This is a genomic window from Janthinobacterium amylolyticum (assembly GCF_051380655.1).
Classification (GTDB): Bacteria; Pseudomonadota; Gammaproteobacteria; order Burkholderiales; family Burkholderiaceae_D; genus Janthinobacterium.
In genome coordinates this window covers 1-111,691 of the sequence record NZ_JBNYXL010000005.1, presented here as the reverse complement: position 1 = coordinate 111,691, position 111,691 = coordinate 1, and the positions used below count along the sequence as shown (strand labels likewise).

At 63.6% G+C, this 111,691-nt stretch carries 104 protein-coding genes, 4 tRNA genes and 1 riboswitch (1 of these 109 cut by a window edge); of the genes, 70 read left to right on the top strand and 38 right to left on the bottom strand.

The annotated features are described in order from the left end of the window. Positions 1-140 carry the 3' end of a 2Fe-2S iron-sulfur cluster-binding protein gene (locus ACQ4WR_RS11985; protein WP_436487446.1) on the top strand. It extends 157 nt beyond the left edge of the window, so 140 of the gene's 297 nt are visible here — the last part of the coding sequence; its start codon lies off the left edge, out of view; it ends in the stop codon at positions 138-140. Positions 141-250: 110 nt separating this feature from the next. After that, entirely contained in the window at positions 251-1,927 is a 1,677-nt protein-coding gene (locus ACQ4WR_RS11980; protein WP_436487444.1) for an outer membrane protein assembly factor BamB family protein, read from the top strand. An 18-nt stretch (positions 1,928-1,945) separates the two neighbouring features. Here ACQ4WR_RS11980 and ACQ4WR_RS11975 read toward each other — a convergent pair whose 3' ends face one another. Continuing rightward, entirely contained in the window at positions 1,946-2,257 is a 312-nt protein-coding gene (locus ACQ4WR_RS11975) for a hypothetical protein (RefSeq protein WP_102295412.1), read from the bottom strand. 103 nt (positions 2,258-2,360) lie between these two features. Between ACQ4WR_RS11975 and ACQ4WR_RS11970 the strand changes: the two genes are divergently transcribed. Both ACQ4WR_RS11970 and ACQ4WR_RS11965 read left to right on the top strand, forming a co-directional pair. After that, positions 2,361-2,630 (top strand): MoaD/ThiS family protein, encoded by a 270-nt coding sequence (locus ACQ4WR_RS11970; RefSeq protein WP_436487442.1) that lies wholly within the window; start codon positions 2,361-2,363, stop codon positions 2,628-2,630. A 1-nt stretch (position 2,631) separates the two neighbouring features. Beyond that, entirely contained in the window at positions 2,632-3,726 is a 1,095-nt protein-coding gene (locus tag ACQ4WR_RS11965) for a WD40/YVTN/BNR-like repeat-containing protein (RefSeq protein ID WP_436487440.1), read from the top strand. Here the strand turns inward: ACQ4WR_RS11965 and ACQ4WR_RS11960 are convergent. After that, the gene (locus ACQ4WR_RS11960; protein ID WP_436487438.1) at positions 3,699-4,322 is read right to left on the bottom strand and encodes a TetR/AcrR family transcriptional regulator; all 624 of its coding nucleotides are present in this window, start codon (positions 4,320-4,322) and stop codon (positions 3,699-3,701) included. The two genes, ACQ4WR_RS11965 and ACQ4WR_RS11960, sit on opposite strands and share 28 nt — an antisense overlap. A gap of 166 nt (positions 4,323-4,488) precedes the next feature. Between ACQ4WR_RS11960 and ACQ4WR_RS11955 the strand changes: the two genes are divergently transcribed. After that, the gene (locus ACQ4WR_RS11955; protein WP_102295430.1) at positions 4,489-5,532 is read left to right on the top strand and encodes an MBL fold metallo-hydrolase; all 1,044 of its coding nucleotides are present in this window, start codon (positions 4,489-4,491) and stop codon (positions 5,530-5,532) included. A 6-nt stretch (positions 5,533-5,538) separates the two neighbouring features. On the opposite strand, the gene ACQ4WR_RS11950 is transcribed toward ACQ4WR_RS11955, so the two are convergent. Beyond that, positions 5,539-5,871, bottom strand: coding sequence for a hypothetical protein (locus tag ACQ4WR_RS11950; RefSeq protein WP_436487436.1), 333 nt, complete (start codon positions 5,869-5,871; stop codon positions 5,539-5,541). Positions 5,872-6,329: 458 nt separating this feature from the next. Here ACQ4WR_RS11950 and ACQ4WR_RS11945 point away from each other — a divergent pair, with 458 nt between their 5' ends. Further along, positions 6,330-7,340 carry a substrate-binding domain-containing protein gene (locus ACQ4WR_RS11945; RefSeq protein ID WP_436487434.1) on the top strand — a complete coding sequence of 337 codons (1,011 nt, stop codon included), beginning with the start codon at positions 6,330-6,332 and terminating at the stop codon, positions 7,338-7,340. 56 nt (positions 7,341-7,396) lie between these two features. On the opposite strand, the gene ACQ4WR_RS11940 is transcribed toward ACQ4WR_RS11945, so the two are convergent. Together ACQ4WR_RS11940 and ACQ4WR_RS11935 are read right to left on the bottom strand one after the other, a co-directional pair. Continuing rightward, positions 7,397-10,993, bottom strand: coding sequence for an indolepyruvate ferredoxin oxidoreductase family protein (locus ACQ4WR_RS11940; RefSeq protein ID WP_436487432.1), 3,597 nt, complete (start codon positions 10,991-10,993; stop codon positions 7,397-7,399). 194 nt (positions 10,994-11,187) lie between these two features. Then, entirely contained in the window at positions 11,188-12,129 is a 942-nt protein-coding gene (locus ACQ4WR_RS11935) for a LysR substrate-binding domain-containing protein (protein ID WP_436487430.1), read from the bottom strand. A 173-nt stretch (positions 12,130-12,302) separates the two neighbouring features. Here ACQ4WR_RS11935 and ACQ4WR_RS11930 point away from each other — a divergent pair, with 173 nt between their 5' ends. Next, entirely contained in the window at positions 12,303-13,529 is a 1,227-nt protein-coding gene (locus ACQ4WR_RS11930) for an HD-GYP domain-containing protein (protein ID WP_102295429.1), read from the top strand. Between the two features lie 91 nt (positions 13,530-13,620). On the opposite strand, the gene ACQ4WR_RS11925 is transcribed toward ACQ4WR_RS11930, so the two are convergent. Continuing rightward, positions 13,621-14,667 carry a GGDEF domain-containing protein gene (locus ACQ4WR_RS11925; RefSeq protein ID WP_102295397.1) on the bottom strand — a complete coding sequence of 349 codons (1,047 nt, stop codon included), beginning with the start codon at positions 14,665-14,667 and terminating at the stop codon, positions 13,621-13,623. Between the two features lie 481 nt (positions 14,668-15,148). On the opposite strand from ACQ4WR_RS11925, the gene ACQ4WR_RS11920 reads away from it, so the two are divergent. The 14 genes from ACQ4WR_RS11920 to ACQ4WR_RS11855 all read left to right on the top strand — a co-directional run bounded on the left by ACQ4WR_RS11920 (position 15,149) and on the right by ACQ4WR_RS11855 (position 28,411). After that, the gene (locus ACQ4WR_RS11920; protein ID WP_092798663.1) at positions 15,149-15,331 is read left to right on the top strand and encodes a Flp family type IVb pilin; all 183 of its coding nucleotides are present in this window, start codon (positions 15,149-15,151) and stop codon (positions 15,329-15,331) included. A gap of 54 nt (positions 15,332-15,385) precedes the next feature. Beyond that, a complete protein-coding gene (locus ACQ4WR_RS11915) occupies positions 15,386-15,919 on the top strand; it encodes an A24 family peptidase (protein ID WP_436487427.1) in 534 nt (177 codons plus the stop codon). Positions 15,920-16,012: 93 nt separating this feature from the next. Continuing rightward, on the top strand, positions 16,013-17,389 hold the full coding sequence (locus tag ACQ4WR_RS11910) for a DUF8689 domain-containing protein (protein WP_102295394.1): 1,377 nt from the start codon (positions 16,013-16,015) through the stop codon (positions 17,387-17,389). Then, positions 17,386-18,234 (top strand): Flp pilus assembly protein CpaB, encoded by an 849-nt coding sequence (cpaB, locus tag ACQ4WR_RS11905; RefSeq protein ID WP_436487425.1) that lies wholly within the window; start codon positions 17,386-17,388, stop codon positions 18,232-18,234. The genes ACQ4WR_RS11910 and cpaB overlap by 4 nt, the downstream gene beginning before the upstream one ends. A gap of 34 nt (positions 18,235-18,268) precedes the next feature. Next, positions 18,269-19,708, top strand: a complete 1,440-nt coding sequence (locus tag ACQ4WR_RS11900) for a type II and III secretion system protein family protein (protein WP_436487423.1) — start codon at positions 18,269-18,271, stop codon at positions 19,706-19,708. A gap of 14 nt (positions 19,709-19,722) precedes the next feature. Further along, positions 19,723-20,025 carry a hypothetical protein gene (locus ACQ4WR_RS11895; protein ID WP_436487421.1) on the top strand — a complete coding sequence of 101 codons (303 nt, stop codon included), beginning with the start codon at positions 19,723-19,725 and terminating at the stop codon, positions 20,023-20,025. Then, positions 20,015-21,445, top strand: a complete 1,431-nt coding sequence (locus tag ACQ4WR_RS11890; RefSeq protein ID WP_436487419.1) for a pilus assembly protein TadG-related protein — start codon at positions 20,015-20,017, stop codon at positions 21,443-21,445. The genes ACQ4WR_RS11895 and ACQ4WR_RS11890 overlap by 11 nt, the downstream gene beginning before the upstream one ends. After that, a complete protein-coding gene (locus tag ACQ4WR_RS11885; protein WP_436487417.1) occupies positions 21,442-21,924 on the top strand; it encodes a TadE/TadG family type IV pilus assembly protein in 483 nt (160 codons plus the stop codon). Before ACQ4WR_RS11890 ends, ACQ4WR_RS11885 begins: the two co-directional genes overlap by 4 nt. Positions 21,925-21,931: 7 nt before the next feature. Then, positions 21,932-22,522 carry a TadE/TadG family type IV pilus assembly protein gene (locus ACQ4WR_RS11880; RefSeq protein ID WP_102297184.1) on the top strand — a complete coding sequence of 197 codons (591 nt, stop codon included), beginning with the start codon at positions 21,932-21,934 and terminating at the stop codon, positions 22,520-22,522. A gap of 57 nt (positions 22,523-22,579) precedes the next feature. After that, positions 22,580-23,749, top strand: coding sequence for a CpaE/TadZ family protein (locus tag ACQ4WR_RS11875; RefSeq protein WP_102297187.1), 1,170 nt, complete (start codon positions 22,580-22,582; stop codon positions 23,747-23,749). A 57-nt stretch (positions 23,750-23,806) separates the two neighbouring features. Next, complete coding sequence (locus ACQ4WR_RS11870; RefSeq protein WP_102297190.1) at positions 23,807-25,153, top strand: TadA family conjugal transfer-associated ATPase; 1,347 nt, start codon at positions 23,807-23,809, stop codon at positions 25,151-25,153. Between the two features lie 85 nt (positions 25,154-25,238). Continuing rightward, complete coding sequence (locus ACQ4WR_RS11865; protein WP_436487414.1) at positions 25,239-26,216, top strand: type II secretion system F family protein; 978 nt, start codon at positions 25,239-25,241, stop codon at positions 26,214-26,216. A gap of 117 nt (positions 26,217-26,333) precedes the next feature. Then, positions 26,334-27,272 (top strand): type II secretion system F family protein, encoded by a 939-nt coding sequence (locus tag ACQ4WR_RS11860; protein ID WP_436487412.1) that lies wholly within the window; start codon positions 26,334-26,336, stop codon positions 27,270-27,272. Between the two features lie 11 nt (positions 27,273-27,283). After that, entirely contained in the window at positions 27,284-28,411 is a 1,128-nt protein-coding gene (locus tag ACQ4WR_RS11855) for a LytR C-terminal domain-containing protein (RefSeq protein ID WP_436487410.1), read from the top strand. Between the two features lie 62 nt (positions 28,412-28,473). On the opposite strand, the gene ACQ4WR_RS11850 is transcribed toward ACQ4WR_RS11855, so the two are convergent. Then, positions 28,474-29,472 (bottom strand): EDSAP-1 family PEP-CTERM protein, encoded by a 999-nt coding sequence (locus ACQ4WR_RS11850; protein ID WP_102297200.1) that lies wholly within the window; start codon positions 29,470-29,472, stop codon positions 28,474-28,476. Between the two features lie 209 nt (positions 29,473-29,681). Further along, the gene (locus tag ACQ4WR_RS11845) at positions 29,682-30,056 is read right to left on the bottom strand and encodes a hypothetical protein (RefSeq protein WP_436487408.1); all 375 of its coding nucleotides are present in this window, start codon (positions 30,054-30,056) and stop codon (positions 29,682-29,684) included. A gap of 160 nt (positions 30,057-30,216) precedes the next feature. On the opposite strand from ACQ4WR_RS11845, the gene ACQ4WR_RS11840 reads away from it, so the two are divergent. Then, positions 30,217-30,525, top strand: coding sequence for a hypothetical protein (locus ACQ4WR_RS11840; protein ID WP_102297206.1), 309 nt, complete (start codon positions 30,217-30,219; stop codon positions 30,523-30,525). 118 nt (positions 30,526-30,643) lie between these two features. Here the strand turns inward: ACQ4WR_RS11840 and ACQ4WR_RS11835 are convergent, their stop codons facing one another. The 7 genes from ACQ4WR_RS11835 to petA all read right to left on the bottom strand — a co-directional run bounded on the left by ACQ4WR_RS11835 (position 30,644) and on the right by petA (position 35,869). Then, positions 30,644-31,279: a hypothetical protein gene (locus tag ACQ4WR_RS11835; protein ID WP_436487406.1), complete on the bottom strand. Its 636-nt coding sequence runs from the start codon at positions 31,277-31,279 to the stop codon at positions 30,644-30,646. Positions 31,280-31,471: 192 nt separating this feature from the next. Then, a tRNA-Thr gene (locus tag ACQ4WR_RS11830) sits at positions 31,472-31,547 on the bottom strand. A gap of 26 nt (positions 31,548-31,573) precedes the next feature. Then, a complete protein-coding gene (locus tag ACQ4WR_RS11825; RefSeq protein WP_102297212.1) occupies positions 31,574-32,086 on the bottom strand; it encodes a ClpXP protease specificity-enhancing factor in 513 nt (170 codons plus the stop codon). A gap of 226 nt (positions 32,087-32,312) precedes the next feature. Beyond that, positions 32,313-32,924, bottom strand: coding sequence for a glutathione S-transferase N-terminal domain-containing protein (locus tag ACQ4WR_RS11820; protein ID WP_010394154.1), 612 nt, complete (start codon positions 32,922-32,924; stop codon positions 32,313-32,315). Positions 32,925-33,044: 120 nt separating this feature from the next. Beyond that, positions 33,045-33,809 carry a cytochrome c1 gene (locus tag ACQ4WR_RS11815; RefSeq protein WP_102297213.1) on the bottom strand — a complete coding sequence of 255 codons (765 nt, stop codon included), beginning with the start codon at positions 33,807-33,809 and terminating at the stop codon, positions 33,045-33,047. 36 nt (positions 33,810-33,845) lie between these two features. Then, positions 33,846-35,258, bottom strand: a complete 1,413-nt coding sequence (locus ACQ4WR_RS11810) for a cytochrome b (protein WP_102297216.1) — start codon at positions 35,256-35,258, stop codon at positions 33,846-33,848. 2 nt (positions 35,259-35,260) lie between these two features. Continuing rightward, positions 35,261-35,869 carry a ubiquinol-cytochrome c reductase iron-sulfur subunit gene (gene petA / locus ACQ4WR_RS11805; protein ID WP_102297219.1) on the bottom strand — a complete coding sequence of 203 codons (609 nt, stop codon included), beginning with the start codon at positions 35,867-35,869 and terminating at the stop codon, positions 35,261-35,263. 414 nt (positions 35,870-36,283) lie between these two features. Between petA and mscL the strand changes: the two genes are divergently transcribed. From mscL to ACQ4WR_RS11785, 4 genes are read left to right on the top strand one after another with little or no spacing between them, the layout of a single operon-like run. Then, the gene (mscL, locus tag ACQ4WR_RS11800) at positions 36,284-36,733 is read left to right on the top strand and encodes a large conductance mechanosensitive channel protein MscL (protein ID WP_436487403.1); all 450 of its coding nucleotides are present in this window, start codon (positions 36,284-36,286) and stop codon (positions 36,731-36,733) included. Positions 36,734-36,775: 42 nt separating this feature from the next. Beyond that, on the top strand, positions 36,776-37,933 hold the full coding sequence (locus ACQ4WR_RS11795; RefSeq protein ID WP_436487401.1) for a Do family serine endopeptidase: 1,158 nt from the start codon (positions 36,776-36,778) through the stop codon (positions 37,931-37,933). A gap of 21 nt (positions 37,934-37,954) precedes the next feature. Continuing rightward, positions 37,955-38,653, top strand: a complete 699-nt coding sequence (locus ACQ4WR_RS11790) for a DUF2461 domain-containing protein (RefSeq protein WP_102297226.1) — start codon at positions 37,955-37,957, stop codon at positions 38,651-38,653. Positions 38,654-38,671: 18 nt separating this feature from the next. Continuing rightward, the gene (locus tag ACQ4WR_RS11785) at positions 38,672-39,013 is read left to right on the top strand and encodes a cupin domain-containing protein (RefSeq protein ID WP_102297228.1); all 342 of its coding nucleotides are present in this window, start codon (positions 38,672-38,674) and stop codon (positions 39,011-39,013) included. Positions 39,014-39,027: 14 nt separating this feature from the next. On the opposite strand, the gene ACQ4WR_RS11780 is transcribed toward ACQ4WR_RS11785, so the two are convergent. The 5 genes from ACQ4WR_RS11780 to ACQ4WR_RS11760 all read right to left on the bottom strand — a co-directional run bounded on the left by ACQ4WR_RS11780 (position 39,028) and on the right by ACQ4WR_RS11760 (position 42,149). Further along, positions 39,028-40,092: an NAD(P)H-dependent glycerol-3-phosphate dehydrogenase gene (locus ACQ4WR_RS11780; protein ID WP_436487399.1), complete on the bottom strand. Its 1,065-nt coding sequence runs from the start codon at positions 40,090-40,092 to the stop codon at positions 39,028-39,030. Positions 40,093-40,160: 68 nt separating this feature from the next. Continuing rightward, the gene (locus ACQ4WR_RS11775; protein ID WP_102297233.1) at positions 40,161-40,622 is read right to left on the bottom strand and encodes an SH3 domain-containing protein; all 462 of its coding nucleotides are present in this window, start codon (positions 40,620-40,622) and stop codon (positions 40,161-40,163) included. Positions 40,623-40,804: 182 nt separating this feature from the next. Next, a complete protein-coding gene (secB, locus tag ACQ4WR_RS11770; protein WP_034783580.1) occupies positions 40,805-41,278 on the bottom strand; it encodes a protein-export chaperone SecB in 474 nt (157 codons plus the stop codon). A 160-nt stretch (positions 41,279-41,438) separates the two neighbouring features. Next, complete coding sequence (grxC, locus tag ACQ4WR_RS11765) at positions 41,439-41,705, bottom strand: glutaredoxin 3 (RefSeq protein WP_034753025.1); 267 nt, start codon at positions 41,703-41,705, stop codon at positions 41,439-41,441. A gap of 27 nt (positions 41,706-41,732) precedes the next feature. Beyond that, positions 41,733-42,149: a rhodanese-like domain-containing protein gene (locus ACQ4WR_RS11760; RefSeq protein WP_102297236.1), complete on the bottom strand. Its 417-nt coding sequence runs from the start codon at positions 42,147-42,149 to the stop codon at positions 41,733-41,735. 106 nt (positions 42,150-42,255) lie between these two features. On the opposite strand from ACQ4WR_RS11760, the gene gpmA reads away from it, so the two are divergent. The 17 genes from gpmA (at position 42,256) to ACQ4WR_RS11675 (ending at position 60,348) form a co-directional block, all read left to right on the top strand. Further along, the gene (gene gpmA / locus ACQ4WR_RS11755; protein ID WP_034753030.1) at positions 42,256-43,002 is read left to right on the top strand and encodes a 2,3-diphosphoglycerate-dependent phosphoglycerate mutase; all 747 of its coding nucleotides are present in this window, start codon (positions 42,256-42,258) and stop codon (positions 43,000-43,002) included. A 77-nt stretch (positions 43,003-43,079) separates the two neighbouring features. After that, the gene (locus ACQ4WR_RS11750) at positions 43,080-44,543 is read left to right on the top strand and encodes a murein hydrolase activator EnvC family protein (protein WP_436487835.1); all 1,464 of its coding nucleotides are present in this window, start codon (positions 43,080-43,082) and stop codon (positions 44,541-44,543) included. Positions 44,544-44,591: 48 nt separating this feature from the next. Continuing rightward, positions 44,592-46,085 (top strand): S41 family peptidase, encoded by a 1,494-nt coding sequence (locus ACQ4WR_RS11745; protein WP_102297238.1) that lies wholly within the window; start codon positions 44,592-44,594, stop codon positions 46,083-46,085. Positions 46,086-46,149: 64 nt separating this feature from the next. Continuing rightward, positions 46,150-46,911, top strand: a complete 762-nt coding sequence (locus tag ACQ4WR_RS11740) for a HesA/MoeB/ThiF family protein (RefSeq protein ID WP_436487396.1) — start codon at positions 46,150-46,152, stop codon at positions 46,909-46,911. Positions 46,912-47,004: 93 nt separating this feature from the next. Then, a complete protein-coding gene (gene gspG / locus ACQ4WR_RS11735; RefSeq protein ID WP_102297242.1) occupies positions 47,005-47,457 on the top strand; it encodes a type II secretion system major pseudopilin GspG in 453 nt (150 codons plus the stop codon). Positions 47,458-47,484: 27 nt separating this feature from the next. Next, entirely contained in the window at positions 47,485-47,970 is a 486-nt protein-coding gene (gene gspH, locus ACQ4WR_RS11730; RefSeq protein WP_258003116.1) for a type II secretion system minor pseudopilin GspH, read from the top strand. Continuing rightward, entirely contained in the window at positions 47,970-48,362 is a 393-nt protein-coding gene (gene gspI / locus ACQ4WR_RS11725) for a type II secretion system minor pseudopilin GspI (RefSeq protein ID WP_436487393.1), read from the top strand. The genes gspH and gspI overlap by 1 nt, the downstream gene beginning before the upstream one ends. After that, positions 48,362-48,985, top strand: coding sequence for a PulJ/GspJ family protein (locus ACQ4WR_RS11720; RefSeq protein WP_102297245.1), 624 nt, complete (start codon positions 48,362-48,364; stop codon positions 48,983-48,985). Before gspI ends, ACQ4WR_RS11720 begins: the two co-directional genes overlap by 1 nt. Then, positions 48,982-49,965 carry a type II secretion system minor pseudopilin GspK gene (gspK, locus tag ACQ4WR_RS11715; protein ID WP_102297247.1) on the top strand — a complete coding sequence of 328 codons (984 nt, stop codon included), beginning with the start codon at positions 48,982-48,984 and terminating at the stop codon, positions 49,963-49,965. Before ACQ4WR_RS11720 ends, gspK begins: the two co-directional genes overlap by 4 nt. 18 nt (positions 49,966-49,983) lie before the next feature. Beyond that, complete coding sequence (gene gspL / locus ACQ4WR_RS11710; protein ID WP_436487390.1) at positions 49,984-51,213, top strand: type II secretion system protein GspL; 1,230 nt, start codon at positions 49,984-49,986, stop codon at positions 51,211-51,213. Beyond that, positions 51,210-51,743, top strand: coding sequence for a type II secretion system protein M (locus ACQ4WR_RS11705; RefSeq protein ID WP_436487388.1), 534 nt, complete (start codon positions 51,210-51,212; stop codon positions 51,741-51,743). The genes gspL and ACQ4WR_RS11705 overlap by 4 nt, the downstream gene beginning before the upstream one ends. After that, positions 51,740-52,516 carry a type II secretion system protein N gene (locus tag ACQ4WR_RS11700; protein WP_102297255.1) on the top strand — a complete coding sequence of 259 codons (777 nt, stop codon included), beginning with the start codon at positions 51,740-51,742 and terminating at the stop codon, positions 52,514-52,516. The genes ACQ4WR_RS11705 and ACQ4WR_RS11700 overlap by 4 nt, the downstream gene beginning before the upstream one ends. Next, positions 52,513-54,759 carry a type II secretion system secretin GspD gene (gene gspD, locus ACQ4WR_RS11695; protein WP_436487386.1) on the top strand — a complete coding sequence of 749 codons (2,247 nt, stop codon included), beginning with the start codon at positions 52,513-52,515 and terminating at the stop codon, positions 54,757-54,759. Before ACQ4WR_RS11700 ends, gspD begins: the two co-directional genes overlap by 4 nt. A 10-nt stretch (positions 54,760-54,769) precedes the next feature. After that, positions 54,770-56,191 carry a type II secretion system ATPase GspE gene (gene gspE / locus ACQ4WR_RS11690; protein WP_436487385.1) on the top strand — a complete coding sequence of 474 codons (1,422 nt, stop codon included), beginning with the start codon at positions 54,770-54,772 and terminating at the stop codon, positions 56,189-56,191. A gap of 10 nt (positions 56,192-56,201) precedes the next feature. Next, positions 56,202-57,422, top strand: a complete 1,221-nt coding sequence (gene gspF / locus ACQ4WR_RS11685; RefSeq protein ID WP_436487383.1) for a type II secretion system inner membrane protein GspF — start codon at positions 56,202-56,204, stop codon at positions 57,420-57,422. 15 nt (positions 57,423-57,437) lie between these two features. Next, the gene (locus ACQ4WR_RS11680) at positions 57,438-58,004 is read left to right on the top strand and encodes a type II secretion system protein N (protein WP_436487382.1); all 567 of its coding nucleotides are present in this window, start codon (positions 57,438-57,440) and stop codon (positions 58,002-58,004) included. 73 nt (positions 58,005-58,077) lie between these two features. Beyond that, the gene (locus tag ACQ4WR_RS11675; protein ID WP_436487381.1) at positions 58,078-60,348 is read left to right on the top strand and encodes a patatin-like phospholipase family protein; all 2,271 of its coding nucleotides are present in this window, start codon (positions 58,078-58,080) and stop codon (positions 60,346-60,348) included. Here ACQ4WR_RS11675 and ACQ4WR_RS11670 read toward each other — a convergent pair. Further along, on the bottom strand, positions 60,321-61,100 hold the full coding sequence (locus tag ACQ4WR_RS11670; RefSeq protein WP_436487379.1) for a helix-turn-helix domain-containing protein: 780 nt from the start codon (positions 61,098-61,100) through the stop codon (positions 60,321-60,323). The two genes, ACQ4WR_RS11675 and ACQ4WR_RS11670, sit on opposite strands and share 28 nt — an antisense overlap. 181 nt (positions 61,101-61,281) lie before the next feature. Here ACQ4WR_RS11670 and ACQ4WR_RS11665 point away from each other — a divergent pair, with 181 nt between their 5' ends. After that, positions 61,282-61,896, top strand: a complete 615-nt coding sequence (locus ACQ4WR_RS11665) for an outer membrane protein (protein ID WP_436487377.1) — start codon at positions 61,282-61,284, stop codon at positions 61,894-61,896. Positions 61,897-61,983: 87 nt separating this feature from the next. On the opposite strand, the gene ACQ4WR_RS11660 is transcribed toward ACQ4WR_RS11665, so the two are convergent. The 8 genes from ACQ4WR_RS11660 to ACQ4WR_RS11625 all read right to left on the bottom strand — a co-directional run bounded on the left by ACQ4WR_RS11660 (position 61,984) and on the right by ACQ4WR_RS11625 (position 69,368). Further along, complete coding sequence (locus ACQ4WR_RS11660) at positions 61,984-62,178, bottom strand: hypothetical protein (RefSeq protein ID WP_102296413.1); 195 nt, start codon at positions 62,176-62,178, stop codon at positions 61,984-61,986. Between the two features lie 18 nt (positions 62,179-62,196). Next, positions 62,197-63,549, bottom strand: a complete 1,353-nt coding sequence (hslU, locus tag ACQ4WR_RS11655) for an ATP-dependent protease ATPase subunit HslU (protein WP_102296417.1) — start codon at positions 63,547-63,549, stop codon at positions 62,197-62,199. A 42-nt stretch (positions 63,550-63,591) separates the two neighbouring features. Then, positions 63,592-64,128, bottom strand: coding sequence for an ATP-dependent protease subunit HslV (gene hslV, locus ACQ4WR_RS11650; RefSeq protein WP_099665794.1), 537 nt, complete (start codon positions 64,126-64,128; stop codon positions 63,592-63,594). 222 nt (positions 64,129-64,350) lie between these two features. Then, complete coding sequence (gene dksA, locus ACQ4WR_RS11645) at positions 64,351-64,803, bottom strand: RNA polymerase-binding protein DksA (RefSeq protein ID WP_102296410.1); 453 nt, start codon at positions 64,801-64,803, stop codon at positions 64,351-64,353. A 482-nt stretch (positions 64,804-65,285) separates the two neighbouring features. After that, on the bottom strand, positions 65,286-66,386 hold the full coding sequence (locus ACQ4WR_RS11640) for a CobW family GTP-binding protein (protein WP_436487375.1): 1,101 nt from the start codon (positions 66,384-66,386) through the stop codon (positions 65,286-65,288). Between the two features lie 150 nt (positions 66,387-66,536). Continuing rightward, a complete protein-coding gene (locus tag ACQ4WR_RS11635; RefSeq protein ID WP_436487373.1) occupies positions 66,537-67,484 on the bottom strand; it encodes a tyrosine recombinase XerC in 948 nt (315 codons plus the stop codon). A 7-nt stretch (positions 67,485-67,491) separates the two neighbouring features. Continuing rightward, positions 67,492-68,169: a DUF484 family protein gene (locus ACQ4WR_RS11630; RefSeq protein ID WP_436487372.1), complete on the bottom strand. Its 678-nt coding sequence runs from the start codon at positions 68,167-68,169 to the stop codon at positions 67,492-67,494. 179 nt (positions 68,170-68,348) lie between these two features. Beyond that, a complete protein-coding gene (locus ACQ4WR_RS11625; protein WP_102296403.1) occupies positions 68,349-69,368 on the bottom strand; it encodes a porin in 1,020 nt (339 codons plus the stop codon). A 410-nt stretch (positions 69,369-69,778) separates the two neighbouring features. On the opposite strand from ACQ4WR_RS11625, the gene ACQ4WR_RS11620 reads away from it, so the two are divergent. Next, on the top strand, positions 69,779-71,290 hold the full coding sequence (locus tag ACQ4WR_RS11620; protein ID WP_436487370.1) for a tetratricopeptide repeat protein: 1,512 nt from the start codon (positions 69,779-69,781) through the stop codon (positions 71,288-71,290). Between the two features lie 35 nt (positions 71,291-71,325). Here ACQ4WR_RS11620 and dapF read toward each other — a convergent pair whose 3' ends face one another. Genes dapF through ACQ4WR_RS11605 form a run of 3 tightly spaced genes read right to left on the bottom strand, consistent with a single transcriptional unit; the run spans position 71,326 to position 73,942 of the window. Then, positions 71,326-72,189, bottom strand: a complete 864-nt coding sequence (gene dapF, locus ACQ4WR_RS11615) for a diaminopimelate epimerase (RefSeq protein WP_436487368.1) — start codon at positions 72,187-72,189, stop codon at positions 71,326-71,328. A gap of 11 nt (positions 72,190-72,200) precedes the next feature. After that, positions 72,201-73,076 carry an LpxL/LpxP family acyltransferase gene (locus tag ACQ4WR_RS11610; protein WP_436487366.1) on the bottom strand — a complete coding sequence of 292 codons (876 nt, stop codon included), beginning with the start codon at positions 73,074-73,076 and terminating at the stop codon, positions 72,201-72,203. Then, entirely contained in the window at positions 73,073-73,942 is an 870-nt protein-coding gene (locus ACQ4WR_RS11605; RefSeq protein WP_102297493.1) for a lysophospholipid acyltransferase family protein, read from the bottom strand. The genes ACQ4WR_RS11610 and ACQ4WR_RS11605 overlap by 4 nt, the downstream gene beginning before the upstream one ends. A 188-nt stretch (positions 73,943-74,130) precedes the next feature. Between ACQ4WR_RS11605 and metK the strand changes: the two genes are divergently transcribed. From metK to metF, 4 genes are all read left to right on the top strand, one after another. Then, the gene (gene metK, locus ACQ4WR_RS11600; protein ID WP_102297496.1) at positions 74,131-75,297 is read left to right on the top strand and encodes a methionine adenosyltransferase; all 1,167 of its coding nucleotides are present in this window, start codon (positions 74,131-74,133) and stop codon (positions 75,295-75,297) included. A gap of 122 nt (positions 75,298-75,419) precedes the next feature. Continuing rightward, positions 75,420-75,488, top strand: a riboswitch (S-adenosyl-L-homocysteine riboswitch). 24 nt (positions 75,489-75,512) lie between these two features. After that, positions 75,513-76,937 carry an adenosylhomocysteinase gene (gene ahcY, locus ACQ4WR_RS11595; protein ID WP_436487363.1) on the top strand — a complete coding sequence of 475 codons (1,425 nt, stop codon included), beginning with the start codon at positions 75,513-75,515 and terminating at the stop codon, positions 76,935-76,937. Positions 76,938-77,125: 188 nt separating this feature from the next. Continuing rightward, on the top strand, positions 77,126-77,482 hold the full coding sequence (locus tag ACQ4WR_RS11590) for a phage holin family protein (protein ID WP_102297501.1): 357 nt from the start codon (positions 77,126-77,128) through the stop codon (positions 77,480-77,482). Further along, a complete protein-coding gene (gene metF / locus ACQ4WR_RS11585; protein WP_436487361.1) occupies positions 77,469-78,299 on the top strand; it encodes a methylenetetrahydrofolate reductase [NAD(P)H] in 831 nt (276 codons plus the stop codon). The genes ACQ4WR_RS11590 and metF overlap by 14 nt, the downstream gene beginning before the upstream one ends. A gap of 15 nt (positions 78,300-78,314) precedes the next feature. On the opposite strand, the gene ACQ4WR_RS11580 is transcribed toward metF, so the two are convergent. After that, positions 78,315-78,914: a 5-formyltetrahydrofolate cyclo-ligase gene (locus tag ACQ4WR_RS11580; protein ID WP_495542684.1), complete on the bottom strand. Its 600-nt coding sequence runs from the start codon at positions 78,912-78,914 to the stop codon at positions 78,315-78,317. A gap of 32 nt (positions 78,915-78,946) precedes the next feature. Between ACQ4WR_RS11580 and ACQ4WR_RS11575 the strand changes: the two genes are divergently transcribed. From ACQ4WR_RS11575 to ACQ4WR_RS11560, 4 genes are read left to right on the top strand one after another with little or no spacing between them, the layout of a single operon-like run. Beyond that, complete coding sequence (locus tag ACQ4WR_RS11575; protein ID WP_436487358.1) at positions 78,947-80,935, top strand: lytic transglycosylase domain-containing protein; 1,989 nt, start codon at positions 78,947-78,949, stop codon at positions 80,933-80,935. A 12-nt stretch (positions 80,936-80,947) separates the two neighbouring features. After that, positions 80,948-81,664 (top strand): glutathione S-transferase family protein, encoded by a 717-nt coding sequence (locus tag ACQ4WR_RS11570; RefSeq protein WP_102297512.1) that lies wholly within the window; start codon positions 80,948-80,950, stop codon positions 81,662-81,664. A 12-nt stretch (positions 81,665-81,676) separates the two neighbouring features. After that, a complete protein-coding gene (locus tag ACQ4WR_RS11565; protein WP_436487356.1) occupies positions 81,677-82,789 on the top strand; it encodes a tRNA nucleotidyltransferase/poly(A) polymerase-related protein in 1,113 nt (370 codons plus the stop codon). After that, entirely contained in the window at positions 82,786-83,508 is a 723-nt protein-coding gene (locus ACQ4WR_RS11560) for a GNAT family N-acetyltransferase (protein WP_436487354.1), read from the top strand. Before ACQ4WR_RS11565 ends, ACQ4WR_RS11560 begins: the two co-directional genes overlap by 4 nt. Here the strand turns inward: ACQ4WR_RS11560 and ACQ4WR_RS11555 are convergent, their stop codons facing one another. Then, entirely contained in the window at positions 83,509-84,033 is a 525-nt protein-coding gene (locus ACQ4WR_RS11555; RefSeq protein ID WP_092798605.1) for an Lrp/AsnC family transcriptional regulator, read from the bottom strand. It lies immediately after the preceding gene. 125 nt (positions 84,034-84,158) lie between these two features. On the opposite strand from ACQ4WR_RS11555, the gene hppD reads away from it, so the two are divergent. From hppD to kefC, 9 genes are all read left to right on the top strand, one after another. Beyond that, positions 84,159-85,286, top strand: coding sequence for a 4-hydroxyphenylpyruvate dioxygenase (hppD, locus tag ACQ4WR_RS11550; RefSeq protein ID WP_436487353.1), 1,128 nt, complete (start codon positions 84,159-84,161; stop codon positions 85,284-85,286). A 299-nt stretch (positions 85,287-85,585) separates the two neighbouring features. Further along, positions 85,586-89,194 (top strand): indolepyruvate ferredoxin oxidoreductase family protein, encoded by a 3,609-nt coding sequence (locus tag ACQ4WR_RS11545; protein ID WP_436487352.1) that lies wholly within the window; start codon positions 85,586-85,588, stop codon positions 89,192-89,194. Between the two features lie 320 nt (positions 89,195-89,514). Then, entirely contained in the window at positions 89,515-91,014 is a 1,500-nt protein-coding gene (locus tag ACQ4WR_RS11540) for a S41 family peptidase (protein ID WP_436487351.1), read from the top strand. A gap of 163 nt (positions 91,015-91,177) precedes the next feature. Further along, on the top strand, positions 91,178-93,901 hold the full coding sequence (locus ACQ4WR_RS11535; RefSeq protein WP_436487349.1) for a TonB-dependent receptor plug domain-containing protein: 2,724 nt from the start codon (positions 91,178-91,180) through the stop codon (positions 93,899-93,901). A gap of 161 nt (positions 93,902-94,062) precedes the next feature. Then, positions 94,063-95,853 carry a M14 family metallopeptidase gene (locus ACQ4WR_RS11530; protein ID WP_436487348.1) on the top strand — a complete coding sequence of 597 codons (1,791 nt, stop codon included), beginning with the start codon at positions 94,063-94,065 and terminating at the stop codon, positions 95,851-95,853. A 98-nt stretch (positions 95,854-95,951) separates the two neighbouring features. Then, entirely contained in the window at positions 95,952-97,115 is a 1,164-nt protein-coding gene (locus ACQ4WR_RS11525) for an MGDG synthase family glycosyltransferase (protein WP_436487346.1), read from the top strand. After that, entirely contained in the window at positions 97,112-97,594 is a 483-nt protein-coding gene (locus tag ACQ4WR_RS11520) for a hypothetical protein (RefSeq protein WP_102297532.1), read from the top strand. The genes ACQ4WR_RS11525 and ACQ4WR_RS11520 overlap by 4 nt, the downstream gene beginning before the upstream one ends. Next, the gene (locus ACQ4WR_RS11515) at positions 97,591-98,166 is read left to right on the top strand and encodes a dual specificity protein phosphatase family protein (RefSeq protein WP_436487344.1); all 576 of its coding nucleotides are present in this window, start codon (positions 97,591-97,593) and stop codon (positions 98,164-98,166) included. Before ACQ4WR_RS11520 ends, ACQ4WR_RS11515 begins: the two co-directional genes overlap by 4 nt. A 96-nt stretch (positions 98,167-98,262) precedes the next feature. After that, positions 98,263-100,077, top strand: coding sequence for a glutathione-regulated potassium-efflux system protein KefC (gene kefC / locus ACQ4WR_RS11510; protein ID WP_436487343.1), 1,815 nt, complete (start codon positions 98,263-98,265; stop codon positions 100,075-100,077). A gap of 340 nt (positions 100,078-100,417) precedes the next feature. Here kefC and pepF read toward each other — a convergent pair whose 3' ends face one another. The 4 genes from pepF to ACQ4WR_RS11490 all read right to left on the bottom strand — a co-directional run bounded on the left by pepF (position 100,418) and on the right by ACQ4WR_RS11490 (position 104,690). Next, entirely contained in the window at positions 100,418-102,307 is a 1,890-nt protein-coding gene (pepF, locus tag ACQ4WR_RS11505; RefSeq protein ID WP_436487341.1) for an oligoendopeptidase F, read from the bottom strand. A 179-nt stretch (positions 102,308-102,486) separates the two neighbouring features. Beyond that, complete coding sequence (gene ttcA, locus ACQ4WR_RS11500) at positions 102,487-103,440, bottom strand: tRNA 2-thiocytidine(32) synthetase TtcA (protein WP_436487834.1); 954 nt, start codon at positions 103,438-103,440, stop codon at positions 102,487-102,489. Between the two features lie 5 nt (positions 103,441-103,445). Next, positions 103,446-103,844 (bottom strand): dihydroneopterin aldolase, encoded by a 399-nt coding sequence (locus tag ACQ4WR_RS11495; protein ID WP_102297542.1) that lies wholly within the window; start codon positions 103,842-103,844, stop codon positions 103,446-103,448. A gap of 60 nt (positions 103,845-103,904) precedes the next feature. Then, positions 103,905-104,690, bottom strand: a complete 786-nt coding sequence (locus ACQ4WR_RS11490) for an SDR family oxidoreductase (protein ID WP_436487339.1) — start codon at positions 104,688-104,690, stop codon at positions 103,905-103,907. A gap of 85 nt (positions 104,691-104,775) precedes the next feature. On the opposite strand from ACQ4WR_RS11490, the gene ACQ4WR_RS11485 reads away from it, so the two are divergent. The 8 genes from ACQ4WR_RS11485 to ACQ4WR_RS11450 form a co-directional block, all read left to right on the top strand. Continuing rightward, on the top strand, positions 104,776-105,927 hold the full coding sequence (locus ACQ4WR_RS11485) for a class I SAM-dependent methyltransferase (RefSeq protein WP_436487337.1): 1,152 nt from the start codon (positions 104,776-104,778) through the stop codon (positions 105,925-105,927). Between the two features lie 151 nt (positions 105,928-106,078). After that, the gene (locus ACQ4WR_RS11480; protein WP_436487335.1) at positions 106,079-107,161 is read left to right on the top strand and encodes a J domain-containing protein; all 1,083 of its coding nucleotides are present in this window, start codon (positions 106,079-106,081) and stop codon (positions 107,159-107,161) included. Positions 107,162-107,224: 63 nt separating this feature from the next. Continuing rightward, positions 107,225-108,820, top strand: a complete 1,596-nt coding sequence (locus tag ACQ4WR_RS11475; protein WP_436487333.1) for a DUF3369 domain-containing protein — start codon at positions 107,225-107,227, stop codon at positions 108,818-108,820. 132 nt (positions 108,821-108,952) lie between these two features. Beyond that, positions 108,953-110,599 (top strand): response regulator, encoded by a 1,647-nt coding sequence (locus ACQ4WR_RS11470; protein ID WP_436487331.1) that lies wholly within the window; start codon positions 108,953-108,955, stop codon positions 110,597-110,599. A gap of 232 nt (positions 110,600-110,831) precedes the next feature. Next, positions 110,832-110,916 (top strand) — tRNA-Tyr (locus ACQ4WR_RS11465). A gap of 63 nt (positions 110,917-110,979) precedes the next feature. Beyond that, positions 110,980-111,053, top strand: a tRNA-Gly gene (locus ACQ4WR_RS11460). 43 nt (positions 111,054-111,096) lie between these two features. Next, positions 111,097-111,171: transfer RNA gene (locus ACQ4WR_RS11455), tRNA-Thr, on the top strand. A gap of 88 nt (positions 111,172-111,259) precedes the next feature. After that, the coding region (locus ACQ4WR_RS11450) for a GTP-binding protein (RefSeq protein ID WP_436487329.1) at positions 111,260-111,691 on the top strand (432 nt) is incomplete at its 3' end.

Below are 111,691 nucleotides of genomic sequence, written 5' to 3'. Positions count from 1 at the left end.
CAGAGGGCAAGGTGCGCTACACGGTGGACTGGCCCGGCATCAGTCCCGATGAACGCCTCGATGGCTACATCCTGCCCTGCGTGGCCGTGGCGGAAAGCGATGTGTCATTGCAGGCGCGCGCCGTGCGCAAGCAGGCCTAGCGCCCGGTGAGATTGTGTGAGATTTTGGGCTGGTTTCCATGTTATAAAGATGGCCAGAGTTTCAAGTTCACCTCTATCGTGGAGGAAATGAAACGCAACCTGGACATGGCATGACTACTTTCTTGACAGCGCGGCTGCGGATCGCTGCATACCCGTTAACCGTGCTTGGTTTCCTGTCCCTGGCCGCGTGCGGCGGCGGGGGCGAATCGCCGGAACAGGCGATGAATTTGTCGCAGGTCAATCTCAATTGCGTGCAGCAGCCGGGTGAAACCTGCAACAAGGTCCAGGCGACCGTGATGCTTTACGCCAAGGTGACGGACCAGCGGCCACTGTGGGAGGAAAAGCCGTCCGCAGGCAGCAAAGTGTTCGATTCGGTCAACCGTGTCAAGCAGCCTGATGGTTCCTGGCTGATGGACTTCAGCGTCAAGCCGGGCCTGGCAGAAGGCACGTACACAGGGACGGTGGATTTTTCCGTTCTCGTCAGCCCCTTTCCCGGCACGCCCAATTACCAGCCGCGCACAGCCAGCTACAGCATCACGGTGGTGGGCATGAAGGGCACCCTGTCGCCCCTGCGCCAGCTGTCCGGCGCCACCGACTGGGAGGGCTACAACGGTAATGCAGCGCACACGGGCTTCGTGCCCGCCACGCTGGACGCGAGCAAATTTACGCGCCGCTGGTCATGGAAGAGCACGGCAAGCATCAACGGCGTCAGCACCAGAATCAGTCCGCTGGTCACGGCGAATGGTTACGTGTATTTCAATGAAGAAGTGGCCATAGACGATAGCGCCGAGCGATTCAAATACATCTACACCTACCGCTTGTCGGCCCTGTCGGAAACCGATGCTACCGCGGCGTGGCAAACGGAGCTGAAGCTGGGCGACGTGCTGGGCGCGCCTGGCGTGGCAGGCAACCGGCTGGTCATGGCAGGGATTAACGATGCCTATACCTTCAATGCGCAGTCCGGCGCCAGGCTGGCCGTGGTCCGGCAGCCCAATACCAACGGGCTCCTGGTCGCCACCTCGCAGCTGACGGCGCCGACCTTGTTCGACGGGAATGCCTATCTCGGCGGCAATAATGACGTGATGCGGCTGGATGCGACGACGGGACAGAACCGCTGGTCGACGAGCCTGGACTTGCCCAAGCTGGGCAATGTGGACGAATGGACGCCTGCCGTCAATGCCGGCACCGTCTATAGCAATGCGGCAGGTACCTTGACGGCCTTCAATATTGCCGACGGCAGCAAGCGTTTCAGCGTGGCCGTGCCGGGCCAGGTAATCGGTGGCACTGGCAAGAGCTCCTTGCGCCAGGCGCCCGTGCTGGTCGATGACAATAGCGTGCTGCTGCTGAACCAGCGGCCGTATCCAGGCAAGTCGGTCGACAACAGCTTGAGCCTGGTCGACGCGGGCAGCCGCAGCGTGCGCTGGACGGTCAGCGGCCGCTTCACCACCCAGCCCGTGGTGGCGCGCGGCGTGATTTATGTGGGCAACGACAGTGGCAAGGTGATCGAGGCGCGCAACGTCAGCGACGGCGCCGTGTTGTGGACCTGGCCGCTGGCCAGCGTGGGCGAAGAGGCACTCAATGGCGACTTGATCGTGACCAACAACCTGCTGTTTATAGCTGGCGGCAAGCACACCCATGCGCTCGATCTGGCCAGCCGCCAGGCGGCATGGACCTATCGCCTGAGCGGCACCCTGTCGTTGTCGCGCAATGGGGTGCTGTATATCCGCTCGGCGCAAGGTGTGTCTGGCAGCAATATCGGCTATTTGACGGCCATCAACCTGCAGTAACGGCGGGGCGGTGGCCCGCTAGGGCTGGCTACCGCCCTTGAGCCGCTGCAACAGCGCCTCCACGCTGTCGCCCACGGGCAAGCCGTGGCGGCGCAGCAGCTGCACGTGCAGCACCAGGTTTTCCAGCACCAGCTTGGCCGCCACGGCCAGCAAGGCCAGGTTGCGGTCTTCCGGGCTGAAACTTTCCATGGCGTCGGCCATCTCGCACAGGTGGTTGGCGATCAGCCCGCGCAGTTCCTGCTCGTTGAAGGGCAGGTCGGCAAAGTCGATGGGATCGGCCACTTCCACTTCCTGCATCAGCACCGCTAGTTCTTCCGGGGTAATCGTCATGCCTGGCCTCCTTGTGTGCTTGCCTGCATTGTAGGGCATGCGCCATTGCATCATCCGCAAAGCGGACTAGAATGAGTCCAGGCCGACGACGTCGAAGGGCAGCATGGCGCAACTGCATTTTACCCGGCAACTGGCACGCTTTATGGACGTCCCCACGGTGGACGTGGCGGCGCCACGCCTGCGCGCCGCGCTTGATACCGCCTTTGCGCAGCAGCCGCGCCTGCGCGGCTATGTGCTCGACGAGCAGGGCGCCCTGCGTCCCAACGTGGTGATCTTCATCGATGGCGTGCGCTGCCGCGAACGGCGCGTGCTGGATGACGCCTTGCGGCCGGACAGCCAGGTGTATATCTTGCAAGCACTTTCCGGAGGTTGATATGAGTCAGCGCGCGTATCTCGGCACCCGCAAGGGCCTGTTCCAGTTCGACGTGGGCGATGACGGCGCCTGGCAGCTGGCGCTGGCGCATTTCGCCGGCGATCCCGTGTCCATGCTGCTGCACGACAGCCGCGACGGCGCCCTGTATGCGGCCTTGAACCTTGGCCACTTCGGCGCCAAGCTGCACCGGCGCGATGCCGGGGGCGCGTGGCAAGAGATCGCCGTGCCCGCCTACCCGGCCAAGCCCGAGGACAGCAGCGACACCATCGACTGGACCTTGCGGCAGATCTGGTCGCTGGCGGCCGGTGGCCCTGACCAGCCTGGCGTGCTGTGGGCGGGTACCTTGCCTGGCGGCCTGTTCCGTTCAAACGACCGCGGCGACAGCTGGCAGCTGGTGGAATCGCTGTGGAACGTGCCGCAGCGGGCGCAGTGGTTCGGTGGCGGCTACGACGTGCCCGGCATCCACAGCATCTGCGTCGACCCGCGCGACAGCAACAAAGTGCTGGTCGGCGTGTCGTGCGGCGGCGTGTGGCAAACGCTCGATGGCGGCGCCACCTGGGCCTTGAGCGCGACGGGCATGCGTGCCGACTACATGCCGCCCGAGCTCGATGAAAACGAGGCCGTGCAAGACCCGCACCGCATCGTGCGCAGCGCGGGCATGCCCGACGTGCTGTGGTGCCAGCACCATAACGGCATCTGGCGCTCGCAGGACGGGGGCTGGCACTGGCAGGAAGTGACGACGGCGCCGCTGTCGCATTTCGGCTTTGCCGTGGCCGTGCATCCGCGCGATGGCGACACGGCCTGGTTCGTGCCGGCGCAGGCGGACGTACTGAGGATTCCGCACGATGGCGCGCTGGCCGTGACGCGCACGCGCGATGGCGGGAAGACTTTCGAGGTCTTGCGCGAGGGCTTGCCGCAGCAGCATTGCTACGACCTGGTGTACCGCCACGGGCTGGCGCTGGCCGACGATGGGTGCAGTTTATTGATGGCGTCGACCACCGGCGGCGCCTGGTTTTCCGGCGATGGCGGCGCGCACTGGCAGACCATTTCCGCCCACTTGCCGCCCGTTTATACCGTCTGTTTTGCCACGCTGTAGTAGCACAGGAAGATATCGACGGCCAGTTCCGCCACTTCGCGCTGGCGTGCCTGGTTCAGCAGAGGCTCGCCCATGGTGATCTGCGGCCAGAAGGCAAAGGTTTTTAACGGTGCCATCAGCAGGTGGCCCACTTCCAGCGTCTCGCCCGCCTTGATGCGCCCGTCCTGCTGCGCCGCGCGGATCCAGATATTCAGGCCCGTTTCCTTTTCATTCAGGCGCGCCACCATGGCTTGCGCGCGCTCCGGCGAGTGGATGGTTTCGCCGAAGATCACGCGCGCCAGGTCGATGAAGGCCGCATCGCACAGCAGGGCCATTTTTTGCTCGACCAGGGCCAGCACTTGCGGCCGCAACGGCTGGTCGGCAACGTAGGGTACGGCAGGCTGGGCCATGCTGCTTTCCCACATGCGCTGCAGGATTTCCGCAAACAGTTCGTCCTTGCTGGGGAAATGGTTGTACACGGTGCGCTTGGAAACGGCGGCCGTGGCGGCGATCTTGTCCATGCTGGTCGCATCGAAACCATGCTCGCGGAACTCGGCGATGGCGGCATCGACGATGGCTACGCGCTTGCGGTCAGTGAGGCGTTGCGGTGAGGCCATGGCTGAAAATCTCCTTTGAAAACAATATTTTACACCTCCTGGTTTACTTTGCTTGAAATAGGAACTACACTGTGTAGTGTACTTTAATCCTTGCCTTTTACCTACCGGGCCGCATATGCACCTGCACCGCATCTTCTGCATTGTCTTTTTGGGAGTCCTGATCATCATGAGTTCTTGCACCTTGCGCGCCGAGCCTGCGGCGCCAGCTGAATCACCACAACGCCACGACGGCAAGTTCCGCAATCCCGTACCCATGTACAAGCTGGGTACGGCCGCGACGCTCAAGCTGATGTGGACCTTCTTTTTCAACAAGCCGGACAGTACCGTGCCTGTGGCGGCCGTGCCCGTGCAAGCGCTGACCCGGGCGCAGCTGCTGGCCGCGCCCGACAACACCCTATTTCGCCTGGGACACTCGACTCTGCTGCTGAAATTGAACAATGCCTTCTTCCTGACCGACCCCGTGTTTTCCGAACGCGCCTCGCCGGTGCAGTGGGCCGGTCCCAAGCGTTTTCACCAGCCGCCCATCAGCATCGAAGACTTGCCGCCGATTAAGGCCGTGATCCTCTCGCACGACCATTACGACCACCTCGACCATGCCGCCGTGCTGCAGCTGGCCGCCAAGACGGAGCAGTTCGTCACGCCGCTGGGCGTGGGCGATACCCTCGTCGAATGGGGCGTGCCCAAGGACAAGGTGCAGCAGTTCGACTGGTGGCAGGGCACGACGATCGCTGGCGTAAAACTCGTCGCCACGCCATCACAGCATTTTTCCGGCCGTGGCTTGTTTGATGGTAACAAGACGCTGTGGGCTTCATGGGTCATCGACGCGCCCGAGGTGCGCGTGTTTTTCAGCGGCGACTCCGGCTATTTCGACGGTTTCAAGCAGATCGGCGACAAGTACGGGCCATTCGACGTCACCATGATCGAGACGGGCGCCTACGACAAGCTGTGGCCGGACGTGCACATGCAGCCGGAACAAACCTTGCAGGCGCACCTGGATTTGCGCGGCAAGTGGCTGATGCCCGTGCATAACGGCACCTTCGACCTGGGCCTGCACGCCTGGCATGAGCCGTTCGACCGCATCACCGGGCTGGCGGCGAAACAGGGCGTGCGCCTGGCGACGCCGCAGATGGGCGAAGCGCTCGACCTGGCGCAGCCGAAGGCGGGTGAAAAATGGTGGCTGCCGATGCTGGCAGAGGAAATGGCGCAGTAAAGCTGTTCAGGCCGTCACGTCGATCAGGCGGCCCAGGGTCTGGCCGTAGCTGTTGAGCTGAGGTGAGCTTCTTGGCGCGGCCGGCGCGGCTTGCTGCGGCACGGCCACCTTGATCGTCTGGTCCAGCTGCGGCGCCTTGACGGCGGGCGCCGCGTCGGCTTGTGCTTGCTGGCTGCCGCGCTGCGTCTGGCTCAAGGTTTCCTGCTCCCGCGCCAGCGCCTGGCGGCTTTGCGCCAGTTGTTCGCTGTCGCGCTGCACCTGGTTCTGGCCCTGCTCGACCCTGCGTTGCGCCGTGGCCAGCGATGCCTGCAACTGATTGACGGACGTTAGCGATACCACATTGTTCACCTTTGAAGTAGGTCCAGGCGTGGGCGGAAGGGAGAAACAGGGGGCCGTTGCGCAGTCGCCAAATGCCGGGGGGCATGCGTGTTGGTCCGCGGGTAATCTTTACCTGAATCAAGAGTAGGACAAATTCTCGCACAGTTCCAGTAAATTATGCTTTCTTGATAATCTTATCGTGCGCGTCTGGCCAAGCGTGGCGCAGAAGGCGGTGGTCATGCCCCGGTCAAGAAGTGAGCACCCGCTTGCGTTGATAGTAATTGCCGACCTGCCATGTGTGGTGGATGCTGCAGGACAGACAGCTTGTGGTGTGAATCAAAATATTATTTTTTATGCATTAAATAAATTGTTGTTTTTCTACCATGCCGGCGCACGGTATTGCAGGGCCTGTTTGGCGCTCTGGGCTATAATTGACGGTCAGAGTTGGTTTCTTTTGCCATACAGACAGGTAGTTAATAATGAATCTCAAGAGCCTCGCAATTGCCCTTGGCATGTCGAAAACGACTGTCAGCAGGGCGTTGAACGGCTATCCGGAAGTCAATTCCCGCACCCGTGAAATCGTCCTGGCCGCCGCCAAGAAGGTGGGCTACCGGCCCAACCCGCTGGCGCGCAGCCTGGCCGTCGGCCGCACCAATGTGCTCGGCATGATCTACCCCTTGCTGCCCAGCGACCTGGGCGACAGCGTCTTCCTTTCCGTGGTCAATGGCATGTCCGACGCCGTCGAAGCGTCGAAGATGAGCCTGATCATCGCGCCTGTCTCGCCGCAAAACGAACAGCCCTCGTATGAAAACATGGTGCGCGGGCGCCAGGTCGATGGCCTGGTGGTAGGCCGCACCAAGGTGGTCGACGAGCGCATCGCCTACCTGACGAAAGTGGATTTTCCCTTTGTCGCGAATGGCCGCACGCGCATCGACGCGCCGTATGCATATTTTGACTACGACAACGATACGGGCATCGACCTGGCCGTGTCCTTCCTGGCGGTGCATGGCCACCAGCGCATCGCCCTGCTGAGCGCGCCGCTGGATCTGCATTTCGCGCTGGAGCGCAAGGAAAGTTTTATCCGCTGCATGGCGCAGGCCGGCCTGCAGCATGATCCCCGCTATCTGCTCGACAACTCGCTCGACCGCCGCAGCGGCTACCAGGCCATGCAGCAATTGCTGGCCTGCTCGCCGCGTCCCACGGCCGTCATCGTCGACAACCACTTGTCCGGCGTGGGCGTGGTGCGCGCCCTGATGGATGCGGGTGTCGAGATCGGCAAGGACATTTCCGTCATCGTCTGGGGCAACGTGGAAGACACCTTGATCGGCATCAACGTCACCACCATCGACCAGCCCGACCTGCGCCGCGCGGGCGCCAAGATGGTCGAGATGCTGCAGTCCTTGCTGGCCGGCACGCCGCCTGAAAAACTGCAGGAAATCTGGCAACCGGTGCTGTTGCCGGGGGCGACCGTGGGGCGCTGCCCGGATTAATAAAAAAAACGCAGAGCCGAGGCTCTGCGTTTTCATTTCAAGACCAGTCGACTGGCTTACGCCGCATGCTTGCTCCCATCGGCCAGCTTGGCCAGCAAGCGCGCCTTGTCCTGGCGATACGTGGCAACAGCGGCTTCCTTGACGTGGCCGAAGCCGCGGATTTTCTCCGGCAGGGACGCCAGTTCCACGCAGGTGGCCAGGTTGTCCGCCGTCAGGTTGACCAGCAGTCCGGCCAGCAGTTCGCGGTATTCGACGATGAGGGCGCGTTCCATCTTGCGTTCCTCCGTGTAGCCGAAGATGTCGAAGGTGCCGCCGCGCAAGCCTTTGGCTTTCGCCAGCAGCTTGAAGGCGCGCCACATCCAGGAGCCGAACTCCGCTTTCACGAGGTGGCCCTTGGCATCTTTCTTGGCGAACAGCGGTGGCGCCAGGTTGAATTTCACGGAGAAGTTACCTTCGAACTGCTGCTGCAATTGCTCGACGAAACGGCCATCCGTGTACAGCCGCGCCACTTCGTATTCATCCTTGTATGCGAGCAATTTGAAGTAGCTTTTCGCCACGGCCATCGACAGTTTCTGGCCCAGCCCGAGGGTGTTTTCGCGGTCGCGCACCTGTTTTACCAGCGTCGCATAACCGTCCGCATACGCGGCGTTCTGGTAGGCGGTGAGGAATTCCACGCGCTTCTTGATGACGCTGTCGAGGCTTTGCGGCATCTGCACGATGATGGCTTGCGCCGGCGTGGCGATCTGCGTCACCTTGCGCACGTCGACGGCGGCACGGCGGCCCCACAGGAAACTTTTCTTGTTCGCCTCGATGCCCACGCCATTCAACTCGATGGCGCGCAGCAGGGCCGCTTCCGTCAGCGGGATACGGCCCTTTTGCCAGGCGTAGCCGAGCATGAACAGGTTGGCGGCGATGGAGTCGCCCATCAGCGCGGTGGCCAGTTTGGTCGCGTCGATGAAGTCGGCCGCGTCGGCGCCGCCCACGGATTCCTCGATCAGCTGGCGTACTTCGGCCGTCGGATATTGCCAGTCGGCATTCTGCGCAAACGTGCCCGGCGGCTGCTCGTGCAGGTTGACGACGGCCAGGCTGCGGCCCGGACGCATTTTCGACACGGCATCCTGCGCGCCGGCCGTCAGCATGTCACAGCCCAGGATCAGGTCCGCTTCGCCGGTGGCGATGCGCTGGGCGCGGATATGCGCGGGGGAACGGGCGATTTTCACGTGCGAGGTGACGGAGCCGTTCTTTTGCGACATGCCCGTCATGTCCAGCACGGATGCGCCCTTGCCTTCCAGGTGCGCCGCCATGCCCATCAGGGCGCCGACGGTGATGACGCCCGTGCCGCCGATGCCGTTGATGAGGATATTGTACGGCGCGTCGCAAGCGGGCAGCACCGGTTCCGGCAACGGGCCGAAGTTGTCCGTCTCGCCCGGCTTGCCGGCGCCCGTCTTGGTTTTTTTCAGGTTGCCGCCCTCGACGGTAACGAAGCTGGGGCAGAAACCCTTGGCGCACGAATAATCCTTGTTGCACGAGGATTGGTCGATGGTGCGCTTGCGGCCAAATTCCGTCTCCTTCGGCAAGATCGAGACGCAGTTCGATTGCACGCCGCAATCGCCGCAGCCTTCGCAGACGGCGTCGTTGATAACCATGCGTTTAGGCAAATCCGGATACTCGCCTTTTTTCCTGCGTCGGCGTTTTTCCGCCGCACAGGTCTGGTCGTAGATCAGCACGGACACGCCGGCTACTTCGCGCAGTTCGCGCTGCACGGCATCCATGTCCTTGCGGTCGTGCAAGGTCAGGTGGGCTGGCAGGTTGCTGCGGTCGCTGTAGCGCGTTAAATCTTCCGTCACCAGCGCGATGCGGGCGATGCCTTCGGCCGCCACTTGCTGCGCCATCATCGGCACGGTGATCAGGCCGTCCACGGGCTGGCCGCCCGTCATGGCGACGGCGTCGTTGTAGAGAATCTTGTAGGTGATGTTCACCTTGGCCGCCTGCGCGGCGCGAATGGCCAGATAGCCGGAATGGAAATACGTGCCGTCGCCCAGGTTCTGGAACACGTGCGGCAATTCCGAGAACGCGGCCTGGCCGATCCACGGCGCGCCTTCGCCGCCCATGTGGGTGGTCAGCTTGTTCATTTCCGGGTAGATCGAGGTGGCCATCACGTGGCAGCCGATGCCGGCCAGCGCAAGGCTGCCGTCGGGCACCTTGGTCGAGGTATTGTGCGGGCAGCCGGAGCAGTAGAAGGCGGGGCGGAACGGCGTGTTCACGGCTTTCTTCAAGACCGCATCCTTGGCGTCGAGGAAACTTAATCTCGCCTTGATCAGGTCGCACGTGACGGGGTCGGAAATCAGGCGCGCGATGCGGCTGGCGATGACTCTTGCCACTTGCGAGACGGAAAAGTCCGCCTTCGATGTCAGCAGCCATTCGCCACGCGGCGCCACCCATTCACCCTTTTCGTCGAACTTGCCGATGACGCGCGGGCGCACGTCGTCGCGCCAGTTGTACAGCTGCTCTTTTAACTGGTATTCGACGATCTGGCGCTTTTCTTCGACGACGAGAATTTCATCGAGGCCTTGCGCGAATTCGCGCACGCTGTCCGGTTCCAGCGGCCACGGCATGGCCACCTTGAACAGCCTCATGCCGACGTCGGCCGCCATCTGCTCGTCGATGCCCAGCTCTTCCAGCGCTTCGAGCACGTCCAGATACGATTTGCCGGAGGCAATGATGCCCAGCTTGGCGTTCGGGCTGTCGATGGTTGTGTGGTTGAGCTTGTTTTCGCGCGCGTAGGCCAGGGCCGCATAGATCTTGTAATCCTGCATCAGCGCTTCCTGGTTGCGCGCCTGCTGGCCCAGCGGGATGCTCGACAGGCGCGCGTTCAGGCCGCCTTCGGGCATGATGAAATCCTGCGGAATTTTCACTTCCACGCGGAACGGGTCGGCGTCGATGGAAGCCGACGATTCGACCGTGTCGGCCAGCGCCTTGAAGGCCACGGTGCAGCCGGAAAAGCGCGACATGGCCCAGCCGTGGATGCCCAGGTCCAGGTATTCCTGCACATTGCACGGATACAGGACGGGGATCATCGAGGCGGAAAACAGGTGGTCGGACTGGTGCGGCAGGGTTGACGAATAGGCGCCATGGTCGTCGCCGGCCACCAGCAGCACGCCGCCGAGTTTTGACGTTCCCGCATGGTTCATGTGCTTGAAGACATCGCCGCAGCGGTCCACGCCAGGGCCCTTGCCGTACCACATGGCGAACACGCCATCGTACTTGGCCGGACCGATCAGGTCGACCTGCTGCGAACCCCAGACGGCCGTCGCGGCCAGGTCTTCATTGACGCCGGGCACGAACTGCACGTGGTGCGCTTCCAGCTGCTTTTTCGCTTTCCACAGGTTTTCATCGAGGCCGCCCAGGGGCGAGCCGCGGTAGCCGGAAATGAAGCCGGCCGTGTTCAGTCCGGCGGCCTGGTCGCGCAGGCGCTGCATCATGGGCAGGCGCACGAGGGCCTGGATGCCGGACAGGAAGATGGCGCCGGAAGTGGCCGTATATTTGTCGTCGAGGCTGACGGTGGTCAAACGGGAAGTGTCTGGGGGCGTAGATGGCGCGGCACCGGCGTTTCTAGCGAACGCTGCGGAGCCGTTTTCCGTGGTTACGGACATGGCTGTCTCCAAAATGGTGTTTCAGATAGCGGCTGTACAAGGGATGCGCCCGGTAAGGCGCGCACTGTGCAGACGGGCTGGCCGCGTGTGGGCGGCACATAACTATTTTAAATTTAAAATAGTTAACGTGGTCAGTGTAGAACGGGGATGGGGAAGGGGCAAATACGCTTTGCCGATGGGGGTATAAGAAATACTTATGTTGCAGGCGAGAGCACATGCGCCCCCACCCAGCGCCCGCTCCCGCACAGCTCGGCAGCCACTTGCAGCACGAGGTTTTTCACGGCGTTGCCCGCATTGGTGAGGGGGATGTTTTTCGAGGCGCACAGGGCCACCGTGCGCGACAGGACGGGGCTGTGGATGGCGTAGCTGCGCATGGCGCCGCTGTCGAGTTCTGCCAGCAGCGGTGCGGCCGGCAGGATGGTGGCGCCCATGCCGGCCAGGATGGCCGACTTCAGGATGGCGATCGAATTGATTTCAATGATGTTGGCGGCCGCCAGGCCCAGTTCGCGGGCGCGGCTGTCGATGCGCGGGCGCACGCCATGTTGCAGGCCCGGCAGGATCAGGGTGGCGTCCAGGGCTTGCTGGAAAGACAGCGCCTTGCCGGCGGGCGCGAAGGGGGAATCGCTGCGGCAGATGAAACACATGGCTTCTTCCACCAGGGGGCTGCAGGTAAACGGCGTCAGCTGGCCATCGTCGAACAGCACAGCCAGGTTGATGCGGCCCGATTTCAGTTGTTCATTGAGGTTGCCCGTGATCTCTTCCGTCAGCTGCAGGGTGATTTCCGGGTAGCGCTCGCGCGCGGCCAGCAGCAGGGGCAGGGCCAGCGCGCCGGAAATGCTGTGCGGCAGCCCCAGGGTGACGTTGCCGGACGGCCGCGTGGCGCTTTGCGTGACGGCCGAACGGGCGTCGGCCACCTGCTTCAGGATGGCTTGCGCGTGTTCGTAAAACACCTTGCCCGCATCGGTGCTGAGCACGCCTTGCGCCGAGCGGTGCAGCAGCTGCACGCCCAGTTCCTCTTCCAGCTGGCGCAGCTGCTGCGTCAGGGCCGGCTGCGCCACGTGCAGGACCAGGGCCGCGCGCGACAGCGAGCCGTGGTCGACGATGGCAACAAAGTAGCGTAATTGGCGCAGTTCCATGGATCCCAGACGCGGTGCGTGCGCGATTGCCCGGCAAGTGCCGGCAACAGTGCGGTGATGGTAAAAATCGGGCTGTTGCGCCACGTTGCCACAGGCGGCCAGCGCAATAACATTTTTGTTATACTCATTCTAGCGCCTCCGGTGCTCCAGCCGTGTATTTGTGGGATGACAGCATGCTCAAGAAAGTTGATTCCGCGCAATTAAAAGTCGGCATGTACATCCATGACCTCAGCTGCGACTGGATGACGCATCCGTTCGTACGCAACCGTTTCCTGCTGCGCAGCGAGGAGGAAATCCGCAAGATCGTGCAGGCGGGCATCCACGACGTGGTGATCGACAGCGGCAAGGGCCTCGACGTGCAGGACGCGCCCACCGTGGCGCAGGCCAACGCGGAAACGGAACGCGAGCTGGTGCAGATCGCCTCGGCGCCGCAAGTGGTCACGCGCGTGTCGCTGGGCATGGAACTGGCGCGCGCCACGCAGGTGCGCCGGCAAGCGTCGAGCCTGGTGCGCACGGTGATGGCCGACGTGCGCCTGGGCAAGGCGGTCGAGATCGACCGCGTGCAGCACACGGTGCAAGATATCACCGAATCGATCCTGCGCAATCCCGGCGCCCTGGTCGGCTTGCTGCGCATCAAGAGCAAGGACGATTACACCTTTTTGCATTCGGTCAGCGTGTGCGCGCTGCTGGTGGCGTTTTGCCGCTCGCGCGGTCTCGATACGGCCACCACGCACCAGGCGGGCCTGGGCGGCTTGCTGCACGACACGGGCAAGGCGCTGGTGCCCGACAGCGTATTGAACAAGCCCGGCCCCCTGACGCCGGAAGAATTCATCCAGATCAAGCGCCATCCGCGCGACGGCTACGACATCTTGCTGCAGTCGCCGGAAGTGGGGCCGATACCGCTCGACATCACCTTGCACCACCATGAACGGCGCGATGGCAGCGGCTATCCGGACCAGCTGGCCGGCGACGCCATCAGCGAACTGGCGCAGATGGCCGCCATCGTCGACGTATATGACGCGCTGACTTCGGATCGCAGCTATCACAAGGGCATCCCCGCCGCCGAAGCCTTGCGCAAGATCTATGAATGGAGCAAATTCCACTTCAATCCCGTGTTTGCGCAGGACTTCATGCGCTGCGTGGGTATCTATCCGGTAGGCACCATGGTGATGCTGGAATCGGGCCGCCTGGCCGTCGTCATCGAGGCGCACGAGAGCAATTTGCTGGCGCCAAAAGTGAATGTATTTTTCAGTACGAAAAGCAAGACCTACATCAAGCCGGAAACAGTCGACCTGTCGCGCGGCTTCGGCTTCGGCGGCGCCGACAAGATCGTCGGCCATGAGTCGGCCGCCAAGTGGCAGGTCGATCCCATGCGCTTTCTTTCCCTCGCGGATGCCTGATCAGGTTTGTGGGTGTTGAGCGGGCGCGAAGACAGTCGCGCCTGCAACGCCGCCATGGGCGCTCAGCTGAACTTTCTCAGGTGCTGAACACTCAAAAGAATTCCGCCGTGTCGTTCGAGGCGATGGTGGTCAGCATGCCCTTGGCGACGAGTTCGTCATAGTGGCAAGCCAGGTTGCGGCCGTGGCTCTTGGCGTAGTACAAGGCCTGGTCGGCGCGGCCGAGGATGATGACGGGCGCCTCGTAGGCATTGATGCTGACGAAGCCGACGCTGACGGTGACTCGTCCCACTTGCGGAAAATCATGCGCTTCCACGTTGGTGCGGAAGCGGTCGATGATTTTCTGCGCGTTTTCCAGGGTGATCGAGCGCAGCAGCACGACGAATTCCTCGCCGCCGAAGCGGAAGATGCGGTCTTGCGAGCGGAACGACGATTGCAGCTGGTTGGCGATCAGGATCAGCACTTCATCGCCGTACAGGTGGCCGAACTTGTCGTTGACCAGCTTGAAGTGGTCGACGTCGATCACGGCCAGCCATTGGCGCTCCGTGTCCGTATGCTGGCGCCGTTCCTCGTCCGCGGGACGCGGCTTGTCCGCTTCCGGCTCGCCGCGGCTTTGCAGGATTTTTGCCAGCTGGTCGTCGAAGGTCTTGCGGTTCAACAAGCCGGTGAGCGAGTCGCGCTCGCTGTAGTCGAGCAGGTTCTGGAAATTGCGGTAGACGCTGACGATGCCGCCGATCACCTGGATGGTGGCGCCCGTGTATGGCGTGGGATTGGTGATTTCCAGGCAGGTGGTGACCTGGTCGCCGATCCAGATGGGCAGCCACAGCAGGTGGCGGCCATCGGCGCACAGGGTATCGGCGCTCGCTTCATGGCGCGCGATGCAGGCAGCCAGCGCCGGGTAGTCCGACACCGGCTCACCGGGCAGCGACGGATCGGGATTGTCTTCCATGCGGGCCACGCTGCCCGCCACGATGATGGCCCGCGACCGCACGAACACCTGGCCACGCACGGTGGTCAGGGCCAGCACACGGGTCTGCGACGCGGAAGCGAGTTCCTGGACCGCCGAGATCACGGAAATGTCGAGCATCGTGTGGTCGCGGTGCCCGGTCATGTCCACCATGTGTTTCAGTAGGGAATCCATTGTCGTTCTCTGGAAAGTAGTCACACAAGTGTCGTCATACCAGCATTGCATCAAGCAAGAGCATGTTCGCGTCCGTCTACAAGAAGCCAAGATTTATTTGGTGGCATGACGCTCTGTACCGCCGGGCGAGAGGCCTTTCCAAAGAAGAGCTAAGCAGGATAATGTCTTTTTGCCTAATAGGCAATTAACGTATGCAATATTTCATGTAAATACATGAGATTCCTGTCCGGCGTTGTAAAAAACTTGCCCTGACGCAGACATTCAATCTTTACCGCAACATTTGTCGGCGTCCACCGTCATTTCAACAGCGTTTGATAATTTCCATGTGGAAACTTGTGACGCATCAATTTGCCAAAACATGGCCGCTCTATAGTCAATGCAATGGCGCAGAAATTTACGGCAGGAAACATATTAGCAGGAATGGGCAATGTTTCACACCCGATTGCGCCAGGGACTTGTGATTCACTTTTGGGAGCTTGTCATGCATACCTTCCTGTCGGCAGTACAGCAATTCGTCAAGGATGAGGATGGGATTACGGCGATCGAATACGGCTTGATTGCGGCATTGATGGCCACCGCCATCACTGCCGGTTTCCTGCTGATCAAGACCAACTTGCTGACCGTCCTCACCGACATTTCTGCGAACCTGGTGTTGACGCCCTAAGCGGGTGCCCGCTGCCGGCCGGCCGGTGGCGGGTTTTTTTTCAGGAGGTGCCGCATGCCTGCCTATGCCGTATTCGACCTGCTGCTGCTGTGCTTTGTGACCGCCGCCGCCGTCAGCGATTTGATCCGCCGCAAGATTCCGAATCTCCTGGTGCTGTCCGGCATCCTTGCCGCGCTGGCCCTGCATGCATGGCTGTGGCCGCAGCAACTGGCTGTGCTGTGGCTGGGCGGCATGGCCACGGGATTTTTCCTGTTTTTACCCCTGTACGCGCTGCGCGGCATGGCCGCTGGCGACGTCAAGCTGATCGCCATGGTGGGGGCCTTTGCCGGTCCCTGGCCGGTGCTGCAGATTTGTTTTGCCACCTTTGTGCTGGGAGGCCTGATGGCCGTGCTGATGATCAGCTACCAGGGCAAGTGGCGCGCCTGCCTGCGCAATGTGCGTCAACTGCTGTGGCCGATGATCGCCCGCATGGCCGGCATTCCGCTGGCCCCGGCGGCCCTGGGCGGCGGCGCCAGCGTGGGCAATATGCCCTACGGGCTGGCCATCGCCCTGGGCAGCCTGGCGGTGCAGGGGCAGCATTATTTCTGAGTGGCATTCATTGCTCTTGATCAATGGCCGCCAGCACCCGCTCGCTAGAATGATTTCTGTGCAATGCAGTCTTAACCGGCTTGGAGAAGCAGCATGACCGAGGTCGACTATTCCCTGAACACCGACAGCGTAGCGCGTCCGGCCGACGCGAACCTGATGCCGCCTTTGCCGCCGCAGCCGAAGAGCTTGCGCGAAACGGGACTGGAGCGGCAACTGGTGGTCGAGCTGATCGCCAAGCTGCTGTTCGTCGATGGGCGCACGCATCTGTCGGCGCTGACGACGCGGCTGCGGCTGTCGCTCAACGTCTTGCGCGAAGTGCTCGATTTCATGGTCGGCGAACAGGTGGTGGAAGTGGCCTGGCGCGGCGAATCCGATATCGAGGTGCAGTATCAGTTGACGGGAAGCGGCAAGCAGCGCGCCACGGCTTTTCTCGAGCGCTGCGCGTATATCGGCGCCGCGCCCGTCACCCTGGAAGCCTACCGCGCCATGGTGGCGCGCCAGTCGTGGCGGGCACAGGAACAGCGCATCGGCAGCGACGACCTGGCCGCTGTGCTGGGCGGCGCGCATGCGGGGCCGGGCATGCTCGACGTGGTGGGCGCGGCCCTGCATTCGGGGCGCTCGCTGCTGCTGTACGGTCCGCCGGGCAGCGGCAAGTCGACCCTGGCGCTGCAGCTGGGGCAATTGCTGCACGGGCTGGTGGCCGTGCCCTACGCCATCGTCGCCGGCCAGGACATCATTCAACTGTACGACCCGGCGCAGCATCTGCCGCCGGCGCCGCAGCACGTCAGCCATGCGCGCCAGGCGCTGGAGCGGCGCAGCACGGACATCCGCTGGGTGCTGTGCCAGCGTCCCGTGATCCACGTGGGCGCCGAGCTCGACGCGGGCATGCTGGAACTGCGCCACGACGCTGGCGGCGGCTGCTACCAGGCGCCGCCGCACGTGCGCGCCAACAATGGCATGCTGGTCGTCGATGACCTGGGCCGCCAGCGCCTGAGTGCGCCGGAACTGCTGACGCGGCTGATGCAGCCGCTGGCGCGTGGCGTCGACCAGCTGGGCTTGCCGGGCGGCGTGAAGCTCAGCATGCCGTTCGACAATGCCCTCGTCCTGGCGACGAATGTGCCGCCGGGCGAGCTGCTCGACCCGGCCTTGCTGCGGCGCATCGGCTACAAGGTGCATGTGGGGCCGCTGGCCGACAGCGCCTACCGCGCCCTGTTCCGCCAGCAATGCCACCTGGCCGGCATCGGCGTCGATGAAACGGTGCTGCAGCACTTGCTGCAGCAGCTGCATGGCGCGGGCGGGCGGCCCTTGCTGGCCAGCTATCCGCAGGAATTGTTGTCGCGCATCAGCGACTTCGCCGGCTTTGCCGGCAGCGCGCCGCGCCTGACGGTGGCCGCCCTGGAACAGGCGTGGGCCAGCCTGTTTGCCAGCTGCGATTTGCCGCCGGCCGCCTTCTGCGAGAGCATCGCATGAAAAACCGGCGCGCCCTGTTGATGATGGGCCTGGCGATCGTGCTGGGCTTGCTGGCGGTGCTGCTGGCCTCGCACTGGCTGCTGCGCCAGGCGCCGGCCGGCAAGGGCAAGATCGTCGTCGCCGCCAGCGATGTCAACCTGGGCCAGCGCCTGTCGCCCGAGATGCTGCGCCTGGCCGAGTGGCCGGCGGAAAGCCTGCCGCAAGGGGCGCTGCAAGATACGGCGAAACTGGCCGGCCGCGTGCTGAAAACCAGCGTGCTGCGCGGCGAGCCGTTGAGCGAAGCCAAGCTGGCGCCGGCCGGCACCCTGGGCGGCCTGTCGGCGCTGATCACGGAAGGGCGGCGCGCCATCACCGTGCGGGTCAACGACGTGGTCGGCGTGGCCGGTTTCGCCTTGCCGGGCAACTATGTCGACATCATCGTGAGCACCCATCAGGACGGTGGGCGGGAAGGCGGGCAGGGCCGCAGCATTTCCAAGATCGTGCTTGAACGCATCCTGGTGCTGGCCGTGGCGCAGGAGGTGGGCCGCGACGAGACCAAGCCCCGCGTGGTCAATGCGGTGACCCTGGAAGTGACGCCGGCACAGGCGGAAAACCTGGACCTGGCGCGCAGCGTGGGCAGCCTGTCGCTGGTATTGCGCAACCAGGTCGACCCGCAGCCGGGCGTGACGGCGGGGGCGACCAAGCTGACCTTGCTGGGCGGGCCGTCCGACGCCGCCGCCGAGCCCGTGCCAGCCGCCGCACCCGTTGCCGCCGCCGCGCCGCGCCCGGCGCGCGTGGCCCAGGCGCCGGCGCGCCAGTGCAGCGGCGTCATCGATGGCACGCGCCAGTCGCGCGAGTGTTTCTAGTTTCCCGGCATTCAATCACCATGGACTTGCTCACATGAACCGCGCCCTGCTGCTCCTTTGCTGCTTCCTGCCGTGCTTGCCCGCGGCGGCCGATCCCGGCCCGCGCTGCGGTGGCGAGGCGGCGTCGCCGGGCAACTTGCAGCTGCACGTGGGCAAGTCGAGCATGCTGCGCCTGCCGGAGGCGGTGCAACAGCGCAGCGTCGGCAATCCGGCCGTGGTGCAAGCCATGCTGGTGGCGCCGGACACCTTGTACGTGGTGGGTGTCGACGTGGGCAGCACCAACATGATCATCCAGGGCAAGAGCGGCCTGTGCAGCGTAGTAAATGTCAGCGTCAGCATGGACCCGGCCGGCCTGCAGGCGACCCTGGCGGCCCTGATGCCCGACGAGCAAGTCATCCGCGTCACGGCCGTGGCCGATTCGCTGGTGCTGAGCGGCACGGTGCAGGATGCGGGCGCCGTGGTGCGCGCCGTGGAACTGGCGCAAGCGTATGTGCGTCGCGCTACCGTACCGCTGGCGCTGCCCAAGCCTGCCGATGGCGCCGCCGTGCCGCTGGCCACGGCAGGCGCGGGCGGTACGCCGGCAAGCCGCATCATCAACATGCTCGACGTCAGCGCGCCGCAGCAGGTGATGCTGGCCGTGCAGATCGCGGAAGTGTCGAAGTCGCTGCTGGAGCGCCTGGAAGTGGGCGCCACCCTGCGTTTCGCCTCGGGCAGCTGGGCCACGACGTTGCTGTCGAATTTCCTCAGCGGCGCGGCCAATGGCGTGCTCGACGTGCGCAAGTCGAACGGCCAGAAGCTGACCATCGAGGCGCAGAAACAGGATGGCCTGATCCGCATCCTGGCCGAGCCGACGGTGATGGCGATCAGCGGCCAGGAGGGCAGTTTTTTGGCAGGCGGCAAGATTTTCATTCCCGTCGGCCAGGACAACAACAAGATCACCCTGGAAGAGCGCGAGTACGGTGTCGGCCTGCGCTTCACGCCCACCGTGCTGGCGGGCGGGCGCATCCATTTGAAGGTGGCGCCGGAAGTGTCGGAACTGTCGCGCGAAGGCGTGGGCATCTCCGCCGCCGGCGTCAGCGCGCGCTCGATCCTGCCCGTCATCACCACGCGGCGCGCCTCGACGACGGTGCAGCTGTATGACGGCCAGAGCTATGCGATCGGCGGCTTGATCAAGAATAACCAGGTCAGCAATATCACGGGCGTGCCGTGGCTGAGCGAAGTGCCTATCCTCGGCGCGCTGTTTCGCAGCACGGATTTCCAGCATGACCGCACGGAATTGCTGTTTGTCATTACCGCCCACCTGGTCAAGCCCTTGCCGGGCGTGCCCGTGCTGCCGACGACGCAGCTGACGCCGCCATCGCGCAGGAGCCTGATGGGCGACGGCACGATGGAGGGGCCGCCGCCGGCTTCATCGCCACCGTCACCACCACTGCCATCGGCGCCGCGCGCGGCCGCTGGTTTCGAGTTGCCATGATGCCGGGAGCTGCCATGTGGAAATCCATCTTGCCGTTGTCGCGGCGCCTGGCCGCGCTGGCGCTGGCGCTGCAGCTGGCCGCCTGTGCGCACAGCAGCACGCCGCGCCTCGACGCGCGCTTCGGCGACGCCGTGCGCCTGGCCATGGTGCAGCAGGTGCGCGCACCGGCGCAGGCGGCCAACCGCGCGCCGGCCGATGGCCTGGACGGCCCCAGCGCGCGCGCCGTCCTGGAACGCTACCGCGCCTCGTTCGCCGAACCGAACGGCCAGCCCGTGGCGCCGGTGCAGTTCATGCTGGGAGGCGGCAGTGGAAAATAGCCGCCGGCGCCAGGGCGGCTCGATGCTGATCGCCTTCTCCATCCTGCTTATCGTGGTGCTGGGCTTTATCGGCCTGGCGCTCGATGTGGGCCAGGTTCTCAGCCGCAAGACGGAGCTGCAAAACCTGGCCGACAATGCGGCGCTGGCGGCGGCGGCCGAACTGGTGGGCACGGCCGAGGGCCTGGACAGCGCCGTGGCCAAGGCCAGGGAGAGCGCCAGCGACAAGAGCGCCTACCGGCACCGCTTGCTGGGCGCGCCCCTGTCCGAGGCCAGCATCCGCTTTGCCGGCACGCCCGATGCGGCGGCCAGCGAATGGCAGGCGGCCGCTGCGGTAAGCAACCCGGCGGCGGCGTTGTACGTGCGCGTCGATACGGGGGCCAGCGAACCGTCGTTGGGACGGGTGACGACGGCCTTTTTGGGCGCCTGGTCGCCGGCGCTGCGCACGCTCGAGACGGGCGCGCGTGCCGTGGCAGGGCGCAGCGGCCTGCGCCTGACTCCGCTGGCCGTGTGCGCCTTGTCGCCCAGCGCCGCCAGCGCGCGCGTCAATCCGGCGCTGGGAGCGACGCAGGAGCTGCTGGAATTCGGTTTCCGGCGCGGCGTCGCCTACAACCTCTTCAAGCTCAATCCGCACGGCCCGGCAGCCGAGCACTTCGTGCTCAATCCACTGGCCCAGCCCGGCACGCTGGGGGCGCCGGCGCAGGTCGGCAACGCCGCCGTGCTGCCGTTTGTGTGCGGCGGCAGCGTGCTGTATCCGCGCATCGGCGATGCCGCCATGCATGTCCACCGGCCCTTTCCCGTGACGCTGTGGCCGGCCTTCAATGCGCGCTTCAACCAGATGGCGGGCAGCGGCTGCCACCCGCTGATGGCGCCGCCCGACACGAATATCCGCCCCTTTCCGAATGCCATCTCGAACTGGTGGATGACGAACACGCCCGACGCGCCCAGTGCCCTGAGCACGGGCAATCCCCTGTTGTCGGTGGCCGATCCGGAAACCAGCGTGCCCCCCCCAGCGGTGGCCAGCTATGGCCCGTTGTGGTCGTTTGCGCGCGCGGCGAAATACAGCGATCCGAAGCCGGCCGGCGGCTACCTGCCCTTTGCCACCAGCGACTGGGCCAAGCTTTACCCGGCGACGCCAGCGGCGCCGCAGGCCAAGGCCGGCTATCCGGCCAGCGGCACGCCGTTCCTGCTGCCGGCCTTCCTGACGGCGCCCGTGGGCAACACGGCCGTGGCGCAGCGGCGCCTGCTGCATATCGCCTTGCTGGCGTGTCCCGTGCCGCCCGGCAGCGACGTGCTGGTTCAGGTGCGGGGAATCGGGCGCTTTTTCATGACGGCGCCGGCCAGCAATGGCACGCTGAGCGCGGAATTTGCCGGCATGGTGCCCGAAGGCACGCTGGGCGGCCCGGCGGAGTTGGTGCGATGAGGCCGCCTTGCCGCGCGGCGCGGCGCGAAAAGGGTGTGGCGGCCATCGAACTGGCGCTGATCATGACGTTCTTCATCGGCCTGCTGCCCTTCGTGCTGCTGTTCGGCCGCGCCTTCCTGGCCTATACGGCCTTGCAGAAAAGCGTGCACGACGCGGCGCGCTACATGGCGACCCTGCCGCTGGCGCAGATGGCGAACGGCGACGCGGCCACGCAGCACGGGACGTTTGCACGCCAGATGGTGCTCGAGGCGATGGCCGAAACGGCGCCGCACATGCAGGCGGTCAGCGTCAGTCTCGACTGCATTTATCTGGCCGACGACTATAACTGCGGCACCTTGCCAAGCGCGCCGACGCAGGTGCGCGTCAAGGTGCTGATGGAATTGCCCATCGACTTCATGCCCGACTATGCCAGCAAATGGCTGCCGCAGCTGAGCGCCATCCCGCTGCGGGCAAATGCGATTGTGCGCTATGTCAATTAAGCCATGCATGCGGCCATGCGGCCGGCGCCAGCGCGGCGTGTTCGCCGTCGAATTCGCCATGCTGGCGCTGCTGTTCTTTTTCTTTCTCTTTTCCATGATCGAAGTGGCGCGCGCCGTGTATTTATGGAACATGGTGCACGAAGTGACGCGCCGCGCCGCGCGCGCCGCCGCCGTCACCGATTTCAGCAGCGCCAGTGCGCTGCAGGCCGTGCGCGAACACGCCGTGCTGCGCAGCGCACCGGGCAGCCTGCCGCTGGGCGGCGGCATCAGCGATGCCTACGTGCGCATCGATTACCTGTCGCTGGCGGACGGCACGCCCGTGGCCATGCCCGTGACCACCTTGCCAGGCTGCCCGCAGCGCAACCGCATCAATTGCCTCGACGATCCGCATGGCGCCAGCTGCATCCGTTTCGTGCGCGCCCGCCTGTGCGTGCCCGGCGATGGCGGGCGCTGCGAGCAGGTGCCATACCGCCCCATCCTGCCCTTGCTGGGCGCGTTGTTCCCCTCTGGCGCGCAAGCCGTGCGCCTGCCCAGCGGCCTGACCATGGCCGTGGCCGAGTCGCTGGGCTACCCGGGCAATACCGCCTTTTGTCCATGAGCGCCGCCAGGGTGCTGCCGATTGCCGTATGCCGTCTTGAATGAAGCGAGGAGTGCGATGAAAGCCCTGATGATTACCGCCGACGCCAGCCTGCACGATGAAATCGCCGCCCAGGGCGCCGCGCGCATGCCCGTGCTGCGGCTGCTGGAGCGGCGCAGCGGCCTGCGCGACGCCGTCGAACGCATGCTGCCTGAAGCGCCCGAACTGGTCATCGTCGACGCCAGCGGCATCGACGCCGACGAGGCGGACTTGCTGGAACGCCTGGCGCGCCAGTATCCGCTGGCCGTGCTGATGCTGCTCGCGCGCGGCCAGCAGCAGGATGTGCTGATCCGTGCCATGCGCGCCGGCATGCGCGAAGTGCTGCAGCTGCCGCTGGTGCACAAGGCCTTTCATGAAGCGATGGACCGCGTAGATATCCAGGCCGGCGTGACGCAGATGCGCGATGGCAAAGTGCTGGCCTTCATCTCCTGCAAGGGCGGCAGCGGCGCGACGTTTTTGTCGACGAATTTTTCGTATGCGCTGGCGGCGCTGGCCGGCTGCAAGGTCCTGCTGATCGACCTGCACGGCCAGTTCGGCGACGCCACCCTGTATGTCTCGGACCAGAAACCGGCCATGACCCTGTCCGACATCTGCGCGCAGATCGCGCGCATGGACGGCGCCTTCCTCGCCTCGTGCCTGGTGCATGTGACGCCGAACTTCGGCGTGCTGGCGGCGGCCGACGATCCGGCGCACAAGGTCGACATGCAGCCCGACCACATGGACCGCATCCTGGCCGTGGCGCGCCAGCACTACGACTACATCGTGCTCGACGTGGGGCGCCAGATCGATGCGCTGTCGCTGCGCGCGCTCGACAACGCCGACGCCATCTACCCGGTGCTGCAGCTGGCCCTGCCCGACATCCGCGACGGGCGCCGCCTGCTCGATATCTTCCGCTCGCTCGGCTATCCGGGCGAGCGCCTGCGCCTGATCGTCAACCGCTATGAAAAGGGCGGCCGCCTGCGCCTGGCGGACCTGGAGCAGGCGCTGGGGGCCGAGGTGGTGCACACGGTGCCCAACGATTACCTGGCCGCCACCGATTCCGTCAACCAGGGTATTCCGCTGCTGCAGCTGTCGCGCACCAGCGCCGTAGCGCGCAGCCTGGCCGAGCTGGTGGAACTGGTGACGGCGCGCCGCGTGACGGAAAGCCGCGGCCTGTTCGACCGCCTGTTCAGCCGCAGCGAGGCTTGATGCGGTAGCCGATGAACGATGTCAAGGCTCCCGCCGGGAGCCATCAGGGGAGCCGAAATGACTTTACGCGAACGCCTGGCGGCGAATGAAACGGTCCGTCCAGCCAGCCATGGACAAGGCGCGCTGGCGCTGCACGCCTACCAGGAACTGAAAAAAACCATGCACCAGACGATACTCGACCGTATCGACCTGGAGCGCCTGAAACGCCTGACGGCGGAGCAGTTCAAGCACGAGCTGGCGCTGCTGGTGCAGCGCGTCATCGAGGAAGAGCGCATCGTGCTGAACCAGCATGAGCGGCATAGCCTGGTACTCGACATCCAGCACGAGATGCTGGGCTTCGGCCCGCTCGAACCGCTGCTGGCCGACGCCAGCGTGTCCGACATCCTCGTCAACACCTGCGACAAGGTGTATGTGGAGCGGGGCGGGCGGCTGCAGCTGACGGACGTGACCTTCCACGACAATGCGCACCTGATGAAGATCATCGAGAAAATCGTCTCGCGCGTGGGGCGGCGCGTGGATGAATCGAGCCCGATGGTCGATGCGCGCCTGCCGGACGGTTCGCGCGTCAACGCCATCATTCCGCCGCTGGCCGTCGATGGTCCCATCCTGTCGATCCGCCGCTTCGCCGTGCATCCGCTGACGATTGCCAACCTGCTCGACTACAAGAGCCTGACGCCGCCCATGGTGCAGGTGCTGCAGGCGCTGGGGCAGGCGAAGGTCAACATCCTGATTTCGGGTGGCACGGGCAGCGGCAAGACCACCTTGCTTAACGTGCTGTCCGGCTTCATTCCCGGCAGCGAGCGCATCGTCACCATCGAGGACGCGGCTGAACTGGCGCTGCGCCAGCCGCACGTGGTGCGCCTGGAAACGCGTCCGCCGAACATCGAGGGCAAGGGCGAAGTGAGCCAGCGCGCGCTGGTGCGCAACGCGCTGCGCATGCGGCCCGACCGCATCATCCTGGGCGAGGTGCGCGGCGCCGAGGCGCTCGACATGCTGCAGGCGATGAACACGGGCCATGAAGGCTCGCTGGCGACCATCCACTCGAACACGGCGCGCGATGCCCTGGCGCGTCTGGAAAACATGGTCGGCATGGCCAGCGTGAACCTGACGCCGCGCGCCACGCGCCAGCAGATTTGTTCTGCCGTGACGGTGGTGATGCAGGTGTCGCGCCTGACGGACGGGGCGCGCAAGCTGGTCAGCCTGCAGGAAGTGACGGGCATGGAAGGCGACATCATCGCCATGCATGAAATCTTCCGCTTCGAGCAGACGGGCGTCGACGCCGCGGGCAAGGTGCTGGGCCACTTCTGCGCCACGGGCGTGCGGCCGCGCTTCACGGAGCGCCTGCGCATGTTCGGCGCGCCGGTGCCGGACAGCGTGTTTGATCCCGACCGCATCTACGAGTAAGCCAGGCTGCTGCGCGCCGCGCTGCGCGGCTTGCGATGCTCACCGCCGCGCGCGGCGGTTTTGTTCGACGTGACAAGGAGGGATCATGGACCTGGTCTTCTATGGCTTTGCCGTGCTGCTGTTCGCCGCCTGCATCCTGATGGTGGAAGGCGCCTGGCTGTGGTGGTCGGGCACGCATGGCAGCGCGGCGCGGCGCATCAACCGGCGCCTGCGCCTGATGGCGGCGCGTGGCGAGACGGGCGGCGAGCGGGTGTCTATCCTGAAGCAGCGCCGCTATGCGCGCACGCCGGGCCTGGAACGCCTGCTGCGGCGCGTGCCGCAGGCCGCAAAGCTCGACCACCTGCTGCTGCAGTCCGGCTTGTCCTGGTCGGTGGCGCAGTTCCTGGGCGGCGCGGCAGGCCTGCTGCTGGCGGCCATGCTGCTGCTGGCCATCTGGCCCATGCCCTTGCCCGGCGCGCTGCTGGTGCTGGCCGTTGCCGCCAGCGGGCCGCCGATGCTGGTGCTGCGCGCGCGCGCGGCGCGGCTGCAAAAGATCGAGGCGCAATTGCCGGAGGCGGCCGATTTTCTCGCCCGCGCCCTGCGCGCCGGCCACTCGTTTTCGAATGTGCTGCAAATGGTCGGCGACGAGCTGAGTGAACCGATCAGCGGCGAATTCAAGATGGCGCATGAAGAGATCAATTACGGCGTGCCGATGAACGAGGCGCTGCAGAACCTGGCCGCGCGCATCCCGCTGACGGACTTGCGCTACCTGGTCATCGCCGTGCTGGTGCAGCGCGAATCGGGTGGCAAACTGGCCGAGGTCCTGGTCAGCATCGCGCGCATCATCCGCGCCCGCTTGAAGCTGCTGGGACAGGTGCGCGTGCTGTCGGCCGAGGGCCGCATGTCGGCCTGGGTGCTGGGGCTGATGCCGGTGGTGATGATCGGTGTCATGGCGCTGGTCAACCCGCAATATATCAGCTTGCTGTGGACGGACCCCAGCGGCATCAAGCTGCTGTGGTATGCGGCGGGGATGGTGGCGCTGGGCGTGGTCTGGATGCGCAAGGTGATTCGCATCCGCATTTAAGGGATCGCCTGAAAAAGTCCGTGGCGTCGTGGCCTCGCCTCGGCGTACCTGCGCAGCGTCGCCGGCGCCGCGCCTGGCCCTGAAGGTTTTTGCAGCCGCTGAGAGAGGAAATCATTCATGACCGGTGCACAACTGCTGTTTCTCGCCATCGTCTTCGCCGTGGTGGTGGCGCTGGCCCTGCTGGCGTGGCTGATCTTCTTTCCCGGCACCTTGCGCCAGCGGCTGTTCGGCTTCATGGCGCCGGCGGCCAGCGGCAGCGTGGCCGAAGGCGGCTGGGTCGAGCGCGTGGCCCGCGTGGCGCAGCCGTTCAGCAAGCTGTCGCTGCCCGAGGAAGGCTGGGAGCGTTCGCCGCTGCGCACGCGTTTCATGAATGCCGGCTGGCGCCAGGCCAGCGCACCGGCCCTGTACTTCGCGGCGAAGACCGTGCTGGCCCTGCTGTTTCCCACCGTGCTGGGGCTGTATGCGGCCAGCGCCATGGGGGCGCAGCTGCGCAGCGTGCTGCTGTTGCTGCTGTGCGTTAGCGCCACCGTTGGCTATTACCTGCCGAACCTGGTGCTGTCGAGCACGGCCAAGCGGCGCCAGCGCGACATCTTTGAAAATATCCCCGATGCGCTTGACCTGCTGACCGTCTGCGTGGAAGCGGGCCTGAGCCTGGAGCGCGCACTGGTCAAGGTGTCGGGCGAAATCCACATCAAGAGCGTGGTGCTGGCGCAGGAACTGCAACTCGTGCTGATGGAAATGCGCGCCGGCTTTTCCAAGGAAAAGGCGCTGCGCAACCTGGCCCTGCGCAGCGGCGTGGAAGATGTCGATACCCTGGTCGCCATGCTGATTCAATCGGAGCGTTTCGGTACCAGTATGGGCGATTCGCTGCGCGTGCATTCGGAAAATCTGCGCAGCAAACGCAGCCTGCTGGCCGAAGAGGCGGCTGCCAAGATCGCCTTGAAACTGCTGTTCCCGCTGATTTTTTGCGTCTTTCCCACCCTCATGCTGGTACTCATGGGGCCGGCCGTGATCGAAGTCTATCGCGTGCTCGTGCCAGCCATGGCCAGCCGCTGAAAGGAACTGCCATGCACTGGACGCTTTCCCGTTTCGCCGCCGCTTGCACCTGCCTGGGCCTGGCTGCCTGCGCCAGCCATACCGCACCATCGCCTGCGCTGCCCGTTGCCATTGCCGATGCGGATGCGGATGCCGATGCCGCCTATGCGGAGGGCCGGCGGCATTTCGATGCGGGCGACCTGCCGGCCGCGCAGGCGGCCTATGAGCTAGCCTTGCGCGGCGCGCCGTGGCACGTGCATGCGCGCAATGGCCTGGCCGTGCTGCACGCGCAGCGGGGCGAGCATGCCGCCGCGATCGCCCATTGGCAGGCATTGACGGACAGCCAGCAGATACCGCGCCCGCAGCAGGCGTATCTGTTCAGCAATCTGGGCCATGCCTATTATTTGAGCGGCCGCGACGCGCAAGCCTTGCCCATGCTGGAAAAAGCTTGCCTGCTCGACCCGCTCAATGCGCTGGCCTGGCAGCATCTGGCACAGGTGCTGGAGCGGCTGGGGCAGCATGAGCGCGCCGCCGTCATGCGGCGCCAGGCGGATAATCTGCAGCAACACGATTGGCAGCGCGACATGGCCCTGCTGCGCAGCGCGGAAAAGCCTGCCGCGGCAGAGGCGCAGGCAGCGCCGGCGGTAGCGCCAGCGGCAGTCGCACCAGCCGCGCCCGCCATGGCGCGCATCGAGATCACGCAAAGTGATGGCATGGCACGTTTGCAGCGCGTGCCGGCAGTGGCTGGCGCAGCCATTACCAGCGTCGCCAGCGTGGCCGCCGCTGCCCCGGCCCGTCCGGCGTCTGTGGCGGGGTTCTCTCCCCCGCGCCTGGAGATCCTGAACGGCAATGGCGTGCCGGGCATGGCCGCCGCCATGGCGCGCAGCCTGTCCGGCAGCGCCGTGCAGGTGGTTCGCCTGGCCAACGAGGCGTCATTCCAGGTGGCGCGCACGCGCGTCGAATACCGGCCAGCGCAGGAACAGGCAGCGCGCCAGCTGGCGCGCCGCCTGGGGGCACAGGTGCAGACGCAGGCCGCCGACTGCCCCGCCAGCGAACTGCGGCTGATACTCGGGCACGACCTGGGCGACCCTGCCGTGCTGCACCGTTACTATGTGCAGCAGTTGCAACTGGCGCGCCAGGCGCTGGCACGGCTGGGCTGAAGCGTTTCCGCTGGACATAAACAACACGCGGCGCCCGTCAAGGCGCCGCGTGTTGTTGTACGTCATGCCGCTGCCGGTTTCGGCTGGCGGCGCCGCGTAAAGGCCAGGGCCGCCAAGCCGGTGCCCAGCAGGAACAAGGTGCCCGGTTCCGGTACGGCGAGGGGCGCGATGACAACGATGTCGGTGCGCGTGGACTTGGAAAAATTCAAGGTGTAGCTGCCAGCGGGCAAGGCGAAATTCGAGGTCAGGGAAAACATGGCGAAGCCGTTCGCAAAGGCCCGCGCGGTGGCGGGATCGTTGGTGCCCGCCGTCATGTTCAGACTGAATGGATCCAGGCTGCCGAGCGTGTGGTTGCCGTTGATGTCGCTGCCATTGCTGGCATCGCCGTCGGGCGCGAACTGGAAGATTACGCCGTCGGCAGTCGCATTCGACAGGCAGCCGGCGGGGCTGGACGTGTTGCAGGAGATATTGAAGATATCCATGATCGACACGTTCGACTTGTCGCCCAAAGTCGTCACGTTGGCCAGCAGGTCGCGCCGCCCCATGAAGCTGAAGGTAATGAAGCCGGCGCTCGACAGGGTCAGGTTGACGGAGCCCGTCAGCGTATCGCCCGCCGTCGAGGATGCGGCGCCGATCGTGTTGCGCTGGGCTTCCGACACGGCGCGCACGGTGGAGCCGGTGGCGTTGAGCATGTTGCCGAAGGCATGCGCATCGCCACGCGCGAATTCGAGGGACGTGGTGGGCGCGTAGTGGTTCTGTGGCGACGCGCCGCAGCCGCCGCCCGAACACACTTGCAGCACGTCGGCGTTGGCGGCCGGCCCCGTGTTGACGGCACGCGGGTTGACGGCCACGCCGCCTTCGAAAAAGGCGCTATCGCTGGCATTGCGGTTGGCGCCCGCCAGCGACAGCGCTCCGGCACTGGTGGTGATGCGGAAGTTGTTCAATTCGTTGACGGCCAGGCCATACGCGCCTGCCTGCGCCTGCCCGGTGGCCAGCAGGCCGGCGGTGGCAAGCAGTCCCAGCCAGCCCAGGGTCTTGCTTCGTGTGTGATTGACGTTCATCGCAGCCTCTTATCGTGGTCGGTTCGGGAAAAATTCCGGGGGAACGATCCAGAACGACTTGCCTGGACTCATCTCGTAGACGGAGATAAGCAGCTAGCGTGCCACGTAAAAAAAATCTGCTGAATCAAACACTTGTGTAGAGCTAACTGAGCTGTTTGAGGCAAAGTGTAAGAAAGGCCGACGCCGCTTGCCGGACGGTGGCGGCGGCCTCAGGTGCCGCGGTGGTAGCCCAGGTGGCCGCCGGAATTGCGCGCGCAACCGCAGCCGATGCGCGCGACCGCGTCCCCTTCGGTCAGTTTCCAGTTGGTAATCGTCGTGTGTGCCCAGTCGATGTCGCTTTTCTTGACAGGTTTTACTGTCAGGGTGCGCTGCGCCGCATCCGTGTATTCCATCAGCTCTTCATCGTCGGCGATATCGAAATGGCGGTGGATCAGCGCGATGCCGAAACGGTCGAGCGCGCCGTAGCGCTGCAGCACGTCGCGCAATTCGCGAAAGCAGGCCACGTCCTCCGGCTGCAGCGGATTGACGGCGGCAATATCGGCGACGGGCTGCCATTGCATGGCGTGGATGTTCAGGCTGTGCATGATGCTCTCCTGTGCCCCGTGATGAAAGGCCCAGGCTGCCGGAGGGGCGCTGGCACGCCTGGCGAAATCCCTATCCTGGCCGCCGTGCGCGATCGGCGTTTGCGTTATCTCAAAGGTGCGCGTCTCGTTGCCGATTCCCTGCGGACCGTTAGAATAGGCGATGGCAAACAAAACCCCCACCTTCCCCGGCGCACGCACGGGCCGCGGCCAGGTCCTGGCCGTGCTGCTGTCGAACCGCGACCAGTCCGGCGCCGAACCGCTGCAAGGCCGCGTCTCCCTGGCCGCCATCGTCAAGGCGCTGAAACGCAAATACCACTGGCCGATCGAGACTCACAGCTTTCCTGCGAATACGCAGGATGGCCGCGCCAGCTGGGCGACCGTCTACAGCCTGCCGGAAAAGGTGATCGAGGCCGCGCTTGACAGGGGCGGGCGGGAGTGGCTGGAGAGCCGGGGAATGGAAAAGCGGTAATGCAATAGAAAGGGGCCATATGCCGTAACATATAGCCCCTGGCATTGGCTGCAGGAATAGGGCATGCGCCAGCAGGAGAATGCCGTTGAATGGAGACGATTCCGGTAAATGCGCCCGTTTATGTCTTCAGGCGAATTTTCATCAGCGGACGTTGGTCGATATTGCCAATTTTCCAGGAATAGCTTCCTAATAAGCCAAAGAATGATGGTGTCGACGTCGCGTTATGTGACAGGACCTCGGCATTCTTTGGCAGCGTGACTTCCAGGGTGCCGTCGAGTTTGATACCCATTTCGCTCAATTGTTTTTTGCCATTCTTGTCCAGCTCGCCGGAGGCGATGGTAATGATTCCATCCTTGCCCGTGCCTACCTTGAGTACACCCAGCACATTCAGGGCTTCGCCTTTCTTGCGCTTGCTTTCCAGCACCAGTTCATACCGGCCATTGCCCAGATAATTGGCCTTCTTGACGTCCGGATCACGTTGGAATGTCGCGGTCTCGCGTGCAAGGCTTTCATTTTCTTTTGCGGTTAATGTCCCCGCTCTCACCAATTGCATGGCAGCCATCGGTTGTGCGACTGTCCCAATATAAGAAAAGGAATAAGTGCCATCCGGCTGGAATATGGCCTTGGCATTAAAACGTTCCGGGATAAGGCATCCGGTCAACAGCAGAGCGCCAGCAACAACGGCCGTGAATAATCGACGAGTCATTAATAAACCATATAAAGAAGTGAATGGCGTGAAGTGTAGCGCAAGCACCCAATATATTGCCTAAATAAAATTATTTATCTTTGACGGCCTGTGTTTATTTTCAGCGCTGGCGGGTGGCAGAAACGCCGCCTGATTGGCCAGCTGTCTGCGCGGAGTATGTTGTGGTGGATGGGCGCGGCGGGAAAAGAAAAAAGGGCTACCGGCCGAAGCGGGTAACCCTTTGATTTCCTACTAAAATTCTGGTGCCGACTGCCGGTTTCGAACTGGCCACCTGATGATTACAAATCAACTGCTCTACCAAATGAGCTAAGTCGGCAAAAACTGCGCGTTGCGAATTATACGCTATTTAATGCGTGTCAGGGTCGGGCGGCCGCCTTTTTTTGGTGGCTCGTCGTCGCCTGGGGTCGCCGCGTCGCGTTGTTCCGGGGAACCGGTGGGCACGGACGACAGGGTCGGGGCGCTGGCGGCCGGGGCGATTGCTGGCGGCGGCACGTCTGCAGAGGCCGGGCTGTCCGTTGGTTGCGCGTCGGGATCATCGTTGCCCAGCACAGGCTCGAAGGCCATGCCCTGGCCGTTTTCGTTGGCGTAGATGGCCATCACGTTGTCGACCGGCACGTAGATTTCACGCGAGACGCCGCCAAAGCGGGCGTGGAAGCGGATGGCGTCGTTGTCCATCTTCAGGCCACTGGTGGCGCCGAAGCTGATGTTGAGCACGATCTCGCCCTTTTTCACGTATTCCATCGGTACCGTGGTGCGCGAATCGACTTTGACCGCGAGATAAGGCGTGTAGCCGCTGTCGGTGCACCACTCGTAGATGGCGCGCAGCATATAAGGTTTGGTTGAGATTTCAGACATGGTAGGCACTGTGAGGCGGGAGCGCCCCCGCAAGGCGGGCGCACCGGTAATTCAATGAGGCGATAGGGCAACTAGCTCAATACAAAACAAAGAATCATAGTTGGCCCAAGATGCCCCAGAAAGCGTCGCGGGCAAGCCCGATATCGGCTTCAGTAACGCAGCCGTACTTTGGTACGGCGAGTAACGCCAAGTCGAGAGCGGGCTGCGCGAGCTTTATGGGGATATCTTAGCGGCGCATGACCTTTTCGGAAGGGGTCAGTGCTTCGATATAGGCAGGACGCGAGAAGATGCGTTCGGCGTATTTCATCAGCGGTGCAGCTGTCTTCGACAGTTCGATGCCGTAGTGGTCCAGGCGCCACAGCAGCGGCGCGACAGCCACGTCGAGCATCGAGAATTCGTCGCCCAGCATGTACTTGTTTTTCAGGAACAACGGTGCCAGCGTCGTCAGGCGGTCGCGGATTTCCGCGCGCGCCTTGTCGTGCGCCTTGTCGTTGCTCTTGGCGCGTTCGCTTTCCAGCACGTGCACGTGCACGAACAGTTCTTTTTCGAAATTGAACAGCATCAGGCGCGCGCGGGCACGCATCAGCGGATCGGCCGGCATCAGTTGCGGATGCGGGAAGCGCTCATCGATGTACTCGTTGATGATGTTCGATTCATACAGGATCAGTTCGCGCTCGACCAGGATAGGCACCTGGCCGTACGGGTTCATGGTCGAAATGTCTTCCGGCTTGTTGAACAGGTCGACGTCGCGCACTTCGAAGTCCATGCCTTTTTCAAACAGGACCAGGCGGCAGCGTTGCGAAAATGGGCAGGTTGTACCCGAATAGAGAACCATCATTTTTTATAGTTCCTTAGAAACAAAGGGGGTGAAGCCGCGAACGGCTCACCCCAGGTCGCTTGTCCACTCATGCGGACAACGCAGAAACAGGCATAAACCGGCCTATGGCCGGCGCCTCACTTATTTGACTTCCTTCCAGAACGACGCATTCAAGCGCCATGCCAGCAGAGCAAAGACCGACAGGAACAGCAATACCCACACGCCCAGGCGTTTGCGTGTCTGCTGTGCCGGTTCGGCCATCCACTCCATGTAGCCGACCAGGTCGGCTACCGCAGTGTCATACTCGATCTTGTTCAACGTGCCTGGCTTGACTTGCTCGAAGCCGACAAATTTGTGGATTTTCTTGCCCGCGTCGTGCGGATCAGTCTCTTCCACGAACTTGGCAGTCTGGATACCTTGCAACTCCCATAACACATGCGGCATGGCAACATTCGGCACGACCATATTGTTCCAGCCGGTCGGGCGCGTGTCGTCTTTATAGAACGTACGCAGGTAAGTATACAGGTAGTCGCCGCCTGTGCCAGCGGAAGATGATTTCGCGCGCGAAATTACCGACAAATCCGGCGGTACGACGCCAAAGAACGCCTTGGCATCCTGCGGCGCCAGCGAAGTTGTCATCAGGTCGCCTACTTTATCACTTGTGAACAACAAATTCTGCTTGATCTGGTCTTCCGTCAAACCCAGGTCGCGCAGGCGGTTGTAGCGCATCGACACGGCAGAGTGGCAATTCAGGCAATAGTTGACGAACAATTTGGCGCCGTGTTGCAGCGCTGCCATGTTGGTCTGGCGGTCAGGCGCCTTCTCCAGCGGGAAGCCGCCTTCGCTGGCGAGAGCCATGGCGGGCACGAGTGCCAGGATGGCGAGCAGTTTTTTTGCAATCTTCATATGATGTATGTCCTTTGAGCGTGGCGTGGGATCGGCTTAGTGCGGGTGAAACGTCACACGCGACGGCACGGTCTTGAACTTGCCCATTGCACTCCACCATGGCATCAGCAGGAAGAAGCTGAAGTAAATCAGGGTGCACACTTGCGACACGATGGTTTTCGCATCCGTAGGCGCCTGGGTGCCGAGGTAGCCCAGCACCAGGAACGACAGGCCGAAGATGGCATAGATGTATTTATGCCAGGTCGGACGGTAGCGGATCGATTTCACGGGCGAATGATCCAGCCATGGCAGGAAGGCCAGGATCACCACGGAACCGCCAAAGAACACCACGCCCCAGAATTTCGCGTCCAGCACTTGCGGCAGCATGCCGATGATGGCGACGATGGCGATGGCGGCGATGATGGACTTGACCGTCGTCGACAGGCGCGACTTGAGCCAGATGAACACCACGTAGGCGGCCACGACAGCCATCAGCACGTACATGAAGTCGGCCGTGGTGGCGCGCAGCACCGAGTAGAACGGCGTGAAGTACCAGGTCGGCGCGATGTGCAGCGGGGTCTTCAGCGAGTCGCCTGGCAGGAAGTTGTTGTATTCCAGGAAGTAACCGCCCATTTCCGGCGCGAAGAAGACGACGGCGCTGAAAATGACGAGGAAGATCGATACGCCGAACAGGTCGTGCACCGTGTAGTACGGGTGCGACGGGATCGAATCGAGCGGGTGGCCGTCGGCGCCCAGGTTTTCTTTCACTTCGATGCCGTCCGGATTGCTCGAACCGACTTCATGCAGGGCGATCAAGTGCGCTGCAACCAGGCCCAGCAGAACCAGCGGGATGGCGATCACGTGGAAGGCGAAGAAGCGGTTCAGGGTTGCGTCGGAAACGACGTAGTCGCCGCGGATCCACAGCGACAGGTCAGGGCCGATGAAGGGGATGGCGCCAAACAGGTTGACGATCACTTGCGCGCCCCAGTACGACATCTGGCCCCATGGCAGCAGGTAGCCGAAGAACGCTTCGGCCATCAGGCACAGGAAGATGGCGAAACCGAACAGCCAGATCAGTTCACGTGGCTTGCGGTAGGAGCCGTACAGCAGGCCGCGCGTCATGTGCAGGTAGACGATGATGAAGAAGGCCGAGGCGCCCGTCGAGTGCATGTAGCGCACCAGCCAGCCCCACGGTACTTCGCGCATGATGTACTCGACGGAGTTGAAGGCCAGGGCCGCATCCGGTTTGTAGTGCATGGTCAGGAAGATGCCGGTAACGATCTGCAAGACCAGCACCAGCATGGCCAGCGAGCCGAAGATGTACCAGAAATTGAAGTTTTTCGGTGCGTAGTACTTGCCCCACTGGTCATTCCACAGCTTGGTCAGGGGAAAGCGGTCATCCACCCAGCCCAGGGCTTTTTCGGCGACAGGTGCATCGGCAGGAAATTTCGTTTCTTTGAAAGCAGCCATGATCAAGCCTCGCCTTTCTCGTCTTTACCTATCAGCAGTTTGGTGTCGCTCAGATACATATGGCGCGGCACTTGCAGGTTGTCCGGCGCCGGCTTGTTCTTGAACACGCGGCCAGCCATGTCGAAGGTGGAGCCGTGGCAAGGGCACAGGAAGCCGCCTTCCCAGTCATCGGGCAGGGACGGTTGCGGGCCAGGGGTAAATTTCGAGGAAGGGGAGCAGCCCAGGTGGGTGCAGATGCCGACGGCGACGAGGATTTCGGGCTTGATGGAGCGCGCCTCGTTCATGCAGTATTCGGGGGTGAATTCGGCGGGGTTGCGCTGGGAGTCGGCGTCGGCGACCTTGTCGTCGGTTTTTTTCAGCGACGCGATCATTTCCGGCGTGCGCTTGAGGATCCAGACCGGCTTGCCGCGCCATTCGACGGTGCGCATTTCGCCCGGTTGCAAGGTGGTGATGTCTACTTCGACCGGCGCGCCAGCCGCTTTCGCGCGCTCCGACGGCTGGAAGGTGCTTACCAAGGCTCCCGCGGTTGCCAATCCAACTACACTGCCCGCCGCGCACGTGGCGACGAGCAAGCCGCGACGGCCTGAATCGACCTGCTTTTCGTTACTCATGCAAACCCCAATCAGTCAAAATGCGAATCTTTATTATGAGTGGCAGCCGCGAAAAACCCGTCGCCGAAGCTCTATCCCACTGATTGCCGCAACCCGCATCTTTGTACGGTAAAGTGGCAACATCCCTGCGGAACTTCGGCCAATGGCGCAGCCCGTGCCAGTTTCTTGTTGATTATCCGGAAGCAAAAAAGCCGCTTCTGGCAACCGCAAATTATAAGTGAAGCAAACAACGAATAAAACAAAAACGTTGCTTGTACCATAATTTATATACTTTTGCAGGAGGTGGCTAGTTCTTTCGAACTAGATGCGCGCAGCTGTACCAGAATGGCCCGCGTCCGCAACCGCAAGTTGGTGACGATGGGAATCAATAGTATGATCGGCATGTTTTTATATACATCCGAAGGAGAATAATTCATGGCAATGATGCAAGAATTTAAAGAATTTGCAATGAAGGGCAACGTCGTCGATCTGGCGGTCGGTGTCATTATCGGTGGCGCCTTCGGCAAGATTGTCGATTCCCTGGTGCAAGACGTGATCATGCCGCCCATCGGCCGCATTTTCGGCGGCCTCGATTTCGCCAATTACTACCTGCCCCTGAATGGCCAGGCCACGACCATGACCCTGGTGGAAGCGAAGAAGGCGGGCGCCGTGCTGGCCTACGGTAACTTCCTCACCATTTTGCTCAACTTCATCATTCTCGCCTTCATCATCTTCCAGATGGTGCGCCTGATGAACAAGGCCCGCCGCGCCCAGCCGGAAGCACCGGCCGTCGCTCCGGCCACGCCGGAAGACATCGTGCTGCTGCGTGAAATTCGCGACTCTCTGCAGAAGAACGGACAGAAAAGCAACGATCTGGCAAAATAAGCCGGACCGGCACCGGGCCGGCTGACCTGGACAGAGAGCCTTATGCGACGATTTTGGTTGTTGTTTGCGCAAACCGTGACCATCGCGTTGGCGCTGTACTTTGTGTATGGCGCGCTGCGCCCGGCCAGCCGGGTACAGCAGCTGGGTTCGCCAGCGAAGCCGGTGCCCGTGGTGGAAACGGCGTCCAGCAGCCTGGCGCCCGGCTCCTACCGCGACGCGGCGGCGCGCGCCATGCCCGCCGTCGTCAATATCCTTACCATGCAGGTACCCAAGCGCGGCGCCCATCCGCTGGCGCGCGACCCCTTCTTCAAGCGCTTCTTCGGCGACCGCGATCCCGGTCTCGACGACGACGACCTGCGCAACAGCCTCGGCTCGGGCGTCATCGTCAGCCATGAAGGCTACATTCTGACGAATAACCATGTGGTCGAAGGCGCCGACGAAATCGAAGTGGTGCTGACGGATGGCCGCAAGGCGCCAGCCAAGATCGTCGGCCTGGACCCGGAAACGGACCTGGCCGTCATCAAGATCGACCTCGACAAGCTGCCCGTCATCGTGCTGGGCCAGTCGGAACTGGCGCGCGTGGGCGACGTCGTGCTGGCCATCGGCAACCCGTTCGGCGTGGGCCAGACAGTGACCATGGGCATCATCTCCGCGCTGGGCCGCAACAATCTGCACATCAACAGTTTTGAAAACTTCATCCAGACGGATGCGGCCATCAACTTCGGCAATTCGGGCGGCGCCCTGGTCGATACGCGCGGCAACCTGATCGGCATTAATACGGCCATCTATTCGCAAAGCGGCGGCTCCGTCGGCATCGGCTTCGCCATTCCCGTCTCGACGGCCAAGACGGTGATGGAAGCCATCATCAAGGATGGTCACGTGGTGCGCGGCTGGATCGGCGTGGAAACGCAGGACATCACGCCCGAGCTGGCGCAAAGCTTCGGCCTGCAGCGTACCAGCGGCGCCATCATCGCCGGCGTGGTGCGCAACGGCCCGGCCGACAAGGCCGGCATCGTGCCCGGCGACATCCTGCTGACCGTCGATGGCAAGCCCGTCGGCGACACGACGGAAATGCTCAATCTGATCGCCCAACTGCCACCCGGCGGAAAAGCTAAAATGACGGTGCTGCGCAAGAATCGCGAAGCGGCGCTCGACGTGGTGGTGGGCAAGCGCCCTATCCCGAAAGAGCTTTCCAAATAGTTGCTGATCGGAAGCTGACACATGCATGTGCGTGACTTGACCCAATTTTTACGTGAACTGAGCGACAACAATAACCGTCCCTGGTTTGTGATGAACAAGCCCCGCTACGACATCCTGCGCGAGGAATTCCTCGCGCTGGTGACGGCCTTGATTGGCGAACTGGGCAAGTTTGACCCGGCCGTCAAATACTGCAATCCGAAGAAGGCCCTGTTCCGCATCAACCGCGACGTGCGCTTTGCGCACGATAAAAGCCCGTATAAAACGCGCTTTTCCGCCGCCATCGCGCCGAACGACATGCGCCGTCCCAGCAAGGCGGGTGGCCCCACGTATTATCTGCAGATCGATGGCCAAGGCAACTTGCTGTTCGGCGCCGGCGAATACATGCCGCCGCCGGGACGATTAAAAGCGCTGCGCGAGCATATGCTCAACGATGCGCCAGGGTTTTCCAAAGTGCTGAAAAATAAGCGTTTAAAGGCGCGCTACGGCACCATCCAGAACGAGGGCAAGCTGCAGCGCCCGCCCAAGGGCTTTGACGCGGACGCGGAACACATCGAGTTCATCAAGCTGAAAAGCTTTTTTGTCTGGACCGAAGTGCCGTTGCCCGTGAATGCGCCGGAACAGTTGCTGCCGGCGCTGGCCGAAGGCTTGAAGGATGCGTGGCCGCTGGTCGAGTGGATGCGCGGTGCGCAGGAAGCGGAAGCGGCGCAAGACGCCGCCTGATCTTAAAGGGAGAGCGCAATGGCATTAGCACATGCGGCATCGGGCCAAGTGATCGACGTGCAGGGGGCGGCGGGGGAAGATCTGTCGCAGTTTTCCGCCATCGCCCTGGCCAAGACGGATGAACTGGAATTGATCCGCATGTGCATGCCCAAGGGCAAGACCATGCCCGAGCATCACGTGCTCGGCGAGATCACCTTGCTGTGCCTGCAAGGCCAGGTGGCGGTGGACGCGCATGGCGGTGTGCAAGTGCTGGGGCCGGGGCAGATGCTGTACCTGCACGGCGGCCAGGCGCATGCGCTGGAAGCGCAAGAGGACAGTCTGTTGCTGCTGACGATATTGATGGCCAAGGCGGGGCGCTAGCTTTCCCCGGCGGATCAGGCCGCCTCGGCGCGCGGATCGCGCGACAGCAGCTGCTGCACCATCACCTGCGGCAAATCCCCATCGAACAGTACGCCGGCCACGGCATTCGTGATGGGCATCTCGACGCCCATGCAGCGCGCCAGTTCACGCACGGCCTTGGCGCACGGCACGCCTTCGGCCACATGGCCCAGTTCGGCCACGATGGTGTCGAGCGCCTTGCCTTGCGCCAGGCCCAGGCCGACGCGCCGGTTGCGCGACAGGTCGCCCGTGCAGGTCAGGATCAAATCGCCCATGCCCGTCAGGCCCATGAAGGTTTCCGTCTGGCCACCCAAGGCCGTGCCCAGGCGCGTAATTTCCGCCAGGCCGCGCGTGATCAGTGCGGCGCGCGCATTCAAGCCCAGGCCCAGGCCGTCGGCCACGCCGGTGGCGATCGCCAGCACATTCTTGACGGCGCCGCCCACTTCCACGCCCACCAGGTCTTCGCTCGCATACACGCGGATGGTGCCGCCATGCAAGGCCGAGACGACCTTGGCGCGCAAGGCGCTGTCCAGCGAGGCAATGGTCAGTGCGCACGGCAAGCCGCGCGCCACTTCCTGCGCGAACGAGGGACCGGACAGGGCGCCGCCGGCGACCGTGTCGCCCAGCACTTCCTGCACGATCTGGTGCGGCAGCATGCCCGTGCCGCCTTCAAAACCCTTGCACAGCCACACGAGGCTGGTAATGGCCTTGTCTTTCAGCTGATCTTTCAGCTGATGCAGCATCGGCCGCAAGCCTGCCACGGGGCAGGCGGCGATCAGCAGGCCGTGTTCGCCGCCGGCATGCGCCACGGCGGCGTTGAAATCGGCGCTGATGCGCAATTGCGGCGGTAATGTGAAACCTGGCAAATAGCTGTTTTCGCCGCTGGCGGCCATGGCGGCCATGGCGTCGCCGTTGCGGCCCCACAGCAGCACATCGTGGCGGCCAGCCAGGGCCATGGCCACGGCCGTGCCCCAGGCGCCAGCGCCCAGCACGGTGATCGGGCGCGGGGCGGCCTGGGCGCCAGGAATGGACTCGGGGGTGACTTCAGGGGAAACTTGCATGCGACCTCAAAGGGGCAGGTGAAACGGGCGCGGCGGCAGGGCCGGCGCCCGGATGAATCTGGTGGCTCTTACAGGCCCCACACTTCGCTGGTCTTGACGTAGCCGCTCTGGCCATCCTTGTGGCGCACCTTGACCCAGCCGGAGCTGGCTTGCTCGCTCATTTCCAGCAGCACGCCCTTGTCGACGAGGAGGATGGCGGAGGCCGTGTCGTCGGGGCTGGCGCGGACCTTGAGGTTCGCGGCGCGTGCCACGACGTTGCGCTTGGCGGACAGGCCCTTGGCTTCCGTCCAGGCCATTTCGCCGCTGGCGTCGCGTACCTTGACCCAGTCGCCATAGCTGAGCACGACTTCCAGCGGCATGCCGCGTGGTGCCACGTACAGCTTGCCACCCTTGGAAGACGGCGCGTCATACAGGATCACGGGGGCGGCGCCCACGGTTTTGAAATCGACAGCGTGGCTGGCGGCGGTCGCCAGCAGCAGCACGGCGCCGGCCATCCAGCGGAACTTGCTCAAGAGCGCACTTTTCAACATGATATTTTTTGAACCTTAACGAAACACGGCGGCCAGGCCGCCGTTTCTTACCTGCAGTATAGAACACTCACAAAACCGTCGCGAGCGGCAGTGCATTGTGGCCGAGAAGCGCAGCTGTGCTAGAGCACAGCGGGCATCACAGGCCGCAAGGCGCGCCGCGCAGCAGGTTTGGTGAGATGTTCTTAGTGCGTTTCGCTGGCTGCGGGCGCTGCTGCAGCGGCGTCAGCAATAGCTTGCAGACGTTGTTGGTAGAACACTTCGAAGTTGATCTCGGCCAGGTGCACTGGCGGGAAGCCGGCACGGGTGATCACGTCGGCGATGTTGGCGCGCAGGTAAGGGTAGATGATGTTCGGGCAGCCGATTCCCAGCAGTGGATCGAGTTGATCCGCAGGAATGTTGCGCGCTTCGAAAATACCAGCTTGCTTGCCTTCAACCAGGAAAGCGACTTTTTCACCGACTTTGGCGGTCACAGTGATGGTCACGGTGGCTTCAAAGATGCCGTCGGCCAAAGGCGCGGCGCCCACGTCCAGAGCAACTTCGATCGCTGGCGCTTCTTGTTCCAGGAAAATAGCTGGGGAATTTGGTTGTTCCAGCGACATGTCTTTCAGGTAGACGCGTTGGATTTGGAAGACTGGTTGCAGATTTTCGTCAGACATGGAACGCTTTCGTTGTAAAGGACAAGAACGGCACACCGTTCAAATATGGTGCTTGCGGTATGTTAACCGTGCCGGATAGGCACGGCCAGATCAGGTGCGAGGGCAATTGTATCAAAACAATACGACAAAAAACCAAGCAATTTCTCGAACCCGCTTTATATCAGGCTGCTGTGCCGTTTAACAAGGGGTCCAGCTTGCCGGCTTGATCCAGCGCATACAAATCGTCGAAACCACCGACGTGGGTATCGCCCACATAGATCTGCGGCACCGTGCGGCGGCCCGTGCGTTCCATCATCTTGATGCGCTCTTCCGGATCGAGGTCGACGCGGATCTTTTGCACGGCCACGCCCTTCGATTCCAGCAGGCGCTCGGCGCGCACGCAATACGGGCACACGGCGGTGCTATACACAATTACGGGGACAGTCATGATGATTCCTTCCAGTTAAGTGCCGGCTTACTTCGCCAGCGACAAGGTCTTCAATGGCAAACCCTGCTTTTTCCATTCGTCGAGGCCGCCTTCCAGGCTCGTTGCCTCAGCGAAACCAGCTTTGCCCAGCAGGCCGACGGCCGTAGCCGAGCGCGAACCTTTCTGGCAAACCACTACAATGGGGCGCGTTTTGAATTTTTCCAGCTCGCCCAGGCGTTTTGCCAGTTCCGGCAGCGGAATGTTTTTCGCCTCAGGCAAGTGGCCCGTGGCGAATTCTTCCGCACTGCGCACGTCGACGATGACGGTCTTGCCACGGTTGATCAGTTGCGTGACTTCCAGCACGGTCGCGCGCTTGCCGCGCATCGACAGCAGTGGCCAGAGGAGGGCGCCGCCGGAAATAATGACGATGGCAAACAGAAAAATGTGGTCGATAATGAATTTCACGTAGGGTCCAATGGTTTAAGTCAATCCGCGCATTATAAAATAGAAGCTGGACGAGGTCTTTTTACGTTTTGCTTTTTTGATTTGAACCCCTTGAGAAGATAGAACTATGTACAAAATCGTTTTCATGCGTCACGGCGAGTCCACCTGGAACCTCGATAACCGCTTCACCGGCTGGACCGACGTCGATCTGACGGAAAAGGGCGTCAACGAAGCCAAGGCCGCCGGCCAGATCCTCAAGCAGGAAGGTTTTACGTTTGACGTGGCCTACACTTCCGTCCTGAAGCGCGCCATCCGCACCCTGTGGCTGGCGCTCGACGAAATGGACATGATGTATCTGCCGATCAAGAACGACTGGCGTTTGAACGAGCGCCACTACGGCGCCCTGCAAGGACTGGACAAGGGCGAGACGGCCGCCAAGTATGGCGACGAGCAAGTATTGGTATGGCGCCGCAGCTACGACACGCCGCCGCCGCCGCTGGCGGAAGATGACGACCGCGCCTCGTTCAACGACCCGCGCTACGCGGGCCTGCCGAAGGCGTCGATTCCGCTGACCGAATGCCTGAAAGACACCGTGGCGCGCGTGATGCCGGCCTGGGACGAAGAAATCGCCCCGGCCATCCGCGCTGGCAAGAAGATCATCATTTCGGCCCACGGCAACAGCCTGCGCGCCTTGATCAAGATGCTGGACGGCATCAGCGACAGCGACATCGTCGGCCTGAACATCCCGAACGGCCAGCCGCTCGTGTACGAACTGGACGCCGACCTGAAACCGATCCGCCATTACTACCTGGGCGACCCGGCAGCGATTGCGGCAGCCCAGGCTGCCGTGGCGAACCAAGGGAAGGCCAAGTAACTTTGTCGTCTCTCATCCGCGGCACAGCCATCGCCCCCTCTGCTGAACGACCCCTGCCGGCGTGGCGCGCCGCTGCCCTGCTGTGCGCGGCGCTGCTGTTGTCGAGCAGCTACGCGCAGGGCGCCAAACCCACCGAACGCAGCAAGCAGAAGGCGGCCGCGGAAGCACAACGCGCCGGATTGCAACAAAAGCTGACGGCGCTCAAGCGCGACATCAGCCGCACGGAAAGTGCCAAGGACGACGCGGCCGACACCCTGGCCGAGTCGGAAGAGGCCATTTCCAACGCCAACCGCGCCTTGCGCGACCTGGCGCAGGAGCAAAGCGAGACGGGCGTGAAACTGACGGCGCTGGGGCAGGAGCACCAGCAGCTGACGGCCACGGTCGACAAGCAGAAGGCGCAGCTGTCCAAGCTGCTGCGTGAACAATACGTGGCCGGCAACGAAGACCGCATCAAGCTGCTCTTGTCCGGCGACAACCCGAACCGCATCAACCGCGACCTGCAATTCATGGCCTACGTGTCGCAGGCGCAGGCGCGCCTGCTGGAAGCCTTGCGCGCCAACTTGCTGGCCGTGGAGAAAAACCAGGCGGACGTGCAGAACGCCAAGGATGAGCTGGAAGAGATCGCGCAGGAAGAGCGCGAACAGAAGGCCCTGCTGGTGCAGGAAAAGGCGCGCCGCGCCGCCTTGCTGACGAGTTTGTCGCAGCGCCTGGTGGCGCAGCGCAAGGAAGCGGGCAATGTCGAGCGCGATGAACAGCGCATGGGCCACCTGGTCGACAAGCTGGCCAAGCTGATCGAAGAGCAGGCCGCCGCCGCCGCGGCGGAAAAGAAACGCCAGCAATTGCTGGCCGAGCAGCGCGCCGCCGCGAAAGCGGCCGCCGACGCCAAGATTGCCGCGGAAAAACGCGAACGCCTGCTGGCCGCGCGTGCCAAGGCCGCCCAGGCGCAGGCCGAGCGCGAGCGCATTGCCAAAGAGCAACAGAACAAATCCGGCAAGATCAAGCCGCAGACACCACCGCCGCCGCCCGTGAAGCTCGAACCCATCGATGACGACGAGCCGCCGCAGGTGGCCAAGGTGACGCCGAAACCGGAACCGAAGCCGGAACCGGAGCCGGAACGCCCGAGCCTGGGCCCGGCCGCGCCGGCCGGCGCCTTTGCCAGTCTGAAAGGGCAATTGCGCGCGCCCGTGGCGGGCAAGATCGCCGCCCGCTTCGGCAGCAAGCGCGGTGACGGCCCCAGCTGGAAGGGCGTGTTCATCCGCACGGGCGAAGGCAGCGAAATCCACGCCATCGCTGGCGGCCGTGTCGTGTTTTCCGACTGGCTGCGCGGTTTCGGCAATTTGATCATCGTCGACCATGGCGGCCAGTACATGAGTATTTATGGCAATAACCAATCCTTGCTGAAACGCGTCGGCGACGCCGTCAAGGGAGGCGACGCCATTGCCAGCGCGGGCAACAGCGGCGGCAACGAGGAATCAGGGCTATACTTTGAACTGCGTCATCAGGGCCGCGCCTTCGATCCAGCCACCTGGGTGAAGTTTTAAGTTCCCCACCATTGCTGCGGCAGCGTATTTGTAGATTGCGAAGAAGATATGGGCATCAAAGTCAAAAGTATCGGCCTGATTGGTCTGGGCGTACTGGCCGGTATCGGCATGTCGCTGCAATTTCCGGCCGTGGCGCAGAAAATCACGAATGCCCCCTTGCCGCTCGACGAGCTGCGCCAGCTGTCCGACGTGTTTGGCCTGATCAAGAGCGATTATGTCGAAAAGGTGGAAGACAAGAAGCTGCTGACGGAAGCCATTTCCGGCATGGTGTCCTCGCTGGACCCGCATTCCGTCTACCTGGATAAAAATGCTTTCAAGGAAATGCGCGAAAGCGTGCAAGGCAAGTTTGTCGGCATCGGCATCGAAGTGAGCATGGAAGACGGCTACGTGAAAGTCGTCTCGCCCATCGAGGACAGTCCTGCCGCCAAGGCTGGCATCCAGGCGGGCGACCTGATTACCCGTCTCGACAATATTCCGCTCAAAGGCATGCAGTTGGAAGAAGTCATCAAGAAGATGCGCGGCCAGCCCGGCAGCAAGCTGGTGCTGACCATGTCGCGCAAGGGCGAAAGCAAGCCGCTGGTGTTCCCCATTGTGCGCGAGGAAATCCGCGTGCAAAGCGTGAAGGCCAAGATGGTCGCGCCCGGTTATGCCTGGCTGCGCATCGCCCAGTTCCAGGAACCGACCGTCGATGACATGGTCAAAAAGATCAACGCGCTGTATGCGCAAGACCCCAAGCTCAAGGGCCTGGTGCTGGACTTGCGCAACGATCCGGGCGGCGTCGTGCCGGGCGCCATTGGCGTGGCCACGGCTTTCCTGCCGGGCAATTCGGTGATCGTCTCGACCAAGGGCCAGTTGCCGGAATCGAAACAGGTGTTTTACGGTCGCCGCGAATTCTATGCGCCGCCGGGTGCCAAGGCTGACCCGCTGGCCAAGCTGCCGGCCGCGCTGAAGACCGTGCCGCTGGTGGTGCTGGTCAATGCCGGTTCCGCCTCCGCCTCGGAAATCGTCGCCGGCGCCCTGCAGGATTACCAGCGCGCCACCGTGATCGGCACGCAGACCTTCGGCAAGGGTTCCGTGCAAACCTTGCGCCAGATCACGGCCGACACGGCCGTCAAGCTGACCACGGCGCGCTACTACACGCCGAAGGGCCGCGCCATCCAGGCGCGCGGCATCGTGCCCGACCTGCTGGTCGATGAAACGGCCGAGGGCGATGGCTGGAACAGCCTGCGCATCCGCGAGGCGGATCTGGAAAAACACCTGAGCAGCAACGATGGCAAGCCGGAAGCGGTCAAGCCGACCATGGAAGGCATGCAGGATCAACTGGAAGAAGAGCAGCGCCTGATCGCCACGGCGAAAAAGCGCAAGCCGCTCGAATACGGCGCCAAGGATGATTTCCAGTTGCAGCAAGCCCTGAACCATTTCCAGGGTCTGCCGGTGCAGCTGGCCAAGGTGGATGCCAAGGACGAGAAGATCAGCGCCAAGCCGGAAATCGCTTCCGACATCAAGGCGGACGATAAAAAGATTCCGGTGCAGAAGCCTTGATGCGTAATTTCAGTCGCTCCCCAAACCTGGCGCAAGGGCTGGGGTTTGCAGTGGAAATGACATCATGAACGACAATCAACTGCTGCGCTACTCGCGCCACATCCTGTTAGACGAGATCGGCATCGAAGGCCAGCAAGCCCTGCTGGACGCGCATGTGCTGGTGATCGGCGCGGGCGGGCTCGGTTCGCCGGCCGCCATGTATTTGGCTTCGGCCGGTGTCGGCAAGCTGACCCTGGTCGATGACGACACGGTCGACCTGACCAATCTGCAACGCCAGATCGCCCACACGACGGCCCGCGTGGGCCAGCCGAAAGTGCTGTCGGCGCGCGAAACCTTGCTTGGCATCAATCCAGACATTGCAATCATGGCCTTGCAGGAGCGCCTCGACGGCGCGCGCCTGGCCGAACTGGTCTTATCCAGCACGGTGGTGCTCGACTGCACCGACAACTTTGCCACGCGCCACGCCGTCAACCGCGCCTGCGTGGCGCACAAGGTGCCGCTGGTGTCGGGCGCCGTCATCCGTTTCGACGGGCAAGTGAGCGTATTCGATCCGCGCGCGGGCACGCAGCCCTGCTATTGCTGCCTGTTCCCGCAGGAGCAGCAGTTCACGGATGAGGCGTGCTCGACCATGGGCGTGTTCGCGCCGCTGGTCGGCGTGGTCGGCGCCATGCAGGCGGCCGAGGCCTTGAAACTGGTGATGGGCGTGGGAGAGTCCTTGGCCGGGCGCCTGTTGTTGCTCGACGGTTTGCACATGGAATGGAGCAGCATGCAGGTCGCCCGCGACCCCGGCTGCGCCGTCTGCGGCGAAGTGGTCTTGCCGGCCTGAGAGTCGCGGCAGAAATTTTTCCCTATATGACAGGCTTTGTCATATTTCCGCTTTATACTCTGCACTCATTACTCACCTTCTTCTCTCTTTCTTATGCAAAACGCAGCAAACCATCCGACACGCCAGCGCCGCGCGCGTGGCTTCACTCTGATCGAAATCATGGTCGTGGTGGTGATCATGGGCATCCTGGCCTCGCTGGTGGTGCCCAAGCTGATCGCCCGCACTGGCGAGTCGAAAGTGGCGGCGGCGAAAGTCGACATCGCTACCGTGATGCAAGCCTTGAAACTGTATCGCCTGGACAACCAGCGCTACCCGACCACCGAGCAGGGCTTGCATGCGCTGATCGAAAAACCGACCACGGGACCGGCCGCGAATGGCTGGAAGGCGGGCGGCTACCTGGAAAAGATGCCGAAAGATCCATGGGGCAATCCTTACCAGTACCTGTCGCCGGGCGTGAAGGGCGAAGTCGACATCATTTCGCTGGGCGCCGATGGCCAGCCAGGCGGTAGCGGCGACGATGCCGATATCGGCTCGTGGGACCTGTAAGTTTCCCCGCTTTCACATTTCATGCTCATGCGCGCCATGCCACACGGGCGTTACTCCCGCAGCCGTGGCTTCACGCTGATCGAACTGCTGGTGGTGATGGTCATCATCGGCGTCACCCTGGGCCTGGTGTCGCTGAACGCCATGCCGAACGGCCAGCAGGCGCTGCAAAAGGAAGCCGAGCGCATCGCCCTGCTGCTGCAGCTGGCGCGCGATGAAGCCATCGTGCGCAGCCGGCAAGTGGCCTTCGAGGCCGATGAAAATCAATACCGTTTCCTGGTGCTCAATGAAAAGCTGTGGCAACCCGTGACGCAGGACGATTTGCTGCGCGAGCGGACCTTCGCCAACACCCCCATGCTGCTCAGCGTGCAGCCGTCGAACAGCGTGGCCCAGCCGCTGCGCATCATCTTCGGCCGCGAACCGGTCGACAAGCCATTCGTGCTGACCCTGGCCAGCGGCGAGCGCAGCGTGGCCATCCGCGCCGACGGCATCGGCCACTTCACGGTCGAGCAATGATGCGGCGCTCACCCCACCGCCAGCAGCGCGGCGCGCAGTCCGGCTTCACCCTGCTTGAAGTGTTGGTGGCGCTCGTCATCGTCGGCACGGCGCTGGGCGCCTCCCTGCGCGCCGTCGGCAGCCTGACGCAGAACAGCGACGGCTTGCGCAGCGCCATGATGGCCACCTGGTCGGCGGAAAACCATCTGGTGCGCCTGCGCCTGGCGAAAACCTTCCCGCAGACGGGCAAGCGCACGGTCGACTGCCCGCAAGGCGACTTGAAACTCATTTGCGAGGAAGAGGTGGTGGCCACGCCGAATCCCCGCATCCGCCAGGTACGCGTCAATGTGTATGACGCGCAATATCCTGCCCGGCGCATCGTGCGCCTGGTGCTGCTTTCCTTTAACGACTGATGGCGCGCCGTCCCGTCTCCGCCGCCGGCTTCACCCTGATCGAGCTGCTCGTGGCGATCGGCATCCTGGCCATGGTCGCCGTGCTGGGCTGGCGCGGCCTGGACAGCATCGTGCGTTCGCGCGAAGTGCTGACCAGCCAGCTGGAGCAGGCGCGCGGCATGCAGCTGGCGTTTGCCCAGATGCAGAGCGATTGCGACCACCTGGCCGGCGCCGGCCTGAACAATAATCTGCTGAATGGCCGCACCAACCTGACGGCGGAAAATGACCGCCTGACCCTGGTGCGCCTGGCCGCCTCGGAGCAGGAACCGCAACAGATGCAAGTGGTCACTTACCGCCTGAATGGCGGCGTGCTGACGCGGCGCGAGTCGAACGGCACGCGCGACCTGGCCGTGCTCGACACCCTGTGGCAGGCGGCACGCGACGATACGGATACCGCCAGCGCCGACGTGATCCTGATGCGCGGCGTCGACAGCATGGTCATGCGCGGCTGGAGCAATGGCGCCTGGAACGTGCTGACGGCGGGCGCCACCATCTCGACGCAGGTGCCGGGCCTGGAAGTGACCTTGCAGATGCCGGGCCAGGAAGCGGGCCTGTCCAAAGTCTTTTTGCTGGGGCCGGGATGAAGCCGTTGACACGTCCTTCGCGCCAGCGCGGCGTGGCCGTCATCACGGCCCTGCTGCTGACGGCGCTGGCCATCACGGTGGTCGCCAGCCTGTTCTGGCAGCAGCAGGTGCAGGTGCGCTCGATGGAAAACCAGCGGCTGCGCCTGCAGACGCAGTGGGCCATGCGCGGCATGGTCGACTTCGCCCGCTTCTGGCTGCGCCAGGACAATCCCTCGCTGACGGCGCTCGATGGCGTGTGGGCCACGCCCATCGAGGAAGCGCGGCTCGACGATTATGTCGACCGCGAAAAGGTCGACACGGAAAAATTCGACGCCACCGTGTCGGGCCGCGCTCTCGACGCCCAGGCGCGTTTCAATATCACCAATCTGGTGGCCGCCACGGGCGACGTCAATCCGAAGCAGGTGCAGGCCTACCAGCGCCTGCTGTCGAACTTGCAGCTCGACAGCGGGCTGGCGCAGGCAACGGCCGATGCCGTACTGCGCGCCAAGCCGAAACCGCGCGCAGCCAGCAGCGGCACCAGCGGCGATGGCAAGACGCCGGCCGCCACGCCCGCGTCCGGCGGCAGCAGCGAGCCGGTGGCGTTTACGCAAGTGGAAGATTTGCTGGCCGTGCCCGGTTACACGCCGCAGATGATCGAGCAGCTGCGCGACTTCGTCATCATCTTGCCGGAATTGACGGCGGTGAACGTGAATACGGCGCCGGCCGAAGTGCTGGCCGCCATCACGACCATGTCCTTGTCCGAGGCCAGCGCGCTGACCTTGAGCAATCCGCGTAAAAAGTTTGTCGATCTGCCTAACTTCAAGAATAATATTAATGACAAGCAAGTGATTGATGGCGTCGATGCCGATGTGAAGAGCCGCTACTTCCTGACCGTCATCCGCGTGCGGCTGGACCGCGCCGCCCTTGATGCCGTGGCGCTCGTCAATCGAAAAACGGATCCGCAGCGCACCACCAGCCTGGTCTGGTTGCGGGAAAATTAACCCTGAAAGCGAGTCACTTTGACAACTTTGTATATCCGCCATCCGGCCAAGGCGTCCACCGACAGCGCACCTGCCTGCTCCTTCGTGCTGGCCGGCGACGGCGGCGCCTTGCTGCAGCAGGGCAGTGCGGCACTGGGCAGCCTGGGCCAGCTGATCGCCGGCGCGAAGCAGGTGGTCTTGCTGCTGGCGGCGGCCGACGTGACCCTGCTGCGCCTGAAAACCCCGCCGCTGGCTGGCGCCCGTTTGCGCGCGGCCCTGCCAGGACTGGTGGAAGAACACATTCTGGGCGAGGCGCAGGATTGCCTGCTGGCCGCCGGCGCGCCCGATGCCAGCGGCATGCGCACGGTGGCCGTGGCGCAGCGCGCCTGGGCCGAGGTACTGGTCAAAGCCTTGCTGGCGCAGGGCGCACGCAAGGTGGCGCTGCTGCCGTCGCAGCTGTGCCTGCCCTTGCAGCCGGGCAGCGTGACGGCTTCCCTGCACGCCGTCGGCGATGGCCTGGAACTGGCCTTGCGCCAGGCGCCGCAAGAGGGTCTGGGCCTGGTCTTGCCGGCGCAGCCGCAGCAGGCGCTGCTGACGACGCGCGCGTTTGCCGGCGACGTGCCCCTGACGGTGTATGTGGCGCAGGCCGAGCTGGCGCAGTACCAGCAGCTGGCCGCCGGCATGGATGGCGTGACGGTGGAACCCGATCATTGGGCGCACTGGATCGCCGGGGCGAAAAATGCGGGACTGGACCTGGCCGGCGCGCTGGGCACGGCGACGGGGGCGGCGGCCGACTGGCGTCGCTGGCGCTGGCCCATCCGCCTGGCGCTGCTGACGGTGGTGGTCAACCTGGCGGGCATGAATATCGAATGGATGCGTTTGAAGCGCGAGGTGGCCACCGTGCGCACCTCGATGCAGCAAACCTTCAAGGCGGCCTATCCGAACGAGACGCCCGTGTATGGGCTGGAGGCGGAACAGATGCGGCGCAATATCGCTGCCGCCAAGCTGCAAAGCGGCCAGGCCAGCATGGATGACTTTACCAGCATGAGCGCCGCCCTGGGCGAGGCGCTGGGCGGCCTGGCCGGGCGCGGCGTGGTGGCCTCGCTGGAATACCGCGAGCGCAGCCTGATCGTCAGGCTGAAGCCGGACATGGTCGACGCCAGCGCCCAGGCGCAGGTGCGCGAAGGATTGGCCGCGCGCAAGCTGGCCTTGAATGAAACGGAGCCGGGCGTGTGGAAGATCACGCCAGCCACGGGAGCAAAAGCATGAGTGCAGCAGTGAACCGGGGGCGCGCCGTGCTGGCCGCCCGCCAGCAGGCCGTGCAAACGTTCTGGAGCGAGCGCACGCCGCAGGAGCGCAAGCTGCTGTCGATTGGCGCCGTGGTGGCGGGGCTGGCCCTCGTCTATGCGGTGTTTTTTGAGCCGGCCTGGACGGGCCGCAGCGAATTGCAAAAGAGCTTGCCCGAGCTGCGCCAGAATGCGGCCCAGCTGCAGGCGCTGGCGCGTGAAGCCGGCGACTTGTCGCGCCAGGCGCCGGTGCAAGTGGCGCCGATGACGCGCGCCAGCCTGGAAGCGTCGCTGAAGGCGCGCGGCCTGGCGCCGCAATCGCTGTCGATGACGGGCGAATATGCGCGCGTGCAGCTGACGGGCGTGCCGTTTGCCAGCGTCATGCTGTGGCTCGACGGCTTGCGCCGCGAAGGCCGCATCGCCGTGCAGGAAGCGAAAATCACGGCGCAGACCAAGGCCGGGCTGGTCGACGCCAGCCTGAGCCTGCACCAGAGCCCGGGCGCGGTGCGATGATGCGCCTGCTCGGATGGCTGCTGGCCATCGTTGCCAGCGTCTGCATCACCTTGCTGGTATTTTTCCCGGCCGGCTGGGTGGCGGGCATCGTGGAAAAGCAGACGGGCGGACGTTTGACCTTGGGCGACGCGCAAGGTACCCTGTGGCGCGGCTCGGCCTTTATTGGCGGGGCTGCCAGCGCGAATGGCGCCGTGACGCCGCTGCTGCCGGGGCGCTTCAGCTGGCGCATTTCACCCTCGGTGCTGTGGGGCTCGGTGGACGTGGAACTGCAGAACGCGCAGGCGCTGTCGCAGGCCGTGAACTTGCGCGGTTCCTGGTCGCACTGGCAAGTCAGCCCGGCGGCCCTGCTGCTGCCGGCCGATGGCCTGGGCGGCCTGGGCGCGCCCTTGAATACCGTGGCGCCGACGGGCAGCATGCGCCTGTCATGGAGCACCTTGCAGCTGGCACTGGAAAAGCAGCAGTTTTCCGCCGTTGGCCGCACCACCTTGCAGATGACGGACATGGCTTCGCGCCTGTCGTCCTTGCGTCCGCTGGGCAGTTATGAACTCGATTTTGATTGGCAGGGGCAGCAGGCGACGTTGACACTGCGCTCCATCAAGGGACCGCTGCTGCTCGATGGCAGCGGTAGCCTGAATCAGGGCCGCATGCAGTTTTCCGGCCAGGCCCAGGCCGCAGCAGGATATGAAGAGACCTTGGCGAGTTTGTTGAATTTGCTGGGACAGCGCCGTAGCAATAGCGAAAAAAACATCATCGCCTTAGAGTTTAGACAATGAAAAAACCATCCGTGAGCCCAAATACCTCCTCCTTCTCGCTGCGCCGCCTGTCGGCCGCCGCCTTGCTGTGCTGTTCCGTGGCCGGCCTGCCGGCGCCTGTCTGGGCTGCGCCCGGCGATGAAGCGGCGCTCAATTTCGTCGGCGCCGACATCGAATCGGTGATCAAGGCGGTGGGCCACTACACCAACATCAACTTCGTCATCGACCCGCGCGTGAAGGGCACGATCACCCTGGTGTCGGAAAAATCCATCAGCAAGACCCAGGCCTTCGGACTGCTTGCTTCCGCCTTGCGCCTGCAGGGCTATGCGGTGGTCTCCGGCGACGGCTATGCGAAGGTGGTGCCGGAAGCGGACGCCAAGCTGCAGTCCGTGCCGACCCAGGTCGGCAACAGCGGCAGCCAGGTAAAGGGCGACCAGATCGCCACCCAGGTGTTTTACCTGAACTACGAATCGTCGGCCAACCTGCTGGCCGTGCTGCGCCCCCTGATTTCGCCGAATAACACGATCAACGCCAACCCCGGCAACAACTCGCTGGTGATCACCGACTACGCGGATAACCTCAAGCGCCTGGCGAAGATCATCGCCGCGCTTGACGTGCCCGCCTCGACGGACCTGGACGTGATTCCCGTGCGCTATGCGATCGCCTCCGACCTGGCCTCGATGGTAAACAAGCTGATGGAAGGCGGCAGCGCCGGCGCCGGTGCGGCGGCCGACGCGGGCAAGGTGTCCGTGCTGGCCGACCCGCGCACCAATTCGCTGGTGCTGCGCGCGCCATCGGCGGCGCGCGCCAACCTGGCCAAGTCGCTGATCTCGAAGCTGGACCAGCCCACCACGCAGCTGGGCAATGTGCACGTGGTGTACCTGAAAAATGCGGACGCCACCAAGCTGGCGCAGACCCTGCGCTCGGTGGTGACGTCGGACGGCACGGCCGCCTCGGCGCAGCAGGGCGGCACGAACAGCATCAACGCGAACAACCAGAATAGCCAGAGCGGCAACAGCGGCATGAACAGCACTGGCCTGGGCGGCAATACGCAAAATGGCACCACGGGCGGCGCTTCGCTGAGCAACGGACCGCAGCAGCTGTCCTCGGGCGGCGCGGCCGGCTTCATCCAGGCCGATGCTTCCACCAACACCCTGATCTTGACCTGCAACGAAGCCGTCTACCGCAACCTGCGCGCCGTGATCGACCAGCTCGACGTGCGCCGCGCCCAGGTCTACATCGAGGCGCTGATCGTCGAAGTGACGTCGGCCAAGGCCTCCGAATTCGGCGTGCAGTGGCTGGGGCTCTCGGGCGACAGCACCAGCAGCTACCGCGTCGGCGCGCTGCAGTCGTTCGCCTCGGGCACCACCAACAACATCGCCGCCCTCGCCACGGGCGGCGGCAAGGTCTTGCCGACGGGCGGCCTGACCCTGGGCATCTTCAAGCAGATCAATGGCGCGCTGGGCCTGGGCGCGCTGGCGCATGCGCTGGAATCGGACGGCAACGCCAACATCCTGTCGACACCGAACCTGATCACCCTGGACAACGAACTGGCGACCATCAAGGTGGGCCAGAACGTGCCTATCCTGACGGGCCAGTACACCAGCACGGCCGGCACCAACACCAACCCGTTCCAGACCATCGACCGCAAGGAAGTGGGCCTGACCCTGAAGGTGCGCCCGCAGATTTCCGAAGGCGGCACCATCAAGCTGGGCATCTATCACGAGACATCGAGCGTGGACAAATCCACGGCCTCGGCCGTCAGCGGCATCACCATCAACAACCGCGTCATCGAAAACAATGTGCTGGCCGACGATGGCCAGATCATCGTGCTGGGTGGCCTGATCGAGGACAGCACGGGCGACAACGCGGAGAAGGTGCGCGGCCTGGGCGACATTCCCGTGCTGGGCAATCTGTTCAAGTACCAGACGCGCGAGCGCAAGAAAACCAACCTGATGGTGTTCCTGCGCCCCGTCATCGTGCGCAACAAGGAGCAGAGTGGCAGCCTGGCCGCCGACCGCTATGACTACATGCGTTCGGCCGAGACGGCCGCCGTGCCGGCCACGGGCAACCTGATGCTGAAAGACCTGGGCACGCCCGTGCTGCCAGCCTTGCAGGATGGCCAGCCGGTGGGCGGCAATATGGTGACGCGCCCCGTGCCGCCGGCACCGACGCCGCCGCCAGGGGCGCCGGCCAACGCGGCCACGCCGCCGCAGTCGATGCTGCAGCAATATCAGCAGCAACAGCCGCAGCCGCAGAAGTGATCGGGTCGCCATGAGTAATTTGCTACCCTACGCCTACGCGCGCGATTTCGGCCTGCTGGCCCGGCCTGGCGCCGTCGATGGCGCCCCCGTCGAGGTGCTGGTGGCGGCAGCGACGGCACCGGCGGCGATCGCCGAGGTGTCGCGCCGCTTCGGCCAGATCCAGTTGACGGTGCTGCCGCGCGCCGAACTCGATGCGGCCATTGCCGGCGCTTACGCGGGCGGCGGTGGCGACGCTTCGCAGATGGCCGATGAATTCGATGCCGACCTCGATCTGACCAAGCTGCTGCAGGACGTGCCGGCCATCGAGGACTTGCTTGAATCGTCCGACGACGCACCCGTCATCCGCATGATCAACGCCTTGCTCACGCAGGCGCTGCGCGAAGGCGCCTCCGATATCCACATCGAGCCGTTCGAGCAGACTTCCGTCGTGCGCTTCCGCATCGACGGCAGCCTGCGCGACGTCGTGCGTCCGCGCAAGGCCATCCACGGCTCGCTGATCTCGCGCATCAAGATCATGGCGCAGCTCGACATCGCCGAAAAGCGCCTGCCGCAAGACGGCCGCATCACCCTGCGCGTGGGCGGCAAGCCCGTCGACGTGCGCGTCTCGACCTTGCCGACCGGGCATGGCGAACGGGCCGTGCTGCGTTTGCTGGACAAGGAAGCGGGCCGCCTGGACCTGCAGCACCTGGGCATGAGCGCGCCCATGCTGGCGCAGTTCGATGGCCTGATCACGCAGCCGCACGGCATCGTGCTGGTCACGGGGCCGACCGGCTCGGGCAAGACCACCACCCTGTATGCGGCGCTGTCGATGCTCAACGCGACGACGACGAATATCCTGACGGTGGAAGACCCGATCGAGTACGACCTGGCTGGCGTCGGCCAGACGCAGGTCAACCCACGCATCGACATGACGTTTGCCAAGGCCTTGCGGGCGATCCTGCGGCAGGACCCGGACGTGATCATGATTGGCGAGATCCGCGACCTGGAAACGGCGCAGATCGCCGTGCAGGCATCCCTGACGGGCCACCTGGTGCTGGCGACCCTGCACACGAATGACGCCTCGGCGGCCGTGACGCGCCTGCTGGACATGGGCATCGAACCGTTCCTGCTGTCGTCGTCGCTGCTGGGTGTGCTGGCACAGCGCCTGGTGCGAAAATTGTGCGGCTCCTGCAAGACCTTCGATGGCGAATACTGGCAGGCGGTCGGCTGCGAGCATTGCGGCCAGACGGGCTACCAGGGCCGTGTCGGCGTGTACGAGCTGCTGCGCACGACGGAGCAGATCCGCGCGCAGATCCACAACCGCGCCTCCGAAGCGGAAGTGCGCGCGGTGGCCCTGCAGGACGGCATGCTGAGCATGCGCGACGACGGCGAACGCTGGCTGCGCGACGGCACCACCACGCAGGCTGAATTGCTGCGCGTGACCAAAGACTAGGCCCGCCACCATGCCCGCATTCCGTTATGAAGCCGTCGATGCGCAAGGCGCCACCCGCAAGGGCGTGCTCAATGCCGACAGTCCCCGTTCCGCGCGCGCCGAGCTGCGCGTGCAAGGCCTGGTGCCGTTGGCCGTCGAACAGATCGCCGCGCAGGTCGATGCCGCCGGCGTCACCAAACGGCGCGGCTTCGGCGAGCGCCTGTCGAGTACCGAGCTGGCGCTGTTTACGCGCCAGCTGGCCAGTTTGCTGGAAGCGGGCCTGCCGCTGGAGCAGGCCTTTTCCGCGCTGCTGGAACAGGCCGAGCGGCCCTACCTGCGCGACCTGATCGCCTCGATCCGCTCGGAAGTGATCGGCGGCGCCGCGTTTTCCGACGTGCTGGCGCGCCATCCGCGCGACTTCGCGGAAATTTACCGCGCGCTGGTGGCGTCGGGCGAGCAGATCGGCCATCTGTCGCGCGTGCTGTCGCGCCTGGCCGACTACATCGAGCGGCGCAACGCGCTGGTGCAGAAGGTCAAGCTGGCGTTTACCTATCCGGCCATCGTCACGGTGGTGGCGTTTTCCATCGTCATTTTCCTGCTCACCTATGTGGTGCCGCAGATCGTTTCCGTATTCGCCAACACCAAGCAGAAATTGCCCATGCTGACGGTGATCATGCTGGCGCTGTCGGACTTCGTGCGCAACTACGGCCTCATCGTGGCCGTGCTGGTGGCCGGCGCCTGGTTCGCCTGGCGGCGCGCGCTGCAGCAGCCGGCGCTGAAGCGGCGCTGGCATACCTGGCTGCTGACGGCGCCCCTGTACGGCAAGTTCGAGCGCAGCCTGAACACGGCGCGTTTCGCCAGCACCCTGGCCATCACCACGGGTTCCGGCGTGCCGATCCTGCGTGCGCTCGACACCAGCCGCGATACCTTGACCAACGTGGCGATGCAGGAGCTGGTGCAGGAGGCCAGCGGTGCCGTGCGCGAAGGCGTCAGCCTGGCGCGCGCGCTGTCGGCGCAGAAGCATTTTCCGCCCATGCTGATCCACATGATACGCGCCGGTGAAATCACGGGCGAGCTGCCGGCCATGCTGGAACGCGCCGCCAGCGCCCAGGAGCAGGATCTGGAACGCCGCACGCTGACCATCGCCGGCCTGCTGGAGCCGGCCCTGATCCTGGCCATGGGCGTGGTGGTGCTGCTGATCGTGCTGGCCGTGCTGATGCCGATTATCGAAATCAATCAGCTCGTAAGATAAGAACTCAAGGAAGCCATGAAGCGTTTGCCCCAATTCGTAAGTCTGCTCGCCGTCGTGGCGCTGTCCGTGTCGCTGGCCTATTGGGCCATGCAGCTGTTCAAGGCACCGCAACGGCCCATCAATCCGCCCGCCGTGCCGGTGGTGCAGGATGCCAGCGTGGAAGCGGGCGCCTCGCTGTTCGGCGGCCAGGTCAGCGTGGCCACGGCCAGCAACTACCAGCTCAAGGGCGTGGTGGCCGCCAGCAATGGTCGCCGCAGCGTGGCCATCATCTCGACCGATGGCAAGCCGTCGGTGGCTGTGCCTGAGGGTACCGAAGTGGTGCCCGGCGTGACGGTGCAGGAGGTGCATGCGCGCCACGTGCTGCTGCAGGATGGCGGCGTGAGCAAACGCATCGACCTGGTGGCCGACGACAAGGCGCTGGCCCTGCCAGCCATGCTGCCGGGTGCCGCGACCACGCCGGCGCCGGCGCCGGCAACGAACCTGGTGCCGCCGCCGCTGCCGATGGAAACGCAGCCGCGCTCGGGAGCGATGATGCCGGCCGCGCCGCCGGTGACGACCGTCACGCCGCCGCCATCAAATTAAGTGACGTAGCCGTCCCTACGTCGTATCGTGTTTTTGCCGCTGGCGCCATGCCGCCAGCGCTACAGGAGTTTTCATGTTTTCGATCCGTGCCGTCCTGGCAGCAGGCTGCGTGGCGGCGCTATGCGCCTTGCCCCAAGCTGGCGTTGCCGCCGATGTTCCCGCCGCCGCATCCCCCCCTGAAACCGTCCGCGCCGCCAGCGCAGTACCTGCGCCCGTGGCGGCGCGCCCGCGCATCGCCCTGGTGCTGTCGGGCGGCGGCGCGCGCGGCCTCGCGCATATCGGCGTGCTCAAGGTGCTGCAGGAGCTGCATGTGCCGATCGACATGGTGGTCGGCACCAGCATGGGCGGCGTGGTGGGCGGCGCATATGCGGCCGGCGCTTCCGTCGCCGAGCTGGAAAAGATGGCGCGCGAGACCAACTGGGCGCGCGTGGTGGCGGACCGTCCGCCGCGCGACGAACTGGCGTTCCGCCGCCGCGAGGAAGATCTCTTGCTGCCTTCGCGCATCGAGTTTGGCGTCAGCCGCAACGGCATTTCCACGCCGCCCGCGGCCGCCAGCAATGCGGCGCTGGAGATGGCGCTGAACCGGCTGCTGCCGGCCGGCATGCGCGACCGCCCGGCCAGCCAGCTGCCGTTGCCATTCCGCTCGGTGGCCTCGGATCTGGTCAGCGGCGAACTGGTGGAACTGGTCGACACGCCGCTGTTCCTGTCGATGCGCGCCTCGCTGGCCGTGCCGGGCGTGTTTTCGCCCGTGCGCGTGAACAACCGGCTGGTGGTCGACGGGGGGCTGGTGCGCAACCTGCCCGTCGACATGGCGCGCGCCATGGGCGCCGACATCGTCATCGCCGTCAACGTGGGCACGCCGCTGGCGCCGGAAAAAGACCTGGGCAGCGCCATCGGCGTGGCGCAGCAGATGCTGCAGATCCTCACGGAGCAGAACGTGCAGCGCTCACTGAAGGAAATGCGTGCGCAGGACATCCTGGTGGCGCCCGACCTGACGGGCGTGAGTTTCCTCGATTTTGAAAATTATGCGCGCGCCATGCGCGCCGGCGAGCAGGCGGCGCAGGCCCTGGCCGCGCGCCTGGCGCCGCTGGCGCTGCCGCCGGAGCAGTACGCGGCGCGCGAGCAGCTGCGCCTGGCCGCACCGGCCCTGCTGGACGTGGCCTTGCCGCTGACGCGCCTGGCCGTGGAGAGCGAGGGCGAGATCAATCCGCGCATCCTGCAGGCCCAGTCCGGGCTGGTGGAAGGGCAGCTGGTAAGCCAGGAAGAGGTGCTCAAGGCGGCCGCCAAGCTGTATGGCCGCGGCGACGTGGCGCGCGTGGAGACGGAAGTGGTCGACGCGGGCGAGCAGCGCACGGTGAGCATCAAGGCCGTCGAGGCGCCGTGGGCCAGCAACCGCCTGCGCGTGGGCCTGGAACTGGCCAGCGACTTCAGGGACAGCAATAATTTTGCATTGAAGCTGCTGCATGTGCGCTCGAACCTGAACAGCTGGGGCGGCGAGTTGCGCAGCACGGCGCAGATCGGCAATGAGCGCGGCTACGGGGTGCAGTTCTGGCAGCCGCTGGGCGCCGGCAACCCGTGGTATATCGCGCCGCAGCTGCAGTACACCTCGTCGGCGATGGATTTGTTCGACAAGGGCCGGCGCAGCTCCCGCGTGGCCTATAACGGCCAGGCAGCGGCGCTGGTGCTGGGACGCCAGTTCGGTACCTGGGGCGATCTGCAGTTTGGCATCTCGCGCACGGAGGTCAAGGCCAAGCTGGCGATTCCGGCCGACCCCACGCAGCCGGAATCGCGCGCGCTGGGCACCACGCAGTTCGTGCAGTTCCGCGTCGATACACTCGATTCGCCGGGCTTCCCCACGCGCGGCACCTTGCTGGACGCAACCTGGACGCGGGCCCTGACCACGGGAACGGACGATGCGGCCCTGGGCCGCTCGTCCATCACGGCGCTGAAGGCGTTCAGCAGCGGCAACTGGGCCGGCCATGTGTACGGCGAATGGGCGCGTGCGCAGCGGGGCGAGGCGCCGCTCAACCTGGGCGGCTTCCTGCGCCTGTCCGGCACGGAATTTGAATCGGTGAGCGGGCGCAGTATCGCCCTGGCGCGCCTGGTGATGGCACGCCGCATCGGCTCCCTGCCCAGCACTCTGGGCGGCGTGGTGCGGGCCGGCTTTTCGCTGGAAATGGGCGGCGGCTTCGACCAGAGCGACCGCTGGAAAGCCAGCAAGTTCACGCAGGCGGGCAGCGCCTTCATCTCCGTCGATACGCGCTTCGGCCCCGTCTACATGGCGTCGGGCGCCACCAAGGGCGGCGAGAGCACCTTCTATCTGTTCCTGGGGCCTGTCTGGTAGGGCGCCGCGGGGGCGGCCGTGCTGCGGCGCAGGGCCGTGAAGGCGGCAAACTCCCATGAACGGAAACCCAGCAGCAGGGTAAAGCCGTCGCGCTCCTGCGGCGCCAGGCGGCGGTCGCCCTGGTGCAGGCGCGCCAGCTCCTCGGCCAGCTGGCGGATCTTTTGCACCAGTTCCTGCGCGCTCGACAGCGACAGCCGCGCCGGGATGCACATCAGGGTTTCGCCGGCGCCGTCAAAATGCCCGCTGAAATAGTCGGCCACCACATGTTCGCGGAAATACTGCTGCACCGGGCCGTCGGCCAGCCAGTGAAAGGCGTTCGAGACGCGCAGGCTGTAGCGGTTCAGCGGCTTGAGTTCGATCAAGCCCAGCCGGTCCAGTTCGGCCAGGTAGCCGATGCATTCGGCCTGCGTCAGCGCATACGTTTCCACCACTTGCTCCATGCTCCAGTGGCCAAGGCAGCAGATCGCCACCAGCAGCAGACGGGGATGGGCGATCAGCGATTTTTCCTGCACCAGCGTCAGCGTGTCGGCATGCGGCGTGATGTCGGCCGCGCCGCGCAGCACGTCTTCCATGGCGATGCCCGAGGCCTTGCAAATCAGGGCCAGGCGCGACAGCGACATGTCGTGCTGCCCGAACATGCGCTTGACGCTCGATTCGCTCATGGCGATGCGTTCGGCCAGTACCTTGTAGGTAATGCCGGCGGCGCGCAATTGCGTGCGCAGCACGCGTAAAACCAATTCGGGCGAGCTCACGATAATTCCCTTCTTGCAAGTTTGGTGGCGGATGACGGTACCGAATGTAGCCCGGAATGGCACTTTGCACAAGCAGATGGTACTTCTCGGCAAAAGCGATGACACTCCTGCAGGTGGCGCCAGAGCGTGGTTCACGCAGCGCGCTACAACCAGGCAATCCATCCACTTGTAGAGGTTATCCATGTCCTTCAAATTTCAATTTCCAGTGGCGCTGCTGGCGCTGGCCGCCATCGCTCCCCTGCATGCCACGGCCGCCGAGCCTGCGCCGGGTCCCTTCTATGCGGGCGCCAGCTATGGCTTTCGCGCCAGCAGCGACCTCGATTGCGTGCCCGCACAAGGCGATTGCGACAAAAGCAGCAAGCGCAACGGCAAGGCATACGTGGGTTACAGTTTCAACGCGCTGCCGTTTCAGGGCGGCGTGGCCCTGCCTTCGGTTGAACTGGTGGGGTACACGGGCGGCGAGGTCAAGTCCGGCTTCGACACGGGCGCCGGCAAGCGCGCTGGCCGCGGCAAATTCACGGGCCTGGGCGTGCAAGGGGTGCTCGGCTACCAGTTCGACGCCTTTACCCTGAGCGGGCGCGTTGGCGCCGCCTACACGCAGGGCAAGGTCGATTATCTGGCTGGCGGTTCGGACAAGAAGAGCAAGATCGGCCTGACCTATGGCATCGGCACGGCGTATGCGCTGAACCAGAACTGGTCGCTGCACCTGGACTGGGACCGCGTGCCGGTCAAGTACAACGGCAGCCAGACGGCCAAGGTCGACATGTTTTCGCTGGGCGCGTCCTACCGTTTTTAAGGGGATGATGCCGCGGCACACAGTGGCCTGATGGCGGACGCCCTTGAACGGGGTGTCCGCGGGCGGCCTGGCATGGATATGTCCGGATCAGTCTTTGACGTCGACCTTCATCAGCAGCTTTGCCAGCAGGCGCTTTTCCTGCTGGCGCTGGCCTGAGACGGTTTTCACGTGCGCCCCGGCGCTGCGCTGCAGGGCGGCAGCGGCGACCGGGTTGCGCGGTTTTTGCGAGGGTTCGACGCGGAACTGCATCTTCTGCCGCGTCGCCAATGCCTTGTTTGCCATCGGTTTCCCCCTTCCTGATTACAGCACGTAGCGCGACAGGTCCTCGTTGACCGACAACGCTTCCAGGCGCTCATTGACGTAAGCCGCATCGATCACCAGCAGGTTTTCCGTGCTGCTGCTGTTTTCGCTGGCCGTGAACGACACTTCTTCCAGCAGCTTCTCCATCACCGTATGCAGGCGGCGCGCGCCGATGTTTTCCGTGCGCTCGTTGACGGCATAGGCGATTTCCGCCAGGCGCGTGATGCCTTCCGGGGCGAAGCGCAATGTCAGGTTTTCCGTCGCCAGCAAGGCTTCGTACTGCATCGTCAGGCAGGCGTCGGTGCTGGTGAGGATGCGCTCGAAGTCCGCGATCGACAGCGATTCGAGTTCCACGCGGATGGGGAAGCGTCCCTGCAGTTCCGGGATCAGGTCCGACGGCTTCGACAGGTGGAAGGCGCCCGAGGCGATGAACAGGATGTGGTCCGTGCGTATCATGCCGTACTTGGTGTTGACGGTGGTGCCTTCGACCAGCGGCAGCAGGTCGCGCTGCACGCCTGCGCGCGAGACGTCGGCGCCGCCCGCTTCCGAACGCGAGGCGATCTTGTCGATTTCATCGAGGAAGACGATGCCGTTCTGCTCCACGTTCTGGATGGCTTTCTGCTTGAGCTCTTCGTCGTTCACCAGCTTGGCCGCTTCTTCCTCGACCAGCAGTTTCAACGCTTCGCGGATCTTGACCTTGCGCGCCTTCTTGCGCTGCGCGCCGACGCCGGAAAACATGGACTTGATCTGCTCCGTCATTTCTTCCATGCCCGGCGGCGCCATGATTTCCATCTGCGCGCCCGCGTCGGCCAGCTCGATCTCGATTTCCTTGTCATCGAGTTCGCCCTGGCGCAAGCGCTTGCGGAAAGTCTGGCGCGTGCTGTCGCCACTGCCGCTGTCCACGGCCGCCGCCGTATTCGCGGTGAAACCGAAATCGCGCGCCGGCGGCACGAGAATGTCGATGATGCGGTCTTCGGCCGCGTCTTCGGCGCGGGCGCGCACTTTTTTCATTTCCAGCGCGCGCGTCTGCTTGATGCCGATGTCGATCAGGTCGCGGATGATGGTGTCGACGTCGCGTCCCACATAGCCCACTTCCGTGAACTTGGTCGCTTCGATCTTGATGAACGGCGCTTCGGCCAGCTTGGCCAGGCGGCGCGCGATTTCCGTCTTGCCGACGCCCGTGGGGCCGATCATCAGGATATTCTTGGGCGTGATTTCATGGCGCAGGGGCTCGGCCACCTGCTGGCGGCGCCAGCGGTTGCGCAGGGCGATGGCGACGGCGCGCTTGGCCTTGGCCTGGCCCACCACGTGCTTGTCGAGTTCAGTGACGATTTCCGACGGGGTCATGTTCATGATCATAATGGCTTTCTATTCTTTGCTCAGGCGTGCCTGGACTCAGTCCAAGGTCTCGATGATGTGGGACATATTCGTGTAAATGCACAGTTCGGCGGCGATGGTCAGCGATTTCTTGACCACTTCAGCCGGCGACAGTTCCGTGTTTTCCTGCAGCGCCTTGGCGGCGGACTGGGCGTAGGTGCCGCCCGAGCCGATGGCGCCAATGCCGTCTTCCGGTTCCAGCACGTCGCCATTGCCGGTGATGACCAGGGTCGACTCGCTGTCGGCCACCAGCAGCATCGCTTCCAGGCGGCGCAGCACGCGGTCGGTGCGCCAGTCCTTGGCCAGTTCGACGGAGGCGCGCAGCAGGTTGCCCTGGTGTTTTTCCAGCTTGCCTTCAAAGCGGTCGAGCAGGGTGAAGGCATCGGCGGTGCCGCCGGCAAAGCCGACCAGGACTTTGCCCTGGTACAGCTTGCGCACTTTGCGGGCCGTGCCCTTCATGACGATGTTGCCGAGCGTTACCTGGCCGTCGCCGCCCAAGGCGACTTGCTTGCCGCGCCGGACGCAGAGGATGGTGGTGCCGTGAAATTGTTCCATAGTGACCTCAAAAGATTCGTGCCGATGCGTGCAAAGCCATGCGCTTGCGCGCCCATGTCTCAAAAGTGGGGATGGAAAAGGCAATTGCAAGCGCCACTTGCCGCCGCCGGGCCCGCTTTCAGTGTAGTCGGCGCGGGACGAAAAAAAAGCACGCAACCGAAGGATGCATGCTTTTTTTGTCACGCGCGCGGCCGCCGGGGCGGCTGCGCGCGGGCACGGCGATCAGTCGCCGTAGAGTTTTTGCTTCAGTTCGCGGCGTTGCTGGGCTTCCAGCGACAGGGTGGCGGTAGGACGGGCGATCAGGCGGGGGATGCCGATCGGCTCGCCCGTTTCTTCGCACCAGCCATAGTCGCCGGCGTCGATGCTGGCGATCGATTGCTGGACTTTTTTCAGCAATTTACGTTCGCGGTCGCGCGTGCGCAATTCCAGCGCATGCTCTTCCTCGATGGTGGCGCGGTCGGCCGGGTCCGGTACCAGCACGGTTTCGCGCAGGTGTTCCGTGGTTTCGCCGGCGTTTTTCAACAGATCTTTTTCAAGCTGTTGCAAACGTGCCTTGAAGAATGCCAGTTGTGCCGGATTCATGTAGTCATCGTCGCTCATGGCGCGAATTTGTTCTTCGCTGATGAGAGGGATGTCTTGGTTGGTGGCCGGGGTCGATTTATTAGTTTTGGTCATAACTTCGCTTACCTTCGATACGACAGAGTTTTCAAATTGATCAGTTGCTGCGGCGACGCCGAGCAACTGTACAGGTTCCGCTAGGCATTGCTGTCCCGCTGTACTGCGTGCGACCTTGGCTTGCCGGCGGCGGCCAGGACTACCGGCCGGCTACATTTGCCATGTTGATAACTTTTTACCGCTATATGCCAGCCGCGCTATGACCGCGTCGACCTGCGTGTTGGGTGGATCGGTTGCATGCCTGGCATGCGGCCAGCGGCAGTTTGCCAGCATTTCATGACAGGCGAACGACATGGGCCGTTTTCGTCGCTGATTTTGGCACGCTTTGCCTTATATTGCCATCCCGATTTGTTGACGAGCCGATCAGAGACGGCCACTTGTTGGTTTATGCCAGCAAGATGTGTGTCAGACAGCGGGAAAGCGTGCTTAACTTTCCCTTTTGTTTCTGCTTTGCAACGGGTACTTCGCAAAACCCGGCTAGTTTATACCAAACATTGTTCGAGTCCGCGAATAAAAATGTCTTTTGGTAGATTCTTGCCAATAAATACCATTTTGCTGCCACGCACCTCGTTCTCGCCCCATTTGGCGCCCAGGTCGCTGCCCATCAGCTGGTGCACGCCCTGGAACACCACCTTGCGCTCGGCGCCCTGCATCAGCAGCACGCCCTTGTAGCGCAGCATGCGCGGGCCATACACTTGCACCAGGCCGCCCAGGAACTCGTCGAGCTTGGCGCTGTCGAATGGTTGCGTGCTCTTGAAAACAAAGGCGGCGATGTCGTCGCTATGCTGCGCATGGTGGTGGTTGGCATGGCCGCAATCGGTGGCGCAGGCGTCGGTGTGCTCATGCTCATGCTCATGCTCATGCGCGTGGCCGTGCTCATGGCCGTGCTCGTGCGCATGGTCGTGATCGTGCACATGCGCCGTTTCGGTGGCGAGGAAATCCGGGTCCAGTTCCAGCTTTTCGTTCAAATTAAAACCGCGGATGTCGAGCACCTCGGCCAGCGGCGCGCGGCCGAAATCGACCTTGCCGATGGGCGCACGCGGGTTGATGCGTTTCAGGCGGCGCGTCAGGGCGGCCACCTCGTCTTCACTGACCAGATCGGTTTTCGACAGCAGCAGCTTGTCGGCAAAGCCCACCTGCCGCTGGGCTTCCTCGTATTCGTCCAGTTGCTTCATGGCATGGCGGGCATCGACCACCGTCAGGATAGCGTCGAGCATGTAATGGCTGCCTACTTCCTCGTCGACAAAGAAAGTTTGCGCCACGGGGCCGGGATTGGCAAGGCCCGTCGTTTCGATGACGACGCGGTCGAACGCCAGCAAGCCGGCGTCGCGCTTGCGCGCCAGTTCCGTCAAGCCCACGATCAGGTCGCCGCGCACGGTGCAGCAGATGCAGCCGTTGTTCATCTCGATGATGTGCTCGTTGCTGTCCTGCACCAGGATCTCGTTGTCGATGTTTTCCTGGCCAAACTCATTTTCAATCACGGCGATGCGCATGCCATGCTCTTCCTGCAGTATGCGGTTGAGCAAGGTGGTTTTGCCGGCGCCGAGGAAACCGGTGAGGATGGTGGTGGGGATCAGTGCCATGGGAATGCCTATGCTGTAGTCGGTGGTGCTGCCGCGCTAGCGGGCGAATGCGGACGATTATGCCGGAATTTTGCAAAAGCTTGCAAATGGGCGCCGAAGCGCTTGATTTGGATCAGGCCGGCAAACGGGGATGCCCGGGCCGGCTGGTGATTACTTGGCCTTGGCGCGCGGATGTGCCTGGTCATACACGTGCGCCAGGTGCTGAAAATCGAGGGCCGTGTAGACCTGGGTCGAGGTGATGCTGGAGTGACCCAGCATTTCCTGCACGGCGCGCAGGTCGCCTGACGATTGCAGCACATGCGAGGCAAACGAGTGGCGCAGCACGTGCGGGTGCACGTTGGCGGGAATCTCCGTGGCCAGCGCGTGCGCCTTCAGGCGCAGCTGCAGCACGCGCGGCGAGATGCGCGTGCCGCGCGTGCTGAGGAACAGGGCGGCGCTGCCATCGGCGGCCGGCGGACGCACGGCCAGCCAGGTACTCAGGGCCACGAGCGCGGCCTTGCCGACCGGCACCTTGCGCATCTTGCTGCCCTTGCCCGTGACGACGACTTCGAAGCTGGCCATATCGAGCCAGCCCAGCGAGGCGTCTTGGCCGTTTTCCGCCTTGCAGTAATGGGTATCGAGGCTGGTCAGTTCGGAAACGCGCAAGCCGCTCGAGTACAGCAGTTCGAACATGGCGCGGTTGCACAGCTGTTCCGGTTCGGCGCCGCCCTGCTGGTGTTGCGCCGGCGCCACGAGGCGCACGGCATCGTCTACCGACAGGGCTTTCGGCAAGGTCTTGGCCCGCTTGGGCGCGCGGATGCCGTCGACGGGATTGGCGTCGAGCGGCGTTTCACCGCTGAGCCAATTGAAGAAACCGCGCCACGACGACAGCTTGCGGGCGATCGAGCGCGGGTTCAGGCCGCCGCCGTGCAGCTTGGCCGTGTAGCGCCGCACTTCATTGTGCGCCAGCGTTGTCCAGGGCGTAGTGCCGCTGAGTGCCAGCAATTCGCGCAGGTCGCGGCCATAGGCATCGATGGTGTGCGGCGACAGCTTGCGCTGCGTGGCCAGCTGCGCCAGGTAGGCGTCCAGCCAGTCAGCCTTGCCGCGTGCGTCGCTCATGGCGTTTTCAGGCAGGCGAGCCGGCGCGCAGGGCGGCCAGCGCGGCGCTGGCCGTGGCGCCGATATGCACGAGGAAGTCGGTGCCCATGCTGGCGGTAAAACGTTCGCTGTCGGGCGAGCCCAGCACCAGCAGGCCGAAGGTGCCGGTGGTGTTCGGCGCGCGCAGGGCGATCATGACGGTCGATTCGATCTTGTCCGCCTGCAACCAGTGCACGGCTTCGAAATCGCGGTTGCTGCCGCAATACGGCGCTTGCAGGCTGTTGGCGAACATGCGCACATCGGCCGTGACATCTTCCGTGAACCAGCCGTTGGCATGTTCCGGCAGCACTTGCCACAGGCGCAGGCTGACGCAGGGCACGTCGAAATTGCTTTGCAGGGCATCGACCAGCACGCGCGGCATGTCGGCATCGTTGCGCACTTGCAGCATGGCCTGGTTCCAGCCGTGGAACTTGCTGGCGATGTCGCCATTTTCCTCGGCCAGGCGGCTCAGCTTGGACATGCGCAGTTCCAGCGCCTTGTACTTGTCGCGCATCACTTCCATCTGCCGCTCCTGCAGCGAGATGGTGCGTCCCGTCAGCGGGCTGCTCAGCTTGACCTCGCCGAGCAGCGTGGTGTGCTCCGCAAAGAAATTCGGATGCTCGCTCAGATACTGGGCGACGGTGCTGGAATCGAGTGTGGCGGTCATTGATGGCTTCTGAAGGTAAAAGATGAACGCTTAATTCTAACCGAGAGTGCCGCGCCATAGGCGCAAAGGGCGCGTTGCCCGTGCATTTTCCGCGCGCCCATGAAAAAAGCGGCATGGTTGCCCATGCCGCCTGTTCTTCCCTGGTCAGCCTGCCCCCGTGATGGGGACAGGCGCGGCCATTAGAAGTTGTGGTGTACGCCCAGACCGATGTAGGTCTTCGACACAGCGTCCTTGCGGTTCGAGATGTCCGCGTACAGGTAGGTGCGCTTCGACAGGTTGTAGTCGTAGCCCAGCGATGCCTGCTTGGTCTTGGTCACGCCGTCCGGCGTTTTCTGACCGTAGCCAGCGCGAACCTTGCCTGGGCCGACGTCGTAGTTGGCGCCGATCAGCCATGCCTTGGTGTCGGTATTGACCAGCTTGAAGTTGCTGTCATCCTGATGCTGGTACGAGGCCATCAGTTTCAGTTCCGTGATCGGATTGAACGATGCCGCAACCGACCACAGCTTGGCTTCCAGGGCATTGCGCTCGTAGGCGGCCATGGCGGCGAATTGCGTGTTGGTGTAGGTGGCCGAAACCGAATATGGATTCGAGTCCGGTGTGGCATTGGCCGGGACGGCGCGGTTGCCTGCCGTGGCTGCGACGGCGGCGTTGCCATTGGCTTCCTTGGCGGCGACGGTGGCATTGATCTGGAAGCCGCTGAACACTGGCGAGTTGTAGAACACGGCGTTCGAGAAGCGGTTACGCGAGTTGCCTGGCGCGCTCAGCGGGTCGCTGCTGTAGGCAGCCACGGTCAGATCGGTCTGGAAGCCGGCCGGCGTTGGCATGCCCGACCATGGTTCGAAGCCGGTGCTCGATTCCTGGAAGGCGGTCAGGCCACGGCCCAGGCGCACGGTACCGAAGTCGCCTTGCAGGCCGACGCGGCTTTGGCCCTGGAACAGCGGACGGGCATTGCTTTCCAGCGTGCCGGTATCGGATTCATAGCGGATTTCCAGTTGGAAGATGGCTTTCAGGCCATTGCCCAGATCTTCCGTACCCTTGAAGCCCAGTTTGTTGTTGTCGCGCTTGGTGACCTTGGTGGTTTCACCAGTCGTCTTGCCCAGGCCAGCATCAATCGTGCCGTAGATTTGAACGGATGACTGCGCTTGTGCGGTTGCGGCGAAGGCGCCGAAGAGAGCGAGGGCAACGAGTGATTTTTTCATGTCTTATTCCCTATTAAAAGTGAGTTCCGTCCGAGATCCGAGCAGATTGAAAGGCGCCAGATACCGCGTTTCGATGAATGAACCTTAATTCCTCGGCGTGCCGGGCGTGTGGGATTGGTCAAATATGCGTGAAAAGATTGGTGGAAAGCGTGATAAATCCATGGCCCTGTTGTATTTTCGTAACGCGCGATTGTGGTGCGCCGGGCGCCGCCAGCGCCTTTTTCCCCCTGACTTTTCATTCGAGACGCACTATGTTGGCGCGGCTGGGGCCGGCGATTGTTGCGTTGAATCAAGATCTTGCGTGGGCAGTGGCAGATTTGTGACACAAGGACGGTACACTATGGACATGGCCGGGCAATCGGCCTGGAGACTAAACACTATTAGAATCATTGACTCAATATCGAGAATCGATGGCAAATCGCGAAACACTAGGATTGATCAAGGGGGCGCGTGCGGGTGACGTTGCCTGTCAGCTGGCGCTGGGAAGAGTGTATCTGTTTGGCCAGGGCGTGCCGCAAAGCTTGCCCACGGCCTTGCATTGGCTGGCCCGGGCGGCGCAGGAAGACAGCGAGGAAGCGTGCATGCTGATCGGCACGCACGTACCGTTCGAGGTGGCGCAACCGGCCGCCACGGCGTTGCTGCCCTATTATGAACAGGCATTTGACGCGGGCCTGGTGCAAGCCGGCCTGGTGCTGGCGCAACTGGTGCTGGGCAATGCCGTCAACAGCTGCGTCGCCCTGCGCGCCAAGGCGCACACGGCACTGGAAGCGGCGGCACGCGCCGGCTTGCCCGATGCGCAGTGGCTGCTGGCGCGGCAAGCGGGCCTGGCCGGCACGACCGTCGCGGCGCATGGCACCGCTGCCGGGCATGGCGACGCGCCGCCGCAGCATGCGGCACTCGAACAGGCGTGGAGCGCGGGCGACCTGGCCGGCTATCTGGCGCACGGCTTGCCGCTGGCGCGCGAATTGCTGCAGCGCCAGGCCGCCGCGGGCACGCGCAGCATCGCGCTCGATGCGCAGCAAGTGCTGCTGCTGTCGCGTTGCGCGCAGGCGCTGGCGCCAGGCGGCAGCGCCGAAGGCTGGCAATGCTGCGAACTGGCCGCGCATGGCGGCGACCGCGCGGCGCAGCTGGAACTGGGTCTTGGCTATGCGCGCATGGATGCGCATGGCCAGCGCCTGGCCACGCGCAATGGCGCGGCCAATTTCAAGCGCGCCGTGCGCTGGCTGACGCAGGCGGGCGAACAGGGCCTGGCCGAAGCCTGGTTCGTGCTGTCGCGCATTTATACCAAACCGGAATTTTCCCAGCGTAATGTGGTCGAAGCGCATTCCTGCCTGGAACGGGCGGCCGACCTGGGACATGGCCCGGCCCAGCTCGAATGCGGCATGCATGCCTGGCGTAACCGCCGCGACGGCGTCAACAGCGATGTGCGCGCCGCCTACTGGCTGTTGCAGGCGCAGGCGCAAGGCAGCACGGAAGCGCAGGCGGTGCTGGAGAAGATCGCGCCGCGCGGCAGCCCTGGCGACTGGGGGCAGGGCAGCGTGCCGCACGCGGGCGCGCACCTGCGCCAGTTGGGACAGAATCATCCGCTGCTGGCGGCACGCCTGGAACTGGCGCGCTGGTTTGACCTGTCGCGCGCCGAAGCCTTGCTGCTCGACGTGGTGGCGGCCGACCAGGGACATTGTTTGTTGATCGACATCAGCGCCACGCATGGCCGCGGCAAGCGGCGCCTGGTGCTGATCCGCACGGCGCAGGAGCGCCAGGTGCTCGACCGGGTGGTGCGCCTGTTCGAGCGCGTCGATTGCGGCGTGGATGGTCCGGAAGGCAATTACCGCCAGCGCCTGTACCGCCTGAAGTGCTACCTGGCGGAACAGGATGTGCCGCAGGAACCATTGTCATCAGAACAGCAATTCCAGGCGGCATGATGCCAGCCGCGATGCGCGGCTGAGGGGCGTTGGCGTTACAGCTCGATCGTGCCTTCGAACACGGTCACGGCCGGGCCCGTCATCCGCACGGGCTGGCCCGCGCCTTGCCAGGCGATCGACAGTTCGCCGCCGCGCGCGCTGATGCGCACGGGCGAGTCGAGCAAGCCGCGCCGGATGCCGGCCACGGCGGCGGCGCAAGCGCCCGTGCCGCAGGCCAGGGTTTCGCCCGCACCCCGTTCAAATACGCGTAGTTTCACGTGATGGCGGTCGACGATCTGCATGTAGCCGGCATTGACCCGGCGTGGAAAACGCGGATGGTGCTCGATCAGCGGACCCGATGTGTCCAGGTCTTGCGCCTCGACATCGTCGACTACTTGCACGGCGTGCGGATTGCCCATCGAGACGACGGACACCAGCACCGTGGCGGCGTCGCCCGGCAAGGCCAGGTCCAGCGGCCACAGCAGATCAGTACCCGCGGCCACGCCCGTCAAGCCAGCCGCATTGAAAGGCACCAGTGCTGGCTCCAGCACGGGCGCGCCCATGTCGACCGTGATGCTGCCGTCGAGTTCCAGGCGCGGCGCGATGACGCCGGCCATGGTTTCCACGCTGATGCTGGTTTTGTCCGACAAGCCTTTTTCGCTGACGAACTTGACGAAGGCGCGCGCGCCGTTGCCGCATTGCTCGACTTCGCCGCCATCGTTGTTGTAGATGCGGTAGCGGAAGTCGCAGCCGGGCAGGCGCGGCTTTTCCACCACGAGGATCTGGTCGGCGCCGATGCCGAAACGGCGGTCAGCCAGGCGCTGCCACTGGGCCGGGGTGAAGTCGATTTCTTGATTGATGGCATCGATGACGATGAAGTCATTGCCGGCGCCATGCATCTTGGTAAATTGCAGTTTCATGTTCTGGCGTTTCACTTGTGCTGGTTATAGAACGACGCTTCGCCTGCCGGACGCGTCTTGAAGCGTTTATGCGTCCAGAAATACTCGGCCGGCGCTTCGCGCACCCGTTCTTCGATGAACTCGTTCATGCGGCGCGTGGCGGCCGTGATGTCGTCGCCCGGATAGTCATCCCAGGCCGGGTAGTACGTCACCTTCCAGCCCTGGTAGTTGGGCAGGAAGGTGGCGATGACGGGGATCACCTGCGCGCGGGCGGCCAGCGCCAGGCGCGCCGTGGCCGTCAGGGTGGCGGCCGGGACGCCGAAGAAGGGCACGAATTCCGCATCCTTTTCGCCGAAATCCATGTCCGGCAGCATGAAATACGGCAAGCCGTCGCGCAGCGCGCGCAGAATCGTCTTGATGCCGTCCTGGCGCGTAAACAGCTTGGGCGGCTTGAAGCGCGAGCGGCCGTTGCGCAAGGCCTGGTCGAAGGCGGCGTTCTTTTGCTGCACATACATCGAAGAGGCGGAAATTTCCATGGCCGTGGCGGCGCCTGCCACGTCGAGGCAGACAAAGTGCGGGCACAGCAAAATGGTGGGTTTTGCAGCGATCTGCTGGCCCGGGAAGGCGGGCACCTTTTTGATCAGGCGGTTCAGGCGCGCTTCCGACGACCACCACAGGATGCTGCGTTCCCACACGCTGCGCGAATACGCCTGGAAATGCTGGCGCGCCAGGGCCACGCGCTGGGCTTCCGTCAGTTCCGGCATGCACAGGCGCAAGTTCGTCAGGGCGATGGCGCGCCGCGTGGGCATGGCGATGAACAGCAGGCTGCCGACGGCCACGCCGAAGCGCCCGAGAATGGGCAGGGGCAGCCAGTGCAGCAGCCACATGAAGGCGATCAGCAGTCTCATGCCGGCTCCTTGGCAGCTTCGGCGCTGGCGGATGTCGGTGGCGGCGCGCCGCGCGGCACCTTGTAGCGGTTGTAGCTCCACAGGTATTGCGCGGGGCTGCGGGCGATCAGTTGCTCCATGGCCGCGTTGATGGTGCGCGCCTGCTCGGCCGAGGTGCTGTCGAGCGACTCGGTGAACGGCACGAAATGCACGACGTAGCCGCGCCCGCCCGGCAGGCGTTCCGCGTAGGTGATGATGACTTCGGCGCCGCCCATCTGCGCCAGCTTGGCCGGCAGGGTCATGGTATAGGCAGGGCGGCCAAAGAAATCGGCCCACACGCCTTCGCCTTCCTGCGGCACCTGGTCGGGCAGCAGGCCGATCGGCTGGCCCTTCTTCAGGCACTTGGCGAAGATGCGCACGCCCGACATATTGGCCGGCGCCAGCATCAGGTTTTCGCGCGCGCGCGCCCCTTCGATCAGCGGTTTCAATGCGGCGCGCTTGGGCGGGCGGTACATCACGGTGAGCGGCGTGCGCAGGGCGATTTGCTGGGCGACGATTTCAAAGCAGCCCAGGTGTGGTGTCAGGAAGACAATGCCGCGGCCATGCTGCAGCGCTTTTTCCACCAGTTCCCAGTTTTCCACGGTGGCATGGCGCGCCACGCGCTCGGCCGGCGCGCACCAGATGAACGGCAATTCCAGCACGCTCTTGCCCGCTTCGGCCACGGCCGTGTGCAAGTGTTGCGAAAACCCCGCACCTTGCATGTTCTCGCGCATGCGGCGCCGGTAGGACGGGGAAATGGCGTAAATCACCCAGCCAAGCACGGCGCCGAGGCCATGCAGGACGGGCAAGGGAAAACGGGATAAAAAGCGGAAAATAGGGACTAACATGAATGAGCTGGTTCCAGGAATGGCGTGTTGCCGTGCCAAAATTTTTTAAGAAGCGTAAAATACCACGTATGCAGTAACCGCTGAGTTAATAGACAACTTGCGAAGCGGAATATAAATATCGCTAAAGCGTCGCAGGCAAAATCCTCTTTACTGCGACAGAACATTCACATAGTAATCAGGAGCTTGCAATGTCAAACGACTATCTCTTCACTTCCGAATCCGTTTCGGAAGGCCATCCCGACAAGGTTGCCGATCAAATTTCCGACGCCATCCTTGACGCCATCCTGACCCAGGATCCAGCGGCCCGCGTGGCTGCCGAAACCCTGTGCAACACCGGTCTGGTGGTGCTGGCTGGCGAGATCACCACGCACGCCAATGTGGATTATATTCAAGTTGCGCGCGAAACCATCAAACGCATCGGCTACGACAACACGGAATACGGCATCGACTACAAGGGTTGCGCCGTGCTGGTGGCCTACGACAAGCAGTCGCCGGACATCGCGCAAGGCGTCGATGAAGGTGCGGGCATTGACCTGGATCAAGGCGCTGGCGACCAGGGCCTGATGTTTGGCTACGCCTGCGATGAAACGGCCGAGCTGATGCCCGCCGCCATCCACTACGCGCACCGCCTGGTCGAGCGCCAGTCGCAGCTGCGCAAGGATGGCCGTCTGCCATGGCTGCGTCCGGATGCGAAATCGCAAGTGACCCTGCGCTACGTCGACGGCCGTCCGGTTGGCGTGCACACCGTCGTGCTGTCGACCCAGCATGCGCCGGAAATCTCGCATTCGCAGATCGAAGAAGCCGTCATCGAAGAAATCATCAAGCCGATCCTGCCGCGCGAATGGCTGACCGACACCAAATTCCTCGTCAACCCGACGGGCCGTTTCGTCATCGGCGGTCCGCAAGGCGATTGCGGCCTGACCGGCCGCAAGATCATCGTCGACACCTACGGTGGCGCGGCGCCGCATGGCGGTGGCGCGTTCTCGGGCAAGGACCCGTCGAAAGTCGACCGTTCGGCAGCCTACGCGGCCCGTTACGTGGCGAAAAACATCGTTGCCGCCGGCCTGGCGCGCCAGTGCCAGGTGCAGGTCAGCTACGCCATCGGCGTGGCCAAGCCGATCAACATCACCGTCTACACGGAAGGCACGGGCGTGATTCCGGATACGGAAATCGCCAAGCTGGTGCTGGCGCACTTTGATCTGCGTCCAAAAGGCATCGTGCAAATGCTCGACCTGCTGCGCCCGATCTACCAGAAGAGCGCCGCCTACGGCCACTTCGGCCGCGAAGAGCCGGAATTCACGTGGGAGCGCACGGACAAGGTCGCGCTGCTGCGCGACGCCGCCGGCCTGAAGTAATCTAGTTCGACTTGCAAGAAAAGCGCCCCGGCCTCTGGCCGCGGGCGCTTTTTTTATGTGTTGTTACGCGGCAATGCATGGCGAACAGGCTGGCGCGCCGGCCTTGCCGATGTTAAACTCCCGTGTCCGAGGAGCGTTGCGACGAAGAAATTCGCCAGGCTCGGAATATCCTGCAACCGCGCTCACGTACCTTTTTCAACTGAAAGGAGGGCGTGATGAACGCCGTACTCAAATCGCAACACGACTACACCATCGCCGATATCACCTTGGCCGCATGGGGCGACAAAGAAATCAAGATTGCTGAAACGGAAATGCCCGGCCTGATGGCCATCCGCGAAGAATTCGCGGCAGCGCAGCCTTTGAAAGGCGCGCGCATCACCGGTTCCATCCACATGACGATCCAGACCGCCGTGCTGATCCAGACCCTGGAAGCACTGGGCGCGCAAGTGCGTTGGGCATCGTGCAACATTTACTCGACGCAAGACCACGCCGCCGCCGCCATCGCTGCCGCCGGCACGCCCGTCTTCGCCGTCAAGGGCGAGTCGCTGGACGACTACTGGGAATACACGCACCGCATCTTCGAATGGCCGAACGTGGACGGCAAGGCGGTCTACTCGAACATGATCCTCGACGATGGCGGCGATGCCACCCTGCTGCTGCACCTGGGCGTGCGCGCGGAAACCGACCTGTCGGTGCTGGCGAACCCCGGTTCGGAAGAGGAAATCTGTCTGTTCAACTCGATCAAGCAGCGTCTGCTGGTTGACCCGACCTGGTACTCGAAGCGCCTGCCGGAAATCCTCGGCGTGACGGAAGAAACGACGACCGGCGTGCACCGTTTGTACCAGATGCACAAGGAAGGCAAGCTGGCTTTCCCTGCGATCAACGTGAACGATTCCGTCACCAAATCGAAGTTCGACAACCTGTATGGCTGCCGCGAGTCGCTGGTCGACGGCATCAAGCGCGCCACCGACGTGATGATCGCCGGTAAAGTGGCCGTCATCGCCGGCTACGGTGACGTTGGCAAGGGTTCGGCCCAAGCCATGCGCGCGCTGTCGGCGCAAGTGTGGGTGACGGAAGTCGATCCGATCTGCGCGCTGCAGGCGGCGATGGAAGGCTACCGCGTCGTGACCATGGATTACGCGTGCGAACACGGCGACATTTTTGTCACCTGCACCGGCAACTATCACATCTTGACGCACGATCACCTGACGCGCATGAAAGACCAGGCCATCGTCTGCAATATTGGTCACTTCGACAATGAAATCGATGTCGCTTCGTTGAAACAATACGAGTGGGAAAACATCAAGCCGCAAGTCGATCACATCATCTTCCCGTCGGGCCGCCGCATCATCCTGCTGGCCGAAGGCCGTTTGGTCAACCTCGGCTGCGGCACGGGCCACCCGTCGTACGTGATGAGCTCGTCGTTCGCCAACCAGACGATCGCGCAGATCGAACTGTACGCGAACACGGCCAACTACCCGGTCGGCGTGTACACCCTGCCGAAACACCTGGATGAAAAAGTCGCCCGTTTGCAACTCAAAAAGTTGAATGCGCAGCTGACGGAACTGACGCAAGAGCAAGCCGACTACATCGGCGTGCGTCAAGAAGGCCCTTATAAGCCAGAGCACTACCGCTACTAAGATGGTTGCCTCATGAACCTACTGCGCGGCGCGGGGCGCGGCCGGCGATGCTCGCTGTACCTTCGGACAGCTGCGCTTCTCGGCCACGCCGCGCATCCGCTCGCTACGGTTCCTGAGGCAACAAGACTGATCGGTATATCTTTTGTGCCGGCTGTTGCCGGCCTGACTTTCTTTGACAGGCTAGAGAAATGCGCTTGCTACTGATTTGGTTTATCAATGCGGCAGCCCTGTTTGCCGTTCCTTATTTGATGCACTCGGTGACGATGAGCAGCGGCTGGACCGCGCTGCTGGCCGCTGCCGTGCTGGGCCTGGTCAATGCGCTGATCCGTCCCCTGCTGATCCTGCTGACCCTGCCCGTGACGTTCCTGTCGCTGGGCCTGTTCATCCTGGTCATCAACGGCTTCATGTTCTGGCTGGTGGCGCAGATGATCGATGGTTTCCATGTCGCCAGTTTCTGGTCGGCCGTCGGTGGTGCCATTCTGTACAGCATCATTTCCTGGGCCCTGTCGACCTTACTTTTGAGTAATGACGATGGAAAAGCATAATTTCAGTATTGAGTTTTTCCCGCCGAAAACCCCGGAAGGGGCGGAAAAGCTGCGCGCCACGCGTGCCAAATTGTCTGAATTGCATCCGAAGTATTTCTCGGTGACCTTTGGCGCCGGCGGCACCACGCAGCAGGGCACGCTCGACACCGTGCGCGAGATTCTGGCGGCCGGCGAACAGGCTGCACCGCATCTGTCTTGCGTGGGCGGTTCGCGCGCTTCGATCCGCGCCGTGCTGGCCGACTTCAAGGCGGCCGGCGTGAACCGTATCGTGGCCTTGCGCGGTGACTTGCCCAGCGGCTACGGCGCCTCGGGCGAGTTCCGCTACGCCAACGAGCTGGTGGAATTCATCCGCGCCGAGACGGGCGACCATTTTCATATCGAAGTGGCCGCCTATCCGGAAGTGCATCCGCAAGCCCGTTCGCCGCAGGACGACCTGAACGCGTTCGCGCGCAAGGTGCAGGCCGGTGCGAATGCCGCCATCACCCAGTACTTCTACAATGCCGACGCGTATTTCCAGTTTGTCGAGCAGACGCAGAAGATGGGCATCAACGTGCCGATCGTGGCCGGCATCATGCCGATCACGAACTACACGCAGCTGATGCGCTTTTCGGACATGTGCGGCGCGGAAATTCCACGCTGGGTGCGGCTGAAGCTGGCCAGCTTTGGCGACGACAGCGCGTCCATCAAGGCCTTTGGCCTGGACGTGGTGACGGGCTTGTGCGAACGCCTGCTGGAAGGCGGCGCGCCCGGCTTGCATTTCTATAGCATGAACCAGGCGGCCGCCACGACGGCCTTGTGGCAGCGCCTGGTCAAGTAATCGCCGTCTGATGCGTCAGAAAATGTCGCCCTCGGTCACGATGTGATCGAGGGCGATGTCGTATTCGCCGTTGGGAAAGCTTGCCGCCAGGCAGGCATAGGCAATGCCCAGGGTGCGCGGACGCGGCGTGGCCGCCAGGGTACGGTCGTAATAGCCGCCGCCATAGCCGAGCCGGAAACGTTGCACATTAAACCCCAGGCAGGGCACCAGCACGGTGGCGGGCGCCGCACGCAGGCGCAAACGGGCCGGCACGGCCACGCCCATGCCATCTTTCACCATGGCTTCGCCCGGCGTCCAGTCGCTAAATGCCAGCGGCGCGTGCTTTTCCAGCACCACGGGCAGGCACAAGGCCACGCCGCGCGCTGCCAGCTGCGCATACGCGCCGTGCAAGTCCGGCTCGCCGTGCAGGGGCCAGTACACGCCCAGTTCCCCGATATTTTCGTCTGCGCACCAGTCCAGCAGGCGCTGCGCGATGGCCGCGTCCCACTGCGCGCGCGTGGCGTCAGGCAGGGCGCGCCGGGCCGTCAGCAAGGCTTTGCGCAAGCCGGCTTTTTCCTGCGGCGCAATGGGTGGCCGTGTAGCCGGATCGCATGTTATTCTAGGGTCGCTATTCATATCACCATCAAGTTAAGATTGAGAGTCGTACATTGATTTCCCCACTGAAATGGATCGCCGGCACGATGCTGTGTGTTGCATCGGCCATCTCTCCCCTGGCCGCCCTGGCCCAGGTATCGACCACCGTATCCCCAGCCGCCCCCGACACGCGCAGCGAGGACGATGCCTTCCTGCTGTTGCGCGACGCCGCGCGCAAGGATGATATCGACAAGGCCGACTTTTATGCGGCACGCCTGACGAATTACCAGATTCCTTCGTATGTTGACTATTATCGGCTGAAACCGCGCATCAAACAGTTGAGCGAAGCGCAATTTCGCGATTACCTGAACCGCTACAAGGGCAGCGCCATCGCCGACCGCTTCCGCAACGACTGGCTGCTGGAGCTGGGCCGCAAGCGCGACTGGGTTATTTTCGATGAGCAGTATCCGCAATTCGCCCTCGACGACGATACCCAGCTCAAGTGCTACGCGCTGATGTCGCGCGCCGCCAAGGGGCAGAACGTGGCGCCCGAGGCGCGCAACCTGCTGGTGTCGCCGCCTGGCTACGGCGAAGCGTGCGGCAGCCTGATCGCCGCGCTGGCGCAAAATGGCCAGTTCGACACGAACGACCTGTGGGCGCAGATCCGTCTGGCGGGCCAGACCAATGCCACGGGCCCGGCGCGCCGCGTCGCGCTGCTGCTGGGCGCCTCGGACGCGAAGATGGCGCAAGCCATCGATTTGCCGGCGCTGGTGCTGGCCAAGGGCGCTGGCGCCAGCCGCGCCGACCATGAAATGTACCTGGTGGCGGTGGGCCGCATGGCGAAAAGCACCCTGAAACTGGGCGTGGCGGCCTTGCAGAAGGCCAGCGGGCAATTGACGGCGCAGGAGCAGGCCATCGGCTGGGCCAGCCTGGCCCTGCAAGCGTCGTATTCGCTGGCACCGGAAGCGTTTGAGTATTGGCAAAAAACCAATGGCGCGCCATTGACCCAGGAGCAGATGCAGTGGAAGGCGCGCATCGCCTTGCGCGAAGGTAACTGGCCCGTGGTCAAATCGTCCATCCAGGCCATGCCGGCATCCCTGCGCGCGGACCCCACCTGGATCTACTGGCTGGCGCGCGCGCAACAGGCGGAAACGCCGGACCGCCCGAACGCGCAGGCGGACGCCCTGTACCGCACGATCAGCGGGCAATCGAATTTCTATGGCTTGCTGGCAAATGAAGAGCTGGGCAACCACCTGGTCTTGCCGCCGCCGGGCCAGCCCGTCAGCCCGGCGGAAATTGCCGTCATGGCCGCCAATCCGGGCTTGCAGCGGGCCTTGAAGTTCTTCAACATGCGCTTGCGCTTCGAAGGCACGCGCGAGTGGAACTGGGAATTGCGTTCGATGACGGACCGCCAGCACCTGGCGGCCGCCGAATTCGCGCGCCAGAACAATGTGCTTGACCGCATGGTCAACACCTCGGACCGCACGCGCCTGGAAGTGGACTACACGCAACGCTACCCGACGCCGCACGACGACGTCATGCATCCGGCCACGCAAACCCTGGGCCTGGATAAAGCCTGGGTATATGGCCTGATCCGCCAGGAATCGCGTTTCATCATGGATGCCCAATCGCACGTGGGCGCTTCCGGCCTGATGCAGGTGATGCCGTCGACGGCCCGCTATGTGGCCAAGAAGATCGGCCTCACCGATTTCGTCACGGAAACCTTGAGCGATGTGCGCACCAACGTCTTGCTGGGCACCAATTACCTGAACATGGTGCTTGGCGGCCTGGACGGCTCGCAAGTGCTGGCCAGCGCCGCCTATAACGCGGGGCCGGGGCGCCTGCGCATCTGGCGCGCCACCATGACGCGCCCGCTCGAAGGCGCCGTCTTTGCCGAGATCATTCCCTACACGGAAACGCGCGGCTACGTGAAAAACGTGATGGCCAATGCCACCTATTACGCGGCCTTGTTCGAGAAAAGCCCGCAGTCGCTGAAGGCGCGCCTGGGCACCGTGGGTCCGAAAAACAGCGCCGTCGCGGCCGATTTGCCATCATCCAACTAAAGAGTGCCGAGCATGCAAACCACCATCCTTGATCCCAGTTTGACGCAAGCCCTGGCCGCCGCGCGCGAGCCAGGTCTGACCCTCATCATCGGCAACAAGAATTACTCGTCGTGGTCGATGCGGCCGTGGGTGGCCATGACGGCGTTCGGCATCCCGTTCCAGGAAGTGCGCGTCTTGCTCGACCAGCAGGACACGGCGACGAAAATCGCCGAATACTCGGCCTGCGGCAGGGTGCCCGTGCTGCTGGCCGGCGAAATGACGATCTGGGACAGCCTGGCCATCTGCGAATACCTGGCCGAACAGTTTCCGGACAAGCATTTGTGGCCGCAGGACGTGGCAGCGCGCGCCATGGCGCGTAGTGTCTGCGCGGAAATGCATTCCGGATTCGCCGGCTTGCGCACGGCCATGTCGATGAATATCAAGGCAAAACTGCCAGGCCGGGGCCGCACGCCCGCCGCGCAGGCCGACATCGGCCGCGTCAGCGAGATCTGGGAAGAGTGCCTGTCGCGCTTTGGCCACCACCAGTTCCTGTTTGGCGATTTTTCCATCGCCGATGCGTATTTCGCCCCCGTCGTCATGCGTTTCCGTACGTATGGCGTGAGTTTGGCGCCGGCCCTGAACGCGTATTGCGAGCGCGTGCAGGCGCACCCTGCCGTGGCCCGCTGGATCACGGAAGCGCTGGCCGAGACGGAAGTGGCCGCCAAGCACGACGCGGAACTGCCTGACTAAGAAAAGAATGTTATGAAGATATACACGGTCGGTGGCGCGGTGCGCGACCAACTGCTGGGCTTGCCCGTGAAAGACCACGACCATGTCGTCGTCGGCGCCACGCCCGACGACATGCTGCGCCAGGGTTTTCGCCCCGTCGGCAAGGATTTTCCCGTTTTCCTGCATCCGAAGACGCAGGAAGAATACGCGCTGGCCCGCACGGAGCGCAAGACGGCCCCCGGCTACCGGGGCTTTGTCTTCCACACGGCGCCCGACGTCACCCTGGAAGAAGACCTGGTGCGGCGCGACCTGACCATCAACGCCATCGCGCAAGCCGAGGACGGCACCTTGACGGACCCGTTCGGCGGTATCGCGGATATTCAGAATAAAGTGTTTCGGCATGTCTCGGACGCGTTTGGCGAAGACCCCGTGCGCATCCTGCGCCTGGCGCGCTTTGCCGCCCGTTTCGACACCTTTACCGTTGCGCCGGCCACCATGGCGCTGATGCGCCAGATGGTGGCCAACGGCGAAGTCGACGCCCTGGTGGCCGAGCGCGTGTGGCAGGAAGTGGCGAAAGGCTTGATGGAGGCGCGACCGTCGCGCATGCTGGCGGTGTTGCAGGAATGCGGCGCCCTGGCGCGCATCGTGCCGGAACTGCAGGTCGACGCGCAGCTGCTGCAAGTGATCGACCGTGCGGCCGGCGCGGGCCACGAGCTGTGCGTGCGCTTTGCCGTGCTGATGCTGGCCGTGCCGGTGGCGCAGATCAATGCGCTCAGCGAGCGCCTGCGCGTGCCCAACGATTGCCGCGAGCTGGCCGTGATGGCGGCGCGCGAGCAGGCGGTGGTCGCCGGTGCGCTGGCCCTGGGCGCCGAAGAACTGGTGAGTTTGTGCGAACGCTGCGACGGCTTGCGCAAGCCGCAGCGTTTCGTGCAGATGCTGGACGCCATCGCCTGCGATGTGCAGGCAGACGATTCCGCGTTTCCACAGTCCGCCTGGCTGCAAACGATGCTGGCGGCCGTGCGCGGCGTCGATGCGGGAGCGCTGGCACAAGCGTGCGCACACGAGCCGAAACGCATTCCTGCCGTGATCCATGCGGCGCGGGTCGAGGCTGTCATGAACGTGATCAGCAGCACGGAACGGCCATGACCCTGCCCAAACTGTTCCAGAACCCGTTTCGCCGCTGGCTCAGCCGTAGCGGTGGCGGGCGTCCGAGCGTGCTCGTCAAGCAGTTGCACGAGCGCGACCGGCGCCGCATGATGAAGCATTTTCTGAGCCTGGAAAAAAGCGACCGCCTGCTGCGCTTCGGCAGCGCCTTGCCCGATGAACTCGTGGCGCAGTATGTGCAGAAGATGGATTTTTCGCGCGACATGGTCTACGGCGTCTACAACAGCCTGTTCAAGCTGGTGGGCGTGGGGCACCTGGCCTTCGCGCCGAAAGCCACGTCGCCGGCGAAAAGCGTCGTGACGGACAAGGAGCAGGTGGCCGAGTTTGGCGTGTCGGTATCGAAATCCATGCGCGGCATGGGCGTCGGTTCCAAACTGTTCGAGCGGGCGGCGATTCACTGCCGCAACAACGATGTCGATACCCTGTATATGCATTGCCTATCGTCCAACAAGACGATGATGCATATCGCCAAGAAGGCGGGCATGGAAATCCAGCGCGACTATGGCGAAGCCGATGCGTATTTGAAACTGTTGCCGCCGAACCCCAGCAGCATGCTGCAGGAAGCCGTGCAGGAGCAGTTCGCCATGTTCGATTACACCTTCAAGGCGAATGCGCGCGCCGCGTCCAAGCTGTGGGACCGCTTGCCGGGCCGCAAGAAGAGCAAGCCGGCAGCGCCGCCGCCACCTCCGCCCGCGGACTGATTACACCAGCGGCAGGGCCGTCGTATCCTTGATGCGCTGCAGCGCAAAGCTCGATTTCACGTCCAGCACGGCCGGGTGGCGCAGCAGGGTCGCCATCATGAAGCGCGAAAAGTGCTCCATGTCTTCCACGTGCACGCGCAGCAGATAATCCATTTCACCCGTCATCGCATAGCAGGCCACCACTTCCGGCCATTGCGCCACGGCCACGGCGAAGTCGGCGCGCGGCGAGGTATTCGTCACCAGATTCGGCGCCAGCACCCGCGCCGTGCTGTGCGCGGTGGCGTCGCTGTGCTTTTCCAGGCGCACATTGACGTAGGCCAGCAAGCCCAGGCCGATCTTTTCCGGGTCAAGCAGGGCCACGTACTGTCGGATCACGCCCGCTTCCTCCAGCCGTTTGACGCGGCGCAAGCATGGCGACGGCGACAGGCTGACCTGCTCGGCCACGTCCTGGTTTGACAGGCGGCCATCGGCCTGCAGGACGGCGAGGATCTTGCGGTCCGTTTTATCCAGCGTAATTTTGCTCATGCTTCCTCCGGAGGATCTTGTTTCACGCAATATTATTGCGCAAATCATGATTGTTCGGGAGATCTTTGGCATTTAATGCCCACAGACCGCGCCTATACTGTGCGCTACTTCTTGGAGGAGACATCATGCAATTTCAGCCTTGGGATAACCCGATGGGTACCGATGGTTTCGAGTTCGTCGAGTATGCAGCACCAGACCCAAAAGCATTGGGCAAGCTGTTCGAGAACATGGGATTCACGGCCATCGCGCGCCACCGCCACAAGGATGTGACCCTGTACCGCCAGGGCGACATCAATTTCATCATCAATGCCGAACAAGATTCGTTCGCGCAACGTTTTGCCCGTCATCACGGTCCGTCCGTGTGCGCCATCGCCATCCGTGTCGATGACGCGGCCTTCGTCTACCGCCGCGCGCTGGAACTGGGCGCCTGGGGTTTCGACAATAAAACCGGCCCGATGGAGCTGAACATTCCCGCCATCAAGGGCGTGGGCGATTCCCTGCTGTACTTCGTCGACCGCTGGCGCGGCAAGGGTGCCGACAAGCCGGACGCGGCCGCACCAGGCGGCATCGGCGACATCAGCATCTATGACGTCGACTTCGTCGCCATTCCCGGCGCCGTCGCCAACCCCGTCGGCCATGGCCTGACGTATATCGACCACCTGACGCACAATGTGCACCGTGGCCGCATGAAGGAATGGGCCGGTTTCTATGAAAGCCTGTTCAACTTCCGCGAAGTGCGCTACTTCGACATCGAAGGCAAGCATACGGGTCTGAAGTCGAAAGCCATGACTTCGCCATGCGGCAAGATCCGCATCCCGATCAACGAATCGTCGGATGACAAGTCGCAGATCGCCGAATACCTGGATCAGTACCACGGCGAAGGCATCCAGCATATCGCGCTGGGCACGGACAATATCTACGCGTCCGTGCAAGGCATGCGCGATACGGGTATCGATTTCCAGGACACGATTGAAACTTACTATGAGCTGGTCAACCGCCGCCTGCCGAACCATGGCGAGCAGCTGGAAGAACTGCGCCGGCTGCGCATCCTGATCGATGGCCACAGCACGGAAAACGAACGCGAACTGCTGCTGCAAATCTTCACGCAGACGGTGATCGGCCCGATCTTCTTCGAGATCATCCAGCGCAAGGGCGACCAGGGCTTCGGCGAAGGCAACTTCCGCGCCCTGTTCGAGTCGATCGAGCTGGATCAGATCAAGCGCGGCGTGCTGAAAGATACGAGCGCGGCGTAAGCTGGTGGTGTTTGTCGGCTTACGCCGTTCCGGCTAAGCCGATCTACGGCTGGGGCCAGTAATGTCGGTCGGGTTAGCCAGGTTGGCGTAACCCGACATGCCCGCAAAAAGAAGCGTTAAAAAGCAGCAAAAGGTACGAACGCAGGAGTGCAGTGCAGCAAAAGAACTGCGCGCCTTCCTGTGGTAGTCTACGACAAACAAGTCATTTTTCCGCACCGGCATTGCTCATAAAGCGCGGCCGGTACGTGTGAGTTCAACCGACTTTGCACGCGTAGCACAGAGAATAATGGAGACAAGTAATGAATGCACCAATCAAGGGCTCGAGTCTTGAGCCGGGCGCGCACGCGTCCGAAATTTCCCTGAACGACAAATACACGCTGGAACGTGGCCGCGCCTTCATGACCGGCACGCAGGCGCTGATCCGCCTGCCCATGCTGCAGCGCGAACGCGACCTGAAAGCGGGACTGAATACGGCCGGCTACATTACCGGCTACCGCGGTTCGCCTGTGACGTCCGTCGACATGACGGCGATCAAGGCCAAGAAATACCTCGACGAACACCACGTCAAATTCCACCCGGGCCTGAACGAAGACCTGGCCGCCACGGCCGTCTGGGGCACGCAGCAGACCAATCTGTTTGAAGACGCCAAATATGACGGCGTGTTCGGCATGTGGTACGGCAAGGGTCCCGGCGTCGACCGCTGCGGCGACGTGTTCAAGCACGCGAATAACGCCGGCTCCGCCAAGCACGGCGGCGTGCTGGTGCTGGCCGGCGACGACCATGCGGCGAAATCGTCGTCCACGGCGCACCAGTCCGACCATATCCTGAACGCCTGCGGCATTCCCGTGCTGTACCCGTCTTCTGTGCAGGAATACATCGACTACGGCTTGCACGCCTGGGCCATGAGCCGCTATACGGGCCTGTGGGTGTCGATGAAATGCGTGACCGACATCATCGAGTCGGGCGCCGCCGTCGACTTCGATCCTGACCGCGTGCAGATCACCCTGCCGACCGACTTCGAGATGCCGGCCGGTGGCCTGAACATCCGCTGGCCCGATACGGTGCTGGAGCAGGAAGTGCGCATGAACAGCTACAAATGGTATGCGGCGCTGGCGTATGCGCGTGCCAACAAGCTCAATAAAATCATCTGGGACAGCCCGAAAGCGCGCATCGGCATCATCACGGCCGGCAAGTCGTATCTGGACACGCGCCAGGCGCTGGCCGACCTGGGCATCGACGAGCAGACGGCATCCGACATCGGCATCCGCCTGTACAAGATCGGCATGACCTGGCCGCTGGAAGCGGACGGCGTGCACGAATTCGCCAAGGGCCTCGACGAGATCCTGGTGGTGGAAGAAAAGCGGCAGATTCTCGAATACGCGCTGAAGGAAGAGCTGTACAACCTGAAGGATGGTGAGCGTCCGCGCGTGGTCGGCAAGTTCGACGACACGGGCGAATGGAGCAACCAGAAGGGCACGGGCCACGGCGACTGGCTGCTGCCGGCCACCTATGAACTCAATCCCGCCATGATCGCGCGGGCGATCGCCAGCCGCATTTCGCGCTACTACGCGGGCCATCCGGTCGAGCAGCGCGTGAAGGAACGCATCGCCTACCTGGAAGCCAAAGAGAATGTGCTGAAAGCGATCAGCGTGAAACCCGATCCGCAAAAAGACCGCACGCCGTTCTTCTGTTCCGGCTGCCCGCACAACAGTTCCACCAAAGTGCCGGAAGGCTCGCGCGCGCTGGCCGGCATCGGCTGCCACTACATGGTGCTGTGGATGGACCGCGAAACGTCGACGTTTACCCACATGGGCGCCGAAGGCGTGACCTGGGTGGGACAGGCGCCGTTCACGAACGAGAAGCACGTGTTTACCAACCTTGGTGACGGCACGTATTTCCACTCGGGCATCCTGGCCATCCGCGCCGCCGTTTCGGCCAAGGTGAACATCACCTACAAGATTCTGTTCAACGACGCGGTAGCCATGACGGGCGGCCAGGAATTCGACGGTCCGCTATCGCCGGCCATCATTTCGCGCCAGATCGCCGCCGAAGGCGTCGGCCCGATTATTGTCGTCACCGATGAACCGGAAAAATACCCGTCCGACTACGCCTGGGCGGAAGGCGTCACCGTGCGCCATCGTTCGGAATTGATGGACGTGCAGCGCGAACTGCGCGACATGCCGGGCGTGTCGGCCATGATCTACGACCAGACCTGTGCCTCGGAAAAACGCCGCCGCCGGAAACGCAATGAATACCCGGACCCGGCCAAGCGCGCCGTCATCAACGAAGCCGTCTGCGAAGGCTGCGGCGACTGCTCCGTGCAATCGAACTGCCTGTCGGTGGAACCGCTGGAAACGGAACTGGGGCGCAAGCGCCAGATCAACCAGTCGTCCTGCAACAAGGACTTTTCGTGCACCACGGGTTTCTGCCCAAGTTTCGTGACGGTGGAAGGCGGCGGCCTGAAAAAGCCGAAGAAGGCGGCCAGTGCCGACAAGGGCGGCCCGGAAGTGCCGGCCTTGCCGACGCCGACGATCCCGTCGACGGCGGAACCGTTCGGCATCCTGGTCACCGGCATCGGCGGCACGGGCGTCGTCACGGTCGGCCAGATCCTGGCCATGGCGGCCCACGTGGAAGGCAAGGGCTGTTCCGTGCTGGACATGAGCGGCCTGGCACAGAAGGGCGGCCCCGTGATGTCGCACGTGCGCCTGGCGGACCGCCAGGAAGATATCCATTCGACGCGCGTCGGCACCGGCGCGGCCGATCTCGTGATCGGCTGCGACCTGATCGTCACGGCCAGCCGCGACGCCCTGTCGCGCATGGGAGAAGGCCGCAGCTGGGCCATGATCAATTCGACCAGTTCGTCGACGGCGGCCTTCGTGAAAAACCCGGACTGGCAATTCCCCGGCGTCGGCGCACGCCTGGAAATTGAAAAGGCCTGCGGCGCGGATCACGTGGACTTCATCGACGCGGGCCAGATCGCCACGGCGCTGATGGGCGACTCGATCGCCACCAACATGTTCATGCTGGGCTACGCCTGGCAAAAGGGCAAAGTGCCGCTGAGCGAAGCGGCCATCATGAAGGCCATCGACTTGAACAACGTCTCCGTGGCGTTCAACAAGGCCGCCTTCAACTGGGGCCGCGCCGGCGCGCATGATGCGGCCAGCCTGGTGCGCATGACCACACCGGCGAAAGTGGTGGAATTCAAGCGCATCGAAACGCTCGACGACCTGATCGAAAAGCGCGTGGCCCTGCTGACGGCCTACCAGGACCACGCGTATGCGCAGCAGTACCTGGACTTCGTCGGCCAGGTGCGCGCCGCCGAAAGCGCCCTGAATGGCCCGCACCTGCGCCTGACGGAAGCCGTGGCCCGCTATTTCTACAAGCTGATGGCGTACAAGGACGAGTACGAAGTGGCACGCCTGTACACGGACGGCGCCTTCCAGGCGAAGATCGCCGCCATGTTCGAAGGCGACATCAAGCTCAAGTTCCACCTGGCGCCGCCGATCATGGCGAAAACCGACGCCCAGGGCCATCTGGTGAAAAAGGAATTCGGGCCGTGGATGATGAAGGCGTTTGGCCTGCTGGCCAAGCTGAAAGGCTTGCGCGGCACGGCGTTTGACATCTTCGGCCGCACGGCCGAGCGCAAGATGGAGCGCGCGCTGATTCTGGAGTACCGCGCGACGGTGGGCGGCCTGCTGCCGAAACTGACGACGGCCAGGCTGGCGCAAGCCGTGGCCATCGCCAGCATTCCGGAAGACATCCGCGGCTATGGCCACGTGAAGGAGCGTCACTTCAAGGCGGCAAAAGAGAAGGAAGCGAGCTTGCTGATCGCCTTTAATGCGCCGCTGGAAGCACCTGTCCCCGCATCCCTTGCCGCGCCAGCTGCGGTGGCGGCCACCGTGGCCTAAGCGCTTGCGCAACACACGATGAAAATGGCGCCTGCGGGCGCCATTTTCATGTCGCAGAAAACAAGGCAGGGACTTGGGAGGTGAAGCCATCTGGCCAGCCCCACTGGTTTTGACGTGATTTAGGACCAGTCCTATAGCACGCGGGAGAGACGTGGCTTTAGAGTGACAATGTCCAGCTTGTGCAGACCTGCAGTTCGCCGGGAAATAGCGCTTTGGCGACGCCATCGGAGCCGAATCGGGAAAATTTGTTGTCTTGTTAGACGTTTCTTATACGCAAAACTCATTATAATTTTTAGATAATTTCTCCTGGAAAGTTACTCATGCGTTCAGTGCACCTTAACTCCCTGGCTGTTCCCTTCGTCTTGCTGCTGAGCGCCTGCGGCGGTGGCGGCGGCAGCAGCGCGCCGGCCGGCAATCCCGTGACTTCGACGGGCCCGACAGCACTGGTAGCCTCATCCACGGTGGCGAACCGCTGCGAAAAGCCGCGTCCTGGCAACGGCGTGGACGCGCAGGGCAGCTTGCTCGATGAACTGACGTGGGTGCGCAGCTGGATCGATGAAACCTATCTGTGGTACCGCGAAGTACCGACCACCTACCAGCCGCAGAGCTTTGCCACGCCCATCGCGTATTTCGATGTACTGAAAACCACGGCGACGACGGCGTCCGGCAAGCCCAAGGACCGTTTCCATTTCACGAATGCGACGGCGGAGTGGGAGGCGTCGCAGAACGGCGTCGAACTGGGCTACGGCATGCTGCTGGCCGTGACGCAGACCACGCCGCCGCGCAAGGCCGTGATCACGATTGTCGAACCGGGTTCGCCGGCGGCGCGGGCCGGCCTGCAGCGCGGCGACGTGCTGCAAACCGTCGATGGCGTCGACTTCATCAACGCCCCCGATACGGCCAGCGTGAAGACCATCAATGCGGGCCTGTTCCCCGAGGCGCAGGGCACGCATACGCTGGGCTTCAGCCGTGGCGGCACGCCGCTCAGCGCGTCGCTGCAGGCCATCGAGGTCAATACGAGCGCCGTGCAAAACGAGCGCATCATCGATACGCCCACGGGCAAGGTCGGCTATCTGACCTTCAACACGCACAACAACGTGGCCGAACGCCAGCTGATCGACACCATGCGCCGCTTCCAGGCGGCCGGCATCAGCGACCTGGTGCTCGATGTGCGCTACAACGGCGGCGGTCTGCTGGATGTCGCCAGCGAACTGGCCTACATGATTGCCGGCCCGCAGGCGACGACGGGCAAGGTCTTCGAGCAGGTGCTGGCCAACGACAAGACGCGCCAGGAAGCACCGATGCCTTTCCACGCGCGCAGCCTGGGCTTTCCTGCCCCGAATCCCGTTGCCTCGGGCACCGCGCTGCCTTACCTGGGCCTCAAGCGCGTGACCTTGCTGACGACCGCCAACACCTGCTCGGCCAGCGAGTCGATCATCAACGGCTTGCGCGGCGTGGATGTGCAGGTCAACCTGATCGGCGGCACGACGTGCGGCAAGCCGTATGGCTTCTACCCCAAGCCGAACTGCGGCACCACCTATTTCGCGGTGCAGTTCCAGGGTGTGAATGCCAAGGGCTTCGGCGACTATGCCGACGGCATGGCGCCGACCTGCGAGGTGGCGGACGATTACCAGCACGCGCTGGGCGATACGGCCGAGGGGATGCTGGCAGCGGCGCTGCGCTACCGCACCGCCGGTGCCTGCGCCGCGGCCTCGGTGTCGGGTGCGACCCGGCTGCTGGGCGCGGTGGAGAATCCGACCGAGACCGCCATGCGCGTGCTGCGGCCCCAGTACAAGGAAATTTCGATAAGGAAACCATAAACGGGGCTTTTCTTTTCCTGGCCGCGCCCCTGGCGGCGCGGTTTTCTTCTTTGAAATATTTCTATATAACAATGATGGTATATAGAAAGAACAAAGTATTCGTTCTGTAAATACTGACATCTTGATATCTTTCAGTCTTTCTCCCACCTTGAGAAGCGAAAAGATGTCTATACAGTTCAAGTTATCAGCGTTCAGCGTTGCTGTCCTGGCCCTCGTCGCCAGCGTTACCGCGCAGGCACAGACCCAGACAGCTGCGCCTGCCGTGCAGGGCCAGCCGGAAGCGGGCGCGCATGCGGTCGTCGTCACCGGTTCGCGCATTCCCCGCGCCAGCCTGGAAGGCCCGTCGCCCGTCACCATCCTGACCGGCGACGAGATCACCAAGCAGGGCTATAAAAACGTATATGACGCCCTGAGCAACCAGGTGCAGAACAGCGGTTTTACGCAAGGCGAAGATTTCGGCAACACCTTCACGCCGTCGGCCAATACCATCAGCCTGCGCGGCCTGGGCCCGAACCACACGCTGATCCTGCTGAACGGGCGCCGCCTGGCCGACTTCCCCGTCGCCTACGAAGGCACGGTGAACTTCACCAACCTGGCAAATATCCCGTCGAGCATTGTCGACCGCATCGAAATCCTCAATGGCGGCGCCTCGGCCATCTATGGCTCGGACGCGATCGCCGGCGTGATCAACGTGATCCTGAAAAAACAGACGGAAGGCTTTGACATCAACGTCAAGGCGGGCAGCACCACGCGCGGCGGCGGCGGCAACCAGCGCGTGCAACTGACGGGCGGCGGCAATTTCGACAAGCTGCATACCCTGTTCAGCGTGGAACTGAGCCAGCGCGATCCGCTGTCGAGCCTGGACCGCGACTTCATGTCCACGCGCTCGGGCACGCCGACGAATATCGCCTCGCGCCGCGTGGTGCAGGCGGGCACCTCCGGCACCTATCAGGACCTGGGCGACACCTGCAGCCAGTTCGGCGACCTGTTTGGCGGCAGCGTCATCAAGTACCAGGCGAAGAACGGCAGCTATTGCGCCAGCCCGAAGGTGGGCCCGACCTACTGGACCACGCAGACCAAGAACCGCAGCCAGAACGTGTTCGGCAGCGCCAACTATGAGCTGTCGCCGGAAACGACCTTGTTTGCCGATTTCCTGATCGGCAAGAACGCCACGGAAAACAATACGCGCGGCCCGTCGTGGACGTCGCAGTCGACGGGCAACAGCTACTTCAAGAACCAGACCACGGGCAAGTACGAGGCCTGGACGCGCTACATCGCGCCCGAGGAAATGGGCGGCGTATCGCGCTACAACCGCAAGTGGGACGACCTGGCCACCGCCATCTCGCTGGGCGCCAAGGGCCGCATTCCCGGCACCGCATCGTGGCAGTATGAAGCCAACTACAACGCCTCGCTGTACAAGAGCGAAAGCCACACGCCGCGCGCGCTGGCCAATATCGACAGCTTCTTCCTGGGCCCGAAACTGGGCACGGATGCCAGCGGCGTGGCCATTTACGCACCGGACCCTGCACGTTTGTCGCGCCGCCTGACGGCCGCCGAATTTGACAGCATCACGGGCAATTCCGACAGCGACGACAAGGCCTGGACGAATACCCTGAGCCTGGCCACCAATGGCGATTTGTTCCAGCTGCCGGCCGGCGTGGCGAAGATCGCCACCATCGCCGAAGCGGGCAAGCAGGGCTTCAGCAATGTGCCCGATGCGCGCCTCAACGAAGGCTATTTCAACGTCGCCACCAAGTCCGACATCACGGCCGGCACGCGCACGCGCTACGCGCTGGGCGCCGAGATCAACCTGCCGCTGCACGAGAAGCTGACGGGCACCCTGGCCGGACGCTATGACCGCTACAACTTTGCCGGCCGCAGCGACGGCAAGTTCACCTATAACGGCGGCCTGGAACTGCGCCCGACGCGCGAACTGCTGTTGCGCGCCAACTACGCCACCAGCTTCCGCGCGCCGGACATGAACTACATCTACAAGGCGCGCGGCACGGGCTACTATTCGAGCACCACCGATTACTACCGCTGCGGCGTCGCCGGCCAGGCCATCGAGGACTGCGACTACGCGAACAAATCGCCGGGTGCCGATTATGTGCAGAACGGCAGCAAGGATCTGCAGTCGGAGAAGGGAAAATCGTTCGGCGTCGGTGCCGTCTGGTCGCCGAGCTCCAATTTCGACGTCTCCGTCGACTACTGGAACATCAAGATCGACGATCTGGTGACCAATCTGAGTGCCGACAAGATCCTGCGCGACGAAGCCGATTGCCGCCTGGGCAAGACCGACATCAACTCGCCGACCTGCGTCGATACCCTGAACCGCGTTGAGCGCTTCGCGGCCAATGCGCTGAACCGCGCCGGCGAGATCAAGACCATCACCGTCAACCCGATCAACGCGGCGAAACAAAGCACCAGCGGCGTCGACATCAGCCTGAAATATCTGCTGCGCACGACGGACTATGGCCGCTTCGCCTTCAAGGCCAACTACGCCAAGGTGCTGAGCAAGAAATCGCAGCAGTTCGTGGGCGATGAAGAGATCGACGAGCTGAAGGACATGAGCAGCACGGATTGGCCGGACAAGCTGAACCTGAGCGTCAACTGGAGCGCGGGCGACTGGTCGAACACCCTGCTGGTGACGCGCTACGGCAAGATCCCGAACGGTGCCGGCACGGCCTATCTGACGCCAACGGCGCTGGCCAATATCAGCACCGTGTACCGCATCAACGACCGCGCCACCCTGTCGCTGATCGTCAACAACGTGTTCGACAAGATCAAGCGCGACAACAGCGGCGGCTGGCCGTACTACCCGGTGGGGAACTACAGCCCGCAAGGACGCCAGGGCTGGGTTGAATTCAACTATCACTTTGGCAGCTGATTTCACCCGGGAGCCAAGCCGGGGTCAGACCCGCCGGGTCTGACCCCGGCATCACAGCCGGGACAGCCAACGCTGTCCCGGTTTTTTTATTTTCCCGTCAGTTTTACACCTGCCGTCGCCCCTATAATTGCCCGCTTGTCCACTCTCGCCGGAGCCTTCCGATGCTACGCCACGCCCTGCTGTCCGCCGCCGTGTTATCCACCTCCTTGTTGTCCACCGTTGCCTTGCCTGCATCCGCTGCCTCGCCGCTGAGCACCATGGCCGAGCGCTCGGGCTTTCTGCACACGGGCCGCTACGCGGAAGTGGAAGCGCTGTGCCGGCAGTTCCAGGCGCGCTATCCGAAGCAGGTACGCTGCGTGGAATTTGGCCGCACGCCGGAAAACCGCCCCATGCTGGCGCTGGCCGTGACGAATACGGGCGCGCTGACGCCGGCCGAGGCGGCGCGCCGCAAGCTGCCCGTGCTGCTGGTGCAGGGCGGCATCCATGCCGGTGAAATCGACGGCAAGGATGCCGGCTTCCTGGCCCTGCGCGAAGTCCTGGAAGGCAAGGCGGCGCCCGGCGCGCTGGACAAGCAGGTGCTGCTGTTCGTGCCCGTGTTTAACATCGATGGCCACGAGCGCTTCGGCCAGTGGAACCGTCCGAACCAGCGCGGCCCCGTGGAAATGGGCTGGCGCAGCACGGCGCAAAATTTCAACTTGAACCGCGACTACGTGAAGGCCGATGCGCCCGAGATGCAGCACATGCTGGCGCTGGTGAACGCCTGGGACCCGCTGGCGTATGTCGACCTGCACGTCACCGATGGGGCGCAGTTCGAGCCGGACATCTCGATCCAGGTCGAACCCGTGCACGCGGGCGATGCTGCCTTGCGTGTGGCCGGCACGGCCCTGCGCGACAATGTCCTGGCCGACCTGGCAAAGCAGGGCTCGGACCCGAAGCCGTTCTATATCTCGTTTGCCGAGGAAGACAATCCGCAATCGGGCTTTGTCGACTCGACGCCGAATCCGCGTTTTTCACATGGCTATTTCATGCTGCGCAACCGCTTCGGCATGCTGGTGGAAACCCACTCGTGGAAGGACTATCCGACCCGCGTGCGCATCACGCGCAACACCATCGTCTCGCTGTTGTCGCAAGTGGCGCAGCATGGCGCGCAGTGGCGGCAAGTGGCGCTGGACGCCGACAGCCGCGCGGCGCAGCTGGCCGGCAGCACCTTGCCGCTCACTTACAAGACGACGGACAAGAGCCATATGATCGCGTTTCGAGGCTATGCCTACACGCGCACGCCATCGGACATTTCCGGCGCGCTGATGACGCGCTACGATGAAAACACGCCGCAGCTGTGGACCGTGCCGCTGCGCGACGAGATCGTACCCGACCTGCAGCAGGCCGCGCCGAAGGCCGGCTACCTGGTGCCGGCCGCGCAGGCGCCGATGGTGGCGGCCAAGCTGCGCCAGCATGGCGTCAGTTACCAGGTGCTGGCCACGGCCTGGGGCCAGCGTCCCGTGCAGGCGTTCCGCGCCACGCAGGTGAAATTCGGCGCGCAGTCGTTCGAGGGCCGCCAGACGGCGGCCGTGCAGGGCGCATGGCAAAACGAGGCGCGCGTGATCGGCGCCGGCGACTTGTACGTGCCCGTCAACCAGGCCAAGGCGCGCCTGGTGGTGGCGCTGCTGGAACCGCGCGCGCCCGACTCGCTGCTGGCCTGGGGCAGTTTCAACACGGCTTTCGAGCGCAAGGAATACATGGAAGACTATGTGGCCGAGGACGTGGCGCGCGCCCAGTTGGCGGCCGACCCGGCGCTGGCGGCGCAGTTCCACGCGCGCCTGGCGAATGATCCCGCGTTTGCCAAAAGCCCGCAGGCGCGCCTGGAATTTTTCGCCCGCCGCCACAGCTCGTGGGACGAGCGCCTGAACCTGTATCCGGTGCTGCGCACGGATGTGGCGCCGGCACAGAAGTAAGGAAGGCCGCGCCGCCTTGTGCATGCACAAGCTGCGCGGCCAGGAAAATGCTATTGTGCTTGCTTTCCCGATAAGGGTTTCCGATGGAGCAAAAGCGCATGTCGCAGCCAGCAGCGAAAAAAATTCTGATCCTCAGCGTCTCGGCCGGTGCCGGCCATATGCGCGCGGCACAAGCCATCGAGGCGTATGCGGCGCACCCTGGCGGCGCCACGCCTGCGGCGACGGCCTGCCATCTGGACGTGATGGATTTCGTGACGCCCGCGTTCCGCAAGCTGTACACGGATTTCTACATCAAGCTGGTCAACAAGGCGCCTGCGCTGTGGGGCTACCTTTACCACGCCACCCATGACGCGCCCAAGGACAGTTCGATACAGCGTTTGCGCCGGGGCGTCGAGCGCCTGAACACGCGCGCGCTGATGGCGAAGATCGCCGCATTCCGGCCCGACGCCATCGTCTGCACGCATTTTCTGCCCGCCGAGCTGCTGTCGCGGGCACTGCGCCAGCACCAGCTGGCGTGCCCCGTGTGGGTGCAGGTCACGGATTTCGACCTGCACCGCATGTGGGTGCACGAGCATATGCAAGGCTATTTCGCCGCTACCGACGAAGTGGCGTTCCGCATGCGCCACGAAGGCATTCCCCCCGAACGCATCCATGTCACGGGCATCCCGATCATGCCCGCTTTTGCGCAGGCGCCCGCGCGCGTGCCATCCGCGCAAGCCTTTGGCCTCGATCCGCGGCGTACGACGATCCTGCTGATGGGCGGCGGGGCAGGGCTGGGCAGCCTCGATGCCGTCGCCTCGCGTCTGCTGGCGCTGCCGGGTGATTTCCAGCTGATCGTGCTGGCGGGGAAAAATGCCGCCGCCCTGGCGGCGCTGCGGACATTGGCCAGCCAGTATCCGGGCCGCCTGCTGGCGCAGGGCTTTACCAGCGAAGTCGAGCGCCTGATGGCGTGCGCCGACCTGGTGATCACCAAGCCGGGCGGCCTGACCACGTCCGAATGCCTGGCACTGGGCTTGCCCATGATCGTCAACTCGCCGATTCCCGGCCAGGAAGAACGCAATGCCGACTACCTGCTGGAGCAGGGCGTGGCCCTGAAAGCGTTTGACGCCGTGACCCTGGAATACCGCGTGCGCCTGCTGCTCGCGCAGCCGCAGCAGTTGCAAGCCATGCGCGCCAAAGCGCTGGCGCTGGGCCGCCCGCGCGCCGCCTGCGAGGTGCTGGCACGGGTGCTGGCAGACGGCGTGGCGGCGGAGCAGGCGTGACGGGGGGCGTGGCCAAACCGTGGCAGATCGCCCTGACCCTGGCCTGGGTCGCCTTGCTTGGCCTGTTTTTCGCCCAGGTGGAAATCCAGATCGAAGGCGCTGCCGGCTGGGCCGCGAACTTGCCGACCTGGCGCATCGAAAGCCATTGGCTGCTCGACATCTTCTGGGGCGGACGGCCCATGACGGGCTACCACGCCTGGGTCTTTCCCTTCATTGCGTTGTTCTTCCATTTCCCCATGATCTTCCTGGGGCAATGGTCGCTGCGCTTCGAATGCCGCGCCATCGGCTGCATCATGCTGTTCTGGATCATCGAAGACTATTTGTGGTTCGTGCTCAATCCCGCCTATGGCGTGGCGCATTTCAATCCGGCGCATATCGCCTGGCACAAGCACTGGCTGTGGTTTGCCCCCACCGATTACTGGGTCTCGCTGCTGCTCGCCGGCGTGCTGCTGTGGTTTTCATACAAGAGGAAGTCATGATCTTGCCGCGTCTGCTGCTGTTATCCCTGCTCCTGGCGGCCAGTTCCGCTGGCGCCCAGGCGCCTCCGCCACCGGAGCGCAACGCCGAGTGGGCCACGCCGCTGCCCCACGTCTCCAATCTGCACCAGGTGACGCCGCGCCTGTACCGCAGCGCAAAGCTCGACACGGCAGACGTGGCGCAGCTGCAGGCGCTGGGGGTGAAGACTGTCATCAGCCTGCGTTCCTTCCATGCCGATACGCAGGTGCTGGAAGGCAGCGGCATCCGCGCCATCCGCATTCCCATCAATACCTGGGCCATCCGCGACAGGCATGTGATTGAAACGATGCGTGCCATCCGCGCGGCCGGGCAGCACGGGCCCGTGCTGCTGCATTGCCTGCACGGCGCAGACCGCACCGGCATGATGACGGCCATGTACCGCATGCTGTACCAGGACTGGCCGCGCGAGAAGGCGATCGACGAGCTGAAAAATGGCGGCTACGGCTACCACGCCGTGTGGAAAAACATCGAACGCTATCTGTCGCGCGTGAATGTGGACGAGATGCGTGCGCGTATCGACGCGCCGCAGCCCTGATACACGGTCCGCGTCGCCTGGCGCGGCAGCAACTTCACGCAGACGGGCCACTTCAGGCATGATGTCGTTTCATCCACACATCTGCCCGGAACCCGCATGGAACACCACAGCTTTCTCATCAACATACTGTTTTACCTGGTAGCCGCCATCATCATGGTGCCGCTGGCCAAGCGCCTGGGCATGGGCGCCGTGCTGGGCTACCTGGTGGCAGGCGTCGTCATCGGACCGTGGGGCCTGGGGCTGATCAAGAATGTCGACGTGATCCTCAGCTTCTCCGAATTCGGCGTGGTGCTGCTGCTGTTCCTGATCGGCCTGGAACTGGAACCGAAGCGCTTGTGGCTGCTGCGCCGCCCCATCTTTGGCTGGGGCGGGGCGCAGGTGGCCGTCGTCAGCGCGGGACTGTGCGCCGTGGCCATGGCCTGTGGCGTCGACTGGCGCACGGCGCTGGTGGGCGGGCTGGGCCTGTCGCTGTCGTCGACGGCCATCGTGCTGGCCACCCTGGGCGAACGCAAGTTGATGAGTACGCCGGCCGGTTCCGCCGGCTTTTCCATTTTGCTGTTCCAGGATATCGCCGCCATTCCCATGATCGCGCTGGTGCCGCTGCTGGGCGGCCTGGTCACGCATGCAGGCGAACCGGGCTGGCTGCGCGTGGCCAAGCTGGCCGCCGTGCTGGCGGCCCTGGTGATCGGCGGGCGCTTCCTTGTCAACCCCATCCTGCGCTTCATCGCGAAAACGGACTTGCGTGAAATCTTCACGGCGTTCGCCCTGCTGCTGGTGATCGCCATCTGCGTGCTGATGGAATCGGTGGGCCTGTCGATGGCCCTGGGTACCTTTGTTGCCGGCGTGCTGCTGGCCGATTCCGAATACCGCCATGAGCTCATTTCCGACCTGGAGCCGTTCAAAGGCCTGTTATTGGGCCTGTTCTTCATCGCCGTCGGCATGTCCGTCGATTTCGGCGTGCTGCGCGCCCAGCCGCTGCTGATCCTGGCCCTGGTGGCCGGGCTGCTGGCGGTGAAGATCGCCCTGCTGTATGTCTTGTCGAAGTTCTTCGACATTCCCCGTGGCCAGCAGCTGTTCTTCGCGCTGCTGCTGTCGCAGGGCGGCGAATTTGCCTTCGTCGTGTTTGCCGCCGCCGTGGCCGCGCACGTGTTTTCGCCGGAGACGGGCGCCCTGCTGGTGGTCGTCGTCACCGTGTCGATGGTGGCCACGCCCTTGCTGCTGCTGTTGCACGATAAATTCGTCGCGCCGCGCCTGCAAGGCGACAAGAAGCGCCGCCCGGACGACCATATCGAGGCGCAGGACAATCCCATCGTCATCGCCGGCTTTGGCCGCTTTGGCCAGATCATCGGCCGCCTGCTGGCGGCCAACAAGATCGGCGTGACGGTGCTCGACCACGATCCGGACCAGATCGACCTGCTGCGCAAGTTCGGTTTTAAAGTGTTTTACGGCGACGCCACGCGCGTCGATCTGCTGGTGGCGGCCGGCATCGAGAAGGCCAGGGCCCTGGTGATCGCCATCGACAACGTGGAAGACAGCCTGGCCCTGGTCGACGCCGTGCGCCTGCGCCTGCCGCAGCTGACGATTCTGGCGCGCGCGCGCAATGTCACGCATTACTATGAGTTGATGAAGCGGGGCGTGACCCTGATCGAACGCGAGACGTTTGCGGCGGCCTTGCTGCTGGGCGAACAGACCTTGCGCCAGGTGGGCTTCAGCGAGGAACGGGCGCAGCGCGCTGCCGGCATCTTTGGCCGGCACAACCTGAAAACCCTGCTGGAAGTAGCGCCGCACTTCCAGGATCAGCAAAAAGTCATGTCCCTCACGCGCCAGGCGCGCGAGGAACTGGAAGACATGTTCGAGAGCGATGCAGCCGCGTTTGCGGCAGAGAAGGTGGAAAACGGCAGGTCGGATTAGCGGCGCAGCCGCGTAATCCGACACAGTGCTGGCATTGGTGGCAGTGCTGGCGGTGTCGGCTTACGCGCTTTGCGCTAAGCCGACCTACGTCTCCTGCGCCACCTACGTCTCATCCCGGCATTATTTCCCCGCTTCGTTTCAGTCAGACATGTTCGAAAGCGATGCGGCCGCGTTTGCGGCAGAGAAGGTGGAAAACGGCAGGTCGGATTAGCGGCGCAGCCGCGTAATCCGACACAGTGCTGGCATTGGTGGCAGTGCTGGTGCTGTCGGCTTACGCGCTTTGCGCTAAGCCGACCTACGCCTTTTACGCCACCTACGCCACCTACGCCATATCCCGGCTTTATTTCCCCCGCTTCGCTTCAATCGCCTCGATCTGGTCCATGATGCCATTCATGCGCGCCGCCAGCGCCTGGTAGGGTTTCGGCGTGGCCAGGTCGACGCCGGCCGCTTTCACCAGTTCATACGGGTAGGCCGAGCCGCCGGAACTGAGCATCTTCAGGTAGGCGGCCAGCGCGCCCGGTTCCTTGTCGAGGATGCGCTGCGAGAAATCCTGCGCCGCCGCGATCGAGGTCGCGTACTGGAACACATAGAAGCCGTGGTAGAAGTGCGGCACGTAGGCCCATTCCAGCGCGTAGGCCGGATCGATTTTCATGACGCCCTGCGCTTCGCCGTGGTAGCGCTTGAGGATGCCGGCGTAGATGGCCGTGATCTCCTCGCCCGTCAGCGATTCCCCTTTATCCACCTTGCCGTGGATGGCGGCTTCGAATTCGGCGAACATCGATTGGCGGAAGAAGGTGCCGCGCAGGTTTTCCAGCGCCGCGCCCAGGTACAGCAGGCGCTCGTCGTCATCCTTGGCCTGCTTCAGGCGCGCGTCGAGCAGCAGTGCCTCGTTGGTGGTCGAGGCGATTTCCGCGACAAAGATGCTGTATGGCGCATAGATCGATGGCTGCGCCTTGTTGGCCAGCACCGAGTGCATGGCGTGGCCCCATTCGTGGGTCAGGGTGCTGACGGCTTCGTAGTTGTCCGTGTAGTTCAGCAGCACGAACGGGTGCACGTCGTACGCGTCGCCATTCATGTAGGCGCCCGCCACCTTGCGCGGGCGCGGATACACATCCATCCAGCGCGCGTTCACGGCGGCCGTCAGCGCCTTGACATAGTCGGGCCCCAGCGGCGCGACGGAATCGAGCATCATCTGCTTGCCGTCGGCCAGCGGGAAGCTGCGGTCGCTTTTCAGCAGCGGCGCATACACGTCGTAGTAGGCCAGGTCCTTCACGCCCAGCATGCGCGCGCGCAGCTTGAAGTAGCGGTGCAGGGTGGGCAGGTTGGCATTGGTCTGGGCGATCAGGGTCTGGTAGACGGCCGGCGGCAGATTGTCGGCGTCCAGCGCGGCGCTTTGCGAGTCGGCGTAGTGGCGCACTTTCGCGTAGGCGGCATCCGTCTTGAGCTGGCCGTACAGGGTTTCGCCAAACGTGCGCTCGTACTCTTTCCACTTGCCGAAGAAGGCGTCAAACACCAGCTTGCGGTCGGCGCGGTTGTCGTCGCCCCGGTATTTCGTATAGGCCGCCTGGTCCAGGCGCACCTCCTTGCCATCCGACAGTTTCACTGTAGGCCAGGGGATTTCCGCGTTGGCCAGGGTGCGATAGACGCTGGCGGCCGAACTGGTCGCCAGGCCGAACTGCGCCACCAGCTGCTCGCCGGCCGCGTCCAGCGTGTGCGGCGCGCTGCGCAGCATGTTGCTCAGCTGGAAGCGGTACAGCTGCAAGCCCTTGTCCTTCGCCAGCATGGCGTCGATGCGCTTGCTGCCCAGGGCGAGGATTTCCGGCTGCAGGAACGTGGTGGCCTGGTTGAACTCATTGCCCAGCAGGGCGGCGCGCTGGTTCAGCTGGTTGCCCTTGCTGTCGCCCGTATCCTGGTCGTAGTACTGCGCCGCATATGTGTACAGCATGCTGACGCGCTTGCGCGCATCCGCGTACAGGTCCAGGCAGCTTTTCAGGCGGGCTGGCGAGGTTTTCAACTGTCCCTTGCAGCCGGCCAGCTGCTGCAGCTGGGCCGAGAACTTTTTGGCATCGGCATCGAAGGCGACATCGTTTTGATACAAGGCGGTCAGATCCCAGCGGTCGGCCTGGCGGTCGGTGGGTACGGGGACCTGCGCAGGGGCGGCGAAGGCGGTGGCGAGGCTGAGGGCAAGCAGGGAGAATAGCAGGGGGCGCTTGAGCGCGGATGGCGTCATGGTTCATTCCAGTGAGGTTGTCGGAAGAATGCGTGCTGACCGCCGGGCAGGGATGCGCGCGTGACACATCGCATACCGGCAGAGCTAACTACGGTACCTCAAATGGACGCGGGGGGAAAGGGGCAGGGCGCCGCCACCTGGGCGGTGGCGGCGAAACAACAGGAGCTTACAACAGCCGATTACAGCGGCTGCAGCGCGATGGTGCCAAAGGTGGTTGGCGTCGAGCAGGGTTCCTCGTCAAAGGCGATGTCGCCCATGGGGTTGGCCAGGCCGTCGGCCTTCAAGTCCTTGAAGCCGAACAGTTTCGGGTCCATCAGGTGCGACGGCGCCACGTTCGACAGGGCCGAGAAGATGCTTTCCACGCGGCCGGGGAATTTCTTGTCCCATTCGCGCATCAGGCCCTTGATCTGCTTGCGCTGCAGGTTTTCCTGCGAACCGCACAGGTCGCATGGAATGATGGGGAAGCCTTTCACTTCCGCATAGCGCTGCGTGTCTTCTTCCTTCACATACGCCATCGGGCGGATGACGATGTGCTTGCCGTCGTCCGATTGCAGCTTGGCCGGCATGCCTTTCAGTTTGCCGCCGAAGAACATATTCAGGAAGAAAGTTTCCAGGATGTCATCGCGGTGGTGGCCCAGGGCGATCTTGTTGGCGCCCAGTTCGTCGGCCACGCGGTACAAGATGCCGCGGCGCAAACGCGAGCACAGCGAACACGTCGTCTTGCCTTCCGGGATCAAACGCTTGACGATGCTGTAGGTATCCTGGTTTTCAATGTGGAAGGCCACGCCCAGTTCCGTCAGGTAGGCGGGCAGGATTTCCGGCGGGAAGTTCGGCTGCTTCTGGTCCAGATTGACGGCGACGATATCGAAGTGAATCGGCGCGCGTTCGCGCAAGGTCATCAAAATGTCCAGCAGCGCGTAGCTGTCCTTGCCGCCGGACAGGCAGACCATCACCTTGTCGCCGTCTTCGATCATATTGAAGTCGCCGATGGCTTGCCCCACCAGGCGGCACAAACGCTTGTGCAGCTTGTTGTTTTCCAGGGCGATCTTTTCCGCCTTCTTGCGCGCCAGTTTCTGCGCTTCCACGTTGGCGGGGATTTCCACGGCCGTTTCCAGCACTGCGGTGTTGTTCATGTCGTTCATGCTTCATCCTTGATCTTGAATACTTCCACGCCCACGCCTTCGCAGTCGGGATACACGTCCGGTTTCATGCTCGACACGCGCGCGGCGCGCACGCGCGGGTGCGCCAGCATGGCGGCCAGCACATCGTCGACCAGGCTTTCCTGCAGCTGCACGTGGCCCTGCGCCATGCGCTTGGCGATGGTTTCGCGCATGAAGTCGTAATCGACCACTTCTTCCAGCTGGTCATCCTTCGGTGTCGACAGGGCCAGGGGAATGTACAGGTCGACGTTGATGAGGACGCGCTGCTCGCCCTTTTTCTCGAAGTCGTAGACACCGATATTGATGAGCACCTCGTAATTGCGCAGGAACAGGCGGCGGCAATCGGCCAGGCGGGGGTGGAACAGGGCGGACGACATAGTTTTACCTTTTAGGAATGCTGGAATGCTGGAATGCTGGTTGTTTGGCAGGACTGCTGATTATTTGGTTAAAAACATGACGTCGCGTGGCAAGCCGATCAGGTGCTGGCCGCCGTCGACGAGCAAGGTCGTGCCCGTCAATGCGCGCGCGCCGGCCACATAACAGACGCTGTCGGCCACGTCCTCGGGCGTGCTGGAACGGCCCAGTGGCGTGTTTTCATGTGCCTTGGCAAAGTTCGCTTGCGTTTGCTCGCCGGACACCATGGTGATGCCGGGGGCGATGCCGACCACGCGCACTTTCGGCGCCAGCGCCTGGGCCAGCATGGTGGTCGCCGACAGCAGCGCCGCCTTGGACAAGGTGTACGACAAGAAATCAGGATTGAGATTGTACAGTTTTTGGTCCAGCAAGTTGATGACCACGGCTTGCCCGCCGCTGGGCGTTGCCTGGTACAGGGCTTGCGCCAGCAGGATGGGCGCGGCCAGGTTGGCGTGCATGTGGGCGTCCAGCGCGGTGAACGAGAAATCGCCGGCATTGTCGTATTCAAACAACGAAGCGTTGTTGACGATGCAAGTCACGGCCCCCAGCGCCGCCTGCACCTGCGGCAGCAGCTGGCGCACGGCGTCTTCCTGCGCCAGGTCGCAGGGGAAGGCCTGGGCGCGCCGGCCCAGGGCGGTGATTTCCGCCACCAGGCTCTGCGCTTCCTCATGCGAGGTGCGGTAGTGCACGGCGATATCCCAGCCGTCGCGCGCCAGGCCCAGGGCGATGGCGCGGCCGAGGCGGCGCGCCGCGCCCGTGACGAGGGCGACGCGGGGTGTGCTGTGTGGCAATGTCGATGCTGGTGTCATGTATTTACTGTATTGATATGTGAAGTGAGCGGGTTTGCCAGGGCCGGTACTGGCGGCCCGCGCCGCCGATTCGCTACAATACGGTATGTCTCTTCCCGCACCCGATAGCGACGCGCTGGCCGCGTCCCATGCCTTGCAGCACCAGATTGCCGCCGAAATCGCGCGCAATGACGGCGCCATTCCCTTTGTCCGCTTCATGGAACTGGCGCTGTATGCGCCTGACCTCGGCTATTACAGCGGCGGCGCCGCGAAGCTGGGCAAAGATGGCGATTTTACAACCGCACCGGAAATCTCGCCTTTGTTCGGCGCCACGCTGGCCCATGTGGCAGCCGCTATTATGGCGCAAACGGCCCCGCGCATCCTCGAATTCGGCGCCGGCACGGGCAAGCTGGCCTTCGACATCCTGACGGAAGCGGCGCAGGCCGGCATCGCTATCGAACAGTATGCGATCGTCGAATTGTCCGGCGAGTTGCGCGCGCGCCAGGAGCTGGCGCTGGCCGCCTTCCCGCAAGTGGTGTGGCTTGACGGCTTCCCCGACAGTTTCGAGGGCGCCGTGTTCGGCAATGAAGTGCTGGACGCCATGCCCGTCAACCTGATCAGCAAGACGCCAGGCGGCTGGTGCGAGCTTGACGTCAGCATCGCCGATGGCCAGTTCATCTTTGTGGAACGGCCCGCCGGTGCCGACGTGGCGGCGCAGATCGCCGCGCAGGTGCCCGAGGCGGATGCCTTGCCCGTTGGCTATGTCACGGAAATCCACGGCGTGGCCAGCGGCTTCATGCGCTCGCTGGCGCAGATGCTGACCAATGGCAAGGGTGGCGCGGTCGTGCTGTTCGACTATGGTTTCCCCGCGCACGAGTATTACCTGGACTTGCGCGCCACGGGCACCCTGATGTGCCATTACCGCCACCATGCCCACGCGGAACCGTTTTATTTGCCCGGCTTGCAGGACATCACGGCGCACGTGGACTTCACGGCCATGGCCGTGGCGGCTCAGGATGCGGGCCTCGATGTGCTTGCCTACATGAACCAGGCCACCTTCCTGCTGGGCGCCGGCATCGGCGACCTGCTGCTGCGCACCGACCCGCAGGAAGTCAAGACTTACCTGCCTCAGGCCAGCGCCGTGCAGAAACTGCTGTCGCCGGCCGAGATGGGCGAGCTGTTCAAGGTGCTGGCGGTGGGCCACCGGGTGGAATTGCCGGAAGCCCTGTTGTCAGGCGACCGCAGCCACCGCCTGTGATCGCTCAAGCCAGGTCAAGGCAGGGCGTGCGCGTCCTGCAATTTCCTGTCCGCCGGTGGTTATTATCTTGTCATATCGTATATGATGATTGATACAGCACGGTTCCATCCTGCAAGAACCCGTCGCCGCGCACCGATTTCAAGATAGAACGATGGGAAAGATACATACACACTATGACAACCTGAAAGTGGCGCGCCTGGCGCCGCAGGAAGTCATACGTGCCGCGTACAAGGCCCTCAGCCAGAAATACCATCCCGACAAGAATCCCGGCGACGAGAAGGCGGCCCGCATCATGGCTATCCTCAACAGCGCCTATGGCACCCTGTCCGACCCGCAGCGCCGCAAGGAGCATGACGAGTGGATCGCCGCCGAAGAGTGGGAAATCGAATGGCTGGAAAGCACCCATCAGGAAGAAGGCAAGGCCAGGGAAGGCCGCCACCATGCGCAGCAGGCCGAGCAGGGCTGGGCCCAGGACGTGCCGCCGCCTGCGGGCAAGGCGCGGCGCGGCCACGTGCCGATCTGGCGCAACTGGCGCTGGTGGCTGAGTTTGCTGGTCTGCCTGCTGCTGGGCTGGCTGGCCGCCTTGCTGATGCTCGATACGTCGCAGCCCGTGCCCAGCGCGCTGGCGTCGGCCTGGAGCGGTCTGGCCCGCGATGGCGGCAAGCCGCGCGCGCCGGCGTCCGCCGAGGGCGAACCCGGCTTGCTGCCGGCGGCGAAGCCGGAAGCGGTGGCCGTCGATAGCTGGGCTGTGGGCAAACCCTATGCGGCCGAGCCAGCGCAAGCCCGGTCGCCCGAGATCCGCGTGCAAGCCGTCTCCCAGCTGGTGCTGAAAAGCAGCAAGCCCGTGTGCGATGACAGCGGTCCCGCGCCCGCGCTGGTGGCGCCGAATGGCGAACCGTGGCCGGCGCAGTCCGGTTATGTGGATGGCTTCCCTATTGGTAACAAGGGCGAGGAACTGGCGCTGACCATCGACAACAGCGCCAACGCGGCGCCCGTGTTCGTCAAGCTGTACGACACGGAGCGGCGCTCGAACGTGCGCTACCTGTTCATCCTGGCGCATGACAAGCTGACGGTGGAACAGCTCAGCGCGGGCAAGTACGAAGTCCGCTATCAGGTGGTCGAGCCCGGCCAGGATGGCTGCGGCGACAAGGGCAAGCATGGCACGCCCGCGCCCGCCGCCAACCCGTCCATTGGCGAAGCCGGCACTCAGAATCCTGTTGTAAGCAGCATCTAATCTGATTATGCTTGATAGGCGTCAACGCAGCGTCCACATCGAACTTATCCATTAGGAGTATTCATGACCGACCTCAAAGCCGATGCAGATGATAACTGGCTGCTCGACGAGGATGAGCCGGTGGCCAGTCCTGCCGGGCTGGCCGCACCCGACCAGCGCCTGTGGCGTGTCTTGATAGTCGATGACGATGTCGATGTGCATGCGGTTACGCGGCTGGCGCTGCGCAATGTCAGTTTCAAGGGCCGCGAACTGGAACTGTTTTCCGCCTACAGCGGCCGCGAGGCGTTCGAGATACTGCGCGACACGCCCGATATCGCGCTGGTGCTGCTCGACGTGGTGATGGAAACGGATGACGCGGGCCTGATCCTGGCCAAGCGCATCCGCGCCGAGCTGAACAACACCATCGTGCGCGTCGTGCTGCGCACGGGCCAGCCGGGCCAGGCGCCCGAGCAGCGCGTCATCATCGAATACGACATCAACGACTACAAGGCCAAGACGGAGCTGACGACGCAGAAGCTGTTTACCACCGTCATCTCGGCCCTGCGCGCCTACGAGAGCCTGATGATGCTCGAGCGCAGCCGCATCGGCCTGGGCAAGATCCTCGCCGGCGCCACCAATCTGTACCAGATCCATTCGCTGCGCGAGTTCGCCTCCGGCGTGCTGAACCAGGTCAGCGCCATCCTCGACGTGGGCGCCGACGGCGTGCTGTGCCTGATGCAGGGCGGCGCCGGGCGCCCCGAAGTGGTGGCCGCCACGGGCACCTATGCCGTGCTGGCCGAATCGGAAGCCTTGCCGGCCGACCATGCATTGACGCCCACCATCGACAAGGCCTTCGCGGAAAAGCGCAGCCAGTTCGAGCATCCGGCCAATGTGCTGTTCATCCACACGGAAGGCAACCGCGAGCTGGCCATTTCCGTCACGCCGCCGTGGCCGCTGGCGCAGATCCAGCGCGATCTGCTGGAAGTGTTTTGCCAGCGCATCGCCGCCGCCTTCGACAATCTGTACATGTTCGGCCAGCTGCGCAAGGCGCAGGAGGCCACCGTGGTGGCGCTGGCCGACCTGGCCGAGTTCCGCGACAGCGACACGGGCGGCCATGTGCGCAGGGTGCAGCAGTTGTCCGACGCCATCGCCCGCCGCATGCAGCAGCGCGGCGTGTATGCCGACGAGCTCACGCCGCAGCTGCTCGACATGATCGGCCTGGCCAGCATCCTGCACGACGTCGGCAAGGTAGCCACGCCGGACGCCGTGCTGCTGAAACCGGGACGCCATACGGACGAGGAGCGGGAGCAGATGCAGCTGCACGCCAGCGTCGGGCGCACCATTCTGGAACGGGCCGCCAACATGGTCGACGGCGTCAGCTACCTGACGTATGGCGCGCAGATCGCCGGCGGCCACCATGAGCATTTCGATGGCGCCGGCTATCCGAACGGCATCAAGGGGCGCGACATTCCCGTCGCCGCGCGCATCGTTGCCGTGGTCGATGTTTTTGACGCCTTGCTGCACGAGCGGCCCTACAAGGAGCCGTGGCCGTATCCGCAGGTGCGCGAATATATCGAGCAGCGCAGCGGCAGCCAGTTCGATCCGGAAGTGGTGGCCGCGCTGCTCGACCTGATCGACCACGAGCCGCAACTGTGGCATCCGGAGCGCGCCGTCGCCTGATTTGCCGCTTTTCCTCGCCATTCGGCGCCGCGCCATTCCCTTGCGCGCGGCGCCGTCATATACTCGGCAGCCTCATGCTGGCTGGCGCCACGCACCAGTGTGGCGCGCCGCTGAGTTTTCGGACAACACGACATGAAAGAACTCAAGGGCCTCAGCGCACTGATTATCGAGCCGCATCCGGGCATGCGTTCCAGCCTGCACAATATGCTCAACCTGTGCGGCCTGGCGAAAATCGATGACGCGGCCAGTTCGGGCCAGGCGATCCGCATGCTGGGCAGCAAGTCGTACGATTTGATCCTGTGCGAATACGACCTCGAAGGCGGGCAGGATGGCCAGCAGATGCTGGAAGACTTGCGCCACCACAAACTGATGCATGCCTCGACCATGTTCTTCATGGTGACGGGCGAGGGCAGCTTCGCCAAGGTGGTCAGCGCCGTCGAGCTCTTGCCCACCGATTACATCCTGAAGCCGTTTACTGCAGATAACATGCTTGAGCGCATCGGCCGCGCGCTCGACAAGCGCAATGCCTTCGTGCCCGTGTACGCGCTGATCGACGTGGGCAACGAGCGCGCGGCGATTGCCGCCTGCGCGGAGGGCGCCAGCCTGTATCCGCGCTACGCCACCGATTTCATGCGCCTGCGCGCCGAGCTGCATTTGCTGCTGGGCGAGGCGGCCGACGCGGAACCCATTTACGCGGCCCTGTATGAAAGCAAGGCCATCGGCTGGGCGCGCCTGGGGCAAGCCAAGACGCAGTTCCTGCTGGGCGAGTACGACGCCGCGCAAGGCACGCTGGAAGGCTTGCTGGAAAACAACAAGCGCTTTCTCGACGCGTATGACTGGCTGGCGCGCACGCATCTGGCGCAAGGCAAGCCGGAGCTGGCGCAAGCGGCCCTGAGCGAGGCGGTGGCGCTGTCGCCGCACGCCGTGCGCCGTCTGCGCCGCTTGGGCGAGGCGGCCCTGGCGGCCGACGATATCGAGACGGCGGAAAAAGCCCTGAAGCTGGTCGTCAGCAAGGCCAAGTATTCCGAATTCCGCGACCCGGAAGACCATGTGCGCCTGGTGCAAACCCTGGTGCGCAAGGGCGATCCGCTGCAGGTGGGCGCCGTCATCCGCGACCTCGACAAGTCGATGGGCGGGCAAAAGAATGCGGAACTGTGCAGCGCCCTGTGTAGCGCCATGCTGCATGCGCATACGGGCAACGCCGAGCGGCTGCAGCAGTCGCTGGACGCGGCCCTGGCCGCCAACCGCCACAGCGTGGGCGGCTCGAATGCGCTGAAGACGGAACTGGCGCGCCACTGCCTGGCGCACGGGCGCGAGGATGGCGCCGCCGAGGTGATGCGCGAAGTCATGCGCAATGCGCCCGACAGCGCCGCCATGACGCGCGCCATGGCCGTGTTTGAGCAGGCGGGGCGCGAGGAGCTGGCCAGGGCCCTGGCGCGGCAAAGCCGCCAGGAAGTGGCCGACATGGTGGCGGCCGGCGCTGCCAGGGCGGGCGAGGGCGACTTCCGCGGCGCCGTTGAATTGATGGGCGAGGCCGTCACGCGCCTGCCCGACAATCCGCAAGTGGTGTTCAATGCGGCCGTGGCCGTGCTGAAATGCCTGGAGCACGAAGGCTGGGATGAGCGCATGGGGCAGCAGGCGCTGGTTTTTATTGCCGGCGTGCGCCGCCTGGATCCGCGCAACCCCAAATTGCCCGTGCTGTCCGGTCTGCATCAGCAGTTGTTGCGTAAATATAAGCCGCATGGCACCTCCTGGATGCACCCGCCCGATGCCCGTTGAGCAGGGGAATATGGGGCAAAAGACGGAAAAATGCGGCCTGCAAGGGAGGGACTTAAAAAAAATGCGAAAAAAGACGACTTTTTCGCGCCAACCCTTGCACATTCTCAAATCGGGAGCTTATAATCACGCCCCGAAGCAGCCAACTTCTTCTTTATAAGCAAATGCAGCAGTCAGGCATCAGTAAATAAGGTTGACAGTTGTGAGTAGATGCTTCATACTCTGCGGTTCCCGCGGAGGGGTGGCCGAGTGGTTAAAGGCGACAGACTGTAAATCTGTTCTCTATGAGTACGCTGGTTCGAATCCAGCCCCCTCCACCAAGTTTTTGCAAGGAAAACTGGGTAGTAGCAAAAAGCAAGTGAAGATAAAGTGAACGATACCTCGCGGGTGTAGCTCAATGGTAGAGCAGAAGCCTTCCAAGCTTACGACGAGGGTTCGATTCCCTTCACCCGCTCCAGTTTCCGTTCAGATGCTTGATGCATCGCATGCAACAAATTACAGCCCTTGTAGCTCAGTGGTAGAGCACTCCCTTGGTAAGGGAGAGGCCACGTGTTCGATCCACGTCAAGGGCACCAGAATTCGCAGCAGGCAGCACAGAAGCAATTCAAACCAGACCGTCGGGCGTGTGCCTGAGCAATCTAATCAAATCATTAGGAGTTCAAAATGGCAAAAGGTAAATTCGAACGGACCAAGCCGCACGTCAACGTCGGCACCATCGGCCACGTCGACCACGGTAAAACCACGCTGACCGCTGCAATCGCAACGGTTCTGTCGAAGAAATTCGGCGGCGAAGCTAAAGCATACGACCAGATCGATGCAGCTCCAGAAGAAAAAGCGCGCGGTATCACGATCAACACCGCCCACGTCGAGTACGAAACGGAAACCCGTCACTACGCTCACGTTGACTGCCCAGGCCACGCCGACTACATCAAGAACATGATTACCGGTGCCGCGCAGATGGACGGCGCGATCCTGGTGTGCTCCGCAGCTGACGGCCCAATGCCACAGACCCGCGAACACATCCTGCTGGCCCGCCAAGTTGGCGTTCCATACATCATCGTGTTCCTGAACAAGTGCGACCTGGTCGACGACGCA

What these genes read in the sequence shown, in the direction of transcription:
- ACQ4WR_RS11980 (WP_436487444.1), top strand. Translation starts at nt 251, where the DNA reads ATGACTACTTTCTTGACAGCGCGGCTGCGGATCGCTGCATACCCGTTA.
- ACQ4WR_RS11975 (WP_102295412.1), bottom strand. Translation starts at nt 2,257, where the DNA reads ATGACGATTACCCCGGAAGAACTAGCGGTGCTGATGCAGGAAGTGGAA.
- ACQ4WR_RS11970 (WP_436487442.1), top strand. Translation starts at nt 2,361, where the DNA reads ATGGCGCAACTGCATTTTACCCGGCAACTGGCACGCTTTATGGACGTC.
- ACQ4WR_RS11965 (WP_436487440.1), top strand. Translation starts at nt 2,632, where the DNA reads ATGAGTCAGCGCGCGTATCTCGGCACCCGCAAGGGCCTGTTCCAGTTC.
- ACQ4WR_RS11960 (WP_436487438.1), bottom strand. Translation starts at nt 4,322, where the DNA reads ATGGCCTCACCGCAACGCCTCACTGACCGCAAGCGCGTAGCCATCGTC.
- ACQ4WR_RS11955 (WP_102295430.1), top strand. Translation starts at nt 4,489, where the DNA reads ATGAGTTCTTGCACCTTGCGCGCCGAGCCTGCGGCGCCAGCTGAATCA.
- ACQ4WR_RS11945 (WP_436487434.1), top strand. Translation starts at nt 6,330, where the DNA reads ATGAATCTCAAGAGCCTCGCAATTGCCCTTGGCATGTCGAAAACGACT.
- ACQ4WR_RS11940 (WP_436487432.1), bottom strand. Translation starts at nt 10,993, where the DNA reads ATGTCCGTAACCACGGAAAACGGCTCCGCAGCGTTCGCTAGAAACGCC.
- ACQ4WR_RS11935 (WP_436487430.1), bottom strand. Translation starts at nt 12,129, where the DNA reads ATGGAACTGCGCCAATTACGCTACTTTGTTGCCATCGTCGACCACGGC.
- ACQ4WR_RS11930 (WP_102295429.1), top strand. Translation starts at nt 12,303, where the DNA reads ATGCTCAAGAAAGTTGATTCCGCGCAATTAAAAGTCGGCATGTACATC.
- ACQ4WR_RS11925 (WP_102295397.1), bottom strand. Translation starts at nt 14,667, where the DNA reads ATGGATTCCCTACTGAAACACATGGTGGACATGACCGGGCACCGCGAC.
- ACQ4WR_RS11920 (WP_092798663.1), top strand. Translation starts at nt 15,149, where the DNA reads ATGCATACCTTCCTGTCGGCAGTACAGCAATTCGTCAAGGATGAGGAT.
- ACQ4WR_RS11915 (WP_436487427.1), top strand. Translation starts at nt 15,386, where the DNA reads ATGCCTGCCTATGCCGTATTCGACCTGCTGCTGCTGTGCTTTGTGACC.
- ACQ4WR_RS11910 (WP_102295394.1), top strand. Translation starts at nt 16,013, where the DNA reads ATGACCGAGGTCGACTATTCCCTGAACACCGACAGCGTAGCGCGTCCG.
- cpaB (WP_436487425.1), top strand. Translation starts at nt 17,386, where the DNA reads ATGAAAAACCGGCGCGCCCTGTTGATGATGGGCCTGGCGATCGTGCTG.
- ACQ4WR_RS11900 (WP_436487423.1), top strand. Translation starts at nt 18,269, where the DNA reads ATGAACCGCGCCCTGCTGCTCCTTTGCTGCTTCCTGCCGTGCTTGCCC.
- ACQ4WR_RS11895 (WP_436487421.1), top strand. Translation starts at nt 19,723, where the DNA reads ATGTGGAAATCCATCTTGCCGTTGTCGCGGCGCCTGGCCGCGCTGGCG.
- ACQ4WR_RS11885 (WP_436487417.1), top strand. Translation starts at nt 21,442, where the DNA reads ATGAGGCCGCCTTGCCGCGCGGCGCGGCGCGAAAAGGGTGTGGCGGCC.
- ACQ4WR_RS11880 (WP_102297184.1), top strand. Translation starts at nt 21,932, where the DNA reads ATGCGGCCATGCGGCCGGCGCCAGCGCGGCGTGTTCGCCGTCGAATTC.
- ACQ4WR_RS11875 (WP_102297187.1), top strand. Translation starts at nt 22,580, where the DNA reads ATGAAAGCCCTGATGATTACCGCCGACGCCAGCCTGCACGATGAAATC.
- ACQ4WR_RS11870 (WP_102297190.1), top strand. Translation starts at nt 23,807, where the DNA reads ATGACTTTACGCGAACGCCTGGCGGCGAATGAAACGGTCCGTCCAGCC.
- ACQ4WR_RS11865 (WP_436487414.1), top strand. Translation starts at nt 25,239, where the DNA reads ATGGACCTGGTCTTCTATGGCTTTGCCGTGCTGCTGTTCGCCGCCTGC.
- ACQ4WR_RS11860 (WP_436487412.1), top strand. Translation starts at nt 26,334, where the DNA reads ATGACCGGTGCACAACTGCTGTTTCTCGCCATCGTCTTCGCCGTGGTG.
- ACQ4WR_RS11855 (WP_436487410.1), top strand. Translation starts at nt 27,284, where the DNA reads ATGCACTGGACGCTTTCCCGTTTCGCCGCCGCTTGCACCTGCCTGGGC.
- ACQ4WR_RS11850 (WP_102297200.1), bottom strand. Translation starts at nt 29,472, where the DNA reads ATGAACGTCAATCACACACGAAGCAAGACCCTGGGCTGGCTGGGACTG.
- ACQ4WR_RS11845 (WP_436487408.1), bottom strand. Translation starts at nt 30,056, where the DNA reads ATGCACAGCCTGAACATCCACGCCATGCAATGGCAGCCCGTCGCCGAT.
- ACQ4WR_RS11840 (WP_102297206.1), top strand. Translation starts at nt 30,217, where the DNA reads ATGGCAAACAAAACCCCCACCTTCCCCGGCGCACGCACGGGCCGCGGC.
- ACQ4WR_RS11825 (WP_102297212.1), bottom strand. Translation starts at nt 32,086, where the DNA reads ATGTCTGAAATCTCAACCAAACCTTATATGCTGCGCGCCATCTACGAG.
- ACQ4WR_RS11820 (WP_010394154.1), bottom strand. Translation starts at nt 32,924, where the DNA reads ATGATGGTTCTCTATTCGGGTACAACCTGCCCATTTTCGCAACGCTGC.
- ACQ4WR_RS11815 (WP_102297213.1), bottom strand. Translation starts at nt 33,809, where the DNA reads ATGAAGATTGCAAAAAAACTGCTCGCCATCCTGGCACTCGTGCCCGCC.
- ACQ4WR_RS11810 (WP_102297216.1), bottom strand. Translation starts at nt 35,258, where the DNA reads ATGGCTGCTTTCAAAGAAACGAAATTTCCTGCCGATGCACCTGTCGCC.
- petA (WP_102297219.1), bottom strand. Translation starts at nt 35,869, where the DNA reads ATGAGTAACGAAAAGCAGGTCGATTCAGGCCGTCGCGGCTTGCTCGTC.
- mscL (WP_436487403.1), top strand. Translation starts at nt 36,284, where the DNA reads ATGGCAATGATGCAAGAATTTAAAGAATTTGCAATGAAGGGCAACGTC.
- ACQ4WR_RS11795 (WP_436487401.1), top strand. Translation starts at nt 36,776, where the DNA reads ATGCGACGATTTTGGTTGTTGTTTGCGCAAACCGTGACCATCGCGTTG.
- ACQ4WR_RS11790 (WP_102297226.1), top strand. Translation starts at nt 37,955, where the DNA reads ATGCATGTGCGTGACTTGACCCAATTTTTACGTGAACTGAGCGACAAC.
- ACQ4WR_RS11785 (WP_102297228.1), top strand. Translation starts at nt 38,672, where the DNA reads ATGGCATTAGCACATGCGGCATCGGGCCAAGTGATCGACGTGCAGGGG.
- ACQ4WR_RS11780 (WP_436487399.1), bottom strand. Translation starts at nt 40,092, where the DNA reads ATGCAAGTTTCCCCTGAAGTCACCCCCGAGTCCATTCCTGGCGCCCAG.
- ACQ4WR_RS11775 (WP_102297233.1), bottom strand. Translation starts at nt 40,622, where the DNA reads ATGTTGAAAAGTGCGCTCTTGAGCAAGTTCCGCTGGATGGCCGGCGCC.
- secB (WP_034783580.1), bottom strand. Translation starts at nt 41,278, where the DNA reads ATGTCTGACGAAAATCTGCAACCAGTCTTCCAAATCCAACGCGTCTAC.
- grxC (WP_034753025.1), bottom strand. Translation starts at nt 41,705, where the DNA reads ATGACTGTCCCCGTAATTGTGTATAGCACCGCCGTGTGCCCGTATTGC.
- gpmA (WP_034753030.1), top strand. Translation starts at nt 42,256, where the DNA reads ATGTACAAAATCGTTTTCATGCGTCACGGCGAGTCCACCTGGAACCTC.
- ACQ4WR_RS11745 (WP_102297238.1), top strand. Translation starts at nt 44,592, where the DNA reads ATGGGCATCAAAGTCAAAAGTATCGGCCTGATTGGTCTGGGCGTACTG.
- ACQ4WR_RS11740 (WP_436487396.1), top strand. Translation starts at nt 46,150, where the DNA reads ATGAACGACAATCAACTGCTGCGCTACTCGCGCCACATCCTGTTAGAC.
- gspG (WP_102297242.1), top strand. Translation starts at nt 47,005, where the DNA reads ATGCAAAACGCAGCAAACCATCCGACACGCCAGCGCCGCGCGCGTGGC.
- gspH (WP_258003116.1), top strand. Translation starts at nt 47,485, where the DNA reads ATGCGCGCCATGCCACACGGGCGTTACTCCCGCAGCCGTGGCTTCACG.
- gspI (WP_436487393.1), top strand. Translation starts at nt 47,970, where the DNA reads ATGCGGCGCTCACCCCACCGCCAGCAGCGCGGCGCGCAGTCCGGCTTC.
- ACQ4WR_RS11720 (WP_102297245.1), top strand. Translation starts at nt 48,362, where the DNA reads ATGGCGCGCCGTCCCGTCTCCGCCGCCGGCTTCACCCTGATCGAGCTG.
- gspK (WP_102297247.1), top strand. Translation starts at nt 48,982, where the DNA reads ATGAAGCCGTTGACACGTCCTTCGCGCCAGCGCGGCGTGGCCGTCATC.
- ACQ4WR_RS11705 (WP_436487388.1), top strand. Translation starts at nt 51,210, where the DNA reads ATGAGTGCAGCAGTGAACCGGGGGCGCGCCGTGCTGGCCGCCCGCCAG.
- ACQ4WR_RS11700 (WP_102297255.1), top strand. Translation starts at nt 51,740, where the DNA reads ATGATGCGCCTGCTCGGATGGCTGCTGGCCATCGTTGCCAGCGTCTGC.
- gspD (WP_436487386.1), top strand. Translation starts at nt 52,513, where the DNA reads ATGAAAAAACCATCCGTGAGCCCAAATACCTCCTCCTTCTCGCTGCGC.
- gspE (WP_436487385.1), top strand. Translation starts at nt 54,770, where the DNA reads ATGAGTAATTTGCTACCCTACGCCTACGCGCGCGATTTCGGCCTGCTG.
- gspF (WP_436487383.1), top strand. Translation starts at nt 56,202, where the DNA reads ATGCCCGCATTCCGTTATGAAGCCGTCGATGCGCAAGGCGCCACCCGC.
- ACQ4WR_RS11680 (WP_436487382.1), top strand. Translation starts at nt 57,438, where the DNA reads ATGAAGCGTTTGCCCCAATTCGTAAGTCTGCTCGCCGTCGTGGCGCTG.
- ACQ4WR_RS11675 (WP_436487381.1), top strand. Translation starts at nt 58,078, where the DNA reads ATGTTTTCGATCCGTGCCGTCCTGGCAGCAGGCTGCGTGGCGGCGCTA.
- ACQ4WR_RS11665 (WP_436487377.1), top strand. Translation starts at nt 61,282, where the DNA reads ATGTCCTTCAAATTTCAATTTCCAGTGGCGCTGCTGGCGCTGGCCGCC.
- ACQ4WR_RS11660 (WP_102296413.1), bottom strand. Translation starts at nt 62,178, where the DNA reads ATGGCAAACAAGGCATTGGCGACGCGGCAGAAGATGCAGTTCCGCGTC.
- hslU (WP_102296417.1), bottom strand. Translation starts at nt 63,549, where the DNA reads ATGAACATGACCCCGTCGGAAATCGTCACTGAACTCGACAAGCACGTG.
- hslV (WP_099665794.1), bottom strand. Translation starts at nt 64,128, where the DNA reads ATGGAACAATTTCACGGCACCACCATCCTCTGCGTCCGGCGCGGCAAG.
- dksA (WP_102296410.1), bottom strand. Translation starts at nt 64,803, where the DNA reads ATGACCAAAACTAATAAATCGACCCCGGCCACCAACCAAGACATCCCT.
- ACQ4WR_RS11640 (WP_436487375.1), bottom strand. Translation starts at nt 66,386, where the DNA reads ATGGCACTGATCCCCACCACCATCCTCACCGGTTTCCTCGGCGCCGGC.
- ACQ4WR_RS11635 (WP_436487373.1), bottom strand. Translation starts at nt 67,484, where the DNA reads ATGAGCGACGCACGCGGCAAGGCTGACTGGCTGGACGCCTACCTGGCG.
- ACQ4WR_RS11630 (WP_436487372.1), bottom strand. Translation starts at nt 68,169, where the DNA reads ATGACCGCCACACTCGATTCCAGCACCGTCGCCCAGTATCTGAGCGAG.
- ACQ4WR_RS11625 (WP_102296403.1), bottom strand. Translation starts at nt 69,368, where the DNA reads ATGAAAAAATCACTCGTTGCCCTCGCTCTCTTCGGCGCCTTCGCCGCA.
- ACQ4WR_RS11620 (WP_436487370.1), top strand. Translation starts at nt 69,779, where the DNA reads ATGGCAAATCGCGAAACACTAGGATTGATCAAGGGGGCGCGTGCGGGT.
- dapF (WP_436487368.1), bottom strand. Translation starts at nt 72,189, where the DNA reads ATGAAACTGCAATTTACCAAGATGCATGGCGCCGGCAATGACTTCATC.
- ACQ4WR_RS11610 (WP_436487366.1), bottom strand. Translation starts at nt 73,076, where the DNA reads ATGAGACTGCTGATCGCCTTCATGTGGCTGCTGCACTGGCTGCCCCTG.
- ACQ4WR_RS11605 (WP_102297493.1), bottom strand. Translation starts at nt 73,942, where the DNA reads ATGTTAGTCCCTATTTTCCGCTTTTTATCCCGTTTTCCCTTGCCCGTC.
- metK (WP_102297496.1), top strand. Translation starts at nt 74,131, where the DNA reads ATGTCAAACGACTATCTCTTCACTTCCGAATCCGTTTCGGAAGGCCAT.
- ahcY (WP_436487363.1), top strand. Translation starts at nt 75,513, where the DNA reads ATGAACGCCGTACTCAAATCGCAACACGACTACACCATCGCCGATATC.
- ACQ4WR_RS11590 (WP_102297501.1), top strand. Translation starts at nt 77,126, where the DNA reads ATGCGCTTGCTACTGATTTGGTTTATCAATGCGGCAGCCCTGTTTGCC.
- metF (WP_436487361.1), top strand. Translation starts at nt 77,469, where the DNA reads ATGGAAAAGCATAATTTCAGTATTGAGTTTTTCCCGCCGAAAACCCCG.
- ACQ4WR_RS11580 (WP_495542684.1), bottom strand. Translation starts at nt 78,914, where the DNA reads ATGAATAGCGACCCTAGAATAACATGCGATCCGGCTACACGGCCACCC.
- ACQ4WR_RS11570 (WP_102297512.1), top strand. Translation starts at nt 80,948, where the DNA reads ATGCAAACCACCATCCTTGATCCCAGTTTGACGCAAGCCCTGGCCGCC.
- ACQ4WR_RS11565 (WP_436487356.1), top strand. Translation starts at nt 81,677, where the DNA reads ATGAAGATATACACGGTCGGTGGCGCGGTGCGCGACCAACTGCTGGGC.
- ACQ4WR_RS11560 (WP_436487354.1), top strand. Translation starts at nt 82,786, where the DNA reads ATGACCCTGCCCAAACTGTTCCAGAACCCGTTTCGCCGCTGGCTCAGC.
- ACQ4WR_RS11555 (WP_092798605.1), bottom strand. Translation starts at nt 84,033, where the DNA reads ATGAGCAAAATTACGCTGGATAAAACGGACCGCAAGATCCTCGCCGTC.
- hppD (WP_436487353.1), top strand. Translation starts at nt 84,159, where the DNA reads ATGCAATTTCAGCCTTGGGATAACCCGATGGGTACCGATGGTTTCGAG.
- ACQ4WR_RS11545 (WP_436487352.1), top strand. Translation starts at nt 85,586, where the DNA reads ATGAATGCACCAATCAAGGGCTCGAGTCTTGAGCCGGGCGCGCACGCG.
- ACQ4WR_RS11540 (WP_436487351.1), top strand. Translation starts at nt 89,515, where the DNA reads ATGCGTTCAGTGCACCTTAACTCCCTGGCTGTTCCCTTCGTCTTGCTG.
- ACQ4WR_RS11535 (WP_436487349.1), top strand. Translation starts at nt 91,178, where the DNA reads ATGTCTATACAGTTCAAGTTATCAGCGTTCAGCGTTGCTGTCCTGGCC.
- ACQ4WR_RS11530 (WP_436487348.1), top strand. Translation starts at nt 94,063, where the DNA reads ATGCTACGCCACGCCCTGCTGTCCGCCGCCGTGTTATCCACCTCCTTG.
- ACQ4WR_RS11525 (WP_436487346.1), top strand. Translation starts at nt 95,952, where the DNA reads ATGTCGCAGCCAGCAGCGAAAAAAATTCTGATCCTCAGCGTCTCGGCC.
- ACQ4WR_RS11515 (WP_436487344.1), top strand. Translation starts at nt 97,591, where the DNA reads ATGATCTTGCCGCGTCTGCTGCTGTTATCCCTGCTCCTGGCGGCCAGT.
- kefC (WP_436487343.1), top strand. Translation starts at nt 98,263, where the DNA reads ATGGAACACCACAGCTTTCTCATCAACATACTGTTTTACCTGGTAGCC.
- pepF (WP_436487341.1), bottom strand. Translation starts at nt 102,307, where the DNA reads ATGACGCCATCCGCGCTCAAGCGCCCCCTGCTATTCTCCCTGCTTGCC.
- ttcA (WP_436487834.1), bottom strand. Translation starts at nt 103,440, where the DNA reads ATGAACAACACCGCAGTGCTGGAAACGGCCGTGGAAATCCCCGCCAAC.
- ACQ4WR_RS11495 (WP_102297542.1), bottom strand. Translation starts at nt 103,844, where the DNA reads ATGTCGTCCGCCCTGTTCCACCCCCGCCTGGCCGATTGCCGCCGCCTG.
- ACQ4WR_RS11490 (WP_436487339.1), bottom strand. Translation starts at nt 104,690, where the DNA reads ATGACACCAGCATCGACATTGCCACACAGCACACCCCGCGTCGCCCTC.
- ACQ4WR_RS11485 (WP_436487337.1), top strand. Translation starts at nt 104,776, where the DNA reads ATGTCTCTTCCCGCACCCGATAGCGACGCGCTGGCCGCGTCCCATGCC.
- ACQ4WR_RS11480 (WP_436487335.1), top strand. Translation starts at nt 106,079, where the DNA reads ATGGGAAAGATACATACACACTATGACAACCTGAAAGTGGCGCGCCTG.
- ACQ4WR_RS11475 (WP_436487333.1), top strand. Translation starts at nt 107,225, where the DNA reads ATGACCGACCTCAAAGCCGATGCAGATGATAACTGGCTGCTCGACGAG.
- ACQ4WR_RS11470 (WP_436487331.1), top strand. Translation starts at nt 108,953, where the DNA reads ATGAAAGAACTCAAGGGCCTCAGCGCACTGATTATCGAGCCGCATCCG.